Raw genomic sequence first — 115,343 nt, forward strand, 5'->3', positions numbered from 1 at the left:
ATTGTTTTCGCTAAGTTCGCACGTGCGCCGAAGAATTGCATTTGTTTACCGATCACCATTGGTGATACACAACAAGCGATAGCATAGTCATCATTATCGAAATCTGGACGCATTAAATCATCATTTTCATATTGAACTGATGATGTATCAATAGACACTTTTGCACAATAACGTTTGAAACCCTCTGGTAATTGTTCGGACCAAAGGATCGTTAAATTCGGCTCTGGTGACGGTCCCATTGTATAAAGCGTGTTCAGAATACGGAAACTGTTTTTAGTCACTAACGTACGACCATCTAACCCCATACCTGCTAAGGTCTCGGTCGCCCACATAGGATCGCCAGAGAATAATTGATCATATTCTGGTGTACGTAAGAAACGAACCATCCGTAATTTCATCACTAAGTGGTCAATTAATTCTTGTGCTTCTTCTTCTGTAATTTTGCCCGCTTTTAGGTCACGTTCAATGTAGATATCTAAGAATGATGAAACACGACCAAATGACATTGCTGCACCATTTTGTGATTTAACTGCCGCTAAATAAGCAAAATAGGTCCATTGTACGGCTTCTTGTGCATTTTCAGCCGGACGTGAAACATCAAAGCCATAGGAGGCAGCCATTTCTTTGATTTGTCCTAAAGCACGGAATTGTTCGGTGATTTCTTCACGTAATTGAATGGTTGCTTGAATGTCTTCACCTGCTTCTAAATTAGGCTGTAATGAGGCAAATTGACGCTGTTTATCTTTCATTAAGAAGTCTGCACCATATACGGCTAAACGGCGATAGTCACCAATAATACGGCCACGACCATAGGCATCAGGTAAACCTGTGATTACGCCTGATTTACGGCAACGTAAAATATCAGGCGTATAAACATCAAAAACGCCTTGGTTATGTGTTTTACGATATTCAGTGAAGATTTTTTCAACTTCAGGATTAAGTTTACGGCGATAAACATCACAAGAACCTTTTACCATTTTAATGCCACCAAATGGAAGAATTGCTCGTTTTAATGGTGCATCTGTTTGAAGGCCAACAATTTTTTCTAAGGATTGATCAATATAGCCCGGTTTGTGCGAGGTAATCGTGGACGGAATATCACAGTCAATATCATAAGGCTCGTGCGTTTTATTCTCAACTTTGATTTTTTCCATGACCTCTTGCCATAGTTTAGTCGTTGCGGGGGTAGCACCCGCTAGGAAAGATTCATCTCCTTCATATGGCGTATAATTTTTTTGGATAAAATCACGTACGTTTACTTCAGTTTGCCACGTGCCTGCTACAAAGCCTGCCCAAGCTTTTTGTTGAATTTCATTGAGTTGAATCATTTTAAATCCTCTTAAATGTTAATAAATTAGGTCTTGCAAGCGGTGAGATTTTTGCAAAATTTTACTTAAATTAGACCGCTTAATATTGAAATTGTTTTAGTGTTTACGAATATATAAGAACCATTGCACTAAGCTGATAAAAAATACTCCGCCAATAATATTACCTAGAGTAACAGGAATTAAGTTATTAATAATGAAGTGTGATAAATCTAAATCAGCGTATTGTGAGGCGTCGATGCCGATATTTATCCAAAATTCAGGGCTAGCAAAGTGTGTAATAACCATTCCCATTGGAATCATAAACATATTTGCAACGCAGTGTTCAAAGCCCGATGATACAAATAAAGCAATTGGCAAAATCATAATAAATGTTTTGTCGGTTAAACTTTTCCCTGCATTTGCCATCCATACGGCTAAGCAAACCATAATGTTACATAAAATGCCTAATGTAAAAGCCTCAATCCAACTATGATGGATTTTATGTTGCGCAGTGTTTAAAATAGTCAAGCCCCATTGGCCATTTGCTGCCATAATTTGACCGGATAACCAGATTAACACGACTATGCTCAAGCCACCAATGAAATTGCCTGCATAAACAATACACCAATTTTTACACATTTGGCACCAAGTGATGCGTTGAGTGGCTTTCGCTACAGCAGTTAATGTTGATGAAGTAAATAATTCTGCACCAAACACTACACACATAATCACGCCAAGTGAGAAAACTGCGCCACCTACTAATTTTGCTAAGCCCCAAGGAACATTAGTAGTGCCTGTTTGTGTGGTAGTATAGAAGACAAACGCCAAGCCAATGAAACCACCGGCTAATATAGCCGAAATAAAAGAGTATAATTGATGCTTAGTTGCTTTATAAACTGCGCCTTCTTCCGCGATTTTTGCCATTTCGGCAGGAGTAAACATTGATTATCCTTAAATTTGAAAAAATTATAGAAATTATTGATAATTATAGACTTGTTGATTTAATCCTCAAAATAAAATTGCAATTAAATTGAGGTAAATCAAAAGCCATTTTGGTTACTAGATTAAGTTTATTCATCATGCAAACATCGTTTATATTTTAAAGATCATAACAATATGATTACAAATAAAAAATGATTGATTATTTAACTTCACTTTTGACTATTTTTTTGACCGGTGAATATCAATTGTGGCTCATGTTTATGAGTGCTTTTTTGAGCGCTACTATCTTGCCGGGCAATTCAGAGGTAGTATTTATAACCTTTGCGACTAAGATAATTCTTGCAACTAATGTGGTATTGTCAGAACAATTAATTTATTTGCTATTAGTTGCGACTGTTGGTAATAGTCTAGGAAGTATAGTGACTTATGCCATCGGATTATTGGTTCCCAAGCCAATTGATGTAACACATCGTGGTATGCGTTGGGTCTTTATTCAATGTGAGAAGTATGGCGTATTTGCCTTGTTATTGAGTGGCTTACCTATTGTTGGAGATATGCTATGTACAATGGCAGGGTGGTTACGTTTTAACTTTTGGTTGAGCGTGTTATTGATTAGCCTAGGGAAGTTATGCCGTTACCTGATTTTACTCATCACGTTTTATCCATTGGTTGATTATTTGGCATAAAAAAATAGCACTGCCAATATAGCATGCTATTTTTAAATGATGAATTATGTAAATGCGTTTAATTTATTTGCCGGTTTTTAGAAAATTCCAATATTTTTCATAAATGCTAATTGCTTGATTTACGTCGGCTTGCAAAATGCCTTTATTAATTTCTGCTTTTGGCGGGAAAATTAATTCATCATTGGCTAGCTCAGCGGATAATAAAGGTTTTACATGTTCATTTGGCATTGAGAATCCCATTTTTTCAATTACTTCTTTAGCACTTTCAGGGCGCAATAAGAAATCAATAAATTTATGGGCCGCTTCTTTATTGACAGCGCCTTTCGGAATCACATAATTATCCATCCAAATGATAGCGCCTTCTTTTGGGAAGATAAATTTTAAATCAGGATTTTCACTTTTAGCACGATGTGTTGAGCCACTCCATTGCATTCCAATTGCCACCTCTTCTTGTAAATACGGCATTTCTGGAGAATCGGAATTAAAGACTAATACATTTGGCACTAGTTTTTGTAAACGTTGATAAGCCTGCTTAATTTCTGCTTCTTCTTCTGTATTCGGTGATTTACCATCAAGCAATAAAGCAATATGAAACACTTCTCGTGCATCATTCATTAATAATAATTTGCCTTTATATTCATCACGCCATAAGTCTTGCCAGCTTGAAACTGTGTGAGGATCTATTTCTTTGGCATTGACGCCAATCCCAGTCAATCCATAGACATAAGGCAATGAATAAGTATTGTCAGGATCAAATGGTTTACCCATTAATTCAGGGGTAATATTTTTTAAACTGCTTAATTTTGTTTTATCAATGGCGGTTAGCATACCTTCTTTTGCCATTTTATTAACATAATAGCTGGAAGGGAAAACAATATCGTAACCGGTTGAATTTGATAATTTCAATTTAGAGTACATTTCTTCATTGCTTTCAAAAGTAGAATAAATGACCTCAATACCTGTTTCTTTGGTAAATTGCTCTAGCAAAGAAGAGGGGACATATTCCGTCCAATTATAGACATATAGTTTTTCAGCAGCTTGTGCCGCAATACTAAAGTAAGCGAGAGCGATTGCCGTTAATTTTGCAAAAAATGTATAGCCTAATTTGATCAATTTTATGAAATCCTTATTGAATGCGTGATGGTTAATGATTCAACTGAATCAGGTAACAAAAGTCCGGTATTATATAGATAAATAGTATAACTTTCCATAAGTAGCAGCGTGATTTAATAAAAAATTTATCTCTTACCCTAAAATGCAGCTAAAAAAGACCGCTTATTTAGCAATAAGCGGTCTTTTTCTATTTATTTAGTCGTTAATCGTTGCTTACACATTAAAACGGAAATGCATTACATCGCCATCTTGGACAATATAATCTTTCCCTTCTAAACGCCATTTACCTGCTTCTTTAGCACCATTTTCGCCTTTGAATTGAATAAAATCATCATAAGCAATAACTTCGGCACGAATAAAGCCTTTTTCAAAATCAGTATGAATGACAGCTGCTGCTTTTGGTGCAGTCGCACCCACGGCAACTGTCCAAGCGCGTACTTCTTTGACGCCAGCTGTGAAATAAGTTTGTAGATTTAATAAACGATAACCGGCTCTAATCACCCGATTTAAGCCCGGTTCTTCAATACAAAGATCTTGTAAGAAATCGACTTTCTCTTCATCTTCTAATTCTGCTATTTCAGCTTCAATTGCGGCACAAACAGGCACAACTAGCGCGCCTTCTTGTTCAGCGAGTTGGCGTACTCGATCCAAATAGGGATTATTTTCAAAACCATCTTCATTGACGTTAGCAATGTACATTGTTGGTTTTAGCGTTAAGAAATTATAGCCTTTAATCGCGTGTAATTCGTCTTTATCTAACGCAACAGAACGAATCATTCCCGCATTTTCTAGAACAGGTAAGATTTTTTCCAAAATAGATAATTCAAATTTTGCGTCTTTATCGCCACTTTTCGCTCGCTTTTGTAAACGTTGTATCGCACGCTCACAACTGTCTAGATCGGCTAATGCTAATTCAGTATTGATAGTTTCAATATCATCAGCAGGATCAATTTTTCCTGCCACGTGCACAATATCATCATTTTCAAAACAACGTACGACATGGCCTATTGCATCAGTCTCGCGAATATTCGCTAGGAATTTATTGCCTAACCCTTCACCTTTACTGGCGCCCGCAACTAAGCCGGCAATATCGACAAATTCCATCGTGGTGGGTAAGACGCGTTCAGGATTGACAATTTCTGCTAATGCATCTAAACGAGGATCGGGCATTGGCACCACGCCTGTGTTGGGCTCAATGGTACAGAACGGGTAGTTTGCCGCTTCAATCCCTGCTTTTGTTAATGCATTAAAAAGAGTTGATTTACCAACATTGGGTAAACCTACGATACCACATTTAAATCCCATTTTTGATTCCTAATTAATTGATAGTGGATAACGATGATTGAATAATCAATTGCAATTTAGCGAAGAAAAATGCCCGCTTACTGTTTAAATGATTATTCACTTATGCTTTAAAACTGTTTAAGCGGTTGGTGGCACTTGTGACCCCATCTTTGAATAATATTTCAAGGCAACGGCTGGCTTCATCAATTACCGCATTTATTTTTTGTTGATCTTGTGGAGCCGGTTTGCTTAATACATAACCTGCTACTTGATCTTTATGCCCGGGATGACCAATACCGAGTCTAATTCGATAGAAATTATTATTATTGCCCAATGCACTAATAATATCTTTTAAACCATTATGGCCACCATGACCACCACCTTGTTTTAGTTTTGCCACACCTGGCGGTAAATCTAATTCATCGTGAGCAATTAAAATTTCTTCGGCCTTGATTCGGAAAAAATGGGCTAATGCTCCGACAGCTTTACCACTTAAATTCGTAAATGTAGTGGGAATGAGTAACCAAACATCACCGTTTACCGTGTTAATTTTGGCGGTTTTGCCAAAATATTTCGCTTCATCTTTGAGCGATGTATTATACATTCTGGCTAGTTCATTAACTAACCATTCACCTGCATTATGGCGAGTGCCTTCATATTTTGCGCCCGGATTAGCTAAGCCTACGATCAACTTGATTTGTGACACAGCATTGCCTCGATTCATTTAAAAATGGGCTATTGTAGAGAAAAAGTATTTTTTTCTCAAGGTAACTAATACTAAAAAGCTAATGTCGGCTAGCGTAGCCACATTAGCTTTAAATTTGTTGGCGTGATCGTTTTGTCTAAAAAGCGGTCTTTTTTTATTGATTAATTGCAAATTAATCTGTTTTTTTAGCCGCTTCTTTTGGTAATACTAGATTCATAATAATGGCTGAGATGGCGCATAAGCTAATGCCTTTCAGAGAAAACTCGCCGACATTAATCAACATTCCACCGATACCAAAAGTCATTACCACTGATACAATACACAGATTACGGGCTTCACTCATATCTACTTTGGCCCTAATTAACGTACTCATACCGACTGCAGCGATTGAGCCAAAGACCAGCATCATAATTCCCCCCATTACCACACCAGGAATGGTTTGCAAGAATACCCCGACTTTGCCACAGAAAGAAATAGCGATCGCCCAAATGGCAGCATAGGTCATGATTTTGGGATTAAAGTTTTTGGTAAGCATAACCGCACCAGTGACTTCAGCGTAAGTGGTATTAGGTGGACCGCCTAGCATTGCCGCTGCAGATGTTGCGACACCATCGCCTAATAACGTGCGGTGTAACCCCGGTTTATTGATAAAATCTTTACCGGTTACTGAACTGATGGCCATAATACCACCGACGTGTTCTACTGCGGGCGCCAAGGCAATTGGTAATAAATAAAGAATGGCTTCTAATTTGAATTCAGGTGTAGTTAAGCTAGGTAAGCTAAACCAAGCAGCATTGTGTACCAGATTAAAATCAACAATGCCATAGCAGATTGATAGAATATAGCCAACAATAATACCGAACATAATTGGTACTAGTTTCATTAAGCCTTTCGCAAAAACGGCTACTACAAGCGTTGTAATTAAGGTTACCATTGAGATAAACAATGCAACATTCGGATCAATAGCCGTGTTCTTGCCTAATGCCATATCTACTGCAGTTGGCGCAAGACCTAAACCGATAATAATAATTACTGGCCCAACAACGACAGGTGGAAATAGTTTTTCTAAAATATTCGCCCCTTTCCACTTGACCAATGAACTTAATGCAAGATAAACAAAGCCTGTAAAGACTAATCCGCCCATTGTGGTTGGAATACCCCATTGTTGGATGCCGTATTGAATGGGCGCAATAAATGCAAATGAAGATGCGAGGAAAATAGGTACTTGTCTTTTAGTACAAAATTGGAAAAGGAGTGTACCAATACCTGCAGTCAGTAAGGCAGTATTGGGATCTAAACCTGTAATTAAAGGCATTAAGACTAAGGCACCAAATGCAACAAACAGCATTTGTAAGCCAACGAACACCTGTTTTGGTGTACTGATTGTTTGATTTGACATTTTGTTTCAACTCTCGGTTTGAATTAACATTAAAACTAACTAAGTTATTTATTAAATAACCTAGTCAGTTATTATAGCTTAAAACCGAACCGCTTGCTAAAGGAAAATAAAAATCCCTTCTTTTTTTCATTAAAGGGATTTTATTTTAAATTAGCGCGTGCCATTAATTTGTTGTTGGAAGGCATTATCCGCACGTTCGAAAGTGTCTACAACCGCTTGGCTTGGCGGTGGTGTGATTAATGAAACTAGCCAAATGGCAAATGAGGCAGCAATGAAGCCTGGAATAATGGAATACATCTCTGTCAAGTTCACAACGGGCGAAATATATTTCCAGAGATATACAACCAAGGCGCCTGTTAACATACCAGAAATGGCTCCGAAACCGTTCATTCGTTTCCAGAAAAGTGAAAAGAGTAATACAGGACCAAATGCACCACCAAAACCTGCCCAAGCATCTTTAACTAAAGCAAATACTTGGCTATTTGGATCTTGAGCAATATAGATCGCTAAGGCTGCAACGGCTAAAACCATTACTCGACCAAGCCAAATTAATTCTTTATCGGTTGCGGTGGGACGAATAATGCCTTTATATAAGTCTTCAGTAATTGCACTCGAACAAATTAATAATTGTGCAGATAACGTACTCATTACTGCCGCTAAAATAGCAGACAGTAAAATGCCAGTAATCCAAGGATTGAATAAAATTTTAGCTAATTCAATAAAAATTTGTTCTTTATTTTGATTGACTACGGTTGCTTGTTCTGGATAAGCAAAAAAATAAGCCATACCGAAATAACCAATTCCAATAGCACCGGTTAAGCAAATAACCATCCAAGTCATACTGATTCGGCGAGCATTTTCAAGTGACTTAACACTTTCAGCAGCCATAAAGCGAACAACAATATGAGGCTGACCAAAGTAACCTAATCCCCAAGCAAGTAAACTTAAGACACCAAGAAATGTAGTGCCTGCAAACATATTATTGTAATCGTGGTTGGCTAATTGTTGTGCTTGGGCTATTGTTTGTTGCATTGCTTCAATGCCACCAAGATTGATCACTACAAATAGCGGAGTGAGAATTAAGGCAAAAACCATTAATGATGCTTGAATAGTATCTGTCCAGCTCACTGCCAAGAAGCCACCAATAAAAGTATACAAGATAGTTGCAATGGCGCCATACCAAACCGCATATTGATAAGGCACACCAAATAAATTCTCAAACACACGAGCGCCTGCTACAACGCCAGAAGCACAATAAATGGCAAAGAATAATAAGAAAATAGCCGCTGAAAGAATTTTTATAACGCGTGTTTTATCCGCAAAACGGTTATGAAAATACTCAGGTAAGGTAAGCGCATCACCACTATATTCTGTTTGTGAGCGTAAACGGCCCGCAACCAGTTTCCAGTTAAAATATGCCCCAAGTGTTAAGCCAATGGCTAACCACCCTTCAATTAACCCACCCGCATAGACCGCACCGGGTAACCCCATTAATAGCCAGCCTGACATATCGGATGCGCCAGCGGATAATGCCGTGACGAAACTACCTAAACGACGACCGCCTAAAATGTAGTCTGATAAATTATTTGTTACACGGTAAGCGATAAGACCGATTAATATCATTCCAATAATGTAGATTAGGAAAGTCGTTGTTGTAGGATCAAATCCAAACATAGTTATTCCTCTTATTATTTCTATGTTTTACATTAGCTAAGTTAAAAAGCTGATATCATAGCAAACAATATCAAAAAAATGAATGTTTATCAGGAGATCCAACCGCTATCTCAGTTAGCGTGTTCTTATTTAGCCCTGATATTTTAGGGCTTTTTTGATTCGCTATGATGGGCTTGTGGAACGAATGAAGATTATCTAGAAAAAAGCGCACTTTTTGTTGTGAAATTTAGGCTTATTCAATTAGTTTTGCACAGGGCATTATTGTCAAGTGATTTTACAAGAAAAATTTTTTGTTTTTTGATTGAAATGACTAGAAAAAATATAACTTGTTGATTTTAAATAAAAAGTTATTTTGTAACCAAAGTTTGGTAAGCGGAAAAAAAGTAAGGCTTGCTCTTGTTTGAATGCGCTTTTAACAAAGAAATCCACAAAGTTATCCACAGCTTGTGTGGATATAGAAATTCTGCATATAAATGGATTTATTTATGGCTTTTTTTGTAAGTTTTACACAATAATTGACCGCATAATATAATTTTTAAACAGACTTTATTGAGTGATATACAGTTAATATGGTTAAAAGCTAGTAACTGTAATAAGAATATGGTTTACGTTAATGAAAATAGGGAACAAGATAATGCTAATTTGAAATGAATAAAAAGATACCCGGAGTGCCGTTATCAGTGAAGGTCCTTGAACCAAATGGTTCAAGGGAGTTAAGCTTAATAGCTTTTAGGCTTCTTACTCAAGGTAAGCTTGCTCACCAGCGATTAGATGTTCAACTCAAAGTTTTCAATTATCGGCTCAGGGACGTAACTAATAACGAACACCCCCGGTAGTGGTTATAGTAGCGGAAATTGAATTTTTTGCCTAGTGTTTAATGCAGAAAATAACGTAAATGATTGGCGTTTAGATATTTTCTTGATTGACTGCAATTGATCCTGTCGTGGCTAGTTTATTGAGTGAAGAATCTAATTGATGAATACAAGACTCAAGTACGGTTTTATTATCTGCATTTTTTTGTTTTTCTTGTTCAAGTTCATAATTTAAATTTAAAGCAACGATGGCAAGTACTTTTTCTAATTGAATAATGCCCGACTGATCTTTTAATAATGCTACACGTTCTTCTAAGCGTTGTGCTGAGGCACGTAAATTTTCTTGTTGCTCAGCAGGACAATGTAAACGAAGCACCTGCCCAAAAATTTGTACTTCAATATAATTTGCCGACATAGTCGTGAAATCCTCACTAGAATATAAATTTTTTGCTATTATGCCATTCTTTAGCAGAATCACAAGTAAGACACTATGGCTATTACACATTCAAATGAATTTAACCATTTAATTGCACAGCTTGAAATAACTGAAACAGCAGCAGAATTACACGGTTTTTTAAGCGGTTTAGTTGCGGGGGGCGTGCAAGATGAATCTTGGAAAACACTTTGCTACCAATTTTTAAATGACGGTCATGCATTTTCCCAACAGCAACTCAACCGTTTAGCGCTATTTTATCAGCAATTAAGTGAAAATTTTAACCAAGCAAACACGCTTTTTTCTGTTTGGATCCCCCCATATAAAGATAGCTTTGCTTTAGCTGATGCTATTGCTGATTGGACAAATCGATTTTTATTAGGATTGGGGCTGGCTCAGCCTAAATTAAGTCGAGAAATTGATGAAATTGGCGAAGCATTAGATGATTTGGAAGAGATCGCTAAATTAGGTTACCAGCAAGATGATAATAATGATGAATTATTAGATGCGGGCGAAGAAGTTTTAGAATATTTAAGCGTATTAGCCCTTTTCTTACATAGTCATTTTGGATTACGGCAACCACTTGAAAAATTACCGCTTCATTAGACAGAAATAAGCGGTTACTTTTTACTATTTTATTATTTATGGCAATGGAGTTTTTATGCGAAATCCTATTCATAAACGGATAGAACGTTTTGAACCTTGGCAACATTTAACCTTTATGGCGTGTTTATGTGAGCGAATGTATCCTAATTACCAATTATTCTGTGATGTGACTAAACAACCTGAAAAAATGAAAGTATTTCAGAATATTTTGAATTTAGCTTGGGAATTTTTAACGGTAAAAGGCGCGAAGATTAACTTTGATAGTCAGTTGGAGAAATTAGAAGAAATTATTCCTGACGTAAATGATTACGACTTCTTTGGTGTATTACCTGCACAAGAGTCCTGTGAAGCATTGGCTGAGCTATTACATAGCTTTATTGCGGGGAATACTTTAGCGCAGGCAATACGAATTAGTCAAATTTCATTAGCGACCGTAGCCAGTTATTTGTCGGTCAAAAGCGGGCAAGAATTAAGTGATAAAGCATTGAAGAGTTCAGCAGAAATTGAAGAAGAATTAGATATTCAATGGCAAATTTATCGTTTGTTAAATGAATGTGAAGAACGTGATATTTCCCTCATTTTATCGCTCAAAAATCAGATCAGAAGTACTGGAATCAGTAATATTGGATTAAATTTTAGTCAATAAAGCATTTTTTAGGGTAGAAAAGAGTATTATTTACTTTGAGAAAAGCCAACTTTGAATTAAGCTATTAAGACGTTATGCAAGTAATTTCAGGCGTTTAATGCCATTTACCTAAATAAAATCTTAGAGGATAAACTTATGAACAAAACTGAATTAATTGATGCAATTGTAGCCGATACAGCGCTAAGCAAAAAGGACGCCAAAGCTGCTTTAGAAGCAACTTTGAATGCCATCTCTGGGAGCTTAAAAAATGGCGATTCAGTTCAATTAATCGGCTTCGGCACGTTTAAAGTGAATGAACGTAGTGAGCGTATAGGTCGTAACCCACGTACTGGTGAAGAGATTAAAATTGCTGCGTCAAAAGTGCCTGCATTTGTTGCTGGTAAAGCATTAAAAGATTTAGTAAAATAGTGCTGATTTAATATACTTGAAAAAAGCCTAGATGAATAAATCTAGGTTTTTTTATTTGATAGATTAGACGGAAAAGGGGTATTGAATACTTGGATGATGAAAGTAGTTTTCTACTTTAAAGTCATCTAAAGTAACCCAAGTTTCTAAATCTTCTAATGACTTAATCGCTGGATTGATGGTGAGCGTGGGAGTCGCAAATGGTTCACGTTTCAGCTGTACATCACGCATTAAAGCAAGTTGATCTTCATAAATATGTGCATTAACGATTTTATGAAAAACTTGTCCTGCTTTATGATTAGTAATTTGTGTGATTAATGCTAAAAATGTATAGCATTGAACCATATTCCAATTTAAACCTAATGGCACATCTGCAGAACGTTGCGTGCTATTTAGATATAATGTACCGTCTAATAATGAAAAATGGTGGCTATATAAACAAGGGCGTAAGCACCCCATATGAAAAGCACCCGGATGATAGAAAGTATAAATTTCGCCACGATTATCAATGCCATTGCTTAAATCATCAACAATTTGTTTAAGTAAATCAAGCGAACCATTATCTGCTTTGGGAAATTTTCTACCGATTGCGCCATACACTAATCCCATATCATCGACTCCTTTGCGATATGGATTGGCTAACCAATCAGCGTTTTCATTGGCATTTGCATCCCAAGATTTTGTGCCTAATTGGCGAAAATCTGCCGCGTTGTCATAGCCACGTATATAGCCTAGTAGCTCAGCAATGGCGGCTTTCCAAAAACTTTTACGAGTAGTAATAAGCGGGAATTCACCTTTTGCGACATCATAAGTTAAGTCAGCATTAATAACGGTTAAGCATAGTTTATCAGTTCGCTTGTTTTTTACCCATTTCCCTTCATTTAGGATACGATGGCATAGATCTAAATATTGTTTCATGATAACCGCTTAAGAAAGTAGTAGCTAATTGCGTTATTTATTCGCTACAATAGCTAAATAAGATTTAGAGATTATAGTCGAGGAATTAAAATAAAGTAAAATGAAATTTTTATTAGTCTTTTTAACATTAATTTTGAGCGCTTGTTCTAGTAAAGGAACTTGGACACGTTTAAATGCGTCTGAAGTTGATCAAAAATCATATGCAATTGGCTATGGCGCAACAGTTCAAACTTATACGGATAGAGTAAATGATAGTTATGATATTAATGCGTTTATTAATGGCGTTAATGATTGGTATAATAACAAAATTAGAATGCCAGCACCCCAAATTCGCGTAATGATTTTAAACCGTATGCTAGATCATAATATCTATGCATACTATAGCGGTGTACTTTATGCGGCAGATTTACAAGGTAATTTTAATCATTTAGATCCAGAATGTTGGAAGCTAGTTCAAACACCTAGTATTAGCCAAGGTATTCACGACGCTATGTTAGATTTGCAAAAAAATAGTGTGCGTAGTGATGAATATATTGAAAATGGTGTAGAAAAAATTTTACATCTTTGTGTCAAAACAATGGTAGAAGACGAACAGCAAGCCAAAGCAAAAAAGAAAAGCATCAAGGCAGATAAAAAACCAAGTAAAGTAAGTAAAAAATCAGCTAAATAATTTAATACACTATTATAAAGCGGTCTATTTCCTCATTTAATTTGCAAAATACTGAGAGAAATAGACCGCTTAATCTGTTTAAGGAGAGATTATGACAACCTACAATTTACGCTTAAAAGCAAAAGATGAACTAACGCCTCATCCTAGCGTGCAATATTGGCGTAAATGCCAAGTAGAAGAGTTATTTGCCATGCCATTTATGGAGCTTGTTTTTAAAGCAGCACAACTGCACCGTGAACACTTTGATCCTCAAGCCATTCAGCTATCGACATTACTGTCAATTAAAATCGGTGGTTGCCCAGAAGAGTGTGAATATTGTCCTCAATCTGCACGTTATGATACAGGGCTTGAAAAGCAAGTTATGCTAGATATTGAAGAAATTGTGGAGAAAGCAAAAATTGCTAAACAACGAGGTGCTAGTTGCTTTTGTATGGGGGCTGCTTGGCGAGGGCCTAAACCTAAGGATATTAAAGTGGTTTCCGAAATTATTGGTGCAGTTAAAGCGTTAGGTTTAGAAACGTGTGGTACTTTTGGACTCTTAGATGGAATGGCAGAAGATCTCAAACAAGCGGGATTAGATTATTATAATCATAATTTAGATACTGATCCCGAACGTTATAGCAAAGTGGTTCATACCCGCAGTCATGATGATCGAATGGACACCTTAGGTAAAGTTCGTCATGCAGGACTAAAAGTTTGCTGTGGTGGTATTATTGGCATGAATGAAACTCGCCCTGAACGTGCAGGTTTAATTGCCAGTTTAGCAAATTTAGATCCACAGCCAGAAAGTGTGCCAATTAATCAATTAATTAAAGTAGAAGGCACACCAATGGCTGAAGCAGAAGACCTAGATTGGACGGAATTTGTTCGCACTATTGCTGTTGCGCGTATCACTATGCCAAAAAGCTATGTACGATTATCAGCCGGCCGAACAGCCATGTCTGAAGCTATGCAAACACTCTGTTTTATAGCGGGAGCGAATTCTATTTTTTATGGTGAAAAATTGCTCACAACTTGCAATCCAGAGGAAGATGCGGATTGTTTATTGATGCAAAAACTTGATTTATATCCATTACAATATCAAGAATGCTAAGACTAAAAAAGCCAGCAAATGCTGGCTTTTTATAAAATGAAAATGTTAAAATTAAAGTGCTTTAACATTCACTGCTGAAGGGCCACGATCTGAATCTTGTACTTCAAATTCAACTTTAGCACCTTCTTCTAACGTGCGGAAGTTTGAACCAATGATACCTGAGAAGTGAACAAAAATATCTTTACCACCAAGATCAGGGGTGATAAAACCAAAACCTTTAGTAGAATTAAACCATTTAACGATACCTATTGCTTTAGACATAGGATTTTCCTTATAAAAAAATAAATTAAAAAAGAATTGCTACACGTTTGTTTGGAGATTAAAGATTTATGCGTGAAGAACTCTCAGGAAATCAAAAAGATTCTTAGAAAGGAAAACATCGATAAAGCAATCGTACTCAATAACGCTACGAGAAGCTTCCTAATTAAACCACTAACTCATAATTAAAGCAAATTTTTTTTAGTATATTTACAAAACCAATCGAAATAGTGTTGTCTAACTCGAAAAGTAAGCGAAAAATTTGCTTTATATAGATAGACGAAAATCTGTAAATAAAATATAGTAGCGAGTTAAAGCTTAATGTCTCAAGCTAATACATATCTAGACTTACATTTTTATAGAGAAAAGATCATATGTCAGTACAACCAGCAACTATGCCAGATAGTAGCAACAAAACAAATCCAACCGTAAAAGAAGTGATTGCTTATTTAGCAGATAAATTTCCTCTTTGTTTTAGTATTGAAGGGGAAGCTAAACCATTAAAAGTAGGGCTTTTCCAGGACTTGGCTGAAGCATTAGCAGATGATGAAAAAGTGAGTAAAACATTATTACGCCAAGTATTACGTTCATATACGATGAGTTGGCGTTATCTTGCTTGTTGTAAAGCAAATGCTCAGCGTATAGGTTTACAAGGTGAAAATGTTGGGATTGTTGATGAGGCACAAGCTGAACACGCTGCCCAGAGCTTAGCTGTCGCAAAAAAAGCATATGCAGCACGTAAGGCAGAGCAACGTAAAGAACAGCGAAAAGACTTCTTTAAGAAAAAAGCGTGTGAAGAAAGAAATGCTAAAACAATGAATAAAGCGGTTAAAAAAGGATCGCCTAAAAAAGATACCTTTGCAAAAGCAACCGCTGAAAGTTTAGCAGTATTAACGCATAAATTCAGTAAAGGCAATAAATAAACATTGCTTTTTAGTATGGCCTAATTTTAATTTTTTTATGAAATAAGATTAAATTAGGCCGCTTATGCTTACAAAAATTAGGATTTTTATGAAAGTAAATAAACTTAGTCGACTTATTGCATTTTGTTTTGGAACAATGATAAGTACCGCTTTTACAATTGAACCAAAAATTAAAGCAAATGAATTAGTTCTACCTCAACCAACAGAACTACATAATCTGTCAACTAAGCGTGTGACAGCACGTTTAACCCAATCACATTATCGTAAATTTAATTTAGATGATGAATTTGCCGGTAAGATTTTTAATCGTTATATTGATTGGTTAGATGTCGCACATAATACTTTTTTACAATCTGATATTGATGAACTGCGAACTAAATATGCATCTAAATTAGATGAAGAGCTATATGAAGGTAAATTAGATTCCGCCTTTGAAATGTATGACGTAATGGTCAAGCGTCGCTATGAACGTTATAAACATGTACTTTCATTGCTAGATAAACCGCTTGATTTAAAAGGCCATGATCAAATTGAAAATGAACGTGAAAAAGCGCCTTTCCCGGTTACGATAGAAGAAGCAAATAAATTATGGGAACAGCGGGTTAAAAATGACGTAATTAGTTTGACTTTAAAAAATAAAAAATGGCCAGAAATTAAGAAGACATTGATTAAGCGCTATAATTTAGCGATTAAACGTTTAACACAAGTTAAACCTGATGATGTTTTACAAACTTATTTGAATGCATTTGCACGAGAAATAGATCCGCATACGAGTTATCTTTCACCACGAGCGGCGAAAGCTTTCCAAGAAAGTATGAATTTGTCATTAGAAGGCATTGGTGCAACGCTTTCCATGGAAGACGATATTACCACCATTAAATCATTGATTCCAGGCGCCCCAGCAGCTCGTAGCAAAAAGCTTGGCGTAGGGGATAAGATTGTGGGTGTTGGCCAAGAGAAAGGTGAAATTGAAGATGTTATTGGTTGGCGTTTAGATGATGTTGTTGACAAAATCAAGGGTAAAAAAGGCAGTAAGGTTCGGTTAGAAATTGAGCCAGCAAAAGCGCATAAAACTAAAATCATTACGTTAACACGTGATACCGTTCGGTTAGAAGACAGTGCCGCTAAATTAACAATTGATAAAGTAGCGGGTAAAAATATTGCAGTGATTAAAATTCCTGCTTTTTATATCGGTTTAGCTAATGATATGCGCAAATTATTAGCAAAGATTAAGACTAAGAAAATAGAAGGATTAATTGTCGATTTACGTGACAACGGTGGTGGTTCTTTAACTGAAGTGGTTGAATTAACTAGGTTATTTATTAGAAGTGGTCCTGTTGTACAGGTAAGAGATGCTTTTAATCGTATCAAAGTGTACGAAGATGAGTCTCAAATACAAGTAGATAAGTCAGTAGCAACAACAAATAAGCCATTATATGATGGAAAATTGATGGTAATGATAAACCGCCATAGCGCCTCAGCATCTGAAATCTTTGCGGCGGCAATGCAAGATTATAATCGTGCAATTATTATTGGTCAGCAAACTTTTGGTAAAGGTACCGTACAACAAAGTAGATCGCTTAATTTTGTTTATGATTTAGATCGAGATCCACTAGGCTTTATTCAATATACGATCCAGAAATTCTATCGTATTGATGGTGGCAGTACTCAATTAAAAGGTGTGCAAGCGGATATTAAATTCCCTGAAATTATTGATGCAGAGAAAACCGGAGAAAGTTTTGAAGATAATGCATTACCATGGGATAAAATTCCAGCCGCTAATTATCAAGAAGTTGGAAATGCACGTGATGTAGTCGCCGTTTTAACAGAAAAACATCAAGCGCGCATTGCAAAAGAGCCTGAATTTATCACGTTAAGCGAGAATATTGCTATTCGTAAAGAACGTGATCAGCGTAAATTTACCTCGCTGAATTTAGAAGAACGTAAAAAAGAAGATCAAGCAGATGATATGAAACGCTTAAAAGATCTGAATGCCCGCTTTATACGAGAAGGTAAAAAGCCCCTGAAAAATCTTGATGCATTACCAAAAGATTATGAAGGTCCCGACTTTTTCTTAAAAGAAGCGAAACAAATGATGTTTGATTGGTTACAAATCAATAAAAAGGCATAAAATTATTGACAATATATGCTATTCTTTAACTGCTTAACTGTTGTTAAGCAGTCTATTTTTTTATGAAATTTTTATCTTAATTTCTAAGGATTTAGTATGAATAGGATAAAACTGTTTACATTATTACTGTTTTTTATGTTCTCTCATGTGGTAATCTCATCAGCACAAAATACGGATTTACCTCAAGTAAGTTTTAAGGCACATCTAGCACGATCGGCTAAATTAGCTAAGCATGTGGAGTATCTTGTTGAACAAGAACAAGCCAATAAGTTAGAGAACGCGAAACTAAAAATACAAGAAACGATCGGCGATAATAAATTATTTTTTAATGAAGCAACAGCTAAAATCTATTCAGATCGTGATTTTCATGCGTTATGGCAAGATAAAAAAGCAGAACAGCAATTTATTAAAGAATATACACTTTTGGCTGTCAGTGGTGTATCGGATCAATCAGCTAAAGCATTACAACAGATTCTGAATCAACCAGCAGGTTTAGTACGGGAGATATTACTTACAGATAGTTTTTTAGATTATCTTTATTATAGTCAAAATGTTGCTAAAAATGCTAATCAATGGCTATATAATTTAGGTAGTTATCATCCAACATTGCCCGCTGATGATCTCATTGAACAATGGGTAGCGGTCATTAATAATAATAAATTGGCAGAATTTGTACAAAAATGGGTGCCGACTAATCATCTTTACCAACAAACAAAGAAAAAAATATTTGAATTAGCCAAAGCGCAGCAAGCAAAAGCAGGGAATAACAAGACGAATACGGCTAAAAAAACGGTCAGTGAAAAAGCTAATAATTTAACTTTATTCTATAAGTTAGCCTTGAATTTACAACGGTTACGGATTATTCCAACATTTAGCAATGGTATTTTCGTCAATATCCCGAGCTATCAACTCTTTTATTTTCGCGATAATCAATTGGTATTACAATCCAAAGTGATTGTGGGGCGTAATGATCGTCGTACTCCTGTTATGTATAGTAAGCTGAGTGATATTGTTGTTAATCCTCCTTGGTATGTGCCAACGAGTATTTTCACTAAGGATCTTATTCCGAAGCTTGCCAAAGATCCTAGCTATGCAGAGCGCTCAAGTTTAGAAATTATCGATAGAAGCGGTAATAAAATTAGTGCTGAAAGCGTAGATTGGTCAGAATATCTCAATGCTCAAACGGTGCCGTTTCGTGTTCGTCAAAAGGCAGGTGAGGATAGTGCATTAGGTCGTTTTAAATTTAATATGCCAAGTTCTGATGCCATTTATTTACACGATACACCTCACCGCAGTTTATTTGCCAATAAGAACCGAGCATTAAGTTCAGGCTGTGTTCGGGTTGAACGATCTGACGATTTAGCGACTATTTTATTAACCGAAGCAGGTTGGAGTGCAGAAAAAAAACAAAATGTACTCGCTAGTCAGAAAACCGTCTCTGCTCCTATTTTGTCTGATAATCCAGTGTATTTATATTATGTTACCGCTTGGGTAGAAAAAGGTAAGATTTATACTCTGCCTGATATTTATCAATATGATGTTAGCTTGCCTAACACAGAAATTGATTGGGCTAAACTGATAAATGTGATCTAACTCACAAATTTATAAGCTTCTAAAAGTAACGCTTGCTTGTTCTGCTGTTATTTCTTAGAGTGAGCTATAAAGGCTTATGATATAAAAAATAAGCCTTTTTATATGGTTAATAGCCAATTGTTTGGATCCGAATAATTGGCTATTAATCATTACTCGTGAAAAATGAGGAACATAAATCATGGAGCAAATTAATGTACAGCGCCGCAAGTGGTTATCACTTGGCGGTATTGTGCTGGGCGCGAGTCTTTTGCCTACTCAAGTTATGGCGGCGCTTTCTACCCCAACGCCACTTGCATTACGTTTTCGTAATATTAATACTGGCGATACTTATGCGGCTAAATTTAGCCATCGTAATGGTAGCTTATCTGCAACAGATTTAAACAAATTAAATTATTTAATGCGTGATCGGCATACAAATCAATTGAAAGAGATTGATCCGATGTTATTTGTCAAACTTAATCAAATTCAACAACGTTTAGGGTTTCGTAATGCGGAAATTTTAGTCTTAAGTGGTTACCGTTCTGCTAAGACTAATGCGAGAATGCGTCGAGCGGGCCGTGGCGTGGCGAATAATAGCTACCATATTCGTGGACAAGCGGTAGATTTTCGTATTTCTGGCGCACCGTTAGCCAAAGTCAAAATGGCAGCGGAAAGTTTAAGAAACGGTGGCGTTGGCTATTATCCTCACAGTAATTTTGTGCATATTGACACTGGCCCTGTAAGAAAATGGCGAGGAGTTTAAGTTAAGCTATCTTATTTTATGTTTAATTTACAGATTATTCCGGTCAGTCCCTTTCAGCAGAACTGTTGTGTGATTTGGGATGAAGATAAAAATGCGGTCATTATTGATGCAGGTGATGAAGCAGACAAAATTATTCAATTTGTAGAATCACAAGATTTAAAACTGCAGAAATTATTGATCACTCATGCACATTTAGATCATATTATGGCTGTGGAGAAAGTACGCGATCATTTTGGTGTTGAAGTGTATGGTTCGCACATTGATGATAAGCCATTATTTGAGCAATTACCGCAGATGTGTCAAATGTTTGGTATGCCGCCGGTTAAAAGTTTTTTACCAGATCATTGGCTAGCGGACGGAGATGTAGTACAAGTAGGTGCCTTAACATTTAATGTAAGGCATTTACCGGGCCATGCGCCAGGGCACGTTGGTTTTTTTGATTTTGATAATAAAATTATCTTTAGTGGCGATGTATTATTTAAAGATAGTATTGGCCGAACGGATTTATATATGGGTAATTTAGCGGTCTTATTAGCAAGTATTCGTAGCAAAATATTTGATTTGCCTGATGATTTTATTATTGTCGCAGGACATGGTAGCCATACTACTGTTGGGCGAGAGAAAATGTATAATCCTTTCGTTAAGTAATCGCTTCACTTAAGGCGTACCAAAGTTGACTAAGTTGTTGAATGGCAGGAGTGTATTCTGCCATTTTTTGTTTGAATAATTGTTCATTCAAATTTATTTTCGATAAATAGGCCGTTAAAAAAAATGGTTTTTGGATGGAGTTGAGCGTATTTGCTTGAAAAAATAATGCGATCTCTAATGCAGGATCAGAAATAGCGCTGTATTCCCAATCAATAATAAATAACTGTTGCTGATGTTGGATTAGATTTGCTAAATGTAAATCATGGTGGCAAATGGCTAATTGCAAAGGCTCGATTTTCTTGAACGGCGGGCAAAAATTAAGTTGATGTTGTTGGGAGGGCGTGAGCCTATCCCATAATAATTGACAGCGTTCTGCTAGTTGTAAAATGGGGCGCTGTTTTGGTAATGGATAAGCGTGCAATGTTGCTAGCTGTAAGGCTAATTGCTCTAGTAAATCGGGATCAAATGCAGTGGCAGGTTTGCCTTCTAACCACGTTAATAAACTGCTGTTTGCGGTTTGATAATAGACTTTCGGTGTAAAGGGTAGGGAGTCAAGGTGCTGTAGAATATAGGCTTCTTGTGCATAATTAATAGCTAAAAGTGTAGCACGAGCGCTTTGTTGGCGAAAAATAAATTTTCGTTGCCCATCATTCAATGGCGTTGAAAGTTCGACCATTTGGCTACAAGCGGTTAAACCTGCTAATTTTTTGCGAAAAATAACCGCTTGTGAATGTTTAGTTAGCCAAGTTAATGCATTCATCTAGGTGCACGTAAGTAAAAGCGGTAGTTGACGCTTTCATTATTCGGTCGGCGCAGTTCAATTTTATGCGTTTGCGAAACGGCCAGCGGTAATTTTTCCCATGGGCTGGTGATAGGATCATTCCGCCACGTTTGGCCCACACCATTAGCATCATACCAAACCAGCGTATAAGCTAATTCAAGTGGTTTTGGGCTATTATTTTGGATGTTAATATACTCATTTTTTGCTTCAACGTTAACAAGTTGTGCAATGGGTGCTTCAATATTAACAATAGGGTCTGATTTTCCATTAATATAGCTATTAGGATTGGTGCCACAAGCGCTCAATAATAAGGCAGAAATAGCAAATGGAAGTAAATATTTCACTATAATCATATTATTCACTTAACATTTTACCTAATGGTTTACCGCCTACTAAATGCATATGGATATGGAAGACTTCTTGCCCGCCATGTTTATTGCAATTCATAATCAGTCGATAACCGTCAGCTGCGATACCTTCTTGTTCTGCAATTTGAGCCGCAACAGTAAATAAACGACCAAGTATCATTTCATCTTCGGTTTTTATATGATTAATGGTTGGAATTAATTTATTGGGTACAATCAAAATATGTGTCGGAGCTTGTGGTGCAATATCACGGAAAGCGGTGACTAAATCGTCTTGATAAACAATATTGGCTGGGATTTCTTTACGGATAATTTTGCTGAAAATGGTTTCTTCATAAGGGGTATTTGACATAAAGTATCCTTAAGTGAGTTATATTTGCTGAATATGAAATTTATTTTCATATGTTTTTACTGATTTTGCAAAAAATTTTACCGCTTAGTTTGTTGTAACTGCCCTTTAATGACTACGGCGATAAAAATTAAAGATTGAATTAAAATAATAGTCGGACCGGCAGCTGAATCAATATGATAGCTTAAAATAGTACCTAATATAGATGAACTAATTGCCACTGCGAGGGCAATCACGAGCATTTTGTCAAAGCGATTTGATAATTGATAAGCAGTAATACCCGGGGCAATGAGCATTGCGACAACTAAAATAACACCGACTACTTGCATTGCGCTGATGATCGTTAATGCTAAGATCGACAATAAACCATAATGAAGCCATTTTACGGGTAAACCAATCACTTTGGCGTGGTTAAGATCAAAACAATAGACTAAAAAGTCTTTTCGTTTAAATAACATCAAAGCGAAAGTAATGATACAAATTATCACCGTTTGTATAAATTCAGGCGTTGTTACCCCAAGTAAGTTACCAAATAATAGGTGAGTTAAATGCTGTTCTGAAGGTAATGCGGTAAAAAGTACAATACCTAAGGCAAAAAGGCCTGCAAACATAATACCCATCAACGTATCTTCTTTTATGCGGCTATTTTCTTTTAGATAACCAATAGAGATGGCACAAAATAAACCTGAACTAAAGGCGCCAATAGCCAGTGGCAATCCTGCAAGATTCGTAACCACAACGCCGGGTAGCACGGCGTGTGAAATAGCATCTCCCATTAAGGACCAACCTCTTAGAATTAAATAGCAAGATAATACCGCACATACTGAAGCAACAAGTACGGCAGTTAATAATGCCATTTGCATAAATTCAAACTGAAAAGGCTCGCTAAACCATTTAATTAAATCAGTCATTGTGGGTCACCTCTAAACGTTTTCGATACTGTGAGAGCAAGCCATATTTAGGAGAAAAGCAGAAAGTAAATAAAAAGACTAAGGTTTGCAAGCAAACAATTAAGCCTCCGGTTGCGCCATTTAGGAAATAGCTAAGGTAAGCGCCTAACATACTTGTTAAACCGCCAATCAATGCTGCAATAATCACCAAGCGAGGAAAGCGGTCAGTTAATAAATAGGCGGTTGCACCCGGCGTAATTACCATCGTAATGACCAAAATTGCACCAACAGTTTGTAAGGCAACAACGACACAAGCACTCAGTAAAGTAAAAAATAAGATTTTATAACGGAAAGTAGAAAGACCTACGGATGCTGCGTGATGTTCATCAAAAAAAGTCAACAACAAATCTTTCCAAAATAAGAGTAAGCCAAGTAAAGAAGCGCCGATAATGATGATGACTTGCCATAGATCTCCATCAGCAATGCCTAGAATATTGCCCATCACAATCGCATTTACATCAACAGAGGTTGGATTGATGGAAACAATAAACATTCCAAGTGCAAAAAAAGTGGTAAAAACAAAGCCAATAATGGCATCTTCTTTAATTTTAGTTACACTTTTTACCCAAAGAATAGATAAAGCGGCTAAAATACCGGAGACAAATGCACCTAATACATAAGGAAGTTTCAATGCATAGGCAATCGCCACGCCTGGCACTACAGCATGTGAAAGTGCATCACCGATTAAAGACCAGCCTTTGAGCATTAAAAAAGCAGACAGAAAAGCACAAACCACGCCAACCGCCATACTAACAAAAATCGCTTTTTGCATATAGTTGTATTGGAAAGGTTCCAGTAATAGTTCTAACATTTATAACCCTAATATCTTTCGCACAGGTGCAAAACTTTTACGATGAAAAGGCGTTGCACCAAATTGTGCCAGTTTTTCAATATGTAGTTTAGTTGGATAACCTTTGTGTTGCGCAAAACCATATTCAGGAAATTGTTGATCTAAGACTTGCATCTCATGATCACGAGCAACTTTGGCTAAAATAGATGCAGCACTGATTTCAGCAACTAAACTGTCTCCTTTTACGATCGCTTGAGCGGGCATATTTAGCGAGGGAATACGATTGCCATCGACTAGCACAAAATCAGGTTGAATAGTTAATGCGTTAATGGCACGTTGCATAGCTAACATCGTAGCATGCAGGATATTTAATTGATCAATTTCTTCAGCTTCGGCACGACCTAATGACCAACAAAGTGCTTTCTGTTTGATTTCTGTGGCTAGTAATATACGTTTTTTCTCAGACAATTTTTTAGAGTCCGCTAAACCTAAAATAGGCTGTTGTGGATCTAAAATAACCGCTGCCGTGACTACGGCACCGACTAGTGGACCTCTGCCGACTTCGTCCACTCCTGCGATTAAGTTCGCATTATGATAAATGAAATTCGCTCTCATTTCCATTTTTTTACTTTTAAGTTCTGAAATGCCGTTGGCTTTTGGTTTCATCACGACTTTCAATAAGGCGATGATAGTTTTCAAAGCGAATTGGATTTACCAGCCCTTTTTCGACCGCGTGTTTAATCGCACAACCAGGATCGGTGTTATGTTTACAATCACGGAACTTACAGTTGCCTAATATAGTTTGAAACTCACGATAACCTAAAGTGATTTGCTCAGGGGTTAAATGCCATAAACCAAATTCACGAATTCCCGGGGAATCAATTAAATTACCACCTTGAGGCAGATGGTATAAGCGTGAAGCGGTGGTTGTATGTTGTCCTAAACCAGAGATATCACTGATGGCACCAGTAATTGCATGTACTTCTGGCAGTAATTGATTAATAAGGCTTGATTTGCCTACTCCTGATTGTCCGACAAAGATTGACGTGCCGTTGGCAAGATAGCGGTCTAATTTATCCATATTTTCCCCCGTGTTGGCGGATAGGCATAAGGTCTGATAGCCAATGTTTTCATAGATTGCTAGTTGTTGTTGGACATGTTGGCGTTCTTGTTCGGATAAGAGATCTATTTTATTTAACACAATTAATGCAGGAATACCGGCATTTTCACAAATAACTAAATAGCGGTCGATAATATTCAGCGATAAAACGGGCATAACTGCAGAAATAATAATAATTTGATCGATATTTGATGCCATTACTTTAATACCGTCATAGTAATCCGGGCGACTTAATTCATTATGGCGTGGATGAACCGCCTCAATTACACCGCTGATTCCTTGTAATTGCTGACTACCTTTCCGCCAAGAAACGTGATCGCCCACGACCACATTTTTTAATGTACGGCGTAAATTACAGCGAATGATCTCACCATTTTCATCTTCTACATCCGCGTGTTTGGCGTGGCGGGTGACAATAGTGCCAGCTTGTATTTCGCCTAACATATCATCTTGCCATTCAAATTCAGAACGAGTGATTTTCTTATGGTGATTAGCGTTAATTCTACGTTGTTGATTTTGGGTGAGTCTATGTTTGCTCACAGGACTTCTCTTAATAATAAAAATGAGGTAAACAGAATACTATAAATTGCGTTGCTTATGTAGTTTAATTAATGTGGTGATTTGTCAATCTTAGGTAAGATAAAGATAAAAAATTATCTTTTTTTAAGAAATATTTAACAAATGGAGTTGGATATGTAGCGAGATTTTTCTATTCTGCTACAATAGTTAAAATTTAAGTAAAAAAACCGCCTAAATTAGGCGGTTAATAAACCAAAAGGTTTAAATATACAGGAAGTGAAATGAGTAACTTAATTGTTACTCTAGTCTAGTTGCCTAGACCAATATGCAAACACAACATCATACTTAAATTTGAAATAGATGGATTTAATAGCATTAAAGAACACGAATAAACACTAAACTATTTCAGTCCCTTTAAGTACAACGTGATTATAGAATTTTCTTTCACCTGCAACAAACTAAAAATTTTAATTTTTATAATCAAAAAAAATAATGAAATAGTTAATCGGCATCTCAATATAAGGGCTTGAACAATTTTATGAATAAGAAACTTCCTCCGCTTAACGCATTAAAAGCCTTTGAGTCAGCCGCTCGTCATTTAAACTTTACTAAAGCGGCAGATGATTTATTCGTCACTCAAGCTGCGGTAAGTCATCAAATTAAATTATTAGAAGACTTTTTAGGCGTACCGTTGTTTTATCGTCGTAATCGTCTTTTAGAATTGACCGAAATAGGACGGCAATATTTTGAAGAAATCCAACCGCTTTTTCAACAAATTGCGCTATCGACTGAGAAAATAAAATTAAAAAATAGCAGGCAAATTTTATCAATTAGTACCACACCTTCTTTTGGCATGCATTGGCTAGTGCCTCGTTTAAATGAATTCCATCATAAATATCCTGATATTGAAATTCGTTTAGTTACAGCCGCTCAAGACGAAGGATTGTTAGGTAAAGATATCGATGTTGCTATTTATTATGGTAGTGGTAATTGGCAGAATTTAGAAGCGGTTAAATTAGTACAAGCGCGTATTATGATTTTAGCCTCGCATGAATATTTACAACGAAATCCAATGACTAAGCCTGAAGATTTAACCGGTAAAAATTTGATCCATGTTTGTTCACATACTAAATGGAAACAGATGGTTGAATATCTTCAGTTAACTAATGTAGATACTGAATCTGGGCCGATGTATTCTAATACCTCAATGGCCATACAAGCGGCTAAACATAGCCAAGGTGTTGTTGTGGCTAATTGCATTTTAGCTCAAGCTGAAATTAACGAAGGCTCTGTTATTGAACCTTTTGCAACGGAAGTTTACGATGAAAAAGCCTTTTATGTTGTATATCCAACACAAATGTCAGATATTGTGAAAGTTCAGCATTTTGTTGAATGGATTACTCAAGAAATTGAAGGAAATTATAAATAATGATGAAATATGAGTTGGTGTTATTTGATGCGGATGAAACATTATTTTCTTTTAAAGCGTATATGGCGTTGAATATAATGTTAAAACGTTATGCCATCGATTTTAGTCAGGCTGATTATGATGCCTTTCAAGCGGTGAATAAACCACTCTGGATTGCCTATCAAAATAATGAAATTACTGCAAAAGATATTCAAATGCGCCGTTTTGCAAAGTTATCGGCACAAACGGGTATTGATCCTTTAGTGCTTAATCAACAGTTAATGGCTGAAATGGCATTAATCAGTAAGCCTTTATCCGGTGTTATTGAGATGCTAAATGAATTATATGGCCAAGTGAAAATGGGCATAATTACCAACGGTTTTACTAAATTACAGCAAAAACGTTTACAAAATACCCATACAGCACATTTCTTTGAAATAGTGGTTGTTTCAGAACAAGTTGGAGTGGCTAAGCCTGATCGCCAGGTATTTGATTATGCTTTTGAATTAATTGATGGATATGATCGTACCAAAGTACTGATGGTTGGTGATACATTAGCTTCTGATATTTTAGGCGGTCATAATGCCGGTTTTGATACTTGTTGGTTTAATCAAACACAACAACACAATTAAACCGCGATTCGCCCTACCTATGAGATTAGTTTAATTAGCGAGTTAGTTGAGATAGTAAAAGGAAATAGGCTATGAAATTACAGCAGTTACGCTATATTGTTGAAATAGTCAATCAAAATTTGAATATTACTGAAGCAGCTGAGGCGCTTTATACTTCACAGCCGGGTATTAGCAAGCAAGTACGTTTATTAGAAAGTGAGCTTGGAATTAATATTTTTGAAAGAAATGGTAAGCATCTTAAAGGATTAACTCCTGCGGGTGCAAAAATTGTGTCAATTGCGCGTGAATTATTAGTAAAAGAACAAAGCATTAAATCAGTCGCTGAAGAACAAACCTGTCCTAATTATGGCATGTTGCGGATTGCCACGACTAACACACAAGCTCGTTATATGTTGCCGAGTATTATCGAAAAGTTTAAGGCTAAATATCCCGCCGTGAGTTTACATGTATGTCAAGGTTCTCCAAGCCAAATTTATGATGCATTGATGGCGGGTGAAGTTGATTTAGCGATTATCACGGAAGCACAATATCTTTTTGAAGAGGCAATTTTATTGCCTTGTTATTTATGGAATCGTTCAGTGATTGTTAAACCAGATCATCCATTAGCCAAGTTTGCGAACCAAAGCCATCATTTAACGGTCAAAGAACTGAGCCAGTATGATTTAATTACATATACTTTTGGCTTTACAGGACAATCTGATTTAGATCATGCATTTAATAAAGCCGGTATTGTGCCGAAAATAATGCTTACAGCGACGGATGCTGGTGTGATCAAAACGTATGTTCGTTTGGGATTAGGCGCAGGCATAATGGCCTCAATGGCCTATACTGCGAGTGATCATGATTTAGTGGCAATAGATGCTAGCCATTTATTCCAGCCAAGTATGACGCAAATTGCATTTAATCGTGGGACTTTCTTACGTAATTATATGTATGATTTTATTAATTATTTTTCGCCACATTTAACCAAAATGCAGGTTGAAAAAGCGGAACAATTACGTGATAAAAATGCAATTTTGTGCTTATTTGAAACGACTCAATTAGAGGAAAAATAGATGAAATTTTGGCAAAAATTTAGCGTGTTATGTATGACAACGTTAGGGCTTAGTTCAACTGTTTTAGCAGAAGATTACAATATTAAATACAGCTCAAACTATTTAATGCCTGCCTATGTACACTTCAAAAATGAGGAAGGTCAATATAGTATTCAAGCTAAGATTAACGTGCCATTATATAATATTACTTTTTCTGCCAAAGGCATTGAACATAATCAACAATTTCATATGTTAAGTTATCGTGATATGCGTAACGATAAAACGTATGCATTAGCAGAGATTGATTCAACGCAGATTAAATATGGGAAAGCGAAAGGGCCGTTGGCGGAAGAAGCGCTCACTATGCCAACCTTTGATTTATTTACGTTAGCTTTTCAATTAAGTTATTACGATAAGTTACCGGAAAATTTTCAAACAACGAATGGTAAAAAATTATATCCAACGCTGAATGTTAATTTGAAAAAAGATCAAAAACAGATCAAAATTAAAGGTCAAGTATATCAAGAAATTACGTATAGCTTTATGACGAGCGATGATAAAATGGTGGTGGTAAAAAAATACGAAGGTGAGAAATTCCCTCGTTACATTTCTTACCACCGAGATGGCGATAAATATGAATTAACCTTTGATCGCTTTGTGAAGTAAATTAGGGAAGAAGCGGTCGAATTTGCACAATTTTTGGCAAATTCGACCGCTTTTTTATTTTATTTATCGGGTTTGATGAATTTAAGTTTAGCGGATAGTAATCGCTTTGATCTATAATACCACTCACTGTATAAATGTGCATTGATTAGCGTATGAGGCAAGTATGGATTTTTCTTTATTATTAGATGGGTTGAATGATAAACAACGGCAGGCAGTTTCAGCACCTTTAGGTAATTATTTAGTGCTTGCAGGGGCAGGCTCTGGCAAAACGCGGGTATTAACGCATAGAATTGCTTGGTTAATGAGTGTTGAACATATATCAGAAGCGAGTATTTTAGCGGTCACTTTTACCAATAAAGCCGCAGCTGAAATGCGAAACCGTATTGAATATACCTTATCAATGAGTAGCCAACATCGTTTATTTGGTATGTGGGTGGGGACTTTCCATAGTATTGCACATAGGTTGCTTCGTTCGCATTATCTTGATACAAATTTGCCACAAGATTTTCAAATTATGGATACAGAAGATCAATTACGGTTACTAAAACGTTTATTGAAGTTACATAATTTTGATGAAAAATATTTCCCACCAAAGCAAGTCGCTTGGTATATCAATGCACAAAAAGATAAAGGAATGCGGGCAAAGGATATAAATCACCATAACGATGCTAATGAGAAAAAGTTAATCCAAATTTATCAAATTTATCAAGAGGCTTGTGATCGTGCAGGTTTATTAGACTTTGCTGAATTATTAATTCGTGCTTATGAATTATTTAAAAATAACCGAGTGATTTTAGAGCGTTATCAACACCGCTTTCAGCAAATTTTAATTGATGAATTTCAAGACACTAACCATATTCAATATGATTTGATTCAGCTACTTGCGGGTAAAACCGGCAATGTGATGATTGTTGGTGATGATGATCAATCCATTTATGGCTGGCGAGGTGCACAAGTTGAAAATATTCAACGCTTTTTGCAAGATTATCGTCAAGCACAAACAATTCGTTTAGAGCAAAATTATCGTTCTACAGGCCATATTCTGGCATCAGCTAATCAATTAATTGCCAACAATAATGACCGCTTAGGCAAAAATCTTTGGACAGATAAAGGCGACGGCGACCCCGTTGATATTTACTGTGCATTTAACGAATTAGATGAAGCGCGCTTTGTTGCATCGCAGATCAAGCAGTGGAAAGAAGAGCAAGGTAGCTTAAATGATTGTGCGATACTTTACCGTAGTAATAGTCAATCACGCGTCATTGAAGAAGCCTTAATTCAGGCGAATATTCCTTATCGAATTTATGGCGGAATGCGTTTTTTTGAACGGCAAGAAATTAAAGATGCGTTAGCTTATTTACGTTTGATCAGCAATCGTGATGATGATGCAGCATTTGAGAGAGTAATTAATACGCCGCCAAGAGGCATAGGCGATCGCACATTGGAAGGATTGCGTCAATTGACTCGTAGCCGGCAAGTAACGCTATGGCAAGCGGTTCAAATTGCTATTCAAGAACAACATCTCTCTGCGCGTGCTGTCTCCGCATTGTTGCGTTTTGTTGAACTGATTAATGCGCTTGAGCAAGAAACCACGCAAATGTCACTCTGTGAACAAACTGATTTTGTGATTAAAACATCAGGTTTATACGAGATGTATAAACAAGAAAAAGGCGAAAAGGGCGAAGTGCGGATTGAAAACTTAGCAGAGCTTATCACTGCCACCAAAGAGTTTTGCAAGCCTGATGAGGCAATTGAGCTATCAGATCTGACCGCTTTCCTAACGCATGCATCACTAGAAGCGGGAGAAAATCAAGCATCACTGCACCAAGATTATGTTGAATTAATGACATTACATGCAGCAAAAGGGCTAGAGTTTCCAAGAGTCTTTATAGTGGGAATGGAAGAAGGCCTTTTCCCTAGTGGCATCAGTTTTGATGAAGGTCGATTACCAGAAGAACGTCGTTTAGCTTATGTGGGTATCACGCGTGCTAAGCAAAAACTTACCATTAGTTATGCAGAATTACGCCGCTTATATGGCAAAGAAGAACGGCATATCGCTTCCCGCTTTATTGCTGAGTTGCCTACTGAACACATTCGAGAAGTCCGTTTGCGCGGCAGTATCAATCGTGCTGCAAGTTTCGCGCAATCTGCCGCTCATTCATCAATAAAAACAACCGCTAATTGCTTAGCTGATAGTGAGTGGCAAATGGGGCAAAAAGTCAATCACGCTAAGTTTGGACAAGGCACGGTGATTAATGTTGAAGGTAGTGGTGATGCGACACGGTTACAAATTGCTTTTGCTGGCAATGGAATTAAATGGTTGATCGCCAAGATGGCAAATTTAGTCAAGTTATAACCTTATTACTAGCTAATTTATTCAACCGCTGAGTGCGTATCAGTAAATTAAAAGGCTTTGTGTAAATAATTATTGAAAATTTTTGCATATTTATGCAAAATGATGCGTATGTAGAGGTAAACATAGCTTTTAATGTTAGCAGACAGAAAAGGAACATAATATGGCACTTTGGGGTGGGCGTTTTCAGCAAGAAGCAGATGCAAAATTTAAATTTTTCAATGATTCATTACGTTTCGACTATCGTTTAGCGTTACAAGATATTGATGGCTCAATTGGTTGGGCAAAGGCCATTACGGCGGTTGGCATTTTAACTGAAGCAGAATGTGCCAAATTAGTGGATGCCTTAAAAACATTACGCGCGGAAATTGAACCTAATATTGCAATTATTTTACGTGATGCAGCTGAAGACATTCATAGTTGGGTAGAATCTAAATTAATTGAAAAAGTCGGTGATCTAGGTAAGAAATTACATACTGGCAGAAGCCGAAATGATCAAGTGGCATTAGATATGAAAATGTGGTGTAAAGTACAAGTAATCGTTTTACAGCAATGTATCCGTAACTTACAGCACAAATTAGTGGCAACGGCTGAAGATAATCAACAAACAATAATGCCCGGTTATACCCATTTACAACGAGCACAGCCGATTAGTTTTGCACATTGGTGTATGGCGTACTATGAGATGTTAGAACGTGATTACACCCGCTTAACAGATGCTTATCAGCGTATGCATACCTGTCCATTAGGTTGTGGTGCATTGGCGGGAAGTGCTTATCCTATTGATCGGGATCAGTTAGCACAAGATCTTCATTTTGAGATCGCTACCCGTAATAGCTTGGATTCAGTGTCAGATCGTGATCACCTGCTAGAGTTACTTGCCAGTGCATCAATCAGTATGGTGCATTTGTCACGTTTTGCAGAAGATTTGATTTTCTTTAATAGTGGCGAATCTGCTTTTTTAGAATTATCTGATCGTGTTACGTCCGGTTCTTCTTTAATGCCACAAAAGAAAAACCCAGATGCTTGCGAATTAATTAGAGGCAAATCAGGGCGCGTATTTGGGGCATTGTCTGGCTTATTAACCACACTAAAAGGCTTGCCTTTAGCCTATAATAAAGATATGCAAGAAGATAAAGAAGGGATTTTTGATGCGGTCGAAACTTGGCAGGCCTGTTTAGAGATGGCTACTTTAGTTTTAGAAGATACTAATGTTAATGTTGTGCGCACGAGTGAGGCTGCCCAACAGGGCTATTCTAATGCAACGGAATTAGCGGATTATTTAGTGGCTAAGGGTATTCCATTTCGTGAAGCGCATCATATTGTTGGTGAAACAGTTGTTTATGCAATTCAACAACGTAAACCCTTGGAAGCATTATCTGTAACAGAATTTAAACAATTTCATTCAGTTATTGATCAAGAGGTTTATGCCATTTTTTCTTTACATTCTTGTTTGGCAAAACGCAGTGCTAAAGGCGGTGTTAACCCAAACCGTGTGAAAGAAGCTATTGAAGTAGCGAAGCAACATTTAGCAAGTTAATCATTACATAAATAAGCGGTTGAATGATGTAAAATTATGCTTTAATTCAACCGCTATTTAATTTACCTATCTTAGATCCGGCGACTGTGTTCGACTGTAATATGGCTAGCGTGCCCGATTTCCTGATTATTGTAATCTGATTTAAAACCTTTTAAATAAACCCGAATGTTATTTTCTCTTGAGGTAATGTTGACAAAGTCTTCAATTAATTCTAAAACATCTGAAGCAATATAAGTGGTTTGTGTGGCATCAATAATTACTTTGGCATTGGGATGAATATTTTTTAACGTTTTTTTGATGGCGGCTTTATTTAGAAAAGACACTTCTTCAGCTAATCTTATTTTTATATAGTTGGCATTGGCTAATTCTTCTCGGCTCAAATAATAGGCACGTTTCATATTGCCTTGTAGAATAAATAAAATACTGATGATTAAGCCTAAGCCAACTCCTTTTAATAAATCCAGCGCAACCACTGCGATAGCGGTCGTTAGAAAAGGGATAAATTGATAAAGTCCTTTTTGCCAAAAATGCTGAAAAACAGCCGGTCGTGTTAATTTATAACCAACTAAAATAAGTACCGCAGCTAAGGTTGCTAATGGAATTTGATTAAGCATAGTCGGAATAGTCAGTACACAAACTAACAATAACAGCCCGTGCAATATACTTGATATTTTATGGGTTGTGCCCGCATTTGCGTTTGCAGAAGATCAAACAATCACAGCAGTAATCGGTAATCCACCCATTAATGCTGAAACTAGATTACCTATACCTTGCGCTTTTAATTCTTGGTTGGTATCTGTAATGCGACGCTTGCTATCTATGCGATCGGCGGCTTCAATCGACAGTAATGTTTCAATTGAAGCGACTATTGCCATCGTTATGCCTGTGCTCCAAACTATCGAATAATGAAAACCCGCCCAATCAGGAAAATAGAGCAAGTCGCCGATTTCCGCCCAACTGTGTGCGATAGGCAGTTGCACCAGTTGACTTTCAGGTATGGCTAAAGGTGTACCGGCAAACAACTTATTCAAACCGATACTCATGATTACGGCGATCAAGGCGGACGGCAACATTTTTATGCTTTTTAATGTTGCAGAGCGCTCCCAACCAAGCATCATGAGTAACGACAATAAAGAAATAATTAATGAACCTAAATGGATATTGATAAAACTTAACGATAATTCATTAAATAAATGTTTATTACCAAAAGCATAAGGCAATTGAGAAGTAATAATTAAAATACCAATACCGGCTAACATTCCTTCAATCACTGCAATCGGAATATAATTAGTAATGCTTCCAGCCCGCAACGACCCTAGTATGATTTGAATGACCGCGCAGATGATGCCCGCACATAAAAATAATTCAAAACGACCACTCCAGAAGCAAAGTTCTGTTTAAATAAGCGACAACTATTTTTATCGAGAATCATATTAGAAACCATTTGTGTTGATCAATCCCTTAACACACAATCAATGTGTTATACCAATAATCAAATATTTTAATCACTTTGTCGTGATAAACTTTGGCTTATATCAGAGATTTTAAAGTTTCTGAGCCTATTTGCAAAAAGTTTCATAAATTTAAGCGCTTATTCTAAAAAAATTGTATGAATTTGCTTGTTACGATTGCAAAACAGGCGTTACATCTTTAAACTCCTTACTAATTTTGTGTCACTTTTTAATGAAGAGCTTAGTTATGACTGAATCAATTAATCCAAAGCAAGAAAATCAAGCCAAACATTCGTTAGGTCACAAATTAAAACAAGCCCGTGAAGCACTAAACTTAACTATTGAAGATGTTGCAAAAAAGACGAATTTAAAAAAATCACATATCGAAGCATTAGAAAACGATATTTTTATTTTACAGAATGTTGCGCCAACTTTTGTGCGTGGTTATGTACGTAACTACTTACGTTTCTTACGTTTGCCAAAGGAATGGGGTGATAATGTTAATTATGGTGAAGTGATTTTACCTAAAGAAGTGAGCAATATGGCTTCAGCTACAACCACAGAGCATAAATCACAAACAAAATGGGTAAAATCAATTACGGTATTAATTTTACTTGCGGCAATTAGTATGACATTACTTTGGTGGTGGCAAGATTATCAACAAGAACAAAAAAGTAGAGAACAATTTGTTAATAATGTTACCCAAGAAGAGCCTAGTGCCTTGCTAACAGCGTTAGTAGAACCTGAACAGCCGTCAACGCTTGAGGCAAACATAGCAGAACAATCGCAATCTTCTGTCAAGACCGAATTGCATTCATCACCACCGAGTACGACTCTTGGCACAATAGAAGCCTTGGATGAACCGGTTAATATTTTACAGCAAATTAATCCAGAAGTTGCGGCAGCAGACGCGATTAAACCATCATTGCCTGATACTCAAGAGGTTGCAACGAGCAATGACGAATTGCGTATTGAAATTACAGGCAAAGAAAGTTGGATCGCCGTTAAGGTTCCGAACAGTAAAAAAAGCCTAGTAGAAAAACTGTATGCAAATGGTGAAGTATTAACGTTTAATGGCAACGAACAATATCACCTCACTATCGGCGCGCCAGCAAATGTAAAAATTTATTATAAAGGCGAGCCCGTACTCCTTAAAATTGATGGGCGAGTCGCGCGAATTAAATTACCTCTAGTACAACAGTAACGAGAAAATGTTAAAAGAAGTTCCTATTAAACGTCGTCAATCGACAAAAATTTATGTTGGTAATGTGCCTGTGGGAGGCGATGCACCAATTGCAGTCCAATCTATGACGAATACTCGTACTACAGATATTGAAGCGACTATTGCTCAAATTAAAGCGCTTGAGCGAGTGGGCGCCGATATTGTACGGGTATCTGTGCCAACAATGGATGCAGCAGAAGCGTTTAAAGTGATCAAACAACAGGTAAATGTGCCATTAGTGGCAGATATTCATTTTGACTATCGAATTGCATTAAAAGTGGCTGAATATGGCGTGGATTGTTTACGTATTAATCCAGGAAATATTGGTAATGAAGAACGTATCCGAGCCGTAGTGGATTGTGCCAAAGATAAGAATATCCCCATTCGTATAGGCGTAAATGCGGGATCATTAGAACGCGATTTGCAAGAAAAGTATGGTGAGCCAACACCACAAGCCTTATTAGAATCAGCACTTCGACATGTAGAGATTTTGGATCGTTTTAATTTTGATCAATTTAAAGTAAGTGTTAAAGCATCGGATGTCTTTTTAGCGGTCGAATCTTACCGTTTACTTGCCAAAGCGATTAAACAACCCATTCATCTAGGCATTACGGAAGCTGGAGGGGCACGTGCAGGATCAGTTAAATCCGCTATCGGGCTAGGCTTATTATTATCCGAAGGGATCGGCGATACGTTACGAGTTTCATTGGCGGCGGATCCTGTTGATGAGGTTAAAGTCGGCTTTGATATTCTTAAATCGTTGCGTATTCGTTCACGTGGTATTAATTTTGTTGCCTGTCCAACGTGTTCTCGGCAAGAAATTGATGTGATTGCAACCGTAAATGCATTGGAACAGCGTCTTGAAGATATTTTAACTCCGATGGATGTATCCATTATTGGTTGTGTCGTAAATGGACCAGGTGAAGCATTAGTGTCTGATTTAGGGGTAACGGGATCGAATAAAATGAGTGGTTTTTATTTAGATGGCGTTCGTCAAAAAGAGCGGTTTGATAATGATAAGCTCATTGACCAGTTAGAAGCTAAAATTCGTGCTAAAGTGGCACAACAGCATCATCGTATTGCAATAGAGCAAATTTAAATTTAGTAGTACGGAATATATTTATTTAATAACATGCAATTTTAAGGCAAAATCGCCCGCTTGCATGTTATTAAATAAATATATTCCGTTGTTTGTATAAAAAAGGAAAGATCAGTGGCAAAAACAATTCAAGCAATTCGTGGTATGAACGATTGTGCAACAACAGAAAGCCCATTATGGCAATGGGTAGAAAGCAACGTCCGCAATGTATTGGCTAGTTATGGTTATTCTGAAGTGCGTATGCCAATTGTCGAAAGTACCCCGCTTTTTGCTCGAGCCATCGGCGAAGTGACGGATGTTGTTTCAAAAGAAATGTATACTTTTTGGGATAATGATGAACAACTGACACTCCGGCCTGAAGGTACAGCCGGTTGCGTGCGTGCAGCGATTCAGCATGGTTGGATTTATAATAATGAACAACGTTTATGGTATATGGGACCAATGTTCCGCCATGAACGACCTCAAAAAGGTCGTTATCGTCAATTTCACCAAGCAGGCGTAGAAGTTTTTGGTATTGCTAATCCAGAAATTGATGTAGAATTAATTCTCTTAACTGCCCGCTTATGGCAAGCATTAGGCATTGAACAACACCTTTCTTTGCAATTAAACTCCATTGGTTCTTTAGCTGCTCGTGCTAATTATCGTACAGCATTAGTAGATTTTTTAGCAAATCATACCGCGTTAATGAATGATGAAGAAAAAGAACGTTTAGTTAAAAATCCATTAAGAATTTTAGACACTAAAAACCAAGCTTTGCAAGCAGTGTTAAATGATGCGCCTAAGTTATTAGATTATTTAGACGAAGAAAGTCGTCAGCATTTTGCACAATTATGTCAGTTGCTAGATGCAATGGGGATTCGTTATGAAGTCAACCCAAAATTAGTACGCGGTTTAGATTATTATAATAAAACAGTATTTGAATGGGTTACCTCTGCCTTAGGTTCGCAAGGTACCGTTTGTGGTGGTGGGCGTTATGATGGCTTAGTTGAACAACTTGGCGGATATGCAACCCAAGGCGTTGGTTTTGCAATAGGATTAGAACGCTTAGTATTACTCGTTCAAGAAGTAAATAAAACGATGAGCTTGCCAAAAGCGGTTGATATTTATCTTGTTTATGCTGGCGATAATACAACGTTAAAGGCATTTCAAATTGCTGAGCAAATTCGTAATGCATTACCGCAATTACGCGTGATGACACATTGTTCAGGCGGTAATTTTAAGAAACAGTTTAAACGTGCAGACAAAGTCGAAGCTAAAATCGCATTGGTTATTGGTGAAAGTGAGCTCGCTACGCAAACAATAGTGCTAAAAGAGTTACAAAACAGTAGCGAACAGATCAGCATCGATCAAGCCGATTTACTTGCAGAATTATCAAAACGTTTTTAAGCGATACAGCATTAAAACTACAACAAAGGAGATTGTATGAGTAATGAATATTTAAATAAAACAGAAGAACAGCAGTTTGAAGAAGCAAAAAATTGGTTTAAAGAAAATGGCACGCCAATTTTAGTGGCGATTGTTATTGCTTGTTGTGCGACTTTTGGTTGGAATTTTTGGAAGAATCATCAATTACAAATTGCACAAAAAACGTCAGAAAATTATCAAGCGGTCATGGAAAGTTATTTACAAGCGCCTGAAAAAAATCAACCGCTATTAGTTAAATTTATTGAAGATCATAAAGCATCAAGTTATGCTACTTTCGCACAATTAGAACAAGCCAGACAAGCTGTTGATAAAGCAGATTTTGCGACAGCCAAAATTATTTTAACTGATGCATTAACTAGCACAACCGATATGACTTTACAAGCGGTGATCCGTTTCAGATTAGCAATGGTTGATTTTCAATTAAAAGAATATGATACGGCGCTTGCAACTTTAGCACAGCTTAAAGAGCCTGCTTGGGAGCAACGTAAGCACTTATTAAGGGGGGATATTTTTGCGATAAAAGGCGATAGCGAGCAAGCTAAACAAGCTTATAAACAAGCGCTAGCCTTAGCCGATGAGCAAGATAAATTATTGATTGAAGTACGTTTAAATAATTTATAATTTTAATAAAAGGATTGCGAAAGCGGTCCTATTTTTTCATTTTAAGTAAATATGTAATTTATATTTTACATCTTGTGTTTTTTTTAGCAAAATTATTCGGAATTATATTACATTTTAAGGTGGGGTATGAATAGATATATAGTTTACAATTTTATTAAACAAGAAATTAGCGGTTGGAAGCCCTTTGAAGTTATTTGGTTGCTATTTTTTATCGCGGCGCAAATTTGGGCTTATATTCAATCCCCTGATTCAGCGCTAGCAATGATCTCTGGTATAGCAGGATTAATTTGTGTGGTGTTAGTCAGTAAAGGCAAAATAAGTAATTATTTCTTTGGTTTAATTTTTGCCTATACTTATTTTTATGTTGCTTGGGGCAATAATTTTATCGGTGAAATGAACAGCGTACTTTATGTCTATTTACCGGCTCAATTTATTGGCTATTTTGTTTGGAAAGCAAATTTGCAACAAGATAGCAAAGGCAGTACTGCCGTGATTGCTAAGTCTTTAAGTTTAAAAGGTTGGATAATTTTACTGTTGGGGATTACAGTATCGACCCTGTTATTTATTCAGGCGTTAAAGGTTGCGGGCGGAAGTTCAACGGGCTTAGATGGTTTGACAACCATAACCACATTTACTGCACAGCTACTTATGATTTTACGTTATCGTGAGCAATGGATTTTATGGATTGCCTTAAATATATTATCCATTTTGCTATGGGCAGAAACCCCTGCAATGTATCTAATGTATGTAGCTTATTTACTCAACTCATTGTATGGATTATACAATTGGAGTAAATTACAAACATCTTAACTTATTACAACAAGCGGTCACTTTTATTTGTTAAAATGGAAAAAGTGACCGCTTATTTAAGCGGATAACATCGCCATTAATTATGTTATGCTTTTTCGCGCTGTACGGCACGATAACCAATATCGGCACGATAGAAACGCCCTTGCCAATTAATTTGTTCAGCCAATTTCAATGCTTGTTGTTGAGCTTCATACACTGAATTACCTAAAGCCGTTGCACATAATACTCTACCACTATTAGTGACTAATTTACCCGCCTTTTCTTCGACACCCGCTAGAAAAACCTTGTGTGATGGAGTTGTAGTGGGAATAGCGGTAATTTCATCGCCCTTGCGATAATCTGCAGGATAGCCTTCAGCTGCTAATACAATGCCTAATGCAGCTTGCTTACACCATACTGATTTAATCGTATCTAACTTGCCTTCACAAGCTTTTAAGCAGAGTTCGATTAAATCTGATTCCAAACGCATCATAATCGGTTGTGTCTCTGGATCGCCAAAACGACAGTTAAATTCAATCACTTTAGCTTGGCCATCAGGCATAATCATTAAGCCAGCATATAAAAAGCCAGTATATGGATTATTTTCAGCAGCCATACCGCGTACAGTCGGATAAATAATCTCTTCCATAATTCGATTATGAATAGTGGGTGTAACAACAGGTGCGGGCGAGTAAGCCCCCATTCCACCCGTATTTAAGTCTGTATCGCCTTCTCCAACACGTTTATGATCTTGTGAAGTTGCCATCGCTTCCACATTTTCACCGTCTACCATTACGATAAAACTAGCTTCTTCGCCATCAAGAAATTCTTCGATCACGACACGGCTACCGGCATCGCCAAATGCATTGCCTGATAGTATATCTTTTACCGCTTCTTCTGCTTCAGTTAATGTCATCGCCACAATCACGCCTTTACCCGCAGCTAAGCCATCTGCTTTAATCACAATAGGCGCGCCTTTTGTTTTTAAATAAGCTAAAGCGGGCGCTATTTCAGTAAAATTTTGATATTCAGCCGTTGGTATTTTGTGGCGCGCTAAAAAATCTTTAGTAAAGGCTTTTGAACCTTCTAACTGAGCGGCTGCTTGTGTCGGACCAAAAATCTTTAAACCATTTGCCCTAAAAGCATCAACAACGCCAGCGACTAAAGGTGCTTCCGGGCCTACAATTGTCAAGCCGACCGCATTTTCTTTTGCAAAGGCTACCAAAGCGGTGATATCTGTGCTTGCGATTGCAACATTTTCAATGCCTTCTTCTCTTGCCGTTCCTGCATTGCCGGGTGCAACAAACACTTTTTTAGCAAGTGGAGATTTACGGGCTTTCCAAGCTAATGCGTGTTCGCGACCGCCATTACCAATAATTAAAATATTCATTTAGACTTCCTATATAACTGAGTTAAAAGCAAACGTTTGCGTAAGTTTACTATATTTGAATGCAATCGCATAGGTGCGATTGGTAAAGTAATCACCAAATTTGCCCACTTTTTTCGCTTAAATTTTACTTGCTTGCAAGTGTTAAATCTGTATAATTCTGATATTCAGTCACATTTATTTTTTAATCCTTGCTTCCACAAGTTGGTGACTGGCTAAAGTTGGAGGCTGCTAACCCGTAAGGATAGTCAATGCGTCACTACGAAATCGTTTTTATGGTTCATCCAGACCAAAGCGAACAAGTACCAGCAATGATTGAACGTTATACAGCGTCTGTAACAGAGGCTGGCGGTCAAGTTCATCGCTTAGAAGATTGGGGTCGTCGTCAATTAGCATACCCAATCAATAAACTTCACAAAGCACATTATGTGTTAATGAATGTAGAAGCACCTAAAAGTGTAATCGATGAGTTAGAAACTAACTTCCGTTATAACGATGCAGTTCTTCGTAACTTAATCGTTCACACTAAAGCTGTAGTAAAAGAAGCTTCATTAATGGCGAAAGCTAAAGAAAGCAAAACTACTGAAGTGGTAGCTGAAGTTGAATCAAAGGAAGCCAGCGAATAATTCGCTAATTGATAATTGCTTAACGTTAACTGGTATTGTCGCTAGCATAGTTAAGCAAAGCCAAAGCCCACTAGGTATTCCAAATTATAGTTTTTGGCTTGAACATCGTTCAAATAAAATGGAAGTTAATTTAGAACGGCAAGTGTGGTGTAAAATCCAAGTGATTTTAAATGGCTATCAATTTAGTTTAATAACCCAACAAATTAAGCTCGGTGATAAAGTAAAAATATCTGGTTTCATTCATACTCATAAAGATTATAATGGGTTATCGAAATTAGTGCTACATACCGAACAAATTGAATTTATAGATCAGGAGAAGCCAAATGGCACGTTATTTCCGTCGTCGTAAGTTCTGCCGTTTCACAGCGGAAAATGTTGTTGAAATCGATTACAAAGATATCGCTACATTAAAGAACTATATTTCTGAAAGCGGCAAGATTGTTCCTAGCCGTATCACAGGTACTCGTGCGAAGTATCAACGTCAATTAGCTCGTGCAATTAAGCGCGCTCGTTATTTAGCGTTACTTCCATACACTGACAATCATCAGTAATAGAGAGGTCGAGTACAATGCAAGTTATTTTATTAGACAAAGTTGCTCACTTGGGAACAGTGGGTGACCAAGTGACAGTTAAATCAGGTTATGCACGTAACTTTTTAATTCCACAAGGTAAAGCTGTTATGGCTACTGCGGCGAATATTGCGCATTTTGAAGCACGTCGCGCAGAGTTAGAAGCTAAAGCGGCCGCTGTTTTATCTGCAGCAAAAGAGCGTGCAGCTAAAATTGCAGCTATTGGAGCAGTATCTGTATCTGCAACAGCAGGTGATGATGGTCGTTTATTTGGTTCAATCTCAGCAAAAGATATTGCTGATGCATTGGTTGCAGCAGGTATTGAAGTAACTAAATCAGAAGTTCGTTTAGGCGAAGGTCCACTTCGTACTACTGGCGAACATGAAGTTAAAGTTCATCTTCACGCTGAAGTAAATGCAATGGTAACAGTAAACGTAGTTGCTGAATAATCTTTAGTTATTTAAAAACCCAGTCAGAAGGCTGGGTTTTTTATAGCTATTTGGGGGCTTAGTGGTTAATTCACGCTGTTTAGATAACAGCTAAAATCATTATTGATTTATAGTCAAATGTGAATATTGTATTTAATGTTTGAGCAGGATCATAAAATTTTTACCGTGTTTATTGATGATGAATTATAATAGTCCGTAATTTAGATGATGAAGGGCAGGATAATGCATTATAAAGGACTATTAATTTTAGGCTTAGCTATGTTAAGTAGTACAGCAATAGCAAAATGGCAAAAAATCAATGATGTTGATTATACTTGGGGGCCTTTCAAGATTTGTAATATTTCACTTTTTACTGAAACGGGGGAATATAAGCCACAAGAACGTCCTATTATGCTGACGTTAAGATATAATAAACCGGTTGATGGACGTGATTTTGCTATTTCTGTTGCTAAATCTTGGGCCAATTTAGGTATTGCATTATCTGAACAAAATGTTGTGATTGATCGATTACGTAAAATTCTGCCAGATTTAAAATCTGGAGATGCTTTAAGTTATATTGCATTATCAGATCATGGCTATTTTGTTTTGAATGATCAAGTAATAGAACAAGAATTTAATCATGAGTTTAATGATGCAATGCTAGCGATTTGGCTTGATCCGAAGGTGGAATTTAGTCATAAATTAATTACTAAAAAAATAGAAGGTGCGGCACAAGCGGTGCATTATTCAGCAGAATATCGCGAGAAAGTCACGTCTTCCTCTGAGGATCTAGTCACTCAAGAACAAAGACAACAAAATCTGCCTAACGGAATACCTTCTGGAGCAACATCATTAACCGAACAAGAAGAACGTGAAGATGATGAGAAACCGCCGGCAATATCAGAAGATGCAGAAAATGATCTGCACCATTCAATAGATGAATCAGCACCACAAATCGTAGAGCCTGAGCAAGAAATCATTCTTGATGTTGATCCGATGCCTGATTATCAATCACCGGTGTCTTAATTTTTGTCATTAGATGTTCACTTTTTAATTGCTTTGATAAAAAGTAACGGTGGTCGATGTTGCAAGTCTTTAAATTCCTGATGCCATTTAGTTTGTTCAGCTAACATAGGCTCTTCTATTTGTTTAATTTCAAATCCTGCTTGAATTAATTGATTAATAATGCTTGCCATAGTGCGATGGTAAGTTTTAAATGACTGTTGGAACCAGTTTCTATCTCGTTCACCTTCCTCGCGGTAATAGTTTAGTCGATAGGCGACCTGTTGTTTTTTTTCATTTTTTTCCCAACGATATCCGGTTCGATAACACGTCACAATCGGATGTTCTTGTGAAAAGATAAGGGTGCCGTTAGCGGTCATTTTTATTGCAATATTGGCTAATAAATTAGCAAAATCTTGAATATAATGGAAAGCAAATGAGCTTGTTACAATATCAAACTGCTGTTCTTCTAGCTCATTTAAACGTTCCATCGGTAAACAATGGAGTGAAAAAGCCGATTTGGTTGATGAATGTTGGCTCAGTTTTTGTTGTGCTTCAGTTAGCATTCGTTCTGATAAGTCAAGCCCAACTACTTTGCTTGCCCCTAACATTAAATAATGCGCTAAATGTGAGCCTGTACCGCAGCCTAAATCTAGTATTTTTTTGTTAGTTAACGTGGGTAATAAGGAAAACATCGTTGGCTTTTCAACGATTTCATTTAGGCTGAATGGATTTTGGCGTAATTGTTGATAACGTTCGAAGAAAATTGGCGTATCATAAATGTTTTTTTTCATATTTTCGGTGCTAATTGGCTATGATGAATCAATGTTAGCGGTATATTACTTTTATTCAGCAACGTTTTAAAGTGCTTTAAGTATGAGTATATTTACTTGAAATCAGAATTATTTAGAGAATATAGTCGGCTTGATGTATAATCATCAATTGATATTTTTTAGAAGGGTATGATGCAATGAGTCAATTTTTCTATATTCATCCTGATAATCCACAGGTTCGTTTAATTAATCAAGCGGTTGAAATTATTAAAAATGGTGGCGTGATTATTTATCCAACAGATTCAGGCTATGCATTAGGCTGCGCAATAGGTGAGAAACATGCAATGGATAGAATTGTTGCTATCCGTAAGTTGCCAGAAAACCATAATTTTACATTTGTTTGTAGTGATCTAGCTGAACTTTCAACTTATGCATTGGTGACTAATCAGTTGTATCGTCTGATTAAAAACAATACACCTAATCCTTACACTTTTATTTTTCCTGCAACTAAAGATGTGCCACGTAGATTAATGACAAAGCGTAAAACAATTGGTATTAGAGTTCCAAATAATACGATTGCATTAGCATTAATTTCTGCGTTAGGTGAACCGATTCTTTCTTGTTCATTAATGTTGCCTGATACTGAAATAACGGAATCTGATCCGGATGAAATCCGCCAACATTTAGAGCATCGAGTGGATCTGATTATTCACGGCGGTTATTTAGGGTAACAGCCGACCTCGGTAGTTGATTTAACAGGCGATACTCCAATGATTTTGCGTGAAGGTTCAGGTGATCTCAGCCCATTTAATTAATACTAAGAAATATTTCTCATATAACACGACGCTCGTGAGAGCGACAATAAGGAATCCTAATGACAACATTTCACAAAAAAGCAGCTAACAAGCGCCCTGTTTCTTTCAAAAGCAGACAACAAGATGATATAACCTCTTTTAAAAAGAGTGAAAATAAAACGCATAAAAAGTCTGTTAAGAATCGAAGTAAAGCGGTACGTTTAACGGCTAATTCAGTTGCAAAATCAACGCTAAAATTACCCGCTTCTGAGCAAATGCTACAGGATAAAAAAACCAAGATAGTCGGTGAAAAATTACAAAAAATCTTAGCGCGGGCAGGGCAAGGATCTCGCCGTGAGTTAGAAGAAGTCATTGCAGCTGGGCGTGTGAGTGTTGATGGTAAGATTGCCTCGTTAGGTGATCGGGTACACGTTAATGCTACGACTAAAATCCGTATTGATGGTACTTTAATTAACTTAGTGGCCGCTCAAAAAGAAATTTGTCGTGTATTAATGTATTACAAGCCTGAAGGTGAACTTTGTACCCGTGCTGATCCAGAAGGTCGCGCTACAGTATTTGATCGCTTACCGCGTTTAACGGGCTCGCGTTGGATTGCAGTAGGTCGTTTAGATATTAACACTTCAGGGTTATTATTATTTACTACAGATGGGGATTTAGCCAACCGTTTAATGCATCCAAGTCATGAAGTGGAACGTGAATATTCAGTGCGTGTTTTTGGGCAGGTTGATGACGCGATGTTGCAACGTTTACGTAAAGGTGTGCAATTGGAAGATGGTCCGGCAAACTTTAAGCAAATTAAAGCTGTTGGTGGTACAGGTCTAAACCAATGGTTTGATGTAACACTCACTGAAGGCCGAAATCGGGAAGTCCGGCGTTTATGGGAATCTCAAGGTGTAGAAGTTAGCCGTTTGATTCGTATTCGCTATGGTAATATTAAGTTAGAAAAAGGTTTACCGCGTGGTGGTTGGGAAGAGATGGGATTAGAACAAGTCAACTATTTGCGTGATCTAGTGGGTTTACCTGCAGAAACAGAGACAAAAGTAGATGTGACTAAAAATCGTCGTCGCACTAATATCCGTCAAATTCGTAAGGCGCTAAAACAGCATTCAAAATATCGAACAAAAAATTAAGAGAGTAAAACATAAATGCAAGGCCATAAAAATCACGTTTTTATGGCCTTGCATTTTTATATTGTTGAATATTCACTCATCGCGAGTTAACGTGGTTGTTGTCTAACAAATTTCCTCTTTGCTAAAGAAGTAATCTATTTCACGTTTGGCCGAAGTTTCTGAGTCTGAGCCGTGTACAGAATTTTCTTGATTACTGATTGCATAAAGCGCACGAATTGTGCCCGCTTCTCGTTGTTCTGGGTTAGTCGCGCCCATTAATTCACGGTAATGTGCAATGGCATTTTCGCCTTCTAATACTATTGCGACAATTGGTGCTGAGATCATAAATTCAACTAATGATGCAAAAAACGGTTTATCTTGATGTTCAAGGTAAAATTTTTCCGCTTGTGCTTGTGTTAATTGCAATTTTTTGATGGCTTTGATTTTAAGGCCTGCATTTTCTAAATAGCTAATAATTTTTCCGATGAGATTACGTTGTGTCGCATCAGGTTTAATTAAACAAAGTGTTTGTTGAAGCATTTTATCTCCTTGTTGCTTGATATTAGGCTCGTCTTTGTTAAAGATTTGCCAGTAATGGGCCAGACTTGATTATTTTACTTGCATGCCTGGGCGAATGCCACAGTCGCCTGAAAGTAAGAACAAGTCTGAGCCCCCCGTTCCTGCCGATAGAATCATTCCTTCGGATAGACCAAATTTCATTTTACGTGGTGCTAAGTTGGCAACCATAATTACAAAGCGACCATTTAATTCTTCCGGTTTGCTATAAGCCGCTTTAATGCCGGAGAGAACTTGCCGTTGGTGATCTCCTAAATCTAATTGGAATTTTAATAGTTTATTTGATTCTGGTACAGCTTCACATTGGATTACTTTGGCAACACGTAAATCTAGTTTGGCAAAATCATCAATGCTGATTTCTGCTGCGATGGGTTCAATATTTTGTTGTTGATTATCGTTCATTGTTGATGCTACTTGTGGTTGTTCTGTTTTAGGTTGCGTTGAGAATAGTGCTTTAGTTTCTTCAATCACGCTATCAATTTGTTTTTTCTCTAAGCGCGAGAAGAGAGATTTAAAGGGTGCAACGTTTTGATTTAGTAATGGACTAGCAATGTTATCCCAACGTAGTTCAGTTTGTAAAAATGCTTCTGCACGTGTTGCTAATTGTGGTAAAACGGGTTTTAAATAGCTGATTAAAATACGGAATAATTCAATGCCCATTGAGCAAACTGCATGCAATTCAGCTTCACGATCTGCTTGTTTAGCGATTACCCACGGTGCTTTATCATCAACATATTTATTGGCTTTATCACATAAATCCATAATTAAGCGAATAGCTTTATTGTATTCTCTTGCTTCATAATGATCGGCGATGTTGCTAGCTTGTGCTACAAATTCTGCAAAGAGGGCTTCATCTTCTAATTTATCTGCTAAGTTGCCGGCAAAACGTTTCGTAATAAAACTTGCATTACGTGAGGCAAGATTGACTAATTTATTAACAATATCACTGTTAACACGTTGTACAAAATCGTCAAGATTTAGATCTAAATCTTCAATCCGTTTATTTAGTTTGGCGGCGTAGTAATAACGTAAACATTCTGGATCAATATGTTTTAAGTAAGTGCTTGCTTGAATAAAAGTACCACGTGATTTTGACATTTTGACACCATCAACGGTGACATAGCCATGTGCAAATATATTGGTTGGTTTACGCTGATCACAGCCTTCTAGCATAGCAGGCCAAAATAAACTATGGAAGTAGACGATATCTTTGCCGATAAAGTGATAAAGTTCAGTTTTACTTTCTTTTTGCCAAAATTTTTCATAATTTAAACCGGTTCGATCACACAGATTTTTGAATGAAGCCATATAACCGATTGGTGCGTCTAACCATACATAGAAGAATTTATTTTCAGTGTCTGGAATCGGGAAGCCAAAATAAGGCGCATCACGGCTGATATCCCATTGTTGTAAGCCACTTTCAAACCATTCTTGCATTTTATTAGCAATTTGAGGTTGTAATGAACCTGAATGCGTCCAAGTTTTTAACATTGCTTCAAAGTTGGGTAAGTCAAAAAAGAAATGTTCAGATTGTTTGACAATAGGCGTAGCACCGGATACAACAGAATGTGGGTTAATTAAATCCATAGGACTATATGTAGACGCACAGACTTCACAGTTATCACCATATTGATCTTCAGCTTGGCATTTTGGGCAGGTGCCTTTCACAAAGCGATCAGGTAAAAACATCTGTTTTTCTGGATCGAATAGTTGCGAAATGACACGCGTTTTAATGAGGCCTTTATCCCGTAATGTTTTATACATTGCGGTGGTAATGTTTCGATTTTCTTCACTGTGTGTAGAATGATAATTATCGAAGCTAATGTTAAAACCTTGAAAATCGGCTATATGATCGGCTTTGGCTTTGGCAATGAGTTGTTCTGGGGTGATGCCTTGTTTGGCAGCATTTAGCATAATGGGGGTGCCATGGGCATCATCTGCACAGACAAAATAAACTTGGTGGCCTCTCATCCGTTGAAAACGAACCCAAATATCTGCTTGTATATGTTCTAACATATGGCCTAAGTGAATGGCGCCATTGGCATAGGGTAATGCACAAGTAACCAACATTTTTCTTTTATTCGACATCTTAAATCTCTTGAAAAAAACCGGGGAAATTGACCGCTATTGTAGCGAAAAGTGTAATTTTTTGCTACTTGAAAGCAAATTTTGCCTGAGTTTATTATCAATAAGCGGTAGAATTTATGGCTATTTTGGCAGATATAAGGAAAGACAATGCGGAGTGCTAAACTTTATCGTTATGTGATCCCAGTTGAAACAGGGACTATTTTGCGTAATCGTCGCTTAAAACAGCGTGATGGATTATTGATCCAGTTACAAGATAATCAACGAGTAGGATGGGGAGAAATTGCACCATTACCAGAATTTAGTCACGAAACGTTGGTTGAAGCTGAACAACAGATCCGTGATTGGCTTGTACATTGGGGTGAAGGTGACTTGCCGGATTTAACTAGTTATGCGCCTTCAGTTGCATTTGGCGTCAGTTGTGCTTTGGCAGAATTGGGGGATCAATTGATTCAACAAGCGAATTATCGGGCGGCACTATTGTGTTATGGTGATCCTGATGAACTCTATTCTTCATTAACGATGATGAGCGGCGAAAAAACAGGCAAAATGAAAGTCGGACTTTATGAAGCAAATCGAGATGGTTTAATGGCAAATATGTTGCTAGAAGCATTACCTGAATTACATTTACGCTTAGATGCTAATCGTAGTTGGAGCCTAGAAAAGGCATTAAAATTTGCGGAAAAAATTGCAGATCAACATAAAGCACAGATTCAGTTTATTGAAGAACCTTGCCAGACTCCAGAATTATCACGGCAATTTGCACAACAGAGTGGTATTGCAATTGCTTGGGACGAAACCGTTTGTGAGGCAGATTTTGTGGTAAAGAAAGAGCCAAATTTAGCCGCTATTGTAATTAAACCAACTTTAGTTGGTTCGTTACAAAAATGTATTGGGTTAATTGAACAAGCGCATCAACAAGGTTTGATCGCGGTTATAAGTTCAAGTCTAGAATCAAGCTTGGGTTTAACGCAATTAGCTCGTTTTGCGCAGCAATATACACCTTGCACTATGCCAGGTTTGGATACCTTGAATTTAATGAAGACGCAAATATTGCGTCAATGGCCCAATTCAAATTTACCTATTGCAGATTTAAATAGCCCGTTTATTACTGAGCTTGTGTTATAATTTGGTGATGTTAAGCGGTCTTTTTTATGATTTTTTGCCAAAAGTTAGCCGTGTATTTAACGGCTTTATATAGTTTGTTTCCTTTATCTTATATCAAGAGAAGCTATGCGTTTAGATAAGTTTATTGCTGAAAATATTGGCTTAACGCGTTCTTTAGCCAATAAAGCGTTAAAAAGTAGTTTAATTACCGTGAATGGTCAGGTGGTTAAAAGTGGTGCAATGAAGATTACATCAGCGGATGAAGTGTGTTACGAAGGTAATCGTTTGACTTGGTTAGAAAGCGGTCAATATTTTATGTTGTATAAACCACAAGGCTATATTTGTTCGAATGATGATAGTGAATACCCAACAGTTTTTCAGTTCTTTGATTATCGATTAATGGCGCGTTTACACACGGCAGGGCGGTTAGATGTTGATACAACCGGTTTAGTATTATTGACTGATGATGGGCAATGGTCACACCGCATTACTTCACCCAAATACCATTGTGAGAAAAGCTATTTGGTGACCTTAGCTGATCCGGTTGAGCAGGATTACGCGCTAAAATTAGCCAAAGGGATATTATTACGCGGTGAACGCGATCCTTGTTTGCCTGCGGCAATGGAAATAATTGATGATTATAATGTTAATTTGACGATTTGTGAGGGGCGTTATCATCAAGTCAAACGAATGTTTGCGGCGTTAGGCAATAAAGTGCAAGCCTTACATCGTTGGCAAATTGGTGAAATTATCTTAGATGAAACTTTACAAGAGGGCACATTCCGGCATTTAACTAAGCAGGAAATTGCCTATTTTTAAATCGTGAACCTTTTTTAGTAGTAACTACTAATCATTATTAAATAAGACGGACATGATCAATGTCCGTTTTATCTCTACCAACAATGATAGCCAAAAGGTTTTGAGAAAAATGTTGGATATTCTATATCATAACGGCGTCTTATTTCTTGTAATTCCATTTGGTGTTTATGATTTTCCCAAGCTAATTTATTACAGCTTTCAAAGAGCGGATCGCTTATTTTTTGTTGATAACGTTGATTGAGCGTGTGTTTTTCTGCTTCAGTCATTCCTACGTTTGAATTATATATTTGTTGCATTAATTCCGCAGTTTCATGATCACATTGTCTAGCTAATTCAATAGAAAGAGCCTGTTGTTGTTTGATTTTTTTGGCTTGTTGTTCAGCTTGTTTAGCAGGGTTACTGTTACAAGCGGTAATAAATAACGATAATCCGACCACTAATTTGTTTAATTTCATAATTTGCGTTCCTTAAATTTTACTATATAGCAAAATTTAGGCTGATAAATTGCCAATAAGTTGCAATCTATACATTGTTTTATAATTCTTCTTCAAGTTCATCTGCCATTGCTGCTAGCGCATCACGTGTTAATTGGGCTAAGGCTTTATAAAATAGTGGGTCGTGGGCTTCAACTTTACCTAAGAATTTACTCAAACAAGGTAATAAAAATTGTTCAAATAATTGTTGCTGTGCTAGCGTTGATGTTGCGTTATCTTCAAGCCAAGACGCCGTTAATAGCAGTAATACAATATGATTTGGTTGATCGAGTTTAGGCATATCTCTGGCTTGGCGAAAAGCGATAAATTCATCGATAGAGATATCATAGGCAGCAAAATCGGTCGGAATGGTTCCGTTTTCACCAAAAAGTGCTTGATAGCTGGTAATTAATCGACTAGGTTTAGCATTTTTTTCTAAAATGCTTAAGGCAAAATTGCTCTGTGAATCTAACAGTCAGTGCCCATTGTTGGCGTAATCCTGCTTGCGCTAGCCAAGAGAATGTGTTTGTTAGAATAGGATCAGCCGGTGAGCGATAAAATAAATTACCAAATAAACGGCAGAGTAAAGAGAAATCGTTAATGGTTGTTTGTGTCATAGCTTGTTAGAAATAGATAGATAAAAGCACATAGTATAACAGAGGATAACTAAATGAAATATATTGGCGCTCACGTTAGCGCAGAGGGCGGTGTTGAAAATGCGGTATTACGTGCCGTAGAAATTGGTGGCAATGCTTTTGCATTATTTACTAAAAATCAGCGACAATGGCAGGCGGCTACATTAAAAGCAGAAACGATCGAAAAATTTAAACGTTTTTGCCAAGTACATCAATTTACGGCTGATCAGATTTTACCGCACGATAGTTATTTAATTAATCTTGGTCATCCTGAATTAGAGAATCGCCAAAAATCAGTGACAGCATTTATTGATGAAATGCAACGGGTCAATCAATTAGGCTTAAAATTATTAAATTTTCATCCGGGATCGCATTTGAATAAGATCTCTGAGCGAGATTGTTTAGCTTATATTGCAGAATCAATTAATATTGCGATCAAAAAGGTGCCTAATGTGGTCGCAGTGATTGAAAATACAGCAGGGCAAGGATCGAATCTGGGCTATCGTTTTGAACATTTAGCGGAAATTATTGAACAAATTGAAGATAAAAGCCGAGTAGGCGTATGTTTAGATACTTGCCACCTATTTTCTGCCGGGTATGATATTAGTTCTTGGCAGGCGTGTGAGAAAACCTTTGCCGATTTTGATCAAATTGTTGGTTATGCTTTCTTGCGTGGTATGCATTTAAATGGTTCGAAAACGGCACTAGGTAGCCGAGTTGATCGGCATCATTGTTTAAGGGATGGTACCATTGGTACGGTAGTGTTTGAATATATAATGCAACATCATCAATTTGACCATATCCCATTGATTTTGGAAACGATTCAACCAGAAATTTGGGCGGAAGAAATCCTGTTTTTACGCGATTTATCGGCTAAATAAATTCGCTTAATGAGAAGTTTACGTATAGTTAGCCGAAAAGATTAAATTAGTCGTTAATGGGTATGGTTTAGCGGTCTATTTTTAGTGAGGTTAAGCAATATATTTTCTATTTGATTTAGGCGCAGTGCGATGTCGCATTTGATGCACTACATTAGTAATCACGCCGGCAATTTTAATGCTTTGCCAATCTTGAATGTGTAAATTAGGTTCACTGACATCTAACGAAAATAGGATCTTTTCTTTTTGCCCTGTTTTGTTTTCCATTTCGTTGAAAAATTGGTAAAACTTATATTCATTATTCTTTTCGATCACCAGTAGATCGTTGATTAAGTATGAATAAGTTTGCTCGACTATTAATAGATCATCTAATTCAATTCCCCAAGCAATTAAGTGTGGATTTTTGACTTGAATGAAGAATGTTTCAGTCGGTCGTTTGATACAAAGTGAATTTAGATCTAATTTAATTGAACGTTCAGTATTGAGATCGCGATACATTCGGATCGGTTGATAAGGTAGTTCGCGCGTGAGTGAGCGGATTGAAGCCATTTTGATATCCTTTTTAATATGGTTATTTATACAGGCTATTTTACTGATTAAAAAAACAGTGTCAATTGGTTTAGTCGCTTTTTTGTAAAAATATACAGTATTTTTAGTGGGCTGATGAGTTATGTTGTTGGGTAAACGATCTATTTTGCAAAATTAATTGCATCTTTCAGACAATAAAAAAGCATCTCTAATAGATGCTTTTGAAAGAAATTGATGATAAAACTGCTATTATAAGCTTTCTGTGAAAGTACGAGTAATCACATCACGTTGTTGTTCTGGTGTGAGGGAATTAAATCGAACTGCATAACCAGATACACGGATTGTTAATTGTGGGTATTTTTCTGGGTTTTTTATAGCATCTTCTAATGTTTCACGACGTAATACGTTCACATTTAAGTGCTGACCACCTTCAACTTTAATAGTTGGTGCGATATTAACCGGTATTTCACGGTAAGCAATTTGACCTAATTCGTTGATTGCAATAACTTGATTTTCTTGATAAACATCGCCTTTAGCTGCGATACAACGAGCTTCATTTTTCTCTTCGTCTAATAACCAGAAAGAGTTAACTAAGTTGTTGTTAGAAGATTCTGTAATTTGTATACCTTTGATCATTTTTAAGATTCCTATAGTAGTTTAATAATTTTTATAAAAATTTTTGATAAATTGAAATTTATTTGATGAATTGGATTTTATCATTTTTTTTTAAAACTTCTACTAAAAGTTGATTTTTGGTGGTAAAAAGTCATTTTTTGTTTAATAAATAAACTAAATGGCAAGGTTAAGCCCGTTTTACAAGTGAATAGTGAGATAAATTATGAATAGTTGGACCGAAGCGATTGGTGAAGAAAAAGTACAGCCATATTTTCAACAGCTTTTGCAACAAGTATATCAAGCACGTGCGAGTGGTAAAATTATTTATCCACCGCAAAATGAGGTTTTTAGTGCTTTTGCATTGACTGACTTTAAGGCAGTTAAGGTTGTCATTTTAGGCCAAGATCCTTATCACGGTCCTAATCAAGCGCATGGCTTAGCGTTTTCTGTGAAGCCGTCTGTTGTACCGCCTCCATCATTAGTGAATATATATAAAGAATTAGCCCAAGATATTGCCGGTTTTCAGGTTCCTAGCCATGGCTATTTAATCGATTGGGCAAAACAAGGGGTGTTATTACTCAACACAGTGTTGACTGTTCAACAAGGAATGGCGCATTCTCACGCTACCTTGGGGTGGGAAATATTCACGGATAAAGTGATTGCGCAATTGAATGATCATCGAGAAAACCTAGTCTTTTTATTGTGGGGAAGTCATGCGCAGAAGAAGGGGCAATTTATTAATCGATCACGCCATTGTGTTTTAACGGCGCCACATCCATCGCCATTGTCTGCTCATCGAGGCTTTTTCGGTTGTCAGCATTTTTCTAAAGCGAATGCATACTTACAAAGTAAGGGCATTGCTACCATTAATTGGCAATTACCGTTAGTTGTGTGAAAGTGAGAGATGTAAGAGGGAAAAGGCACTTGTTTTGTGAATCAACAGTGCCTTCTTTAATCTGCCTATTTATTTCAGTTCCGCAATTATATTTAAAATTCGTTTATCTGAAATAGGGTATTTAGTGCCTAGTTGTTGAGCAAACAAGCTGACGCGTAATTCTTCAATCATATAGCGTATGGCTAAGATTTCATCCGGCACGGCTTTGGATTTTGGCAATTTCGCTAACAATTGTTGATAGGCTTTTTGTACTTGTTCAATACGTAGAATTTTGGCGCGGTCACTGTTGGTGTCAGTGCCTAATTTGTCTAGACGTTTGTTAATTGCATTCAAATAGCGGTATAAATCACTTAATTTTTGGTAACCTGTTTTAACCACAAAATTAGGATAAATTAAGCCCGCTAGTTGTGCTTTAATATCGGATAAAGCAAAGGCCATGGTGAAATCCATTTTACGTTTCATTTGTTTATTGAGCTCAAAAGCAAGCGTTAGGACTTTTTCAACTTGTTGGGCAATATCTACCGTGGTATCGTTTAAGTGGGTTCGAACGAACTCGTGTAATGCGTTGAATTGTTCTTCCGTCCAGACAAAACCACCAAATTCATCAATTAATTTATCTACAGCACAAGCAATGCAATCATCAATTAATGCTAACACTTTACCAAATGGGGCAAAATATAAGCCTAATTTTGCTTTATTGGGTAATTTTTCGTGTAAATATTTGATTGGTGAGGGGACATTGAGTAGTAATAATCGGCGTAGTCCAGCTTGCATAGCTTGTGCTTGTTCAAATTCTGTTTCAAATAGTTTGATCCCCACAGAGGTTTGTTCATCGACAATAGCAGGATAGGCTTTTACGCTAAAATGCGGTTTTTGTTGTTCATAATAAGGCGATAGTTCAGCAAATCGCCAAACGTGAGCGCCGCTTTGTTCAATACCTTCATCCGCAATATGAGAAAGGGTATGTTGTATTTGATCTTTGAGCTCAAATTTTAATTCATCTAGATTAGCACTTTCTTTAATTTTTTTACCTTTTTCATCCACTACACGGAAAGTCATTGTTAAATGGGAGGCTAGTTGGTTTAAATCCCAAAGTGTAGAATCTACAGTAACGCCGGTCATTTTGCGTAACTCATCGCTGAGGCTAGTTAACAATGGTTTTGCAAATGGCTCCGCTCTATTTAAAAATGCTTCAGCGTAATTAGGTGCGGGCACAAAATTGCACCGGATCGCTTTAGGCAGAGATTTAATTAAACTGATTACTAATTCGTGACGTAAACCAGGAATTTGCCAATCAAAGCCTTCAGGCTCTACTTGATTGAGTAATGGTAAGGGGATATGTACGGTAACGCCATCATGGTCACGTCCGATCTCAAATTGATAAGTCAATTTTAATTTTAAGCTACCTTGATGCCAAAAATTAGGGAAATCTAACTCGCTGACTTTATTGGCACCTTGATTGATGAGAAATGATTTTTCAAAATTGAGTAATTCAGCATTCTGTTGAGATGCTTTTTTCCACCAACTATCGAAATGGCGGCTAGAAACAACGTCGGTTCCGATACGTTGATCGTAAAACTCAAATAATACTTGTTCATCGACCAAGATATCACGGCGCCGAGACTTATTTTCTAAATTTTCTATTTCTTTGATCAAGCGGTTGTTTTGTTTGAAAAAAGCGTAATTATTGTGCCATTCTCCCTCAACTAACGCAGATCGAATGAAAATTTCGCGACTGAGTGAGGGATCAATATTACCATAATTAACCACGCGATTTAGAACAATCGGAATGCCATACAGCGTGACTTTTTCGTATGCAATGACGGCACCTTTTGTTTTGGACCAATGTGGTTCGTTATAACTACTTTTTACTAGATGTTTAGCAAGCGGTTCAATCCATTCAGCGTTGATTTTTGCCACTGTTCTTGCCCAAAGTTTAGTGGTTTCAACTAATTCACTAGCAATGATCCATTTGGGTTGTTTTTTGAAAAGCGAAGAGGTAGGGAACACAAAAAATTGGGCATTACGTGCGCCTAGGTAATGCATTTTTTCATTTTCTTTCACACCAATATGCGACAGTAAACCGGTAAGTAACGCGGTATGAATTTGTGTATAGGTGGCTTCAGTGCTATTGATGGGGAGCCCCATTTCACGTACGGTTAAGCGTAATTGATGATAGATATCTTGCCATTCACGTATTCGCAAATAATTTAAGTAATCTTTTTGGCATTGCTTGCGGAACTGATTTTTACTGAGGGTTTTTTGCTGTTGTTGAAGGTAATGCCATAAATTGACAAAGGCTAAAAAGTCCGAATCGTTATCGGCAAAACGGCGATGTTTTTCATCCGCTGCTTGTTGTTTTTCTTGTGGTCGTTCGCGTGGATCTTGAATAGAAAGTGCGGAAACGATCATCATCACTTCGTGTAAACTGCCATTTTCGGCTGCAGCTAATACCATTCGCCCAAGCCTTGGGTCAATCGGCAGCTTAGCTAGTTGACGCCCAATATTGGTTAAACGGTGTGGCTTTGTTGGTGTTTTTGTGGTAGTGAGTTGCTGTTCTGCTGTTTTGTTGACGTTTTTTTTAATCGCTTGTAATTCTTCTAAGAGGCGAATGCCATCTTGAATTTGTTTGCTATCTGGTGCGTCAATAAATGGAAAAGCTGTGATATCGCTTAAACCTAGAGCCGCCATTTGTAAAATGACAGAAGCTAAGTTGGTCCGTAGAATTTCAGGATCAGTAAATTCAGCACGTGTGTTGAAATCTTCTTCGGAATACAGTCGAATACAGATGCCTTCTGATGTTCGTCCACAACGACCTTTACGCTGATTCGCGGAGGATTGTGAAATGGGTTCTATTGGCAAACGTTGTACTTTTGTGCGATAACTATAACGAGAAATGCGTGCGGTACCGGTGTCAATTACATATTTAATGTTGGGAATAGTTAATGATGTTTCAGCAACATTAGTTGCTAAAATAATTCGATTTAAGTTACTTGAACGGAAAATGCGTTGCTGTTCTTCAGCAGATAATCGTGCGTAAAGCGGTAAAATTTCTGTTAAATGGAGTTGTTGTTTAGTGAGCGCTTCAGCGGTATCGCGAATTTCTCGTTCACCATTCATAAAAATCAGAATGTTACCGCGTCCTTCAGCTTGTAATTCATCTACTGCATTTAAAATAGCTTGTAGCTGGTCTTGATCTTCTTGTTCAATAACGGGGCGATAACGAACTTCAACAGGAAAGGTGCGACCAGAAACTTCAATGATGGGGGCATTATTGAAATGTTTTGCAAAGCGTGCAACATCAATAGTTGCCGAAGTGATGATTACTTTTAAATCTGGCCGCTTGGCTAGAATTTGTTTGAGATAGCCTAGGATAAAATCGTTATTTAAACTACGTTCGTGGGCTTCGTCGATAATGAGGGTGTCGTATTGATTAAGATAACGATCATGTTGAATTTCAGCCAATAAAATACCGTCTGTCATTAGTTTGACTAATGTATTGTTGCTTATTTGATCATTAAAGCGAACTTTGTAGCCGACGGTTGAACTTAGCTCACATTGTAATTCTTCCGCAATGCGTGTTGCGACCGAACGTGCGGCGATACGGCGTGGTTGTGTATGGCCTATCATCCCTTTTACACCACGTCCAAGCGCTAAACACATTTTGGGTAATTGGGTCGTTTTACCTGAACCTGTTTCACCGGCGATGATAACCACTTGATGTTCGGCAATCACTTTTAAAATTTCTGCACGCCGGGCAGAAACCGGTAAATCGGGGTAATCTATTTTCAGCTGTTGATGTTGTGCTTGTCGTACTGAAAAATGGTTTTTTGCCGTTTGTAGTTGTTGTGCTATTTCGTGTGTAGTGGCTTGTTTGAGCTCAGTTTTTTTTATATTAGACAGGCTATGAATACGGCTACGTAAACGGTAATAATCTAAATTAGAGATATCGGTTAATTGTGCCAACAATGCTTTTTGCATAGCATCAAGCGGTTGATTTACGCGATTTTTTTGCAGGTGACGTTTCATTCGATGTGGGTAATACATAGCTATTCAAAGAATTAAGTGAGTTTATAATATAAAATGTTCATTTGACGTTGGCGGTTACAATTTGCCAACTAGTAACGACATAATGCCTGCGGCGATCAATGGCCCAACTGGTATTCCACCAAAAAAGGCAATGCCGATAATTGTGCCGATCAATAAGCCTGTAATGATTAATGGTTGAGTGGCCATTAAATTGATGCCTTGTCCGCCTAACCAAGCAACCAGTATGCCAATGCTAATTGCTAGCGCCATCTTCCAACTTAATATTTCGCTGAGATTCGGTAAGTTAATTTTTCCTGATACGATCGGGCTTAATACACCGATCGTTAGAATAATGATGCCAATAGTTAATCCATATTTTTCAAGCATAGGAATATATTTATTTAATGCTGTTTGTTGCATTAATAACAATAGAGTGGCGGAGATAGTAATGGAATTATTATTGCCTAATACACCTAATAAAATTAGCGCGACTAAGAAAAGGCCGATAGGATTGAATTGTAAGGACATTGTGATAACCAAGATTAACAAAACAAGCGGTTATTTTACGTCAGTTTTTGGCAAATAGGCACAAAAAACACACAAAATAGTCTTTGTGTGTTTTTATAAGATAAAAAATAATTATGCGGCTACCATTACCATTGCGGGCCGAATAACACGACCTTGTAAAGTGTAGCCTTTTTGTAATACTTGGCTTAGATGATTAGCTTCGATATTTTCAGCCGGTTGCATTGAAATAGCTTGATGCAATTCAGGGTTAAACACATCACCAATTTCACCTATTGCTTCAATACCAAATTTAGCCAATGTTGAAACGAATTCTTTATGTGTCATTTCAACACCATCAACTAACGCTTGCGTTTTTTCATCTGTAACAGCCGTATCTAATGCCACTAAGCCACGCTCTAAATTATCTACTACTGTTAATAGTTCTTTCGCAAATTTTTCTAAAGCAAATTTATGCGCTTTTTCTATATCTTGTTCGGTACGGCGACGGATATTTTGAATTTCTGCTTGCGCTCGAAGTTGAATATCTTGTTCGCGTTTATCCGCTTCAGCAATATAGGTTTCTAGTTCGTGAATTTTTGCATAACAACCGGCAAGTTCAGCCTCAATTGATGGCTCTTCAACTTGTGCTTCTGTAGTTTGGTCGATTTGTTCTTCTTGGCTTGCTACTTCTACATCTGCGGGTGTGGCTGTTTCTTTTTCAGTGGTCATATTAATCCTCTTGGTTTCAATTTATTAATTATTAATTATTAATGAAGAATCGCCATTAATATGGCGACAGATTTTGTGATTTCAAGGTTAAAATAGTGATGCTTATCAGATTATTAAAAAATAATCAGTAAAGTTTTTTATTTTGGCTAGAAAAGGCTTGCAAAATATAAGGAGTGGCTTAAAATTTGCCTTGCTTTTTAGGCCTTTAGGCAAGGCTATATTTTTTAATCATCTTTTCTTTAACGGAGAAAACCTAAATGAAAAAATTAGCGGGTTTATTTGCAGCAAGTTTAGTAACCGTTGCATTAACAGCGTGTAATGAAAACGACAAAACAGCTGATAGCAAAGTAACTAATGCTGCGAATCAAACAGTTCACCTTTATACTTGGACCGAATATGTGCCAGAAGGTTTGTTAGATGAGTTTACAAAACAAACCGGTATTAAAGTGGAGGTTTCTAGCCTTGAGTCTAATGAAACAATGTATGCTAAGTTAAAATTACAAGGTAAAGATGGTGGTTATGATGTAATTGCGCCGTCAAATTACTTTGTTTCTAAAATGGCAAAAGAAGGTATGCTATCCGAATTAGATCATAGTCAATTACCTGTTATTAAAGATTTAAATCCAGATTGGTTAAATAAATCATACGATCAAGGGAATAAATATTCATTACCACAATTATTAGGTGCGCCAGGTATAGCGTTTAATACGGCAGATTATCAAGGCGAACACTTTACTGCTTGGGCGGATTTATGGAAGGCAGAATTTGTTAACAAGGTGCAATTGTTAGATGATGCGCGTGAAGTGTTTAATATTGCGTTGTTAAAATTAGGTAAAAACCCGAATACGACTGATCCTGCGGAAATTAAAGAAGCATATGAAGAGTTGAAAAAATTACGTCCAAATGTATTGTCATTCAATTCAGATAATCCAGCTAATGCTTTTATTTCAGGTGAAGTTTCGGTCGGCCAATTATGGAATGGTTCAGTTCGTATTGCTAAGAAAGAACAAGCACCAATTGATATGGTCTTTCCAAAAGAAGGCCCAGTCCTTTGGGTTGATACTTTAGCGATCCCTGCTAACTCAAAAAATAAAGAGAATGCACATAAATTAATTAACTACTTATTAAGTGCACCAGTCGCAGAAAAATTGACGTTAGCTATTGGTTATCCAACTTCAAATATAGAAGCATTAAAAGTGTTACCAAAAGAAATTACGCAAGATCCTGCAATTTATCCAACGGCAGAAGATCTACAAAAATCTCAATGGCAAGATGATGTAGGTGATGCAATTGAATTATACGAAAAGTATTATCAAGAATTAAAAGCCGCTAAATAACCGCTTAAAGCACAAAACCCTCAGAAAGTGATTTCTGAGGGTTTTTTACTGCTTGTAATAAAGAAATATTTTGCAAATTTTTTCCAAATTAGCCCGCTTTCTCCGTATAATGCAATAAGTTACTCGATTTGAAAAAGGCAATTATGAATCTGCAATGGCAAAAATATCCAGAGAATGCAAGTAAGTTATTCAAACTAACAGTTCCTATCTTTATTTCCCAGTTATCAGCATCTGGAATGGGGCTTGCTGATATTGTAATGGCTGGTTTAGTCAGTGATGATGATGTGTCTGCCATAGCGGTGAGTAATTCTATTTATTTTCCACTTTTTTTATTTGTGCTCGGTGTATTAAATGCCATAACCCCCACGGTTTCTTATTTAAATGGCGCTAATCAACGAAATTTAATTGCTCACCAAATTCGACAAGGCTTTTGGTTAGTTTAGGCATTTGTAATTCCATTGATTGTGGTGTTTCTAAATAGTCATTGGATTTTAGATTATATGAATACACCCGCGGTATTTGCTCAAAAATCGCAAGATTATTTAGCCATTATGGCGATTGGAATAGTACCCGCTTTATTAACCGTAAACTTACGTTGTATGAACGATGGTTTAGCGAATCCCAAACCGGCTATGCGCATTACTTTTATTGGTTTATTGTGTAACATTCCACTCAATTATATTTTTATTTTTGGTAAATTTGGTGTGCCAGAAATGGGCGCCGTGGGGTGTGGCGTTGCGACCGCGATTGTTAATTGGTCGATGTTTTTGATGATGTTTCATTATTGCTATACGAATAAACCACAAAAAGACATTGGCTTATTTAACAAATGGTTTGAAATGCCAAGCGGTAAGACTTTGCTCAAAATTTGCAAATTAGGGCTACCTATTGGTTTTGCGACTTTTACTGAAGTGATGCTTTTTTCTACATCTGCCTTATTCCTTTCACCATTAGGTTCACAAGTGGTGGCGAGCCATCAAACAGCATTGCAAACGAGTTCAATGTTATTTATGGTGCCATTATCTTTTGGTATTGCTACGACGATTGTGCTAGGTAGAGTATTAGGACAAAAATTAGTTGAAGAAGCTAAAATTATTAGTTATCACGCCTTGATTACGGGCGTGATATTTGCAGTGATAGCGGCTATTTTAATTGTTTTATTCAATAATATCATTCCATTAGCCTTTACTCGTGATCCTGTGTCCATTGCAATCGCCTCGCATTTATTACTTTTTGCCGCAGTATATCAAATTCCCGATTCTTTACAGGTCGTGGCAAATGGAATCTTACGTGGTTACAAACATACTAAGCCTGTTTTATATGTCACCGTATTTTGTTATTGGGGAATAGGTATTCCATTTGGTTATGTTTTAGCGAGAACAGATTGGATTGTTCAACCAATGGCAGCCGCGGGTTTCTGGTTGATTTTCTGTGTCAGTTTAAGTTTAGCAAGCGGTCTATTAATTTACCAAATTCGCAAAATTCAAAAAATTCCAGCAGCCACATTAATTGCTAAATTAGAACGGATTAAATAGTGGCTAAGGTGATCTTTCGTTAACTTTAAATTATCTTAAACAGTAAATCATTATGAACAATCTTGATCCATTAGCATTGCCATTAAATGGTACCTCACTGATTGAAGCCTCTGCAGGAACAGGCAAAACGTTCACAATGGCAAATTTATATTTACGTTTATTGTTGGGCATTGGTTGTCAACCGTTAACGGTAGAAGAAATTTTAGTGGTTACTTTTACCAAAGCGGCAACCGAAGAATTGCGTGATCGTATTCGTCGTAATATTAAAGCCTGTCGAGAATTTTTTTGTGATTATGATCCTGACCAAATTGATCAAAATAAAGATAATTTCTATGGTCAGCTTTATGAGAAGGTTGATAATTTAGATGAAGCAAAATTACGGTTACGTATTGCAGAACGAGAAATTGATTTAGCCAGTATTTTCACTATTCATAGTTTCTGCCAAAAAATATTATCGCAGTTTGCGTTTGATTCTGGGATTCGATTTGATAATGATTGGCAGACAGATGAAAGCCATTTATTACAGCAGTTAAGTGAAGAGATGTGGCGAGAGCAATTTTACCCGCTCAGTTTGCAAGAATGCGAGCTCATTCATAGCGAATTAGAAGAACCATTAAAAGCACTTAAAATGGTTCAATCATTTATTGGGATTGAATTGCCGGCGTTATCTGCCGAACAAAAAAGAATATTTACGCCAGAGCTATCTACTCATTATCTAATTGAATATAAAAATTTTTTACAGCAAATCAAACAGTATTGGCAAATAAATAGTAACGAAATGGTTACTATTATTAATGCGGAATTAAAAAAAATATATAAAACAGGGGAGAAAAAAGCTTTAAATCGTACCTCTTATCAACTTCGTTATCTTGCAACATATCAATCAGAGCTTGATAATTGGGCTAATTCAATGGATCTTACTTTACCAAAAAATTTCGAGCGCTTTTGTCAAGATTTTATCGCAAGTAAAGCGCAAGAGGGATCAGTAACGACCCTATCACATCCGCATTTTCAGCAAAATCAACAATGGTTAAATATTTATCAACAAAAATATGCGGATAAAAAAAAGCCATTCTTGCTTTATCAATTTTTAGTGAGGCTACGGGCTAAACTGGCAGATTATAAAATAACGCATAGTGAAAAAAGTTTTAATGATATGTTAACTTTGCTGAATCAAGCGTTAAAAAGCGATAACGGCGATCAATTAGCGGCCAAAGTTCGTTGCCAATATCCTTTTGCGATGATTGATGAATTTCAAGACACGGATAAACAGCAATACGAAATTTTTAGCAAAATTTTTATGCAAGGAGAGCAAACCAACCGTGGTTTTATCATGATCGGTGATCCTAAGCAGTCTATTTATCAATTCCGTGGCGCTGATATTTTTACCTATTTAAATGCAGCCAATGAAGTGCAAGAAAAACGAACTTTGCCTAAAAATTGGCGATCGTTGCCGAGCATTGTTCAAGCTACTAATCGCTTGTTTTCTTTTCCGCCAGAATCACCACATTCGCCCTTTCTATATGATGAAATTGGTTTTCAACAAGCCATAGCTAAAGAAACGGATACTGAATTAAAGGGACTAGCACATTGCATTTTCTATTTACAGCCAAAGTTTGACTTTCAACGTGCAGCAGAACATTGTGCTTATCAAATTCAACAACAGTTAAAACAGATGGAAGCGGGCAAATTTGGTTTAAAATTTACAGATAACCCCGCTATTCAGCCATTCCAAGCAAAAGATATAGCCATTTTGGTTCGCAATAAAAAAGAGGCAAATTATGTTAAACAAGCATTAGCAAATTGTGGTATCCGTTCAGTGTATTTGTCAGAAGATCGCAGTGTTTATCAATCAGATATTGCACAAGATCTATTATGGTTACTATATGCTTGTCTAAATCCTTATCAACAATCAACATTATTAACCGTTGTGGGTTCAAGTTTATGGGGACTTTCTGCAACAGAAATTTATCAACTTAAACATAACGAAATCGCGTGGGATAATTTAGTTGAGCGTTTTGTTGATTATCAACACATTTGGCAACGGCAAGGTATTCTACCAATGTTGCATCAACTATTTTTGCGCGAAGGTTTGATTAAACGGCTTTATGCTAATCCGCAAACAAGCGATCGTAATTTAACTGATTTATTACATTTAGCCGAACTGTTACAAAATGCAATGTCGAGTTTGGAAAATGAATCAGCGTTAGTGCGTTGGTATGAACATCAATTAGCCGATGATAACAAAAATGAAGCGCATCAATTACGCTTAGAAAGTGAAAATCAGCTAGTACAAATTGTCACTATTCACAAAGCTAAGGGGTTGCAATATCCAATAGTTTGGTTGCCTTTTATCGGTGAAGAGCGTGGTTATAATCGTAAAAAAGATAAAAATCTTAAACTTTATCGAGACGCAACTAATCAAGAGTGTTGGCTATTTGGTCATGCAGATGAACAAACTAAAACGTTGCTTGAAAAAGGAGAGCATGCGGAAGACTTACGGTTATTATACGTCGCATTAACGCGAGCAGAATCACAACTGAACGTGATTTTACCACAACAGTTTACAGAAAATTGGAATGCGGTCCATTATTTATTGAGTGATGGAGAACTATTTTTAAATAAGCAATTTAATCCGAAGACCACAGTGGATTACTTAGACAACAAGCAATTTGGTGATTACATCAAGTTAGATGAAAAAGCGTTAGTCGATGACTGGCGGCCAACCGTCGCTAGCCAAACTGATCCAATAGTACGTACATTTGATGCTATTATTCGCAAAGAAGGGCAAATTACGAGTTTTACTGTGTTACATCATTACCACCAAGCAGGTTATGAAAAGCAATATCCTGCTAGAAATGTTTTAATTGATACAGCAGATTATGATAGTCAACAATTATTATCATCAGATCTCATGCTTGAACCAATTTCTGAAGCAAAACAAGCGTATTCAGTGTATAACTTTCCACACAGTGCGAAAGTTGGGACGATTTTACATTACTTTTTTGAAAAAGCGGATTTTCAGCAAGCGGTTGAATTAGCCCAAGTAGCGACTATTTGTGAGCAACTGAATATCGAAGAACAATGGCAAACTGTATTGCAACAATGGTTTACACGAGTATTTGCCACGCCTTTTGCTGAACAACAAATTGCTTTGCAAGATATTGGTTGCGATCAACGTTTGAATGAATGGGGCTTTTATTTACGGCTAACTAACGAACACGCCTTGAAAGAATTAAATGAGTTATTGCAAAAATATGGTTCAATTTCTAAAGATTTACCTGAGTTACAGTTACCACAATTAGCTGGGTATGTACGCGGTTCAGTTGACTGCTTAGCGAAAGTAAATGGTAAATTTTATGTGATTGATTATAAATCGAATTTCTTAGGTTCTTCAGCACAAGATTATAGCCAACAAAATTTGGTGAAAACAATCGGACAATATCGCTACGATTTACAATATCTACTTTATAGTTTAGCTGTGCATCGTTACTTAATATCACGCTTAGCTGAACACTATGACTATGAACGCGATTTTGGTGGCGCGGTGTATCTGTTCTTACGTGGTATGAATGGTACAGCCAATAGCGGAGTATTTTTCGATAAACCTAGCTTGACCTTAATAACAAAAATGGACGAATTATTTTGCTAATTAAATATTCATTCGTTTATAAAAAGCGGTTAACTTTAACTGATTATTTTTGATTGTATAGATCGCACTGTTGTTTTACGGACACCATTTCTTTTGCTTTGGATTGACAAACTCAGTGCCTTTATCCTTAAATTTAACCTCTTCTAACGTCAGTAAATAACGTTTAGCCGCTAGCCCTCCTCCAAAGCCGGTCAAACTATTATTTTTACCCAATACACGATGACAAGGCACCAAAATTGAGATTGGATTACGTCCCACGGCACCGCCAACCGCCCGCATTGCTTTTGGTTTTCCCAAACGTACTGCAATTTCACCATAGCTTGTTGTTTTTCCATATGGAATATGGTGTAATGCTTGCCAAACGGCCTGTTGAAAAGCCGTGCCTTGCGGTGCTAAGAAATCAAGTTGCGAAAAAGAGACCGCTTCACCGGCAAAATAGCGGTCTAAAAGATCACATGTTTTACCGAAAACGGCATACATAGGATCATTACTACTGATAGGTTGCCATTCTACTGTTTGGCGAGTGAGTTGCTCTTGTTCAAATTCAATACCAATTAGACCTTGTTGATTCGCAATTAATAATAGTTGTCCAACAGGTGAAGTATAGTATTGATAATAAATGTTTTTATTCATATTGATACGGATAATAAAAAGGCGTGTTATAAAACACGCCTAGTCTAACTTAGTTAGTTAAGATTAAAAACCATAACTTATACTCAAGCCGTAAAGATTGGCTCTTGCGGCAACTTCAAATGCACCTTTAACAAGTGTGCCTTCAGTAAATTGGTTCTTTTTACCGCGTAAATGTGCTAAACCAACATCAAAAGACACGTTCGGTGTAAAGCGATAAGTTGCACCGATTGAATACCAAGTACGTGTTGTATCTGGAATTGAGATCGAAGGATGTTTTACACTAGCATTTTTATCGTAAGCAAAACCAGTGCGCAAGGTTAAATCTTGAGCCACATCATAAGAAAAACCGATCGCATAACGTGAAGAATTGCTAAAGTTTTCAATTTTTTGGAATAATAATGTACCGTCATTAGCATAAGCGTCTAAACTTTTTAAGCGTTTCCATCCAGTGTATTTATAGCTATATTGCATTGCTAATTGATCGGTGAGTTTATGGAAGCCAGATAATTCCCAATAAGCGGGCAAATTAAGGGTTAAATTTCCTGGAATTGCTTTACCGCCAGTGGCTTGGCTAATTGGTAATTTGAGGGAAGAGTGCGCTTGTAAAAGCGGATTCAAGGCTTCCGGTAACTGATTAGAATATTGACCGCTAAATTTTACATCTACCGGTGCATGATATGCTACACCCCAACGGTGATTTTCATCCAGTTGATAAGCAAGACCAACATTCCAACCTAAGCTCCATTTTTTGCCTTTAATATGAGCAATACTAGTGTTTTCAGATAGGCTTGGTATGATATTTTGTGCTTGTGCTTCCTTGCCTGCCTCTATAAGGATTTGTTTGCCCGCACCTAAATAGCGGTTAATTTCTGCATCTGAATGGATAGCATTTAAGCCTAAGCCCAAGCTAATGCCATTACCTAAATTATAAGCACCGCTTAAATTAAAGTTTAATGCGGTTAGTTTAGTGCTACCACCGAACATTCCCCCATTAAATTTATCGTTATATTGTGATTTCAAGCCGTAATTAACGTTTAAACCACCGCCTAAACTAAATTGTGAATTAATAGGCGTAACAAAGTAAATATTAGGCACTATTGCATTCGGAATAATATCTTTGTGAGACGCATCAATTGAACCATTGATTTTACCTGACACATCTACATTCGCGTCCACTAAAATACCACCAACTGAAATTTGTGGGCGTTTGAATTCTGTCATTAATGCTGGGTTAGTTGCAACGACCGAAGCATTATCTGCTACCGCAGCGTTACCAGCATAAGCCATACCTAAACCAGAAGTTGAAATTTCAGCTAATTGGAAAGAAGCTGCTTGCGAATTAGTTCCGCTAACAGTAATTAAACAAGCTAACAGGGTTTTATTAAATGTACGATTCATTAGAGTATCCTTAATAAAGCAAAAATAAAATAGGGTATTTATTTGCTTAATGTATTTAAAGCGCAGAATTCTACGACTGCAACACTTTACAAGCAAGGCAATTAGTGTCAACAAGTTAGAGTTCAGACCAGTCAATGTTTGTTTCAGTCAATAAATTAAATCGCTTATTTATCGGTATTTTAAAAAAACAGACAAAAAATCCTATTTTTGCATAATGGTTATCGTTTGTTATTGTTTTAACGCGTTCTAAAATCATTTATAATTAACTACTTTTTAGCATTAAACTAATATCGTATTGTTTAATTTTTATCTCATCTATTTTATAAAACCTTTCAATTGAATAAGTGTAAAATGCTTGACTAAAATAGTCGGGTATATCAAAATTCACTCACTAAAGTAATTATTCCCTAACGTAAGGAACTTGTTATGAAATTAACGTCAAGAGGGCGTTATGCAGTTACTGCTATTTTAGATATCGCGTTACACGGAAAATCTTTACCGGTAAGTCTTGCCGATATTTCAGAACGTCAAGCTATTTCATTATCTTATTTAGAACAGTTATTTGCGCAATTACGCCGTGAGGGCATCGTGCATAGTGTGCGCGGGCCAGGTGGCGGTTATCAGTTAGGTAAATCGCCAGCAGAAATCAGTGTGGGAATGGTTATTTCGGCGGTAAATGAAAGTTTAGATGTCACAAAATGTAAAGGCAATGGCAATTGCAGTAAAAATTCACAATGTGTAACTCATCATTTGTGGGAACGATTAGAAGATCAAATAGGTGTATTTTTAAACACCATTACTTTAGCCGAATTAGCTGAAGAACATGCTGGACACGATTGTAATAAAGCGCATTGCTACGATCATTCGTATAAACACTAACGGCAATTTTTTATAAAAAGTAACCGCTTGGTTGCTTGTTTTCAGGAGTAACAATGAAATTACCAATTTATTTGGATTACGCTGCAACAACACCGATGGATGAACGGGTTGTGCAAAAAATGATGCAATATATGACTAAAGAGGGCATCTTTGGTAATCCTGCTTCACGTTCTCATAAATTTGGTTGGGAAGCTGAAGAAGCGGTTGATATCGCCCGTAATCATATTACTGATTTAATCGGTGCCGACTCGCGTGAAATTGTGTTTACCTCAGGTGCAACTGAGTCTGACAATTTAGCCATTAAAGGCGCGGCACACTTTTATCAAACGAAAGGTAAACATATCATCACGCTTAAGACTGAACATAAAGCTGTGCTAGATACTTGCCGTCAATTAGAACGCGAAGGGTTTGAGGTGACTTACTTAGAGCCTGAGTCAGATGGTTTGTTAGATTTAACTAAATTAGTTGAGGCGATCCGTCCAGATACGATTTTAATTTCAATTATGCATGTAAATAATGAAATTGGTGTAGTGCAAGATATTAAAGCGATTGGTGAGATTTGTCGTGCACGTAAAATTATTTTTCACGTAGATGCTACACAGTCAGTTGGCAAATTAGCGGTCAATGTACAAGAACTAAAAGTGGATTTAATGTCTTTTTCTAGCCATAAATTATATGGGCCAAAAGGTATTGGTGGTTTATATGTGTGTCGTAAACCGCGGATTAGGATTGAAGCCATTATTCACGGTGGCGGCCATGAGCGTGGTATGCGTTCTGGCACCTTACCAGTACATCAAATTGTTGGTATGGGGGAAGCCTATCGCATTGCCAAAGAAGAAATGGCAACAGAGATGCCACGTTTAAAAGCCTTGCGCGATCGTTTATATCACGGCTTTCAAGCAATTGAAGAAGTGTACGTGAATGGTTCAATGGAAGAAGGTAAGCGGGTTGATACTAATTTAAATATGAGTTTTAACTTTGTTGAGGGAGAATCGTTAATGATGGCGTTAAGAGATATTGCGGTATCTTCGGGGTCAGCTTGTACCTCAGCAAGTTTAGAGCCATCTTATGTATTACGTGCAATTGGCCGTAATGATGAATTAGCCCATAGCTCAATTCGTTTTTCATTAGGTCGTTGGACAACAGAAGAAGAAATTGATTACACCATTGAATTAGTGAAGAAATCGATTTTAAAGCTTCGAGAGCTTTCTCCATTATGGGAAATGTTTAAAGAAGGTATTGATTTAAGCAAAATTGAGTGGAATCACCATTAATTTAAATAAATTAACGTGACTCAACGTTTAATTAAGGGAAATAAAATATGGCGTATAGCGATAAAGTAATAGACCATTATGAGAACCCTCGTAATGTTGGCACCTTTGATAAAGAAGCTACTGATGTTGGAACTGGAATGGTAGGTGCACCAGCCTGTGGTGATATTTTACGGTTACAAATTAAAGTCAATGACGATGGCATTATTGAAGATGCACGTTTTAAAGCCTATGGCTGTGGTTCAGCAATTGCTTCTAGCTCACTGATTACCGAATGGGTAAAAGGAAAATCATTGGACGAAGCCGGTGCGATTAAGAATAGTGATATTGCAGAAGAGCTTGAATTACCCCCAGTGAAAGTACACTGTTCAATTCTTGCAGAAGATGCAATTAAAGCAGCAATTGCTGACTATAAAGAAAAGCAAGCTAAATAAGTTTTACTTATAATGGCACGGAAACTACGATAAGTGCTTGTTTTTCGCAAATTTTTTGCAAATTGGCTACGCTTGGTTTCCGTGTTTTATTTATTAGCGATTGTTTTCATTTAACAGATTAAAAGGATATTTTATGGCCATTACATTAACAGAGACTGCGGCGAATCGAGTCCGTACATTTTTAGAAAATCGAGGTAAAGGCATCGGTTTACGTTTAGGTGTAAAGACGTCAGGGTGCTCTGGATTGGCTTATGTTTTGGAATTTGTTGATGTATTAAATGAAGATGATCACGTGTTTGAACAGCACGGCATTAAAGTGATTGTCGATGAAAAAAGTTTAACTTATTTAGATGGAACAGAATTAGATTTTGTCAAAGAAGGCTTAAACGAAGGCTTTAAATATAGCAATCCGAATGTTAAAAATGAGTGCGGTTGTGGTGAAAGCTTTAGTGTTTAGGAGGAGCAATGCGTAATCCATTTAGTTTGTTTAATTTGCCAGTGCAATTTCAGATTGATAACGCTCAGCTTTCTGAGCGTTATCTTGCTTTACAAAAGCAGTTTCATCCGGATAATTTTGCGAATCAACCTGCCGATAAACAATTAGCTGCGTTACAACAATCGGCAGATGTAAATGAGGCATTACAAATCTTAAAAGATCCGATTGCCCGTGCAACGGCAATTATTGAGATTAATACGGGAATCGTGAAAAATCTTGAAGAGAATAGTCAGCAAGATCTTGATTTTTTAATGCAACATATGGAATGGCACGAAAAATTAGACAGTATTGAAAACAGTCGATCCGAACAGCAATTAGCTGATTTTTTAAAACAGATTAAAACTGAGCAACGTAATGTGGAACAGCAATTAGCAACTTTGTTAAATCAACAACAATGGCAAAAAGCTGATTTATTGACTGAGCATTTGCGTTATTTTAAAAAATTAATAATACAAATTGAAAAAGTTGAAGATAAATTGCTTGAATATTAATTACTCAATATGGCAATTTTGAGCGCTAAGGCAGAATCTTGAATATGAAGACTTTAGAACAATTATTATCGAAACAATCTGCTTGGTTAATTTTACGAGATTGGTTTGCACAAACACGTAATCATTATCAAATTTTAGCTAGTTATCCAGAAAATGCTAATCAGACGCTAGTCAGCTTGCAATTATCTACGCACTCATTGCTTGGTGCGATTGTTTATGAAACCGGTGGTATATTTATTGATTATGGTTGGTTACGAATTTTAGGCAGCGGTAATGAAAAATTGGCTCGCGGTTTATTTGATTGGAATTTTGGTGAAACATTTAAACAGTCAGGCGAGCAACCGGGTTATTTACTCATAGCCGATGATGCGGTTGGTGGTTATTTTGCTATTAATGCTGGAGCATTAGGCGATAACATGGGCGAAATTTATTACCACCACCCAATAGCTAAACAATGGCAAAGCTTAAAGTTAACCTATTCTGAATTTTTAGGTTGGGCATTGTCAGATGATTTAATTGACTTCTATCAAGATTTACGTTGGCAAAATTGGCAAGCGGATATTGCGGATTTACAAGGACACCAAGTACTTGATTTAGAAAGTAAAATTCCTGTGTCGATTGAACGTCACTACCAAAGCGTGTTTGCACCAGAAAATATGGGATATTCGGTGGTGTAATTTTTTTCTCAGATAAATGAGAAAGTTATATAGTTAAAGAGAGATACAAAAATGGCATTACTTCAAATCGCTGAACCTGGGCAAACTGCGGCACCGCACCAGTTACGTTTAGCAGTAGGTATTGATCTCGGTACGACTAATTCATTAGTTGCCAGTGTACGTAGTGGGCAAGTACAAGTATTGTTGGATGATAAAGAAAGCGCGTTAATTCCATCGGTGGTTCACTATACAGAAACAAGTAAAATGGTTGGAGTCACAGCATTTGAGCAGGCTTCGTATGATCCACAAAACACCATCATTTCAGCGAAACGTTTAATTGGTCGTTCGTTAATGGATGTGCAAACACGTTATCCAAATTTACCTTACCAATTTCAAGCCAGTGAAAATGGTTTACCTTTAATTCATACTAAGCAAGGCTATAAAAGCCCGATTGAAGTATCAGCAGATATTTTAAGCCATCTCAATCACTTAGCTGAACAGCGTTTAGCCGGTGAATTATCGGGAGTTGTAATCACGGTACCCACTTATTTTGATGATGCGCAACGGCAAAGCACTAAAGATGCCGCACGTTTAGCGGGATTAAATATATTACGTTTATTAAATGAACCCACCGCAGCTGCTATTGCTTATGGTTTAGATAGTGGTCAAGAAGGTGTGATTGCAGTTTATGATTTGGGCGGTGGCACATTTGATATTTCTATTTTACGCCTAAGTAAAGGTGTGTTTGAAGTATTAGCAACGGGGGGAGATACAGCATTAGGTGGCGATGATTTTGATCATTTATTAGCTGATTGGATTGCAACACAAGCGGCGGTTCAGCCAAAAAATGCGACAGAACAACGACAATTATTGACTTTGGCGACTCAAACTAAAATCGCTTTATCGCAAGCGGATGAAACATCCTTACATTTTGCTAATTGGACGGGTAGTATTACTCAAGCGCAATTTAATCAATTAATTCAACCGCTTGTTAAGCGCTCATTAGTTGCTTGCCGTCGGGCTTTAAAAGATGCGTCAGTAGACATTGAAGAGGTATGTCAAGTGGTGATGGTTGGAGGCTCAACTCGAGTGCCATTTGTACGTGAAGCCGTTGGTGAATTTTTTGCGAAAAAACCGTTAACTTCAATTGATCCGGATAAGGTTGTGGCATTAGGTGCAGCCATTCAAGCCGATATTTTAGTGGGCAATAAGCCTGATAATGAAATGTTATTGCTAGATGTTGTGCCGCTCTCGTTGGGAATTGAAACAATGGGAGGATTAGTTGAAAAGATTATTCCACGTAATACTACAATTCCAGTGGCGCGCGCGCAAGAATTTACTACTGCTAAAGATGGTCAGACAGCAATGAGTGTTCATGTGCTACAAGGTGAGCGTGAGTTGGTGGACGATTGTCGATCATTAGCTCGTTTTACATTATGCGGTATTCCACCTATGGTAGCCGGTGCAGCAACTATTCGTGTTACCTATCAAGTTGATGCAGATGGTTTATTAAGCGTTACTGCAATGGAAAAATCAACTAAAGTGCAAGCATCTATTCAAATTAAACCATCTTATGGTTTAACTGATGAAGAAGTTACCCAAATGATTAAATCATCAATGTCAAATGCAAAAGCTGATATGGAAGCGCGTCAACTTGCAGAACAACGTGTTGAAGCAGATAGAGTGATTGAGATGGTGATGGCAGCTTTACAAAAAGACGGTAAAGCAGTGCTTAGTGCAGCAGAATTTAATGCGATTGAGGTTGAAATACAGAAATTGATCGGATTAAAAGCAGGTACTGATCGTATCGCGATTCAGCGAAGTATCAAAGATCTTGATTTAGCCACTCAAGCATTTGCAGCGAAACGAATGAATTTATCTATTCAAAAAGCATTAGCGGGTAAAGCCGTTGATGAAATTATCTAAAAGAGGATTTTATGCCAAAAGTAGTATTTCTTCCGCATGAAGAGTTTTGCCCAGAAGGTATGGTGATTGAAGCAAAATCAGGTGATAACTTACTTGAGCTTGCGCATAATGCGGGTGTTGAAATTCACCATGCTTGTGATGCTTCTTGTGCTTGCACTACTTGTCACGTAGTTATTCGCGAAGGATTTGATTCATTAAATGAAACTTCCGATCAAGAAGAAGATATGTTAGATAAAGCTTGGGGCTTAGAAATGGATAGTCGTTTAAGCTGTCAATGTATTGTTGGTGAAGAAGACTTAGTCGTTGAAATCCCAAAATATAATCTAAATCACGCAAATGAGGCGGTACACTGATGAAATGGACAGATACGAGACTAATTGCGGAAAGTTTGTATGATATGAATCCGGATTTAGATCCTACCACAGTACGTTTTACGGATATGCATAAATGGATCTGCGAAATTGATAAGTTTGATGATGATCCTCAAGCATCAAATGAGCATATTTTAGAAGCAATTTTAGGCATATGGTTAGAAGAATACCAATAAATAAAATTCTGTAGATTAAAATTGGTGCAGTAATTCATTTAATTGTGTTTAGCATAAATATCTTGCCAATTTAGTTCATAATAAAACCAATAAATATTTCTAAATCTTGTATTAAATATATTAAGCCATGGCTTTGCTTCGGTATTATAATGAATAATAAGCGGGATAGTTTCTCCTAAATCTTCTAAATATCTTGTTTTTCCATACTTAAAAAATAAGTAATCTGTACCAATTAAATAATTATATCCACGATTTAGTTTTAACCATTTGTCTTTGAATATAAGATTAAGAATACTTTGATCGGCATAAGGAAGAGAATTAATATATTTTTCTGACAATGATAAACAAAATTGAGTTATATTGTGTTCTCTCCACTTTTTATTATTAATTAATAACATGCCAGCATTAAAAGTATTGTTATTTACATAGATTTTTTCGGCAATAATATCTTTTACCGCAGCCAAAAAATAATTGCTTATATCTGTTTGATATAATTCAGTTAAAGAACCATTTACCACAATATCAGCATCTAAATAAATAACCTTATCTTGCTCAATAAAATCACTAATAAAATACCGAAAAAAGTCGTATCAGATGAAATATGCGAGTATGTTTTAAAATTTTTAATGGTGTCATTGGTGACTTTTATATCAATAATTTCACTGTTCAATTTGCGTAATTTGTTATTCAGAATATCAAACCATTCAGTAGGATAATCACGATTAAGTAAATAAAATCGAATATGTTTATTATGTAAGCAAATAGATTTGATGGTGGTAAGAATATATTCCGAATATGATTGGTTAGCCGCTAAGACGATATTCATTTTTTCTAGTGGATTCAACATAATATTCCTATTTTAAATTAGCATTTTTTATTTGTTTGATGATGTTAATTCGCCTATGGTTTAATTCATCGCGAATAGCTTGTTTTTTAAAACCATCGGCAATTATTGCTTGTACATTAACAGCATTAGCGGCATTAAAATAGTCAATTGCGAATGTTGCTTGCAGATAAGAGCAATACTCAGCGCCTAATCGAGCACGTGCATCTGCTTCACAAGCGAGTAAGAAGTCGTCTAGCCTTTGAGGTTTACGCCATACATCTAATTGATTAAAGAGTTCTAATACCCTTTCGCTGTCTAATTCGGCGATTTTATGGCAATCTGTATGATATTTATTCACTAATAAGGCAAGTTCTTTGACAGCGGTTGGTACTTTTAAACGATCAGCTAATTGATGAGTGAGCTGGATGCCGGTTACATCGGGTTGATAATGATGCGGTAGCATTTCAGCAGAAATTAAGCCTTTACCTAGATCATGACATAGCACCGCCCACAGTAAAGCGGTCGGATTATGGGCTTGTTTAACAAGTAATTTAGCTTGTTGAAGTGCAAGTAATGTATGTTGGCCACGATCGGTTTCAAGATGATATTTAGTTGATTGAATTTGACCAAATAGTTGATCAATTTCAGGGAAGAGTACTGCTAATGCATTTACTTTTCTCAATACTTGAAAGTAAATGTGAGGCGATTCAGTGTGTAAGGCTTTTTCTGTCTCTCGCCAAATACGTTCCGCAGTAAGGTGATTTAATTCTCCACAAGCGGTCATTTTTTGCATTAATTCTAGCGTTTGTTCGGCAATGCTAAAGCCTAAATGATGAAAGTGAGCTGCAAAACGTGCGACACGTAAAACTCTTAATGGATCTTCTGCAAAAGCATCAGAAATATGGCGTAAGAGGCGGTTCGCTAAGTCAGTTTTTCCGCCAAAAGGGTCGAAAATTTGTCCGCTTGTTAGGTCTTGAGCCATCGCATTAATGGTTAAATCTCGTCGAATTAGATCTTGTTCTAATGTAACATTGGGCGAAAAATCACAGACAAAACCCGTGTAGCCGGTACCACTTTTTCGTTCTTGCCGCGCGAGCGCATATTCTTGTTGGGTAACGGGATGTAGAAAAACAGGAAAATCAGCACCAACTTGTTGATAGCCTTGATTAATTAATTCTGTAGCAGTAGCACCTACTACTAAGAAATCACGGTCTTTAATCGGTAAATTGAGCAACTGATCACGAACGGCTCCGCCAACAAGGTAAATTTGCATAGTCTTTGTATGGGATTATTTTTGCTTGAGATTAAAATAGCAAATTAGCATTATAAAAAATAGGCACAAGCTATATACTTGTGCCATTTCGGTGTAGCATAAATTATGCGACAGTGACAGATTCAATCACAATATCCTCAACGGGTACATCTTGGTGAAACCCTTTGTTACCTGTTTTAACTGCTTTGATCTTATCAACGACTTCCATACCTTCCGTAACTTCGCCAAAGACAGCGTAGCCCCATTCTTGTACAACCGTTTTACCGAACATTTCTTTAGCACGATAATCTAAAAAAGTATTGTCCGCTACATTGATAAAAAATTGTGAGCTTGCTGAATGTGGATCAGCAGTACGTGCCATTGCTAATGTACCACGTTTATTGCTTAGGCCATTACTTGCTTCATTCTGAATAGGCGCATTGGTTGGTTTTTCAATTAAACCTGCGCTCATGCCTCCACCCTGAATCATAAAACCATCAATTACACGGTGAAAAATAGTGCCATTATAAAAACCTTGCTGACAGTAATCGGTAAAATTTTGTGCAGTGGTTGGCGCTTTATCAGAATATAATTCGATTTTAATATCGCCATAATTAGTATGTAATGTAATCATTTTGGTTTCCTTATCAACATAAAGGGGAAGATTGTGTCACTATTATTAAAAAGTTTTAGCCAAATTGCAAAAAAATCTCAAAATTAGACTGCTTATTCGCTATACTTTGCCACTATTTTAGTATTTAAGCAATGAGGACACTATGCTCAAAATTTATAACACTCTAAAACGTGAGAAAGAAGAATTTAAACCGATTAACCCTGCACAAGTTGGTATGTATGTCTGCGGCGTGACGGTTTATGATCTTTGTCATTTTGGGCATGGGCGGACTTTTGTATCATTTGATGTGATTGCTCGTTATTTACGTTATTCAGGCTATAACTTACGTTATGTCCGCAATATTACCGATGTAGATGATAAAATCATTAAGCGTGCTTTAGAGAATAATGAGAGTTGTGAAGCACTTGTCGAGCGAATGATTGCAGAAATGCATAATGATTTTGACGCATTGAACATTATGCGGCCTGATGTAGAGCCTCGTGCAACTGAACATATCGCAGAAATTATTGCCATGGTTGAAAAGTTGATTATGAATGGCCATGCTTATGTTGCCGCAGATGGTGATGTAATGTTTGATGTGACCTCATTTAATCAGTATGGTGCGTTGTCTCGCCAAAATCTGGATCAGTTGCAAGCGGGCGCTAGAGTTGAAATTAAATCAGCTAAGAAGAATCCGATGGATTTTGTCCTATGGAAAAGATCTAAAGAAAATGAACCAAGTTGGCTAAGCCCGTGGGGAAATGGGCGTCCAGGTTGGCATATTGAATGTTCAGCAATGAACAATAAAGAATTAGGCGAACATTTTGATATTCATGGTGGTGGCGCGGATTTAATGTTTCCACATCACGAAAATGAAATTGCCCAATCTTGTTGTGCTCATCAAGGTGAATATGTCAACTATTGGTTGCATACAGGTATGTTGACGATTGATAAAGAGAAAATGTCTAAATCAGTCGGCAATTTTTTTAGCATTCGCCATATGTTAGGGCTTTATGATGCTGAATCGTTACGCTATTTCTTTTTGACAGCACATTATCGTTCTTTATTAGACTACAGCATTGATAACTTAGATTTAGCCCGATCAGCATTAGAACGTTTATATACTGCTTTACGAGGCTGTGACTTATCTGTACAAGCGAATGGCGGTGAAAATTATGTTACCGCTTTTAAAACGGCAATGGACGATGATTTCAACACGCCAGCAGCATTAGCGGTCTTATTTGAAATGGCACGTGAAGTGAATAAATTAAAAACAGAAGATCAACAGCAAGCAAATGCATTAGCGGTCTGTTTAAAAGAATTGGCTGCAGTACTTGGCTTATTAACACAAGATCCAGATAATTTTTTAAAAGGCGAAGTGAATATCGACCAAACCGCAGAGATTGAAGCATTAATTCAGCAACGTAATCAGGCAAAAGCTAATAAAAATTGGGCAGTAGCGGATCAAGTCAGAGATAAACTCAAAGCAATGAATATCTTGTTAGAAGACACACCAATCGGCACAGTTTGGCGTAAAGCCTAAAGCGTTTAAAAAACATTATAGTTTTGGATTCAAATTGATACTATTAAGGTCATAATGGCACTTTTAGGCATTAGACATCGATTTAAGTATGAGTGAGAATAAATTTATTTCACTTAAATTTACGAAAATGAAAAGACAATACAAAATTATCACATTAGCCACAACAACAGCATTGCTCTCTGCTTGTGGTGGGAGCAGCGGTGGGGATGATGTAACACATTCGCAAAACATAGCCTATGGTCACGGGCGATACAAGGATGCTGCCGAGCAAGATAAAGCCGAAGCAAAAGGACAAGGTGTTTACGTTGGTTTGGTAGATACAGGGATTAGAAGAAATGCTAAAGGTTTGATTAATCGTAATCGTAATATCAGCAGAAAAGTATTGAGTTTAGATGGTAAAAGCAAAGAAGATAGCAAAGATGAGCATGGGCACGGTACATTTATGACGGAAGTAATTCTAGATATTGCGCCTAATGCATCTATTAATTCGGCGATGAATTCAACTAAAGATGCTCTGTATATATGTTATTGGGAGCTACAAAAATAAAAAAACAAGTAAAGCTAGCCCGCTAATGGGTTTAGGTATTGCAAATGCGTTACTGTATTCTAAAAACTTGAACCAAACGGTCTTCGGCATGAATACAGCAACTGCTCAGCATGTTCAATTACACCTAGTTAATGAAAAAGTGTTGCGTAGTGAAAAAGCAATAGACCACGCATTAAGCGCGGAGCAATCAGGTGCTATATGGATGGACAGCGGTTTTGGTAAAACAAAAGCTAAAGCATTGTCTAGTGTCAATGGCGAAAGCCAAGACAACTCTCAAACTGTAGGGTTGGCTAAATCATTTAGTAACAGACAACACCGTTTAGAGGTTCAATTAAGTCGAGTAGATTACGGCTGGACTGAAAGCTATCAAGGATTGAAAAAAGCACTTAATACTCATGGTTATGGTTTTGAAGCAGCTTACGCTTATGCGCCGACACCTAGTAGCTATTGGGTAAGTGGTCTTGTTGGTTTTGACCGCCTAAAAGCAACCTCAACTTACGGCGCTGATGCAGGCGGTCAGTTTGTTGTAGGCAGCGCTGTTGGTAAATGGTTTGATTTTGGAGGTGTTGGTGTTATGCCAAGCGTTGGTTTGAAACATACTCAATCAACAGATATAGATTACTATTTAGGCAAGTTTGATGGAGATACGGTTTCTGCTGATAATGTCAACACAAAAGAAACAGCGTTAACAGTTGGTTTGAATGGTTTATGGAAAGCAGATAGCGAAGGTAAATTAACGTTGAATGCAGGATTGAATTTTTACCAAATTTTGAATGGTAAAGTGGCTTACATTTCAAACTACGGTGGTTATAAAGTCAATGTAAGTGAGAAAACCTCGGGCAATCGCCCAGATGTTGGTGTCAAATTAGGCGCCAATTACCAAGTAAGTGATAATGTTCGTATATTCTTGAATGGCGAATATCAAACTGGTAAATTCCGCCACCGTAAAGCGATTAACGTTGGCTTAAAGCTAGATTTCTAGTGTTTTAAATTTATGTTGCGGATATAACGCCTACCAAACAGAATGGTAGGCGTTTTTGTATTTGGGTGATTTGAAACTAATAAGTTAGCAATTGAATTTTAGAAAAAATAGCAAGCATAAGCTAGCTTATCCATAGTTTATTTAAATATGAATTAAGTATTTAAAATTTTAAGCATTTCTTCTAGTCGTGAAATAAGTCTATTTTCGCCAACTTGGTAAATAGAAGATCCATGCCTCCATGAATTGGGTATTAAGTCTAATGGAGGGACTTCGAGGGCTTCTGCTATTTGTTCTAGTCGTTTGTGGTTGATGCGAGATTTACCATTTTCAATTTTTCGATAACCGCTGACAGACAGATTTATTTTGTCCGCTATTTCTTCTTGGGATAGATTATGATTTTTTCTAAGCGATCTGATTTTTTCAAAAATTTCCATAATTGACACTTTTATAGTAATGGTCGTTACTTTTTAATATTAGACATTACCACAATTATGCAAAAAATGTAAATATTTTAGATTGTTCTAGCAAAAATCAAACTTATCACAATTAAATTAACCATTGCACTTTTGTGCAAAGACAAAGGTTGCAATTTCAAAAAGTTAAATAAAAGATTATCTTTTTTCTCCAAAATGACTATTTTTTATAAACTTTGAGGCGTTTTGTATAAAAAATGGCATTATTTAATTGACATAGCATTCTAGACGTCTAAAATGATATGTAATAATTAATAGATATAGGTTAAGAATAATGATTGAGCTGAAAAATATCGGCAAGCAGTTCGAGGTTAATGGTAAAAAAATTATTGCATTAGATAATGTTAATCTTGTCGTGCCTAAAGGTACTATTTGTGGTGTAATTGGTGCTTCCGGTGCGGGTAAGAGTACGTTAATCCGTTGCGTGAACTTATTGGAACGCCCAACAGTAGGTAATGTAATTGTTGATGGACAAGATTTAACAACCCTTTCATCTCAAGAGCTAATCAGCGCACGCCGTAATATTGCAATGATTTTCCAACATTTTAATTTGCTTTCATCGCAAACAGTATTTGAGAATGTTGCGTTACCGTTGTGTTTAAGTAACACTCCCACTGAACATATTACTAAAAAGGTTAATGAATTACTTGAGTTAGTGGGGTTAACTGAACGTAAAGATGTTTACCCAAGTAATTTATCTGGTGGGCAAAAACAACGGGTAGCGATTGCTCGTGCGTTAGCCAGTGATCCTAAAGTGTTACTTTGTGATGAGGCAACCAGTGCATTAGATCCGGTAACGACACAATCGATCTTACAATTATTAAAAGAGATCAATAAGCGGTTGGGATTAACTATTTTATTGATTACACATGAAATGGACGCCGTGAAACGTATTTGTGATCGTGTGGCAGTGATTGATCAGGGTAAGTTAATTGAGACCGGATCCGTGAGTGAGATTTTTGCAAATCCAACGACACAATTAGCTCAACAGTTTATTCAGTCTACTTTCCACGTTGAATTACCTACAGAGTATACCGAACAGTTTTCATCGCAGCCAACGCTGAATAGTAAACCGATTATTAAATTTGAATTTACCGGTAACTCTGTTGATGCACCGGTTTTGTCAATGGCATCGAAAAAATTTGGTATTGATTTTAGTATTTTAATGTCGCAAATTGATTATGCTGGTGGTGTTAAGTTTGGTTTTGTTATTGCTGAGGTTGAAGGCGATGGCGAAGCCATTACAGCAGCAAAATGCTATTTAATTAATAATAATGTAAAAATTGAGGTGTTAGGTTATGTGGGATAGTTTTTTAAAAGAAGTAACGCCTCAAATGTGGCAATTAATTGCTGAAGGGACATTAGAAACCATTTATATGAGTTTTAGTGCTTCTTTTATTGCCATTTTGGTTGGTTTACCATTGGGTTTTTTAGCGTTTTTAACTCAAAAAGAGCAAATTTTGGCAAATGAGCGTATTAATCAAATTTTAAATGTGATTATTAATATTGGTCGCTCAATGCCATTTATTATCTTATTGATTATTTTATTACCGGTTACGCGTTTTTTAGTCGGCACTTCATTAGGTACTACTGCCGCAATTGTGCCATTAAGCGTATCGGCTATTCCTTTTTTTGCACGTTTGACCGCAAATGCATTAATTGAAATTCCAGCCGGTTTAACTGAAGCGGCTAAATCAATGGGTGCGACTAATTGGCAAGTCGTAACGCGTTTTTATTTACCAGAATCTTTACCTATTTTAATTAATGGTATTACCTTAACGTTAGTCGCATTAATTGGTTACTCAGCCATGGCGGGAGCTGTTGGTGGCGGTGGCTTAGGCAATTTAGCCATCAGTTATGGTGAGCATCGTAATATGATCTATGTTAAGTGGATTTCAACCGTGATTATTGTGGCGATTGTGATGCTCAGCCAAAAATTAGGAGATTATTTAGCAAAACGTTATGATCATCGTTAATTATAAACACAACATCAAGGGAGTTTTACTATGATTTTTAAAAAAGTGTTGGCTTTTATATTTGTTTCGACTTTAGCATTAACCGGTTGTAAACCGGCAAATAACCAAGGTGATTCTGCTTCGACAAAAATTAAAGTAGGTGTGATGTCTGGCCCAGAACATTCTGTAGCAGAAAAAGCGGCAGAAATTGCGAAACAGAAATATAATTTAGAGGTGGAATTTGTTTTGTTTAATGATTATGCCTTGCCAAATATGGCGGTGAGTAAAGGTGATTTAGATATAAATGCAATGCAACATAAACCCTATTTAGATAAAGACTCTCAAGAAAAGGGATTAAATAACTTAGTGATTGTGGGTAATGCTTTTGTTTATCCATTAGCTGGTTATTCCAAAAAAATCAAAAATATAGCTGAGTTGAAATCTGAAGCGGTTGTAGCCGTGCCTAATGATCCTTCTAATCATGCACGTGCGTTGATGTTGTTGGAGAAACAAGGTTTAATTAAGTTAAACGATAATACTAACTTATTTGCCACTAAATTAGATATTGTGGATAATCCGAAAAAGTTAATAATCAAAGAAGTGGATACTTCAGTTGCAGCTAAGGCATTAGATGATGTTGATCTCGCTGTGGTGAATAATACTTATGCAAGCCAAGCGGGATTAAGTGTAAATGATAGTGTGTTTGTAGAAGATAAACAATCGCCTTACGTCAATATCATTGTGGCACGTACCGATAATCAAGACAGTCAAGCGGTGCAAAATTTTGTGAAAGCTTATCAAACTGAGGAAGTATTTGCTGAAGCGCAACATCATTTTAAAGATGGGGTAGTAAAAGGTTGGTAGTTTTGGGTGGATAACAAGGGGTAATAGGTGATGCCTATTACCCTTTTTATTTATGCAAATATAAGCTAAAAGTAAGTAAAAATCTACCGGTTATCTCCTTGATTCTGTTGCTGATAGCCTGTTAACAGTGATTGCCAGTTCTGCTGATGGAATTGGATACCTAATCGAGTTTGCTCTTTATGGAATGAACGCAATAAGCGGTTTAAATTGGCTTGTTTCCATTCTTCGCCAGCTTTAATACCACATTTATCAAAATCAATTAACCAAAATTTGCCGTTATCATCAAGCAAAATATTGTGAATATTTAAATCAGAATGATGTATTTGGTGGTCATGCAATTGACGGATCAATTGGCCAAGTTGTTGGTATTGTTCTGCGACAAGCGGTTGTATTTGTAACAATTTACTCAGATCTTGAGTATGTTCAATTTTTTCTAACATAATTTTGGCACGATAGAAAATGGATTGTTTATTGATTTCAACCGCAATTGGGCGAGGTACGGGTAAATGCCAACGTTGCATTTGGGTTAATAGGTTAAATTCTTGCACGGCTCTTGTTTGATCAATGCGGTGAAAAAGATAGCGATCTTTGACTACTTTACCAAATAAGCCACCACGATAATAATGGCGAAGCACAATATTAATGCCGAGTTCTGCTTGAGTATTTAAAAACCAAGTAATACCACGCCCCTTACTGTATCCTAGTAAGTGGTCGGATTGTGTAAAATTTTGACCGCTAAATAGTTGTTTAAGTAGTGGTTCGATAGCGGGTGAGACAATCTCGCGATTAAAAATATAATGAATCATAGGCATTATTTAAAATGATAGATAAGAATAATTCTACACGAATTTGATGTTTTAGGTGTGTTTCTAGCACCAATTTGCTAAAATTCCAAGCTTGAATTTTTAGAGGAGAATCAATGAGTATTATCTCAAGCGAAGCCCAAAAAGTGCGTAAAGCGTTGATTAAAAAGGGTATCGAAACGCCAACAATTGAATTAACACAAGATAAAGATTCACGACGAGCTGAAATTGAACAACATATGCGTTCAGTATTAGAATTGCTTGGCCTAGATTTACGTGATGATAGTTTAGAAGAAACCCCGCATCGTTTAGCAAAAATGTATGTAGATGAAATCTTTAGCGGGTTAGATTACGCGACTTTTCCTAAAATTACCACGATTGAAAATCGTATGAAAGTGAGCGAAATGGTATTAGTTGATGATATTACATTGACTTCAACTTGTGAACACCATTTTGTGACGATCGATGGCAAAGTAGCGGTTGCTTATTATCCGAAAAAATGGGTAATTGGCTTATCGAAAATTAACCGAGTAGTACAATTTTTTGCTCAACGTCCACAAGTACAAGAACGTTTCACTGAGCAGATTTTAACCGCATTTCAAACTATTTTAGAAACCGAAGATGTTGCAATCTATGTCAAAGCAATGCATTTTTGTGTTAAGTGTCGCGGCATAAAGGATAGCAACAGTTATACAGTGACTTCTGCATTTGGTGGTGTGTTTTTAGATGATCGTGAAACACGTAAAGAGTTTTTAAACCTAATTCACAAATAATCTAACAGCCAATATTAACGGGTTGTTAACGTAAGCGGACGATTTTAGCAAATTTTGGCAAAAATGTTACCGCTTACCCGTTTTAAGGTATGGAAAGATGAAAATTGCATTAGGCATTGAATATGATGGTAGCAATTATTTTGGTTGGCAACGTCAAGCAGAAGTTGTCAGTGTTCAACAAACTTTAGAAGAAGCGTTATCAAAAGTGGCAAATACCACTATTGAAGTATTCTGTGCCGGACGAACTGATTCTGGCGTGCACGGCACAGGGCAAGTTGTGCACTTTGAAACGGAAGTTGAGCGCCCATTAGCAAGTTGGTGTTTTGGAACTAATGCACATTTAGCTAATGATATTGCCGTCAAATGGGCAGTAAAGGTGGCGGAGGATTTCCATGCACGTTTTAGTGCAACTGCACGCCGTTATCGTTATATTATTTTCAACAGTAAATTACGAACAGCCATCTTGCCTAAAGGTGTTGCTCATTATCATTACCCTCTAGATGCACAGAAAATGCATCAAGCAGGACAATACTTATTAGGTGAACAAGATTTTTCATCTTTTCGTGCAGCGAAATGCCAATCGCATACACCCTGGCGGAATATTCATCATTTGAATGTAGTAAGACAAGGGAATTATGTGATTATAGATATTCAAGCAAATGCGTTTGTACATCATATGGTACGAAATATTGTTGGTAGTTTATTAGAAGTCGGGCAAGGACTTCAGCCTATTGAATGGATAAAATGGCTACTTGAACAAAAAAACCGTCAATTAGCTGCACCAACTGCGAAAGCAGAAGGGCTATATTTAGTCAATGTAGAGTACCCAAGTCGTTTTGGTATTCCTAAAACCGCATTAGGGCCATTATTTTTGGCAGACTAAATAAAAAAGCCAAATCATTGATTTAGTTTAATGGTTAGTTTAGTTGCTATGTCTGGGCTTATTGTACACTTTTTAATGTATTATCAGTGCGCCGTGCTTCGTTTTTATGAACTAATTTATTTAATTGTGATTCTAATTTTGTTTCAACTTCATTAATTGCTTTATAAAGATCTTCATCATTTGCCTTCGCAAAAAGTTCTCCAACAGGCGTACCAATTGAAGCTTCAACTTCATAACTGTTTGGTAACTTATGAATCATAAAATGTGGATTAATAAGTTGAGTTTGCCATTTTTCGAGTTTTGCTAAACGCTCTTCAATATGAGTACGGATTGCAGGAGTTACTTCCATTTGTTTGCTTGAAATATTAATTGTCATTGCATTGTCCTCTTTGTGAAGGTTATTAAGTTAATTAAAACATATGGCTTTTGGCTGATAATTTCAAGCCTTATGCTAAAGTAAAATTTGATCTGCTTAACACTTTTAGCGTGTTTTTGATTATAATCTATTCTAAAGTTGATGGGTGATAAAAAAATGAGTAAAGATAATAAAAATCCTGCATTTGAATGGCGTTTTTTATTGCCAAAGTATTGGGGACTATGGATTGGGCTCGCTATATTTAAACTAATTTTATGTTTACCTTATCCAATCCTTGTAAAAATAGGTCGTTTACTGGCTAAGCTTTTTTCAACATTAAGTTTTGGTAAGCGGAGGATTGCGGTTGCTCGACGAAATTTAGCATTATGTTTTCCTGATTATTCAGCTGAACAGATAGAAGCTATTTTAATCAAGAATGTTGAATCAGTTGGTATGGCGATTATTGAAACGGGGATGGCATGGTTTTGGTCAGATAAACTTATTTTAAAATGGTCTAATATTGAAGGACTAGAACATCTACAACAACCAAAAGGTACAGGTATTTTATTTGTTGGGGTACATTTTTTAACGCTAGAATTAGGTGCACGTATTGTTGGGTTACATCATCAAGGTATTGGTGTTTATCGCCCAAATGATAATCCGCTATTAAACTGGATTCAGTTTAAAGGGCGCATACGTTCTAATAAGGCTATGCTTGATAGAAAAGATTTACGCGGTATGATTCGTGCTTTAAGAGACGGTGAAACGATTTGGTATGCACCTGATCACGACTATGGCCAACAAAATAGTGTTTTTGTACCATTTTTTGCGGTTGAACAAGCTTGTACGACTGCTGGTTCGCATATGTTATTACGTTCTGCGCCAAATAGTATTGTGGTACCATTTACGCCTATTCGCCACTATGATTTTTCAGGTTATACGGTAAAAATTAGTCCTGCGGTTGATTTCAATGATTGTCAAAATAAGATCGAAACCGCCCGCTTAATGAATAAAGTAGTTGAAACTGAAATTTTAAAAGCGCAAACTCAATATATGTGGTTACACCGCCGTTTTAAAACTCGCCCAAACCAGTCGGCTGAAAATTTATATCATTAAGTAAGTTAATAATGCTCTCAATACGCCTATTTGAGATTAACATTTGCATATTTAGAATCAATTTGCAATTATACTTAGATCGCACAGAATACAATAACAGGAGATGCTTATGTCCGTCCCACTCTTTCACGGCAGTATTGTTGCTTTATTAACGCCGATGACGCATGGCGAAGTTAATTACCAAGAGATAAAAAATTTAGTTGAATATCATATTCAAGCGGGTTCACATGGCATTGTGGCAATGGGGACGACCGGTGAATCTACAACCCTCATTATTGATGAACACATGAAAGTAATTAAGAAAACCGTAGAGTTTGCTGATGGGAGAATTCCCATTATTGCTGGTTCCGGCTCAAATGCAACGAGAGAAGCGGTAACCATTACTAAATTATTGAATGGTGTTGGCGTTGTGGGCTGTCTAAGTGTTGTGCCGTATTATAATAAACCTACTCAAGAAGGATTATATTTACACTATAAAGCGATTGCTGAAAGCACCGAATTACCTCAAATTTTATATAATGTACCGAGTCGAACAGGCTGTGATTTAAAACCCGAAACAATCGGGCGTTTGTCAGAAATTCCTAATATTATCGGGGTAAAGGAAGCGACAGGCGATTTAACTCGCTTGCCTTTAATTAAAACATTAGCGGGCGAAGATTTCATTTTTTTAAGTGGTGATGATGCCACAGGCTTAGAGTCAATGAAATTAGGCGGACAAGGCGTAATATCGGTGACTAATAATCTGGCAGCAGCGGATATGGCTAAAATGTGTGAATTAGTTTTAGCGGGCAATTTTGCTGAAGCAGAAGCAATTAATCAACGTTTGATTGATTTACATCACGATTTATTTATTGAAGCAAATCCAATCCCAGTGAAATGGGCGGCTTATAAATTAGGTTTGATTAGTGAGCCTAGCTTACGCTTGCCGCTTACACCACTTTCTGAAACCGCACAACCCACTATATTAAAAGCGCTACAAAAAGCAGGTTTAATTTAGCCAATTAAGTAAACCAGAAAACTCATCATATAGATGAGTTTTTTATAGATCATTTATGCCAAAAATAAATAATATATTAATAAATATGAATGGACTTTTGGAATGAAATGGCACGCCCTAAAGGATTCGAACCTTTGACCCACGCCTTAGAAGGGCGTTGCTCTATCCAGCTGAGCTAAGGGCGCAAATGAAGATATAAAAGAGATTTATTGGTATAAAGTGGTCGGCGAGATAGGATTTGAACCTACGACCCACTGGTCCCAAACCAGTTGCGCTACCAAGCTGCGCTACTCGCCGATAAGAATAGTAGGCTCATTATAAATTGATTGTTTATTCAGTCAATGTTTTTTTATAGGTTCAGTGTTTAATTGTTGGTGTTTTGTTCGTTAGCGCGCTAGTCTTTATTTGCAAATAATCTATTTTCTGACAAAATAACTAAGGTATTAATTATTTACAGTAAAATATTATGGCAGCAAAAATTATTTCAGGCATAAACATTGCTAAACAGATTAAACAAAATATCGCACAAAAGATAGCGCAGTATATTGTTAATGGATATCGCCGTCCTGGGCTAGCCGTTATTTTGGTGGGGGCGGATCCCGCTTCTCAGGTTTATGTCAACAGTAAACGTAAAAGCTGTGCAGAAATTGGTATTGAATCAAAATATTATGACTTGCCAGCTACGATTACAGAAGTCGAACTGTTGTCTATTATTCAACAATTAAATAGTGATGAAATGATCGACGGTATTTTAGTCCAGTTACCCTTACCGGAACATATTAATCCTATTTACATTACGGAAGCTATCTCATCAGATAAAGATGTTGATGGTTTTCACCCTTATAATGTAGGGCGTTTATGCCAAAAAATTCCGACGTTACGTTCTTGTACATCGTATGGTGTAATGAAATTATTAGAAAGCACTCATATTGATTTAAGCGGATTACATGCGGTTATTGTTGGCGCATCAAATATTGTGGGGCGACCAATGGCGATGGAGTTATTGTTGGCTGGTTGTACGGTCACCATTACACACAGTCGAACTAAAAATTTAGCTGATCATCTTAGCTCGGCAGATATTGTTATAGTCGGTATAGGGCATCCAAATTTTGTAAAAGGGGAGTGGTTGAAGCAAGGTGCTATCGTGATCGATGTAGGAATTAATCGAGATACATATTCGAAAAAATTAGTCGGTGATGTAGATTTTTTAACCGCTGAAACCAAAGCTAGTTTTATTACGCCAGTACCTGGTGGCGTTGGTCCGATGACGGTGGCAATGTTAATGCAAAATACATTACAAGCTTATGAACACCATTTACAAGCGGTTTAATTTATCTATTTAATAGTCGCTTATTTACGCTATTTTAAGCTTAATTTTAGTACGCAAACGATTGCGCAGGCATAAATTGTGTTATAATTTTGTTAATTTTTAAAACTAAGATGGAGTACTTATGTCATTTCTAGATTACAAAAGCACTATTGCCCCTGTGACATTTAATCGCTGGCTTGTGCCACCTGCGGCGTTAGCGGTTCATTTGTCAATTGGGCAAATTTATGCTTATTCTGTTTTTAATGCACCATTAACGAAAGTTATTGGGATCACAGAATCTGCGGCAGACGATTGGAAGCTTACGACGATTGGTTGGGTTTTCAGTATTGCATTAGCCGTATTAGGCGCGTCTGCGGCAATGTTTGGTAGTTGGATGGAGCGCGTTGGCCCACGTAAAGCAATGTTTGTGGCGACGATTTGTTTTAGCCTTGGGTTTGTTGTTGCAGCAATCGGTGTGTATCAACACAATTTATGGTTACTCTATTTGGGTAACGGGGTTTTAGGTGGTATTGGTTTAGGGTTAGGTTATATTGGGCCGGTATCTACTTTGATGAAATGGTTCCCAGATAAGCCGGGAATGGCCACAGGTTTAGCCATTATGGGCTTTGGTGGTGGGGCAATGTTAGCTTCGCCTATTTCCGTTGGTTTGATGAATTTCTTTAGCAGTGAGACATCGGTTGGTATAGCAGAAACCTTTTTAGTATTAAGTGTTTTCTATTTCATTTTTATGATGTTTGGTGTTTTCACTATTCGTTTGCCTCATCCAACTTGGAAACCAAAAGGATTTGTTGAACATAAAAAAGCAGATAAGCTAGTCAGTGCATACAATGTTGGTGTGAATCAAGCGATGAAAACGCCACAATTTTGGCTACTGTTTTCGATTCTTTGTTTGAATGTAACGGCAGGAATTGGAGTATTGGGGCAAGCATCGGTAATGATTCAAGAGCTTTTCTCTGAAGTTTCGGTTGGAAAACAAGCTGCGATTGGTACTTTAGCCGCAGCGGGTTTCGTTGGCTTACTTAGTTTATTTAATATGGCAGGGCGTTTTTTCTGGTCAAGTATTTCAGATAAAATTGGCCGTAAAAAGCTGTATTCCATTTTCTTTTTGTTAGGTGCCGTGCTTTATTTTATCATTCCATCGATCGGTGAAAGTGGTAATAAAGTCCTATTTGTTATAGGTTTCTGTGTAATTATTTCAATGTACGGTGGCGGTTTTGCTGCAATTCCAGCTTATTTACGTGATTTGTTTGGCTCATATCAAGTTGGTGCGATTCATGGGCGAGTATTATTAGCTTGGTCAACTGCAGCCGTAATTGGACCGGTATTAGTTAATTATATTCGTCAGATGCAAATTGATAGTGGTGTGCCTGCGGTACAAGCTTATAGTGTAACGATGTATATTATGGCGGGCTTATTATTTATTGGCTTTTTCTGTAATTTAGGTGTAAAAGCGGTCAATCAGAAACATCACCATCAATTAACGATTAAAGAAGCCGCGCATAGTGCTAAAGCAGCAGATGAAACGGTGATCTCAGATACGTATTTAGTTGTGGAAGAAGTGGCTCAGGGGGGCTGTATGATTTGGTTACGTTGGCTTATTGTGACTATACCATTGCTATATGGTGTCTCGATGGTTTTTGCCAAAGTAATGGAATTATTTTAATTTTAACGGAAAAGCGGTCTAATTTGACCGCTTTTTTATCAGTAATTGTTTATTCTATGCTAAATAAAAAAGGGTTTAATCCACTACGAACGAATCCTTTTTGTTCCATCTCTATATCAAGCATTAAGCTAGCAAGATCATCTGCCAGTGGTTCAACATAAGGATCTTTTTCTTGATATAAGGACTTTTAAATAGCTATGGCAATCGCCACAACTTTCTGCTTTGATGGGAGCTTCAACAGTGTCAAAACTCCAATAATTTAAATCACCGCTTTCATCACAATTTGAACATTGCGCACGTGTCATATTCCATTCACTTTCACATAATGCACAATGTAAGTAACGCAATCCTTGAGTTTTATCCAAATGAATTACACTCGTAATTGGTGCTGAACCGCAGACAGGACACGTATGCCGTTCGCCTATTTCAGCTTGAGTATGACGTGGTAGTTGCTGAGCAAGTTGTGTCCAATACAGTGATAAAGCCAACCAAATAAAGACCGATTGATCTGGGCTGACTTGTTCATAACGTTCATTCAATAGATGATCGGCGAGGTTATTGAGTTCGGCATAAGATGCTTTTTCAAGAAATTCGAGCGTAGTAAGAATAGCACCTGTTGCATAGGGTTTGCATTGTTTGATTAAGGCGAATAATAGCTCAAGCCATTTTTCATCACGTGCAAATTGTTGTTTGTTTAATGGCTTTTGCCCTTGGTTTTCTGTTAGATAAGCGGTCAGTTTTTCTGCATAATTACCAATAGGCGACTTTTCCAGTAAGGTTAGCTGTATGTCGACTAAGTGTGCAGCAAACTCAAGATAGTCTCTGAGCGGATTATTTTTTGCTAGTTCGCGTAGCCGTTTGGCACGCCGAGTATAGAGATTTTTAGGATTAGCAAACAGTAAAGGTGGGATTTCAAATGCGCTAGCAGATGGTTTTATTTCATTTTCAGGTAAAATGCGGATACTCATTTTTTTCTCTTCATTTATACGGGCTAAATACAGTTGAGTTAAAGCCTTGGGGATATGGTTAAAACAAAAGTGCGGTATGTTTTCCGCACTTTATTAATTACTGATCAGCTTGATTTACTTTTTCTTTCAATTCAGGTAGAACTTCTTCATTGAACCATTTCGGATGATGTTTTTTCGCCCAGCGAACGGTGACCCAACCTTCAACCATACCAGTGATAGAACCTTTTACCCAAAATGCCATATAGATATGAACTAAGATCCCACTGAATAAGGCAAATGCACTTACAGAGTGCAGTAAAATGGCAACCCGTAAGGTGGTAATGGAGAAGTTAGCGGAGAAATATTTTCTCCACATAATAATCCCTGTTGCTAATAGCGTAAACATTGCCAAAATGAGTGTCCAAAACAACATTTTTTGACCTAAGTTATATTTGCCATTATAAGCCACCGCATGTTCATTACCTTTTAACACTTCAACAATGCCTTTTGCCCAACAGATATCATTTTTTTCAGGAATATTATGATGCCAATAAATCAGCGCCATAATGATGAAAGCAATGAACATCACAATCCCCGTGAAAGGGTGAATAGCTCGAGCTAGTTGCGGTGTACCTAATACTTCTGTTAGCCAGGCGAAATCGGGGAAGAAGAACGCAACACCAGTAAACATAGTTAAGAAAAAGGCTATAACTAAGAACCAATGACTAACGCGTGCGATAGGTTTGTGTCGAACGATTTTGGTATCGTTAGTAATGGTTAATTTATTACTCATGTTGTTCTCCTTCATTCTGATGATCTTCAATATCTTCCTCAATATTTGGTCCAATGGTGATGTAGTGCGCTATTTCAGCAAGCGCTAAGCCTCCCATTGTAATTGCGGCAACTGGTTTTAAAACATCTTTCCAAAGCGTAACCGTAATATCAATAGCCGGATCCTTAGGTAAACCTGAATATAATTCAGGTTTGTCTGCGTGGTGTAATACATAAATCACGTATGTTCCACCGACACCATCAGGGTTATAAATACCGGCATTTTGATAACCTCGTTGTTTGAGATCAAATACACGTGTTTCAGCATAATGTAGCATTTCTTCTTTAGAACCAAATTGAATGGCACCTGTTGGGCAGGTTTTCACACAAGCGGGTTCTTGACCTACATTCGCGCGATCGACACAAAGCGCGCATTTATAAACACGGTTATCATCGTCATTCATTTTGGGAATATTGAACGGACATCCGGCGATGCAGTAGCCACAGCCAATACATTTATCTGATTGAAAATCAACAATGCCGTTTGCATATTGAATAATCGCGCCTGGTGCAGGGCAGGCCTTTAAACAACCCGGCTCAGCACAGTGCATACAACCATCTTTACGAATAAGCCATTCTAAGCGGTCATTTTCTTCGACTTCATTGAATTTCATAACTGTCCATTGTTTGGCATTTAAATCACGCGGATTATTATACACGCCAACACATTCTTCTTGCGGTGCACGGATATCATTCCATTCGGAACAGCCAACTTGGCAAGCTTTACAGCCAATACAGGCAGAAACATCAATCAACTTTGCCACTTCAGTCACGTGGTTACGTGCTTGTGGCGGCGGTGTGACAAATGAGGTTGCCGAGACATTAATAATGTTTTGATCTTGAACATTAGACATTATAGCGCCTCCGTGGTTTTCTCAATGTTAACTAAGAATGTTTTATATTCTGGTGTTTGGGTATTTGCATCCTCCACTCTGCTAGTTAAGGTATTTACAATGAAACTTTTACGACCAACCGTACTAAAGCCACCATGCAATGGAATACCAATCGTATGGACGGTTTTACCGTCAATTTCTAAACTGCGAATGCGTTTAGTCACGACAGCTTTCGCTTTAATAAAACCACGTTTAGAACTGATTTTGACTACATCACCTTGTACGATGCCTTTTTCTTGAGCTAATTGCTCATTAATTTCAACAAAAGGTTCAGGTTGCGCAATCATATTGAGCTCAGATTGTTTAGTCCACCAGTGGAAGTGTTCAGTTAAACGGTAAGTTGATGCTACATAAGGATAGTCTTTCACATCACCAAAACTGTTTTTATCACTTTCCAAAATGCGCGTCACTGGATTTGATATGACATTTGGATGCAGTGGATTCGTGCCAATCGGCGTTTCAATCGGTTCATAATGCTCTGGAAATGGCCCATCAACTAACTTATCTAAGGAAAATAAGCGACTGACACCTTCATTATTCATAATGAAAGGCATAACGTTGCTATTAGGTGGTGCATTACCGAAATCTGCCACATCAATATAGTTCCAATTAGTACCATTCCATTTTACTAATTGGCGTTTAGCATTCCACGGGTTACCGGCTAAATCTGCCGAAGCGCGATTATAAATAATCCGTCGGTTAAGTGGCCAAGCAAATGCCCAACCTAAGGTATTGCCTAAACCTGATGGATCGCTGTTATCACGATTGGCCATTTGATTACCTTTGGTTGTCCATTGTCCCGTATAAATCCAACAAGCCGCAGCAGTAGTGCCATCATCGCGTAATTGTGCAAAGCTGGCTAATAAATCGCCTTTTTTCGCAATAATCCGACCGCTTGCATCGGTTAAATCTGCTAAGGCGTAACCGTTACTTTCTTTAGCAATTTCATCTGCTTTAGGTTCGCTTGGGTTCGCATAATTCCAAGTCATTGCTTCAATCGTTTCGAGTGAAGGTCCGCCTTGTTGGCGATAAAGACGAATAATTTCTTCACGAATTTCTGATAGGATATCAACATCAGGTTTTGCTTCTTTAGGTGGTTCTGCGGCTTTCCAATGCCATTGTAACCAACGACCAGAGTTAGCAATTGAGCCATCTTCTTCTGCAAAACAAATAGTAGGTAAGCGGAACACTTCGGTTTGAATTTCTGCTGGGTTAACATCGTTATATTCACCATGTTTTTGCCAAAACTCAGAAGTATCAGTCACAATTGGATCGCAAATAATTAAGAATTTTAACTTACGTAACGCAGATGAGATTTTGTGTTTGTCTGGGTAGGACGCTAAAGGATTATAGCCTTGGCAAATGTAGCCATTCACTTGTCCTTTATCCATCATTTCAATGTATTTGAGATGATCGAGCTTAGTTTTGAATTGTTTTGGTAAAAAATGATAGCCAAATTCATTTTCTTTAGTTGCGTTATCACCATAGAAGGCTTTCAGCATACTGACCATAAACTTAGGCGTATTTTGCCAATAATTCACTTGATCTGCTGTGGCTGTTTTCGGGGTAATACGATTTAAAAAAGTGGCTAAAGTCGTATCATTTTCGGTCGGTAATGGGATATAGCCAGGTAACATTGTTGGAAATAACCCCATATCCGTAGTGCCTTGCACATTGGAGTGGCCCCGTAATGCATTTACACCACCACCAGCCATACCGATATTACCTAATAGCAATTGAATCATTGCCATTGCCCGAATATTTTGTGCACCAACAGTATGTTGTGTCCAACCTAATGCATATAAGAATGTTGTAGTCCGTTCTGGCGTGGCCGTTGAGGCAACAGTTTCTGCAAATTCTAAAAAGGCTTTTTGTTTAGTGCCACAAATACGTTCAACCATTGCAGGTGTATAACGTGCTACGTGTGTTCTCAATAAATTAAGCACACAGCGAGGGTGTTGCAAAGTTAAATCACGTTTTGGCTGCCCATTTTCATCTAATTGATAAAACCAACTTGTTTTATCATATTGACGTTTTTCTGCATCGTAGCCAGTAAATAAACCGTCTTCAAAACCAAAATCTTCATTAATTAAGAAGCTTGCATTGGTATAGTGTTTAACGTATTCATGTTGAATTTTATCGTGGTCGAGTAAATATTTAATGACCGCTAATAAGAATGTAATATCCGTGCCAGAACGAATAGGGGAATAGAAATCAGCAACGGAAGCCGTTCGATTAAAGCGAGGGTCAACCACCATTAATTTAGCATTATTCTGTTTTTTCGCTTCGATCACCCAACGGAAACCAACAGGGTGTGCTTCTGCGGCATTTCCGCCCATAACCACTACTACATCGGCATTTTTTATATCAACCCAATGATTTGTCATCGCACCGCGACCAAATGATGGAGCAAGACTTGCTACCGTTGGTCCGTGTCAGGTACTGGCTTGGTTATCAATAACGAGCAACCCTAATGAGCGTGCCCATTTTTGCGAAATTAATGCGGTTTCGTTACTGGCTGCTGAAGCGGTTAAAAATCCTGTGGTTACCCAACGATTGACAGGTGTACCTGCTTCATTAGTGGCTTGGAAGTTTGCATCACGGTCTTCTTTTAATAGTTTGGCAATTTTATGAATAGCATCGTGCCAGCTAATTCGTTGCCATTTATCTGATCCCGGAGCTCGATATTCTGGATATTGTAAACGGTTTGGACTGTTTACAATATCTAGAACACCGGCACCTTTTGGACATAATGCACCACGGCTAACCGGATGGTCTGGATCACCTTCTACATGGAATAATTTACTACGAGAATTCATTGCACCATCACCGAGACTGTACATCAACATACCACAACCAACGGCACAATACGTGCAGGACTGACGAGTTTCTTTAGCTCGTAAAAGTTTGTATTTGCGCGGTGCGGCTAATGCAGTAGCGGGCGAAAAACCCAGCATTGCAGCAGACGTACCTGCCATACTTCCTGCACAGATCTTAAAGAACTTACGTCTAGAGATCTGCATAATCACTCCTAAGAAATAATGCGTTTAAATTAAACATAAAAAACGCAAGAAAAAGCTAAACATACTATTACATAGCGAGCTTGCTTAATAATAGAATATCTCTCATTTAATCAGAGAAAAAAGCTATTCTAGAATTGGCATAAAGATGAATTAATTTAAAAATACCTATTCAGCTTAAAAAATTATAAAATAGCTTAAAAATTAATACCTATTTTCTCTAAAATTAAATAAGGCGGTTAATTATTCCTTATATAAATTTTTTCAACATTATTTTTTACAAAAAATTAACAAAAATTTGATAAATAGCAAATTTTTTATAGGTAAATGAAAGTTATTCTTGATTGTTTTATTGGAGTAATATGCAAATAACACATACTACTAATGCGACTAAATTAGATTTTCAGCGTAAACAAATAACCGCGCATTCAATAGAAGAGCCGATTATTTGTGAAGTACCGGTGGCGTTAGTCTATAACGGTATTTCTCATACGGTGATGATGGCAACACCACAGTCACTTGCAGATTTTGCTTTAGGGTTTTCTTTAGCTGAGGGCATTTTACAACATAAGTCCGAGTTGTATGGATTAGAGATTATTCCACAATGTGACGGCGTTGAAGTGCAAATGGAGATTGCTACACGTCGTTTTGTAGAATTAAAAGCAAAACGTCGCTCAATGGCGGGCCGTACAGGTTGTGGTATTTGTGGTGTTGAACAGCTAGCACAAGTGAACCAGCAGTTAAATATCACTTGTCAAAATAACCGCTTACAGGCCGTAGAAGCGCATATTTTGGAGTGTTGTTTATCTCAATTAGAACAAGCACAATCTTTAGCAAAAATAACCGGTGCTAGCCATGCGGCGGCTTTTTTTACTCCTAATGGGCAATTATTAGCCATTCGTGAAGATGTTGGACGGCATATTGCATTAGATAAATTGATTGGTTGGTATGCTCAAGCTGATATGCCATTAGGTTTTGTATTTGTTACTAGTCGAGCAAGTTTTGAAATGGTGCAAAAATGTTTAGCGGTTGGTATTGAAATGTTATGTGCTATTTCAGCAACAACAGAAAGGGCAGTGAAAATAGCACAGCGGCATAATTTTACATTGAGTGCTTTTACGCGCCCGGGTAAAGCGACCATTTATACAGGTGTACATCGATTAAAAAATCAACCGCTTTTTAGTGAATAAAATAAGTTTAAGCGGTCGAAAAATCATAATTTATTGCAAAAATTGTTCAATAATGAGGATTATATTTCGCTCTTTTGTTTATATTCGCATAGATCTTCAATCAAGCAAGATCCACAACGAGGTTTACGAGCAATACAAGTGTAGCGACCATGTAGAATTAGCCAGTGATGTACATCAATTTTGAATTCAGCAGGCACCACTTTCAATAATTTTTCTTCTACTTTTAAAACATCTTTCCCAGTGGCGAAGCCCGTGCGGTTCGATACACGGAAAATATGGGTATCAACCGCAATAGTGGGTTGATTAAAAGCGGTATTTAATACTACATTTGCGGTTTTTCGCCCAACCCCCGCTAATGCTTGCAAGGCATCACGATCTTGAGGAACTTCACCATTATGTTTATCGAGTAAATCACGGCAAGTTTTTATAATATTTTCTGCTTTACTATTGAATAAACCAATAGTTTTAATATAGCTTTTTAAGCCATCTACGCCTAAATCAAAGATTTGCTGTGGCGTATTGGCAACCGCAAATAGTTTATCTGTCGCTTTATTGACCCCTTTATCAGTTGCTTGTGCAGAAAGGATGACTGCAATTAATAACTCAAATGGATTATGATAATGTAATTCCGTTGTTGGATGCGGATTTTTCTGGCGTAAACGTGTGAGTATTTCAATACGTTTTGCTTGATTCATATGTAGACCTAAAAGAAAGAGAAAATGTTTTGTTCATATAGCATTTTGGCAACCATAATAAATGACATTGAAACTAACATTGGCCGTATTAACTTTTTCCCTTTAGTCACCACCATTCTAGCACCTAATATGCCACCAATAAATTGCCCGACCATCATTAAAAAACCAATTTTCCACATAACAGCATTGCCTAAAATAAAGAAGATAAGTGAAGCAACATTTGAAGTGAAATTAAGTACTTTAGCGTGTGCGACAGCTTTAGATAAGTTGAAGCCAAGCAGTAGGATAAAAGCCAAGGTAAAAAATGAGCCAGTTGCAGGTCCAAATACACCATCATAAAAACCAATACCGATTGCCGCACTGAATGCGAAAAGTGGCAAACTAATTCGTGGTTTACGATCTTCATTATCAATATTAGGGCTTAACAAGCAATAAAATCCAATAATTAAAATCAAAAATGGCAGAATAGCTTTCAGTGCATTGATATCAATTATTTGCACGAAAATAGTCCCGGCGGCAGCACCAATAAAAGTTAAAAGAATTAATAAGGCGATTTGTTTAATATTGACCGCTTTTTTAGACACAAAATAAAGTGATGCTGAGAATGAACCACCACAAGCTTGCAATTTATTTGTACCTAATGCTATGGTAGGCGGTAGCCCCGCTGATAGTAATGCCGGAATAGTTAATAAGCCACCGCCACCAGCAATCGAATCAATAAAACCGGCAAGGGTAGCCACGGCGAATAACATTGTGAGTATATCTATTCCTAACTCTATTTCCATATTGAATGATTGCCCTGATAAATTCATTTGTAGTAATATACAATATTTTGCCTTTATCGGAAAATAATTATCTTTTTTCTTTAAAAAACGTTTTTATAATTAAGAGGAATACCAATGTTTATTAGCCTTATTGTGGCGCGTACAAAAAATCACGTGATAGGCCGCCACAATCAAATGCCTTGGCATTTGCCTCGTGATTTAATGTGGTTTCGCGAAAAAACCATAGATAAACCGATAATTATGGGACGTAAGACCTATGAGTCTATTGGCCGTCTTTTACCTAAGCGACCCAATATTATTTTATCGCGAACTGAATTAAAGATTGATGGGGCTTATACGGCAACCAGCTTAGCCGAAGCGATTGAATTAGCAAAAAAATTTACAGCTGAAGAAATAATGGTTATTGGTGGAGGAGAGTTATTTAAACAGGCGCTGCCATTAGCCCAAAGACTGTATTTAACGGAGATTGAAGCTGATATTGAAGGCGATACTTACTTTGAATTTAATGAACAAGATTGGCAATTAATTAGCAAAGAAAGCTCAGAAATAGATGAACATAACAACTATGTTTGTCATTTTATGCAATTTGAGCGTATTTAATGTGTTTTTTTTGAACAATTGAACTGAAAAAATGTGAACGCAAACCTTTGCTTTTTTTATGCTTAGATACAAACAAAAATAGAATAATTAAAATAGCGATAACATATTTTAGGAGGTATTGATGAACTATGTTGAATTGTTAGGTTATTTAGCTATGTTATTAGTCGGTCTTTCATTTTTAATGAAAGACGTGATTAAACTTCGATTCGTAAATGCATTAGGCTGTATCTGTTTTAGCATTTATGGAATATTGATTGGTTCATTCCCAGTTGCGGCATTAAATGGTTTTGTCGCTTGTACAAATATTTACTTTCTGATTAACAATAATAAAGATTGAATTTTGGTCTATTAGCGCTCTGATTTGCTATAAAAATAGTAAATTAGACCGCTTAGTTTTAGCATTTTACAGATTAGCCAAAATATCTAAAGTTTGACTTAATGTTTTAACCGCAAAAATTTCCATTCCTTGAATCGTTTTTTTCGGCATATTGCCGTATGGAATAATGGCGCGTCGAAAACCGTGCTTAGTGGCTTCACTCATTCTTTCCTGACCGCTTGGTACTGGGCGAATCTCACCAGCTAATCCCACTTCTCCAAATACGACAAGATCACGAGGTAATGCACGATTACGAAAACTAGAAATTAAAGCAAGGATTAAGGCTAAATCGGCACTGGTTTCGGTTATTTTCACGCCACCGACAACATTTACAAAAACATCTTGATCAGACATTTGTAAACCTCCGTGACGATGTAAAACCGCTAATAATAATGATAGACGATTGTGATCTAAACCTACGGCAACCCGTCTTGGATTAGCGAGCATTGAATGATCAACTAACGCTTGAATTTCCACTAATAATGGGCGTGTTCCTTCCCATAATACCATCACTGAGCTACCGGGGGTTTGTTCTTCACTACGGCTTAAAAAAATAGCGGAAGGATTTTTTACTTCGCGTAATCCTTGCTCAGTCATTGCAAAAACGCCAAGTTCATTGACCGCCCCGAAGCGGTTTTTTTGGCTACGCAGTGTGCGAAAACGCGAGTCCGCTTCACCTTCTAATAAAATTGAGGCATCAATACAATGTTCCAACACTTTTGGACCGGCTAACATTCCATCCTTAGTAACGTGGCCAACCATAATGATCGCCACTTGTTGCATTTTGGCATAACGTGTTAAGAAAGACGCACATTCACGAACTTGTGAAACACTGCCAGGTGACGATTGAATATCGGCTAAATGCATAACTTGAATGGAGTCGATCACCATGATTTTAGGTTTTTCTTGATCGGCAATATTACAAATATGTTCGACAGAAGTTTCTGATAGCATTTTAAGATGTTCAGTGGGTAAACCTAACCGATTAGCGCGCATAGCTACTTGTTGTAAGGACTCTTCACCAGTAACATATAAAGCCGAATGCTGTTTCGATAAGCCACACATCACTTGTAATAAAAGAGTTGATTTACCCGCACCAGGGTGGCCACCAATCAGAATTGCTGAGCCTGGCACAATACCACCGCCGAGGACGCGATCTAATTCATTAAAACCACTACTAAAACGAGGTACTTCTTGCAAACTAATATCGGCAAGGCGTTGGATTTTGCCAGATGTTTCGCCTGCATAGCCACTAAAGCGGTCATTTTTATTCATTTCTTTGCTTGAAATTAGGCGTATTTCACTAATTGTGTTCCACGCCTTGCATTTTCTACATTGCCCCATCCAGCGAGAATATTCCGCCCCACAATCATTACATACATAAGCCGTTTTTGCTACCTTTGCCATTTTAACCTTCTAAATCCGATCAAACCCTCAAAGTATAACAAAAAACACTGACTAAATACACAGGCTTTTATCCGCTTATTTTTGCGATATAGATCGAATAAATAACCTTTTTAAGTCGCATAAATTGCTGACAAATTGCACACTGTCTCTGCTATTTTTTTATTGATATTGAATATTGATATAGGAGAGAACAATGTCATCTTTATTTTTGATTAAGCCACTACAAAAGGCGTTTACTTTAATTGAATTAATGATTGTGATTGCCATTATCGCAATTTTAGCTACGGTTGCGATTCCTTCTTACAATAGTTATACCAAAAAAGCTGCGTTATCTGAGTTATTAGCCGCTTCATCAGCGTATAAAACCGATGTAGAAATATGTGTTTATAATTTGGGTAGAACAGATGGATGTAATGCAGGAACAAACGGTATAAAAAATGATAATTCAGGTAAAAGTAAATATGTCGGATCAATCAGTGTAGAAAATGGAACGATTACAGTAACGGGTAAAGAAAGCCTTAAAGATTATAGTTATAAAATGACACCAACCTTACAAGGCGAATCCTTAACTTGGAAAACGACTTGTAATGGTGCTGATACTAGCCTTTTCCCTGCTAATTTTTGTTCTACTGAACAATAAGGAAAAAATCAATGCAGTATGCGGTATTTGATCTTCATCGCCAACAGAATTTTATTATTTCAGCGGAGAGATGGCAAAAGAACTGTCAAGAAAAAGATCTTTTATTACGTTATCTTGCATTACCGGTTCAAGAAAATGAGGACAGGTTATGGTTAGCCATCGATGATATGAAAAATTTAAATGCGTGTGAAATTTTTGCATTTATGGCTCATAAAACGATAGAACCGGTGTTGGTTTCTGCGGAAGAATTGAAATATTTATTGAATCAACTGGCGCCAGAGCAACAAGCGGTGTATGAAGAAAGTGAGCTAACTTATCAAGTACAAACAGAAAGTGAAACATTGAATTTAAATGATCCTATTATTCAATTACTTGATAATTTATTTAAATTTTGTTTAAGGCAAAATGCTTCCGATATTCATTTTGGGCCACAAAAAGCACAGTTACAGATTCGGTTGCGGATTGATGGTGTGTTACATATCTACAAAACATTGGCAATTCATTTGGCTGCTCGCATTATTTCACGTATCAAATTGTTGGCTAAACTTGATATTAGCGAAACACGGCTACCGCAAGATGGGCAATTCCATTTTAAAACAATCGTATCTGAAACCCTTGATTTCCGTGTATCGAGTTTGCCTACTCAATGGGGCGAAAAAATTGTATTACGCTTACAAAAAAATAAACCAACCCATTTTGATTTTGTTGAATTGGGGTTATTGCCTGCGCAAAAAACTACGTTATTACACTTATTGCATCAACCGCAAGGTCTAATTTTAGTTACTGGCCCCACCGGCAGTGGCAAAAGTATCACATTGTATAGTGCGTTAAGTCATCTGAATCAACCGGATAAGCATATTTTAACGGCAGAAAATCCAATAGAAATTGAGATCGAAGGAATCATTCAAACACAAGTTAATCGAGCGATTCAGCTAGATTTTAGCCATCTATTACGAACATTTTTGCGCCAAGATCCTGATATTATTATGTTAGGTGAGATTCGTGATCCGGAGAGTGCCGAAATTGCATTACGCGCTGCACAAACAGGGCATCTTGTGCTTTCTACATTACATACTAATGATGCGCCCTCTGCAATTGAACGGCTATTACAATTAGGTATTAAAGAATATGAGCTTAAAAATGCCTTATTATTAGTCATTGCACAACGGTTTGTCCGCAAGCTATGCACGCAATGTTTTGGTAAAGGCTGTCAGGCTTGCTATCAGGGCTATAGAGGACGCATTGGCATTTATCAATTATTAAGCCGTACGGGAAAAATCTTTGAAAAAGAGACCGCTTATCTTGATTTTGCTAGTTTACATCATAGTGCGAAGCATAAGTTAGAGGCCGATATTACGTCCTTAGCAGAAATTAACAGAGTATTAGGCGATGCTGAAAATATATGAATTTCATTGGCGGGCTTTTAATCGTTTTAATCAACGGCAAAAAGGTAAATCTCTGGCCAAAAGTCACGATGAATTAGAACAACGGCTATTAGCTAAAGGCTATTCAAATATCCATATTCAACGTGATTTTATTTTAGTTAGGAAACCCAAAAGCGAACAAATCACTCAATTAATTAATCAGTTAGCTATGTTATTGAATGCCTCGGTTCCATTAAAACAATCGCTGGTGATGGTATTAGAAAACGTACATAATATTAAATTATATTTATGGTTATATGAAATTATTACGCTGTTAGAAGCGGGGCATACTTTTTCAGCCAGTCTCACTAAAATGAACGTTTATTTGACTAAGCAAGAAATTCAGTTAATTAAGATGGGAGAACAGAGTGGGCGTTTAGCCATTATGCTAGATAACATTGCAAAAGTACGTACTCAATCACAGAAATTAGCTAATAAAGTAAAGAAAATTATGTTTTATCCGGCGATTATTTTAGCCGTATCAATTAGTGTATTAATTGGATTGTTATTATTTATTGTGCCTCAATTTGAAGATCTTTATCGTAACAAAGATCAGTCACTGCCTTTTATTACCCAATTATTATTTCAGTTATCGAATTTTCTTCAACAATATGCATTTATTTTATTCATCGGCGGCCTATTTAGCGGTATTGTTAGCTATTTTTTAGCGAAAAAGAGGCTTTTTTGGCGTACCTTAAGATCGCGTTTATTAAATCATATGCCAGGGTTTCAGCAAATTATTAAAGATGCTCGAATTATTTTCTTTAGTCAAAATCTTGCGTTAATGCTTAATGCACATATTCATTTAGATGCAACGTTAAAAGCATTTTTATCAGAACATCGCCAAGATCCGGTATTACATCAGGAGATTTTGAGTATATTAAGTTTATTAAAGCAAGGTTATAAATTCTCTGAGGGGCTTAATCCAACCGTATTTACTAGCCAAGTAGTACAAATGATGGCAATTGGCGAACAAAGTGGTAATTTGGCTAAAATGTGTATGTGTATTAGTCAACTGTATCAGCAAAAACTAGACTACCAAATTGATTTGTTTGCTCAATTACTTGAACCGGTTTTAATGTTAGTGATTGGCATTATTGTGGGGACGATTTTGATTGGGATTTATTTGCCTATTTTTGATATGGGAGCATTGGTGTAATGCAAACATTAGAAATTCCCATTTTTATCGCAATCAGCTTCAGCTTATTATTTGCTTATTGGTGTCAAATGGCTATTCCATGTTTTGCTGAGTATATTAATCGACAAGTTTATGATGAATATCATCATTTAAGTGGCATACCTTGCTCAGATTCGTATGCTGATTTTTTACGTTATTCTAAATTACAACCACAACAGAGCCAATGGGCAAGGGCTTTTATGTACTGTTTCCGTTACTTGCATTTGGGTTTGTTGAACAGCCATTATTAGCGTTATTATTGATGATATTCGCTATGTTTTTGTTATATTTGTGTTGGTTATGCTACAGCAAATGCAAAATTTTTATCTAAAAAGCTTACTTTTTGCAATAGGATTATTTACTTTTTTGAGTTTCTTTAGTTATTTCTTTTTTAAAAAAGAGGCGATTGGATTAGGCGATATTTTATTGTGTTTAGCATTAGCACCACTTTTCACCACTAATCAATTATTAATAATGTTGTTATCTGCTTCATTATTAGGTCTTTTTTATTATTTTATGTGTGAATATTTGAGCGGTAAGAAACGGCTGAAATTACCCTTTATTCCATTTATTAGTGTTTCGACTTTATGCGTGATTATTGATAAAATCTATTTCTCAATGTTTTAGCTTAAAGGGTTGTTAAAATGGCATTTGTCGTTGGTTTAACCGGTGGAATTGCAAGCGGTAAAACAACTATTGCGAATATGTTTGCTGAATTAGGGGCTACAATTATTGATGCAGATATTGTGGCTCGGCAGGTAGTAACAAAAGGAAGTCCTCTCTTTTTAAAGATTGTGCAACATTTTGGTCAACAGGTGTTAACGACACAAGGTGAGCTAAATCGAGCGCAGTTACGCCAATTAATTTTTGCTAATCGAGTAGAAAAAAATTGGTTAAACAATTTACTGCATCCAGCAATTCGGCGTGAAATGTTAATTCAACTACGACAAGCAAGAGGTCCTTATGTATTGTTTGTTGTGCCATTATTAATTGAGAATAAATTAATAGAATTTTGTCAGCGTGTGTTAGTGATTGATGTTTATCCAGAAGTTCAGCTAGCGCGCGCGCTAACACGTGATCGAAGTAATATTGCTACCATTCGTGGCATTATGGTTTCGCAAGTTAACCGTTTAGCGCGGTTAAGTTATGCCGATGATATTATCGAAAATAATCTGCCTTTAGCAGAGAGCCTGGAAAGGTTGCAAATGCAAGTGCAACAATTACATCAATACTATTTAACTTTAGCGACTCAGCAGGAATAATTATGTTACACACAATAGTAAATTGCCCAACTTGTGCAAAACAAGTCATATGGGATCCAGTAAGTAAATATCGGCCATTTTGTAGTGAACGTTGTCAATTGATTGATTTAGGTGAGTGGGCAAATGAAGAGAAACGGATTGCTAGCGTTGAAGATGAGGCAATGCACTATACATTTGATAACAATGATTAAGCGCGTCAGAAAAATGATCGCTTATTCTGTTTTCTATTCAAATAGCGTAGAAAAATGTTCTAGTTCTAACCAAATTTGTTCGCTAAATGCGTGTTTAGTTTGTTTTTCTAATTCAGCGAGTTGTTGAATAAGCAAATACAGCTTTTTATAGCTAAGCCGTTGAATAGCACTTTGATAGAATGGACGGCGATTTTGCCATATTTTTAAGCGGTCGAATTCGGCTCTTAAATTACTCACATAAAGTGCTTGTTGGCTAGTTAAGATTGGGGTTGGTGAGCGTGTTATTTCCAATAGAATTAACAGTTCTTTTTGCACAATTCTCAGTAGCATAACCACTTGTGTTTCTTCATCTTTTAAATATTTGAGTATTCGAATAGCACGTGCAATTTTGCCTTCTAATAAGGCATCAATCCATTGAAAAGGCGTAAATTGTGCAAATTGTTCAATAATTTCTTTCGCTTGTGGTAATGTTATTTTACCATCATGAGTACGCAGTTGTAGCTGTTGTAAGGTTTGTTGTAGCGCAATTAAATTACCTTCATAGCTGTATGCCAATAATTGCACTACTTCTACTTCTAGCTGTAATCCCATCATTTTAGCTCGATTAGCTAACCAAATGGGTAATCGATTAATATCAGGTGTTTGACAGCTGACTTGTACGAGTTTAGCATCTATTTGTGTAAACCAAGCTTGTTTTTCCATCGCTTTACTAAATTTAGTTAAGCATAAAATCAGCATTAGATCAGCATTAATCGATCCGGCGAGTTTAGTAATATGGTTCATTTGTGCGGTTGTTGGATTTTCTGGCAGATTTAGAATGATAATTTGACGGCTAAAAAATAGACCGAAATTTTGGACAGATTCGAAGAGTTGCGCCCATTTGGTTTCATTATTAATCGTAATTTCTTGTATTTCATCAAATTCTACCGCTTTAGCTGCATGAATAATTTGGGCTTTACTTTCATTTAGCAATAGTAGATCGTTGCCCGTCAGTAAGTAAAAGGGTGATAGGCTTTTTGATAAATGGTGAGTAAGCGCTTCAGGAAAAACTTTTTGCATTTATGCTATTTATTTACGAGGTTAAGTTCTTTGTGTAAGCCTGCCATTTTAATAATAAGTTGACGAGCGGCTTGTTCGTACATATCTTTCATAATCATTTCTCGTTCGGCAGATTTTGCTAATGCAGCACGAGCATCATCAAAGAACGTTCTATGAACGGATGTAGATAACGCATAATCGCCTTTTTCTGGCACATTGATCATCACTTCGACATTTAAAGTGATTAATTTCTCAGCTTCACGCGCTTGCGTAAATACGGAAACAACTTGGTTATTCGTTGATGCGGTAATCAGGCGTAATTTCGCAACGTTTTCTGTGGCAGAAACTAATTTTACATTGTTAAGTTGTAATTGACTACGTAATACCCGCGCCATTTCACTCTGTTGATCGACACTTTCAAAGGTCAGTGTCCGTAGTGCTTCTGGGAGAACTTCATTATTTTTGAAATGCCAACCGCAAGCACTTAAAGTGAGAATACAAAATAAGGTGAGCTTTTTTAACATTTTTGTTCCTTATAAGCTCCCTTCATTAAGGAGGGAGGCGCGGATAGATTATGCTTTAACTACAAAATTTAACATTTTAAATGGTATATAGATCTCTTTGACTATTTGCATATCAGCTAAGAATTTTGCTACGTTAGCATCATTTTTGGCAGTTATTTTCACTTCATCTTCTGAAGCATTTGCGGGCACGGTTATTTTGCCACGCACTTTACCATTGACTTGTACAACCACTAATTTTTCATCTTCTATCATTGCCGTTTCATCAGCAACTACCCAAGGTGCAAAATCAATAGTTTGTTGATTGCCTAATGCTTGCCAGAGCTCAAAACAGATATGTGGTGTAATTGGATAAAGCATACGAACTATGGCACTTAATGTTTCTGCCATTACGGCTTTATCTTGATCAGATTCAAGCGGTGCTTTATTTAATTTATTCATCAATTCCATTATGGCCGCAATTGCGGTATTAAATGTTTGACGTCGACCAATATCATCGCTGACTTTAGCAATGGTTTTATGTACATCACGGCGTAATTCTTTTTGCGCTTTATTTAATTCAAGTGCATTTAATGCTTGTGTTGCCGGCTGTTGTACATATTCATAAACTAAATTCCATACTCGACCTAAGAAACGTTTAGCGCCTTCAACACCAGATTCTTGCCACTCAAGGGTCATTTCGGCGGGTGATGCAAACATCATAAATAAGCGGACAGTATCAGCACCATATTTTTCAACCATTTCTTGCGGGTCAATACCATTGTTTTTTGATTTTGACATTTTGGTCATACCACTATGGACTAATTTGTGGCCGGCTGGATCTGTTGCGTTAATAATGCGGCCTTTTTCATCACGTTCTAAACTGACTTGCGTTGGGCTTACCCAAATACGTTCATTAGTTGGGCTGGTGTAATAAAATGCATCAGCTAATACCATTCCTTGGCAGAGTAGTTTAGTTGCTGGTTCATCTGAGGTTAAAATGCCCGCATCACGTAGTAGTTTGTGGAAGAAGCGGAAGTAAAGTAAATGCATGGTTGCATGCTCAATACCGCCGATATATTGATCGACGGGTAACCAATAATTGGCTTCATCAGCATCTAACATACCTTGGTGATATTGTGGGCAAGTATAACGTGCATAATACCATGATGATTCCATGAAGGTATCGAAAGTGTCTGTTTCTTTTAATGCATGTTGCCCTTCATAAGTTGTTTTTGCCCATTCAGGATCAGATTTAATAGGGCTTTGTACACCATCCATTACCACATTTTCTGGCAAAATAACCGGTAAATCTTTCAATGGAACGGTAACCACTTCGCCTTGCTCGGTGGTCATCATTGGAATGGGGGCGCCCCAATAACGTTGACGAGAAACGCCCCAATCACGTAAGCGGAAGTTAACTTGGCGTTTACCAACTCCAAGGGATTCTAATTTATCGGCAATGGCATTAAATGCATGATTGAAATCTAGCCCATCAAATTCTGCTGAATTAATTAATTTACCGTGCTCAGTAAAGGCGGCTTGTGAAAAGTCCCAAGTTGATGCATCAAGCGGTTGGATTACTTGATTCATTTGTAATCCATATTTTTTAGCAAAATCGAAGTCACGTTCATCGTGAGCAGGGACTGCCATCACGGCGCCTGTGCCATAGTGCATTAATACGAAATTAGCTACCCAAACCGGTATTTCTTTACCCGTTAATGGATGGATGGCAAATAAACCGGTTGGCATTCCTTTTTTTTCCATGGTTGCCAACTCTGCTTCTGCCACTTTGGTATTTTTAGCTTCACGAATAAATTCGGCTAATGCTGGATTATTGGTTGAAGCTAATTCAGCCAGTGGGTGAGCTGCGGCTACGGCTAAATAGCTTACGCCAAAGAATGTATCAGGGCGAGTAGTATAAACGGGTAAAGTCGCATTTGAGCCAGCGATTTTAAACGTAATCTCTACCCCTTCAGAACGGCCAATCCAGTTGCGTTGCATCGTTTTTACTTGATCGGGCCATTGCGTTAAATTATCTAACTGCGTTAATAATTCTTCTGCATAATCCGTGATCTTAATAAACCATTGAGGGATATCACGTTGTTCAACCGGTGTATCACAACGCCAACAACAACCTTCGTGGACTTGTTCATTGGCTAATACGGTTTCGTCATTTGGACACCAGTTTACGGTAGAGGTTTTTTTATAAACTAAGCCTTTTTTATATAATTCAGTGAAGAACCATTGTTCCCATTTGTAATATTCAGGACGGCAAGTGGTGATTTCGCGATCCCAATCATATGAAAAACCTAATACTTTTAATTGATTTTTCATATATTCAATATTTTCATAGGTCCACTTTGCGGGAGCGGTATTATTTTTAACTGCCGCACCTTCAGCAGGCAAGCCGAAAGCATCCCATCCCATAGGTTGTAATACATTTTTACCGATCATCCGTTGGTAACGTGAAATAACATCGCCAATGGTATAGTTACGTACATGCCCCATATGCAAGCGACCAGATGGATACGGTAACATTGAAAGGCAGTAATATTTTTCTTTTGTTATATCTTTTACTGCTTTGAAAACTTTATTTTCTTCCCAGAAATGTTGAACCTTAGATTCAATAGCACTTGGGTTATATTGTTGTTGCATGAAATTCAGCCTTTTAAACATTGTCAAAACTTATAAGAATCATACCGTAAAATAGCATGCTTTTAAATGGCAAGCGGTGAGATTCGCAAGGTTTTTTGCACATCTCACCGCTTGTCAACAAAGAATAATTTATGCTATGAAATAAATTAATTAGCCGGTAATTGTTTCTTGTCCAGCCATATACGGACGCAATACTTCTGGGATAGTGATCGAGCCGTCGGCATTTTGATAATTTTCTAATACAGCGACTAACGTCCGTCCAACTGCTAGCCCTGATCCATTTAAGGTATGAACTAAACGTGTTTTTTTATCGCCTTTTGCTTTACAACGAGCAGACATCCGACGCGCTTGGAAATCCCACATATTTGAGCAAGAAGAAATTTCACGGTAAGTATTTTGTGCCGGTAACCAAACTTCTAAGTCATATGTTTTTGCTGAGCCAAAGCCCATATCGCCTGTGCATAGTAATACTTTACGGTAAGGTAAATTGAGTAGTTGTAAGATTTTTTCTGCTTGACCTGTTAATTCTTCAAGTGCTTCCATGGATTTTTCCGGTGCCACAATTTGTACTAATTCGACTTTTTCAAATTGATGCATACGTATTAGACCGCGTGTATCACGTCCATAAGAACCAGCTTCTGCACGGAAACAAGGTGTATGGGCAACGAGTTTAATTGGCAGCGTATCTTCATCTACAATTTCATCACGCACGAGATTGGTTAGTGGAACTTCAGCGGTGGGAATTAAACCATAAGGGCGTTGCACTTCATTAGGATCTTGTCCAGTTAATGGTTGAGTATGGAATAGATCTTCACCAAATTTTGGTAGTTGACCTGTGCCATACAAGGTGTCGTGATTGACCAATAAGGGGACATTTACTTCCATATAACCGTGTTGTTCGCTATGTAGATCTAACATAAATTGTGCTAATGCACGGTGTAAGCGGGCAATTTTGTCTTTCATTACAACAAAGCGACTTGCGGTTAACTTGACGCCTGTAGGAAAATCTATGCCTTTTAAGTTTTCACCAAGCGTGACGTGATCTTTGATCTCAAAATCAAATTGACGAGGTGTTCCCCAGCGTAATATTTCTTTATTTTGGCTATCATCTTTACCAAGCGGGACTTCTTCCGCCGGTAAATTTGGAATAGTTAACAATAATTCACGTATTTCACTTTGTACTTTATCTAATTCTGTTTTTGCTACTTCAAGCTGATTACCCATAGTGTCTACTTCAGCTAATAGTTGGCTAATGTTTTCACCACGTGCTTTAGCTGCGCCAATATTTTTCGAACGAGCATTACGTTCAGCTTGCAAGGTTTCCGTTGTGACTTGTAATGTTTTACGTTGTTCTTCAAGTGCTTTTACTTGGTTAACATCTAAGATGAAATTACGTTTTAATTTGAGCGCATTTGCAACATCGTCTAAATTAGTGCGAAGTAAATTTTGGTCGATCATTTAGTGTTCCTTGATATAAAAGATTATTTTTGCTTTTTTTAGAATAAAAAGATTCAATTATGAGCCACGTCCCGCATTTTTCATAATGCGTTGCTTAGTAACGTGCCATTCACGATCTTTAATATCTTCACGTTTATCGTGAAGTTTTTTGCCTTTCGCTAGCCCTAGCTTGACTTTCGCCCAAGCATTTTTCCAATAAAGCGAAAGTGCCACCACAGTCATTCCATCTCGATTTACTTTACCAAATAATGAGTCTAATTCTCTTTGATTTAATAGTAGCTTACGAGTACGTGTTGGATCTGCAACAATATGAGTAGAAGCCATATTTAATGGGGTAATTGTAGCGCCAAATAAAAAGGCTTCACCATGACGAAAAGTAACATAGCTATCACCGATATTTGCTTTACCTGCGCGTAAAGATTTAACTTCCCAGCCTTGCAATGCTAAACCTGCTTCAATTTCATCTTCAATAAAATATTCGTGGCGGGCTAGTTTGTTGAGTGCAATCGTGTTTGATGGGACTTTAGGTTTTTTTGCCATAGTTTCAAATGAAATAATAAAAAGTAATAATTGATTATAGCTTAAATTTAGATTTTTGCTATTTATCACCGCTTATTCTTGTGCCGATTCAAGACAAATTATGTATTATGCTAACATATCTGCCAGTAAAAATTGTAAGACGGCGTCCATTCGTAAGTGCGGAATAGGATCAGCAAAATCAATTTTTTTGGGTTCAAAAGGATCAAATTCAAAGCGGTTGAATTGCCAATAATTTGCATCAGGTAAACGGCTTGGCACGCTGCCTGGATAGAGGGTGACTTGTTTTTGATCACAAGAACGTATACCGCGAATGGCTTTAATTTGTTTATTGTCTTGCGTAACAATCACAGGATCAGTGGCACGGATAGCAGAAATAGCTTGATAGCCAATTTCAATCCCGTCAAATTCAGCATAACGACCGCCTTCTTGGACTAATTGTCGCATTAAACTTTCTAAATTGGCGATCTGATCGCTACTAATATGATCGCTCTTAGTGGCTAAAAATAATAACTTATCAATTTTAGCGGAGAATAAGCGGTGAAAAAGTGAACGATTGCCGTAATGAAAATGCTTAAATAGCTGTTGTAACCCAATTTTCATTTCGATAAATGCAGGGTAACCGTGATTCAGTGGTGTTAGGCAATCCGCCAAAATTACTTGCCGATCAAATTGTGAAAAATAGTCAGCATAAAATGGTTGAATAATCTTTTGTTGATAATAGCGGTAACGTTTTTTTAATATTTTGTAAGTGCTATTTTCGCTAGCAGTTTCTAGCCGTTGCCATTCTGCTTCT

General features: G+C 37.1%; 110 protein-coding genes, 2 tRNA genes, 1 other RNA gene and 7 pseudogenes (2 of these 120 running past the window's edge). 67 read left to right on the forward strand and 53 right to left on the reverse strand.

The genetic code is table 11. The features are described from left to right. Positions 1-1,328, reverse strand: the 5' portion of a protein-coding gene (gene pflB, locus BMX01_RS00550; protein ID WP_064082024.1) for a formate C-acetyltransferase. 985 nt of this gene lie to the left of the window's left edge; the window shows 1,328 of its 2,313 coding nt (coding positions 1-1,328); it begins with the start codon at positions 1,326-1,328; its stop codon lies off the left edge, out of view. A gap of 96 nt (positions 1,329-1,424) precedes the next feature. Further along, the gene (gene focA / locus BMX01_RS00555) at positions 1,425-2,249 is read right to left on the reverse strand and encodes a formate transporter FocA (RefSeq protein ID WP_064082023.1); all 825 of its coding nucleotides are present in this window, start codon (positions 2,247-2,249) and stop codon (positions 1,425-1,427) included. Between the two features lie 191 nt (positions 2,250-2,440). Between focA and BMX01_RS00560 the strand changes: the two genes are divergently transcribed. Continuing rightward, a complete protein-coding gene (locus BMX01_RS00560; protein ID WP_064082022.1) occupies positions 2,441-2,935 on the forward strand; it encodes a YqaA family protein in 495 nt (164 codons plus the stop codon). A gap of 63 nt (positions 2,936-2,998) precedes the next feature. On the opposite strand, the gene BMX01_RS00565 is transcribed toward BMX01_RS00560, so the two are convergent. The 7 genes from BMX01_RS00565 to BMX01_RS00595 all read right to left on the reverse strand — a co-directional run bounded on the left by BMX01_RS00565 (position 2,999) and on the right by BMX01_RS00595 (position 10,338). Continuing rightward, positions 2,999-4,048: an extracellular solute-binding protein gene (locus tag BMX01_RS00565; RefSeq protein WP_074647570.1), complete on the reverse strand. Its 1,050-nt coding sequence runs from the start codon at positions 4,046-4,048 to the stop codon at positions 2,999-3,001. A 213-nt stretch (positions 4,049-4,261) separates the two neighbouring features. Next, complete coding sequence (gene ychF / locus BMX01_RS00570) at positions 4,262-5,353, reverse strand: redox-regulated ATPase YchF (protein WP_064082020.1); 1,092 nt, start codon at positions 5,351-5,353, stop codon at positions 4,262-4,264. Positions 5,354-5,453: 100 nt separating this feature from the next. Then, the gene (pth, locus tag BMX01_RS00575; protein ID WP_064083005.1) at positions 5,454-6,038 is read right to left on the reverse strand and encodes an aminoacyl-tRNA hydrolase; all 585 of its coding nucleotides are present in this window, start codon (positions 6,036-6,038) and stop codon (positions 5,454-5,456) included. A gap of 172 nt (positions 6,039-6,210) precedes the next feature. Further along, positions 6,211-7,437, reverse strand: coding sequence for a uracil-xanthine permease family protein (locus BMX01_RS00580; protein ID WP_064082019.1), 1,227 nt, complete (start codon positions 7,435-7,437; stop codon positions 6,211-6,213). Positions 7,438-7,587: 150 nt separating this feature from the next. Continuing rightward, entirely contained in the window at positions 7,588-9,111 is a 1,524-nt protein-coding gene (gene putP, locus BMX01_RS00585; RefSeq protein ID WP_064082018.1) for a sodium/proline symporter PutP, read from the reverse strand. A 656-nt stretch (positions 9,112-9,767) separates the two neighbouring features. Beyond that, positions 9,768-9,949, reverse strand: a non-coding RNA gene (gene ssrS / locus BMX01_RS00590) — 6S RNA. Positions 9,950-10,017: 68 nt separating this feature from the next. Then, a complete protein-coding gene (locus BMX01_RS00595; RefSeq protein ID WP_064082017.1) occupies positions 10,018-10,338 on the reverse strand; it encodes a cell division protein ZapA in 321 nt (106 codons plus the stop codon). 75 nt (positions 10,339-10,413) lie between these two features. Between BMX01_RS00595 and BMX01_RS00600 the strand changes: the two genes are divergently transcribed. From BMX01_RS00600 to BMX01_RS00610, 3 genes are all read left to right on the forward strand, one after another. Continuing rightward, positions 10,414-10,962 (forward strand): UPF0149 family protein, encoded by a 549-nt coding sequence (locus BMX01_RS00600; RefSeq protein ID WP_064082016.1) that lies wholly within the window; start codon positions 10,414-10,416, stop codon positions 10,960-10,962. Positions 10,963-11,017: 55 nt separating this feature from the next. After that, positions 11,018-11,608, forward strand: a complete 591-nt coding sequence (locus tag BMX01_RS00605) for a YjaG family protein (protein ID WP_064082015.1) — start codon at positions 11,018-11,020, stop codon at positions 11,606-11,608. 117 nt (positions 11,609-11,725) lie between these two features. After that, entirely contained in the window at positions 11,726-12,016 is a 291-nt protein-coding gene (locus tag BMX01_RS00610) for an HU family DNA-binding protein (protein WP_257722002.1), read from the forward strand. 63 nt (positions 12,017-12,079) lie between these two features. On the opposite strand, the gene BMX01_RS00615 is transcribed toward BMX01_RS00610, so the two are convergent. After that, positions 12,080-12,931 carry a thymidylate synthase gene (locus tag BMX01_RS00615; protein ID WP_064082014.1) on the reverse strand — a complete coding sequence of 284 codons (852 nt, stop codon included), beginning with the start codon at positions 12,929-12,931 and terminating at the stop codon, positions 12,080-12,082. 100 nt (positions 12,932-13,031) lie between these two features. On the opposite strand from BMX01_RS00615, the gene BMX01_RS00620 reads away from it, so the two are divergent. After that, the gene (locus BMX01_RS00620) at positions 13,032-13,601 is read left to right on the forward strand and encodes a hypothetical protein (protein ID WP_064082013.1); all 570 of its coding nucleotides are present in this window, start codon (positions 13,032-13,034) and stop codon (positions 13,599-13,601) included. Positions 13,602-13,692: 91 nt separating this feature from the next. Then, positions 13,693-14,694 carry a biotin synthase BioB gene (gene bioB / locus BMX01_RS00625; protein WP_064083332.1) on the forward strand — a complete coding sequence of 334 codons (1,002 nt, stop codon included), beginning with the start codon at positions 13,693-13,695 and terminating at the stop codon, positions 14,692-14,694. A gap of 51 nt (positions 14,695-14,745) precedes the next feature. Here the strand turns inward: bioB and BMX01_RS00630 are convergent, their stop codons facing one another. After that, positions 14,746-14,955, reverse strand: coding sequence for a cold-shock protein (locus BMX01_RS00630; protein WP_064082011.1), 210 nt, complete (start codon positions 14,953-14,955; stop codon positions 14,746-14,748). 371 nt (positions 14,956-15,326) lie between these two features. Between BMX01_RS00630 and proQ the strand changes: the two genes are divergently transcribed. The 5 genes from proQ to BMX01_RS00655 all read left to right on the forward strand — a co-directional run bounded on the left by proQ (position 15,327) and on the right by BMX01_RS00655 (position 20,989). Next, positions 15,327-15,875, forward strand: a complete 549-nt coding sequence (proQ, locus tag BMX01_RS00635; RefSeq protein ID WP_064082010.1) for an RNA chaperone ProQ — start codon at positions 15,327-15,329, stop codon at positions 15,873-15,875. A gap of 88 nt (positions 15,876-15,963) precedes the next feature. Continuing rightward, entirely contained in the window at positions 15,964-18,006 is a 2,043-nt protein-coding gene (prc, locus tag BMX01_RS00640) for a carboxy terminal-processing peptidase (RefSeq protein ID WP_064083331.1), read from the forward strand. A gap of 135 nt (positions 18,007-18,141) precedes the next feature. Continuing rightward, positions 18,142-19,599: a L,D-transpeptidase family protein gene (locus BMX01_RS00645; RefSeq protein WP_459551236.1), complete on the forward strand. Its 1,458-nt coding sequence runs from the start codon at positions 18,142-18,144 to the stop codon at positions 19,597-19,599. A gap of 178 nt (positions 19,600-19,777) precedes the next feature. Then, entirely contained in the window at positions 19,778-20,341 is a 564-nt protein-coding gene (locus BMX01_RS00650; RefSeq protein ID WP_064083330.1) for a peptidoglycan L,D-endopeptidase MepK, read from the forward strand. An 18-nt stretch (positions 20,342-20,359) separates the two neighbouring features. After that, the gene (locus BMX01_RS00655) at positions 20,360-20,989 is read left to right on the forward strand and encodes an MBL fold metallo-hydrolase (protein WP_064082006.1); all 630 of its coding nucleotides are present in this window, start codon (positions 20,360-20,362) and stop codon (positions 20,987-20,989) included. On the opposite strand, the gene BMX01_RS00660 is transcribed toward BMX01_RS00655, so the two are convergent. The 7 genes from BMX01_RS00660 to rsgA all read right to left on the reverse strand — a co-directional run bounded on the left by BMX01_RS00660 (position 20,982) and on the right by rsgA (position 25,884). After that, the gene (locus tag BMX01_RS00660) at positions 20,982-21,749 is read right to left on the reverse strand and encodes a choline/ethanolamine kinase family protein (protein ID WP_074647576.1); all 768 of its coding nucleotides are present in this window, start codon (positions 21,747-21,749) and stop codon (positions 20,982-20,984) included. The two genes, BMX01_RS00655 and BMX01_RS00660, sit on opposite strands and share 8 nt — an antisense overlap. Next, a complete protein-coding gene (locus BMX01_RS00665) occupies positions 21,746-22,123 on the reverse strand; it encodes a YcfL family putative periplasmic lipoprotein (protein WP_064083004.1) in 378 nt (125 codons plus the stop codon). Before BMX01_RS00665 ends, BMX01_RS00660 begins: the two co-directional genes overlap by 4 nt. Position 22,124: 1 nt before the next feature. Then, the gene (gene hinT, locus BMX01_RS00670; protein ID WP_010944951.1) at positions 22,125-22,487 is read right to left on the reverse strand and encodes a purine nucleoside phosphoramidase; all 363 of its coding nucleotides are present in this window, start codon (positions 22,485-22,487) and stop codon (positions 22,125-22,127) included. Positions 22,488-22,564: 77 nt separating this feature from the next. Continuing rightward, positions 22,565-23,395 (reverse strand): metal ABC transporter permease, encoded by an 831-nt coding sequence (locus tag BMX01_RS00675; RefSeq protein ID WP_064082004.1) that lies wholly within the window; start codon positions 23,393-23,395, stop codon positions 22,565-22,567. Continuing rightward, positions 23,388-24,245, reverse strand: a complete 858-nt coding sequence (locus BMX01_RS00680; RefSeq protein WP_064082003.1) for a metal ABC transporter permease — start codon at positions 24,243-24,245, stop codon at positions 23,388-23,390. The genes BMX01_RS00675 and BMX01_RS00680 overlap by 8 nt, the downstream gene beginning before the upstream one ends. Next, complete coding sequence (gene rnhB / locus BMX01_RS00685) at positions 24,246-24,839, reverse strand: ribonuclease HII (RefSeq protein ID WP_064083003.1); 594 nt, start codon at positions 24,837-24,839, stop codon at positions 24,246-24,248. A 16-nt stretch (positions 24,840-24,855) separates the two neighbouring features. Beyond that, positions 24,856-25,884: a small ribosomal subunit biogenesis GTPase RsgA gene (rsgA, locus tag BMX01_RS00690; protein WP_064082002.1), complete on the reverse strand. Its 1,029-nt coding sequence runs from the start codon at positions 25,882-25,884 to the stop codon at positions 24,856-24,858. 517 nt (positions 25,885-26,401) lie between these two features. Between rsgA and BMX01_RS00695 the strand changes: the two genes are divergently transcribed. From BMX01_RS00695 to argH, 6 genes and pseudogenes are all read left to right on the forward strand, one after another. After that, positions 26,402-27,292 carry a transcriptional regulator GcvA gene (locus tag BMX01_RS00695; protein WP_064082001.1) on the forward strand — a complete coding sequence of 297 codons (891 nt, stop codon included), beginning with the start codon at positions 26,402-26,404 and terminating at the stop codon, positions 27,290-27,292. A gap of 2 nt (positions 27,293-27,294) precedes the next feature. After that, positions 27,295-27,978 (forward strand): annotated as a pseudogene (gene yjjG / locus BMX01_RS00700) (pyrimidine 5'-nucleotidase). Then, positions 27,975-28,958, forward strand: coding sequence for an HTH-type transcriptional regulator CysB (gene cysB, locus BMX01_RS00705; protein WP_064082000.1), 984 nt, complete (start codon positions 27,975-27,977; stop codon positions 28,956-28,958). Before yjjG ends, cysB begins: the two are co-directional and overlap by 4 nt. Further along, positions 28,959-29,603 carry a hypothetical protein gene (locus BMX01_RS00710; RefSeq protein WP_064081999.1) on the forward strand — a complete coding sequence of 215 codons (645 nt, stop codon included), beginning with the start codon at positions 28,959-28,961 and terminating at the stop codon, positions 29,601-29,603. Positions 29,604-29,766: 163 nt separating this feature from the next. After that, the gene (gene uvrD / locus BMX01_RS00715) at positions 29,767-31,959 is read left to right on the forward strand and encodes a DNA helicase II (RefSeq protein ID WP_064081998.1); all 2,193 of its coding nucleotides are present in this window, start codon (positions 29,767-29,769) and stop codon (positions 31,957-31,959) included. Between the two features lie 160 nt (positions 31,960-32,119). Continuing rightward, the gene (argH, locus tag BMX01_RS00720) at positions 32,120-33,496 is read left to right on the forward strand and encodes an argininosuccinate lyase (RefSeq protein ID WP_074647578.1); all 1,377 of its coding nucleotides are present in this window, start codon (positions 32,120-32,122) and stop codon (positions 33,494-33,496) included. 71 nt (positions 33,497-33,567) lie between these two features. On the opposite strand, the pseudogene BMX01_RS00725 reads toward argH, so the two are convergent. After that, positions 33,568-34,872 (reverse strand): annotated as a pseudogene (locus BMX01_RS00725) (SulP family inorganic anion transporter); the annotation flags it as partial. A 322-nt stretch (positions 34,873-35,194) separates the two neighbouring features. Here BMX01_RS00725 and BMX01_RS00730 point away from each other — a divergent pair. From BMX01_RS00730 to pnuC, 5 genes are all read left to right on the forward strand, one after another. Then, positions 35,195-36,151 (forward strand): RodZ domain-containing protein, encoded by a 957-nt coding sequence (locus BMX01_RS00730; RefSeq protein ID WP_064081996.1) that lies wholly within the window; start codon positions 35,195-35,197, stop codon positions 36,149-36,151. 7 nt (positions 36,152-36,158) lie between these two features. Beyond that, a complete protein-coding gene (ispG, locus tag BMX01_RS00735; protein ID WP_010944964.1) occupies positions 36,159-37,268 on the forward strand; it encodes a flavodoxin-dependent (E)-4-hydroxy-3-methylbut-2-enyl-diphosphate synthase in 1,110 nt (369 codons plus the stop codon). Positions 37,269-37,382: 114 nt separating this feature from the next. Then, positions 37,383-38,654: a histidine--tRNA ligase gene (gene hisS / locus BMX01_RS00740; RefSeq protein WP_064081995.1), complete on the forward strand. Its 1,272-nt coding sequence runs from the start codon at positions 37,383-37,385 to the stop codon at positions 38,652-38,654. Positions 38,655-38,690: 36 nt separating this feature from the next. After that, complete coding sequence (locus BMX01_RS00745; protein WP_064081994.1) at positions 38,691-39,314, forward strand: YfgM family protein; 624 nt, start codon at positions 38,691-38,693, stop codon at positions 39,312-39,314. Between the two features lie 126 nt (positions 39,315-39,440). After that, positions 39,441-40,124 (forward strand): nicotinamide riboside transporter PnuC, encoded by a 684-nt coding sequence (gene pnuC, locus BMX01_RS00750; protein WP_064081993.1) that lies wholly within the window; start codon positions 39,441-39,443, stop codon positions 40,122-40,124. Positions 40,125-40,209: 85 nt separating this feature from the next. Here pnuC and purD read toward each other — a convergent pair whose 3' ends face one another. Further along, positions 40,210-41,493 carry a phosphoribosylamine--glycine ligase gene (gene purD / locus BMX01_RS00755; RefSeq protein ID WP_064081992.1) on the reverse strand — a complete coding sequence of 428 codons (1,284 nt, stop codon included), beginning with the start codon at positions 41,491-41,493 and terminating at the stop codon, positions 40,210-40,212. A gap of 248 nt (positions 41,494-41,741) precedes the next feature. Between purD and rpsF the strand changes: the two genes are divergently transcribed. The 5 genes from rpsF (at position 41,742) to BMX01_RS00780 (ending at position 44,139) form a co-directional block, all read left to right on the forward strand. Further along, positions 41,742-42,116 (forward strand): 30S ribosomal protein S6, encoded by a 375-nt coding sequence (gene rpsF / locus BMX01_RS00760; RefSeq protein ID WP_064081991.1) that lies wholly within the window; start codon positions 41,742-41,744, stop codon positions 42,114-42,116. Beyond that, positions 42,091-42,465, forward strand: coding sequence for a primosomal replication protein N (gene priB, locus BMX01_RS00765; RefSeq protein ID WP_064081990.1), 375 nt, complete (start codon positions 42,091-42,093; stop codon positions 42,463-42,465). The genes rpsF and priB overlap by 26 nt, the downstream gene beginning before the upstream one ends. Next, the gene (rpsR, locus tag BMX01_RS00770) at positions 42,440-42,667 is read left to right on the forward strand and encodes a 30S ribosomal protein S18 (RefSeq protein ID WP_005598105.1); all 228 of its coding nucleotides are present in this window, start codon (positions 42,440-42,442) and stop codon (positions 42,665-42,667) included. The genes priB and rpsR overlap by 26 nt, the downstream gene beginning before the upstream one ends. Positions 42,668-42,684: 17 nt before the next feature. Continuing rightward, the gene (rplI, locus tag BMX01_RS00775) at positions 42,685-43,134 is read left to right on the forward strand and encodes a 50S ribosomal protein L9 (protein WP_010944971.1); all 450 of its coding nucleotides are present in this window, start codon (positions 42,685-42,687) and stop codon (positions 43,132-43,134) included. Positions 43,135-43,356: 222 nt separating this feature from the next. Continuing rightward, complete coding sequence (locus tag BMX01_RS00780) at positions 43,357-44,139, forward strand: hypothetical protein (RefSeq protein WP_231087433.1); 783 nt, start codon at positions 43,357-43,359, stop codon at positions 44,137-44,139. Between the two features lie 17 nt (positions 44,140-44,156). Here the strand turns inward: BMX01_RS00780 and BMX01_RS00785 are convergent, their stop codons facing one another. Then, positions 44,157-44,909: a class I SAM-dependent methyltransferase gene (locus BMX01_RS00785; protein ID WP_064081989.1), complete on the reverse strand. Its 753-nt coding sequence runs from the start codon at positions 44,907-44,909 to the stop codon at positions 44,157-44,159. Between the two features lie 176 nt (positions 44,910-45,085). Here BMX01_RS00785 and BMX01_RS00790 point away from each other — a divergent pair. Beyond that, positions 45,086-45,703 (forward strand): annotated as a pseudogene (locus tag BMX01_RS00790) (L-threonylcarbamoyladenylate synthase). 59 nt (positions 45,704-45,762) lie between these two features. After that, positions 45,763-46,833 carry a 23S rRNA pseudouridine(2605) synthase RluB gene (gene rluB, locus BMX01_RS00795; RefSeq protein ID WP_074647583.1) on the forward strand — a complete coding sequence of 357 codons (1,071 nt, stop codon included), beginning with the start codon at positions 45,763-45,765 and terminating at the stop codon, positions 46,831-46,833. A 102-nt stretch (positions 46,834-46,935) separates the two neighbouring features. Here the strand turns inward: rluB and ndk are convergent, their stop codons facing one another. Together ndk and metG are read right to left on the reverse strand one after the other, a co-directional pair. After that, positions 46,936-47,352 (reverse strand): nucleoside-diphosphate kinase, encoded by a 417-nt coding sequence (gene ndk, locus BMX01_RS00800; protein ID WP_064081988.1) that lies wholly within the window; start codon positions 47,350-47,352, stop codon positions 46,936-46,938. A gap of 69 nt (positions 47,353-47,421) precedes the next feature. Further along, on the reverse strand, positions 47,422-49,476 hold the full coding sequence (metG, locus tag BMX01_RS00805; RefSeq protein WP_064081987.1) for a methionine--tRNA ligase: 2,055 nt from the start codon (positions 49,474-49,476) through the stop codon (positions 47,422-47,424). Positions 49,477-49,623: 147 nt separating this feature from the next. Between metG and menC the strand changes: the two genes are divergently transcribed. Both menC and rsuA read left to right on the forward strand, forming a co-directional pair. Next, the gene (gene menC / locus BMX01_RS00810) at positions 49,624-50,601 is read left to right on the forward strand and encodes an o-succinylbenzoate synthase (protein WP_064081986.1); all 978 of its coding nucleotides are present in this window, start codon (positions 49,624-49,626) and stop codon (positions 50,599-50,601) included. 105 nt (positions 50,602-50,706) lie between these two features. Next, positions 50,707-51,399, forward strand: coding sequence for a 16S rRNA pseudouridine(516) synthase RsuA (gene rsuA / locus BMX01_RS00815; RefSeq protein ID WP_064081985.1), 693 nt, complete (start codon positions 50,707-50,709; stop codon positions 51,397-51,399). 74 nt (positions 51,400-51,473) lie between these two features. On the opposite strand, the gene BMX01_RS00820 is transcribed toward rsuA, so the two are convergent. After that, positions 51,474-51,854, reverse strand: coding sequence for a hypothetical protein (locus BMX01_RS00820; protein ID WP_064081984.1), 381 nt, complete (start codon positions 51,852-51,854; stop codon positions 51,474-51,476). Positions 51,855-51,933: 79 nt separating this feature from the next. Further along, positions 51,934-52,489, reverse strand: a pseudogene (locus tag BMX01_RS00825) (TorD/DmsD family molecular chaperone). A 53-nt stretch (positions 52,490-52,542) separates the two neighbouring features. Here BMX01_RS00825 and nfo point away from each other — a divergent pair. Continuing rightward, the gene (gene nfo / locus BMX01_RS00830) at positions 52,543-53,388 is read left to right on the forward strand and encodes a deoxyribonuclease IV (RefSeq protein ID WP_064081983.1); all 846 of its coding nucleotides are present in this window, start codon (positions 52,543-52,545) and stop codon (positions 53,386-53,388) included. 90 nt (positions 53,389-53,478) lie between these two features. Here the strand turns inward: nfo and BMX01_RS00835 are convergent, their stop codons facing one another. Together BMX01_RS00835 and grcA are read right to left on the reverse strand one after the other, a co-directional pair. Further along, positions 53,479-53,934, reverse strand: coding sequence for a LexA family protein (locus BMX01_RS00835; protein WP_064081982.1), 456 nt, complete (start codon positions 53,932-53,934; stop codon positions 53,479-53,481). Positions 53,935-54,162: 228 nt separating this feature from the next. Beyond that, positions 54,163-54,549 (reverse strand): autonomous glycyl radical cofactor GrcA, encoded by a 387-nt coding sequence (gene grcA, locus BMX01_RS00840; RefSeq protein ID WP_064081981.1) that lies wholly within the window; start codon positions 54,547-54,549, stop codon positions 54,163-54,165. 202 nt (positions 54,550-54,751) lie between these two features. Here grcA and ung point away from each other — a divergent pair, with 202 nt between their 5' ends. Beyond that, positions 54,752-55,423: a uracil-DNA glycosylase gene (ung, locus tag BMX01_RS00845; RefSeq protein WP_064081980.1), complete on the forward strand. Its 672-nt coding sequence runs from the start codon at positions 54,752-54,754 to the stop codon at positions 55,421-55,423. Positions 55,424-55,492: 69 nt separating this feature from the next. On the opposite strand, the gene hrpA is transcribed toward ung, so the two are convergent. The 3 genes from hrpA to grpE form a co-directional block, all read right to left on the reverse strand. Continuing rightward, positions 55,493-59,452: an ATP-dependent RNA helicase HrpA gene (hrpA, locus tag BMX01_RS00850; protein WP_074647606.1), complete on the reverse strand. Its 3,960-nt coding sequence runs from the start codon at positions 59,450-59,452 to the stop codon at positions 55,493-55,495. A gap of 75 nt (positions 59,453-59,527) precedes the next feature. After that, positions 59,528-59,980, reverse strand: coding sequence for a DUF441 domain-containing protein (locus tag BMX01_RS00855; protein WP_064081978.1), 453 nt, complete (start codon positions 59,978-59,980; stop codon positions 59,528-59,530). A 111-nt stretch (positions 59,981-60,091) separates the two neighbouring features. After that, entirely contained in the window at positions 60,092-60,688 is a 597-nt protein-coding gene (gene grpE / locus BMX01_RS00860; protein WP_010944989.1) for a nucleotide exchange factor GrpE, read from the reverse strand. Positions 60,689-60,945: 257 nt separating this feature from the next. Here grpE and BMX01_RS00865 point away from each other — a divergent pair, with 257 nt between their 5' ends. The 3 genes and pseudogenes from BMX01_RS00865 (at position 60,946) to recB (ending at position 67,212) form a co-directional block, all read left to right on the forward strand. Further along, positions 60,946-62,025, forward strand: a complete 1,080-nt coding sequence (locus BMX01_RS00865) for an extracellular solute-binding protein (protein ID WP_064081977.1) — start codon at positions 60,946-60,948, stop codon at positions 62,023-62,025. A 143-nt stretch (positions 62,026-62,168) separates the two neighbouring features. Continuing rightward, positions 62,169-63,560, forward strand: a pseudogene (locus tag BMX01_RS00870) (MATE family efflux transporter). A gap of 52 nt (positions 63,561-63,612) precedes the next feature. Continuing rightward, positions 63,613-67,212 (forward strand): exodeoxyribonuclease V subunit beta, encoded by a 3,600-nt coding sequence (gene recB, locus BMX01_RS00875; protein ID WP_064081976.1) that lies wholly within the window; start codon positions 63,613-63,615, stop codon positions 67,210-67,212. A 75-nt stretch (positions 67,213-67,287) separates the two neighbouring features. On the opposite strand, the gene BMX01_RS00880 is transcribed toward recB, so the two are convergent. Further along, positions 67,288-67,845, reverse strand: a complete 558-nt coding sequence (locus BMX01_RS00880; protein WP_064081975.1) for a methylated-DNA--[protein]-cysteine S-methyltransferase — start codon at positions 67,843-67,845, stop codon at positions 67,288-67,290. Positions 67,846-67,908: 63 nt separating this feature from the next. Beyond that, a complete protein-coding gene (locus BMX01_RS00885; RefSeq protein WP_064081974.1) occupies positions 67,909-69,243 on the reverse strand; it encodes a porin in 1,335 nt (444 codons plus the stop codon). Between the two features lie 426 nt (positions 69,244-69,669). Between BMX01_RS00885 and BMX01_RS00890 the strand changes: the two genes are divergently transcribed. The 9 genes from BMX01_RS00890 (at position 69,670) to iscX (ending at position 75,943) form a co-directional block, all read left to right on the forward strand. Next, positions 69,670-70,122, forward strand: coding sequence for an Rrf2 family transcriptional regulator (locus BMX01_RS00890; RefSeq protein ID WP_074647587.1), 453 nt, complete (start codon positions 69,670-69,672; stop codon positions 70,120-70,122). Positions 70,123-70,175: 53 nt separating this feature from the next. Beyond that, positions 70,176-71,396 carry an IscS subfamily cysteine desulfurase gene (locus tag BMX01_RS00895; RefSeq protein ID WP_074647590.1) on the forward strand — a complete coding sequence of 407 codons (1,221 nt, stop codon included), beginning with the start codon at positions 70,176-70,178 and terminating at the stop codon, positions 71,394-71,396. 47 nt (positions 71,397-71,443) lie between these two features. Next, positions 71,444-71,827: a Fe-S cluster assembly scaffold IscU gene (iscU, locus tag BMX01_RS00900; protein ID WP_010944998.1), complete on the forward strand. Its 384-nt coding sequence runs from the start codon at positions 71,444-71,446 to the stop codon at positions 71,825-71,827. A gap of 133 nt (positions 71,828-71,960) precedes the next feature. Beyond that, on the forward strand, positions 71,961-72,284 hold the full coding sequence (iscA, locus tag BMX01_RS00905) for an iron-sulfur cluster assembly protein IscA (protein ID WP_010944999.1): 324 nt from the start codon (positions 71,961-71,963) through the stop codon (positions 72,282-72,284). An 8-nt stretch (positions 72,285-72,292) separates the two neighbouring features. After that, entirely contained in the window at positions 72,293-72,814 is a 522-nt protein-coding gene (gene hscB / locus BMX01_RS00910) for a Fe-S protein assembly co-chaperone HscB (RefSeq protein ID WP_064081971.1), read from the forward strand. Positions 72,815-72,858: 44 nt separating this feature from the next. Then, a complete protein-coding gene (locus BMX01_RS00915; RefSeq protein ID WP_064081970.1) occupies positions 72,859-73,491 on the forward strand; it encodes a DUF2625 family protein in 633 nt (210 codons plus the stop codon). A gap of 51 nt (positions 73,492-73,542) precedes the next feature. Then, complete coding sequence (gene hscA, locus BMX01_RS00920) at positions 73,543-75,396, forward strand: Fe-S protein assembly chaperone HscA (protein ID WP_074647591.1); 1,854 nt, start codon at positions 73,543-73,545, stop codon at positions 75,394-75,396. Between the two features lie 11 nt (positions 75,397-75,407). Beyond that, a complete protein-coding gene (gene fdx, locus BMX01_RS00925; protein WP_064081968.1) occupies positions 75,408-75,749 on the forward strand; it encodes an ISC system 2Fe-2S type ferredoxin in 342 nt (113 codons plus the stop codon). Further along, the gene (gene iscX, locus BMX01_RS00930; protein ID WP_064081967.1) at positions 75,749-75,943 is read left to right on the forward strand and encodes a Fe-S cluster assembly protein IscX; all 195 of its coding nucleotides are present in this window, start codon (positions 75,749-75,751) and stop codon (positions 75,941-75,943) included. Before fdx ends, iscX begins: the two co-directional genes overlap by 1 nt. Before the next feature lie 38 nt (positions 75,944-75,981). On the opposite strand, the pseudogene BMX01_RS00935 reads toward iscX, so the two are convergent. The 3 genes and pseudogenes from BMX01_RS00935 to BMX01_RS00950 form a co-directional block, all read right to left on the reverse strand. Then, positions 75,982-76,790: pseudogene (locus tag BMX01_RS00935) on the reverse strand (glycosyltransferase family 8 protein). 7 nt (positions 76,791-76,797) lie between these two features. Then, on the reverse strand, positions 76,798-78,042 hold the full coding sequence (locus tag BMX01_RS00945; protein WP_064081964.1) for a multifunctional CCA addition/repair protein: 1,245 nt from the start codon (positions 78,040-78,042) through the stop codon (positions 76,798-76,800). Positions 78,043-78,145: 103 nt separating this feature from the next. After that, positions 78,146-78,655, reverse strand: a complete 510-nt coding sequence (locus tag BMX01_RS00950; RefSeq protein WP_064081963.1) for a peptidylprolyl isomerase — start codon at positions 78,653-78,655, stop codon at positions 78,146-78,148. A 142-nt stretch (positions 78,656-78,797) separates the two neighbouring features. Between BMX01_RS00950 and cysS the strand changes: the two genes are divergently transcribed. The 3 genes from cysS to BMX01_RS00965 all read left to right on the forward strand — a co-directional run bounded on the left by cysS (position 78,798) and on the right by BMX01_RS00965 (position 81,706). Further along, positions 78,798-80,177: a cysteine--tRNA ligase gene (cysS, locus tag BMX01_RS00955; protein WP_064081962.1), complete on the forward strand. Its 1,380-nt coding sequence runs from the start codon at positions 78,798-78,800 to the stop codon at positions 80,175-80,177. A 127-nt stretch (positions 80,178-80,304) separates the two neighbouring features. Further along, positions 80,305-80,724 carry a S8/S53 family peptidase gene (locus tag BMX01_RS00960; RefSeq protein ID WP_126497631.1) on the forward strand — a complete coding sequence of 140 codons (420 nt, stop codon included), beginning with the start codon at positions 80,305-80,307 and terminating at the stop codon, positions 80,722-80,724. Positions 80,725-80,749: 25 nt separating this feature from the next. Next, positions 80,750-81,706: an autotransporter outer membrane beta-barrel domain-containing protein gene (locus tag BMX01_RS00965; protein ID WP_064081960.1), complete on the forward strand. Its 957-nt coding sequence runs from the start codon at positions 80,750-80,752 to the stop codon at positions 81,704-81,706. A gap of 152 nt (positions 81,707-81,858) precedes the next feature. Here the strand turns inward: BMX01_RS00965 and BMX01_RS00970 are convergent, their stop codons facing one another. Further along, positions 81,859-82,140, reverse strand: coding sequence for a helix-turn-helix domain-containing protein (locus BMX01_RS00970; protein WP_064081959.1), 282 nt, complete (start codon positions 82,138-82,140; stop codon positions 81,859-81,861). 313 nt (positions 82,141-82,453) lie between these two features. Between BMX01_RS00970 and metN the strand changes: the two genes are divergently transcribed. Genes metN through BMX01_RS00985 form a run of 3 tightly spaced genes read left to right on the forward strand, consistent with a single transcriptional unit; the run spans position 82,454 to position 84,998 of the window. Beyond that, positions 82,454-83,488 (forward strand): methionine ABC transporter ATP-binding protein MetN, encoded by a 1,035-nt coding sequence (gene metN, locus BMX01_RS00975; protein ID WP_064081958.1) that lies wholly within the window; start codon positions 82,454-82,456, stop codon positions 83,486-83,488. Beyond that, positions 83,478-84,155 carry a methionine ABC transporter permease gene (locus tag BMX01_RS00980; protein WP_064081957.1) on the forward strand — a complete coding sequence of 226 codons (678 nt, stop codon included), beginning with the start codon at positions 83,478-83,480 and terminating at the stop codon, positions 84,153-84,155. The genes metN and BMX01_RS00980 overlap by 11 nt, the downstream gene beginning before the upstream one ends. 30 nt (positions 84,156-84,185) lie before the next feature. After that, on the forward strand, positions 84,186-84,998 hold the full coding sequence (locus BMX01_RS00985; RefSeq protein ID WP_064081956.1) for a MetQ/NlpA family lipoprotein: 813 nt from the start codon (positions 84,186-84,188) through the stop codon (positions 84,996-84,998). 83 nt (positions 84,999-85,081) lie between these two features. On the opposite strand, the gene BMX01_RS00990 is transcribed toward BMX01_RS00985, so the two are convergent. Then, on the reverse strand, positions 85,082-85,804 hold the full coding sequence (locus BMX01_RS00990; protein ID WP_064083001.1) for a 3-deoxy-D-manno-octulosonic acid kinase: 723 nt from the start codon (positions 85,802-85,804) through the stop codon (positions 85,082-85,084). Between the two features lie 113 nt (positions 85,805-85,917). Between BMX01_RS00990 and folE the strand changes: the two genes are divergently transcribed. Next, a complete protein-coding gene (gene folE, locus BMX01_RS00995; RefSeq protein ID WP_064081955.1) occupies positions 85,918-86,574 on the forward strand; it encodes a GTP cyclohydrolase I FolE in 657 nt (218 codons plus the stop codon). A gap of 97 nt (positions 86,575-86,671) precedes the next feature. Continuing rightward, complete coding sequence (gene truA / locus BMX01_RS01000; RefSeq protein WP_064081954.1) at positions 86,672-87,457, forward strand: tRNA pseudouridine(38-40) synthase TruA; 786 nt, start codon at positions 86,672-86,674, stop codon at positions 87,455-87,457. Positions 87,458-87,515: 58 nt separating this feature from the next. Here the strand turns inward: truA and hpf are convergent, their stop codons facing one another. Next, positions 87,516-87,833: a ribosome hibernation-promoting factor, HPF/YfiA family gene (hpf, locus tag BMX01_RS01005; protein WP_064081953.1), complete on the reverse strand. Its 318-nt coding sequence runs from the start codon at positions 87,831-87,833 to the stop codon at positions 87,516-87,518. A 156-nt stretch (positions 87,834-87,989) separates the two neighbouring features. On the opposite strand from hpf, the gene BMX01_RS01010 reads away from it, so the two are divergent. Together BMX01_RS01010 and dapA are read left to right on the forward strand one after the other, a co-directional pair. Continuing rightward, positions 87,990-88,928 carry a Kdo(2)-lipid IV(A) acyltransferase gene (locus tag BMX01_RS01010; protein WP_064083000.1) on the forward strand — a complete coding sequence of 313 codons (939 nt, stop codon included), beginning with the start codon at positions 87,990-87,992 and terminating at the stop codon, positions 88,926-88,928. A gap of 109 nt (positions 88,929-89,037) precedes the next feature. Further along, positions 89,038-89,925 carry a 4-hydroxy-tetrahydrodipicolinate synthase gene (dapA, locus tag BMX01_RS01015; RefSeq protein WP_078179336.1) on the forward strand — a complete coding sequence of 296 codons (888 nt, stop codon included), beginning with the start codon at positions 89,038-89,040 and terminating at the stop codon, positions 89,923-89,925. 108 nt (positions 89,926-90,033) lie between these two features. Here the strand turns inward: dapA and BMX01_RS01020 are convergent. Further along, positions 90,034-90,110 (reverse strand) — tRNA-Arg (locus BMX01_RS01020). Between the two features lie 35 nt (positions 90,111-90,145). After that, positions 90,146-90,222, reverse strand: a tRNA-Pro gene (locus tag BMX01_RS01025). A 169-nt stretch (positions 90,223-90,391) separates the two neighbouring features. Here BMX01_RS01025 and folD point away from each other — a divergent pair. Further along, entirely contained in the window at positions 90,392-91,255 is an 864-nt protein-coding gene (folD, locus tag BMX01_RS01030) for a bifunctional methylenetetrahydrofolate dehydrogenase/methenyltetrahydrofolate cyclohydrolase FolD (protein ID WP_064081951.1), read from the forward strand. A gap of 121 nt (positions 91,256-91,376) precedes the next feature. Beyond that, complete coding sequence (locus BMX01_RS01035) at positions 91,377-92,918, forward strand: L-lactate MFS transporter (protein WP_064081950.1); 1,542 nt, start codon at positions 91,377-91,379, stop codon at positions 92,916-92,918. A gap of 49 nt (positions 92,919-92,967) precedes the next feature. On the opposite strand, the pseudogene fdhE reads toward BMX01_RS01035, so the two are convergent. From fdhE to fdnG, 4 genes and pseudogenes are all read right to left on the reverse strand, one after another. Next, a pseudogene (gene fdhE, locus BMX01_RS01040) lies at positions 92,968-93,886 on the reverse strand (formate dehydrogenase accessory protein FdhE). Between the two features lie 97 nt (positions 93,887-93,983). Continuing rightward, complete coding sequence (locus BMX01_RS01045) at positions 93,984-94,658, reverse strand: formate dehydrogenase subunit gamma (RefSeq protein WP_064083326.1); 675 nt, start codon at positions 94,656-94,658, stop codon at positions 93,984-93,986. Then, positions 94,651-95,550 (reverse strand): formate dehydrogenase subunit beta, encoded by a 900-nt coding sequence (gene fdxH, locus BMX01_RS01050; protein WP_064081949.1) that lies wholly within the window; start codon positions 95,548-95,550, stop codon positions 94,651-94,653. Before fdxH ends, BMX01_RS01045 begins: the two co-directional genes overlap by 8 nt. Further along, positions 95,550-98,612, reverse strand: a complete 3,063-nt coding sequence (gene fdnG / locus BMX01_RS01055; RefSeq protein WP_143413412.1) for a formate dehydrogenase-N subunit alpha — start codon at positions 98,610-98,612, stop codon at positions 95,550-95,552. The genes fdxH and fdnG overlap by 1 nt, the downstream gene beginning before the upstream one ends. Before the next feature lie 359 nt (positions 98,613-98,971). Between fdnG and fdhD the strand changes: the two genes are divergently transcribed. Then, positions 98,972-99,799, forward strand: a complete 828-nt coding sequence (gene fdhD / locus BMX01_RS01060; RefSeq protein WP_064081946.1) for a formate dehydrogenase accessory sulfurtransferase FdhD — start codon at positions 98,972-98,974, stop codon at positions 99,797-99,799. 59 nt (positions 99,800-99,858) lie between these two features. On the opposite strand, the gene nth is transcribed toward fdhD, so the two are convergent. Together nth and BMX01_RS01070 are read right to left on the reverse strand one after the other, a co-directional pair. After that, positions 99,859-100,494 carry an endonuclease III gene (nth, locus tag BMX01_RS01065; RefSeq protein WP_010945029.1) on the reverse strand — a complete coding sequence of 212 codons (636 nt, stop codon included), beginning with the start codon at positions 100,492-100,494 and terminating at the stop codon, positions 99,859-99,861. Positions 100,495-100,502: 8 nt separating this feature from the next. After that, positions 100,503-101,273, reverse strand: a complete 771-nt coding sequence (locus BMX01_RS01070) for a TSUP family transporter (RefSeq protein ID WP_064082999.1) — start codon at positions 101,271-101,273, stop codon at positions 100,503-100,505. Positions 101,274-101,393: 120 nt separating this feature from the next. Between BMX01_RS01070 and BMX01_RS01075 the strand changes: the two genes are divergently transcribed. Both BMX01_RS01075 and BMX01_RS01080 read left to right on the forward strand, forming a co-directional pair. Then, positions 101,394-101,879 carry a dihydrofolate reductase gene (locus tag BMX01_RS01075; protein WP_064081945.1) on the forward strand — a complete coding sequence of 162 codons (486 nt, stop codon included), beginning with the start codon at positions 101,394-101,396 and terminating at the stop codon, positions 101,877-101,879. 121 nt (positions 101,880-102,000) lie between these two features. After that, on the forward strand, positions 102,001-102,216 hold the full coding sequence (locus tag BMX01_RS01080) for a YgjV family protein (RefSeq protein WP_010945033.1): 216 nt from the start codon (positions 102,001-102,003) through the stop codon (positions 102,214-102,216). Positions 102,217-102,282: 66 nt separating this feature from the next. Here the strand turns inward: BMX01_RS01080 and radA are convergent, their stop codons facing one another. Beyond that, positions 102,283-103,662: a DNA repair protein RadA gene (radA, locus tag BMX01_RS01085; RefSeq protein WP_064081944.1), complete on the reverse strand. Its 1,380-nt coding sequence runs from the start codon at positions 103,660-103,662 to the stop codon at positions 102,283-102,285. A gap of 193 nt (positions 103,663-103,855) precedes the next feature. Here radA and BMX01_RS01090 point away from each other — a divergent pair, with 193 nt between their 5' ends. The 7 genes from BMX01_RS01090 to yacG are packed head-to-tail and all read left to right on the forward strand — an operon-like array spanning position 103,856 to position 108,356. Next, the gene (locus BMX01_RS01090; RefSeq protein WP_064081943.1) at positions 103,856-104,302 is read left to right on the forward strand and encodes a pilin; all 447 of its coding nucleotides are present in this window, start codon (positions 103,856-103,858) and stop codon (positions 104,300-104,302) included. A gap of 11 nt (positions 104,303-104,313) precedes the next feature. Then, complete coding sequence (locus BMX01_RS01095) at positions 104,314-105,708, forward strand: GspE/PulE family protein (protein ID WP_064081942.1); 1,395 nt, start codon at positions 104,314-104,316, stop codon at positions 105,706-105,708. Further along, a complete protein-coding gene (locus tag BMX01_RS01100) occupies positions 105,692-106,885 on the forward strand; it encodes a type II secretion system F family protein (protein ID WP_064081941.1) in 1,194 nt (397 codons plus the stop codon). The genes BMX01_RS01095 and BMX01_RS01100 overlap by 17 nt, the downstream gene beginning before the upstream one ends. Beyond that, the gene (locus BMX01_RS07755) at positions 106,885-107,154 is read left to right on the forward strand and encodes a hypothetical protein (protein ID WP_078179334.1); all 270 of its coding nucleotides are present in this window, start codon (positions 106,885-106,887) and stop codon (positions 107,152-107,154) included. The genes BMX01_RS01100 and BMX01_RS07755 overlap by 1 nt, the downstream gene beginning before the upstream one ends. A 16-nt stretch (positions 107,155-107,170) precedes the next feature. Next, a complete protein-coding gene (locus BMX01_RS07760; protein ID WP_327216412.1) occupies positions 107,171-107,530 on the forward strand; it encodes a prepilin peptidase in 360 nt (119 codons plus the stop codon). A gap of 17 nt (positions 107,531-107,547) precedes the next feature. Next, the gene (gene coaE / locus BMX01_RS01110; protein WP_064081940.1) at positions 107,548-108,165 is read left to right on the forward strand and encodes a dephospho-CoA kinase; all 618 of its coding nucleotides are present in this window, start codon (positions 107,548-107,550) and stop codon (positions 108,163-108,165) included. A 2-nt stretch (positions 108,166-108,167) separates the two neighbouring features. Then, complete coding sequence (yacG, locus tag BMX01_RS01115; RefSeq protein WP_064081939.1) at positions 108,168-108,356, forward strand: DNA gyrase inhibitor YacG; 189 nt, start codon at positions 108,168-108,170, stop codon at positions 108,354-108,356. Between the two features lie 33 nt (positions 108,357-108,389). Here yacG and holA read toward each other — a convergent pair whose 3' ends face one another. The 6 genes from holA to BMX01_RS01145 form a co-directional block, all read right to left on the reverse strand. Beyond that, positions 108,390-109,415: a DNA polymerase III subunit delta gene (holA, locus tag BMX01_RS01120; RefSeq protein WP_074647593.1), complete on the reverse strand. Its 1,026-nt coding sequence runs from the start codon at positions 109,413-109,415 to the stop codon at positions 108,390-108,392. 5 nt (positions 109,416-109,420) lie between these two features. Further along, positions 109,421-109,918: an LPS-assembly lipoprotein LptE gene (locus BMX01_RS01125; RefSeq protein ID WP_074647595.1), complete on the reverse strand. Its 498-nt coding sequence runs from the start codon at positions 109,916-109,918 to the stop codon at positions 109,421-109,423. 48 nt (positions 109,919-109,966) lie between these two features. Next, positions 109,967-112,552, reverse strand: coding sequence for a leucine--tRNA ligase (gene leuS / locus BMX01_RS01130; RefSeq protein ID WP_074647598.1), 2,586 nt, complete (start codon positions 112,550-112,552; stop codon positions 109,967-109,969). Between the two features lie 150 nt (positions 112,553-112,702). Then, positions 112,703-114,010 carry a serine--tRNA ligase gene (serS, locus tag BMX01_RS01135; protein ID WP_064081935.1) on the reverse strand — a complete coding sequence of 436 codons (1,308 nt, stop codon included), beginning with the start codon at positions 114,008-114,010 and terminating at the stop codon, positions 112,703-112,705. Between the two features lie 57 nt (positions 114,011-114,067). Further along, complete coding sequence (gene smpB, locus BMX01_RS01140) at positions 114,068-114,550, reverse strand: SsrA-binding protein SmpB (RefSeq protein WP_064082998.1); 483 nt, start codon at positions 114,548-114,550, stop codon at positions 114,068-114,070. A gap of 105 nt (positions 114,551-114,655) precedes the next feature. Then, positions 114,656-115,343 carry the final stretch of a YcjX family GTP-binding protein gene (locus tag BMX01_RS01145; RefSeq protein WP_064083322.1) on the reverse strand. 722 nt of this gene lie beyond the right edge of the window, so 688 of the gene's 1,410 nt are visible here — the last part of the coding sequence; its start codon lies beyond the right edge, outside the window; it ends in the stop codon at positions 114,656-114,658.

This window comes from [Haemophilus] ducreyi, assembly GCF_900109315.1.
Taxonomy (GTDB): domain Bacteria; phylum Pseudomonadota; class Gammaproteobacteria; order Enterobacterales; family Pasteurellaceae; genus Haemophilus_B; species Haemophilus_B ducreyi.

Excerpts from the sequence above, each read along its gene's own strand:
- BMX01_RS01035 (WP_064081950.1), top strand. The coding sequence starts at position 91,377 with ATGTCATTTCTAGATTACAAAAGCACTATTGCCCCTGTGACATTTAAT.
- BMX01_RS01100 (WP_064081941.1), top strand. The coding sequence starts at position 105,692 with ATGCTGAAAATATATGAATTTCATTGGCGGGCTTTTAATCGTTTTAAT.
- rpsR (WP_005598105.1), top strand. The coding sequence starts at position 42,440 with ATGGCACGTTATTTCCGTCGTCGTAAGTTCTGCCGTTTCACAGCGGAA.
- BMX01_RS01010 (WP_064083000.1), top strand. The coding sequence starts at position 87,990 with ATGAGTAAAGATAATAAAAATCCTGCATTTGAATGGCGTTTTTTATTG.
- BMX01_RS00560 (WP_064082022.1), top strand. The coding sequence starts at position 2,441 with ATGATTGATTATTTAACTTCACTTTTGACTATTTTTTTGACCGGTGAA.
- BMX01_RS00600 (WP_064082016.1), top strand. The coding sequence starts at position 10,414 with ATGGCTATTACACATTCAAATGAATTTAACCATTTAATTGCACAGCTT.
- folE (WP_064081955.1), top strand. The coding sequence starts at position 85,918 with ATGAGTATTATCTCAAGCGAAGCCCAAAAAGTGCGTAAAGCGTTGATT.
- BMX01_RS00895 (WP_074647590.1), top strand. The coding sequence starts at position 70,176 with ATGAAATTACCAATTTATTTGGATTACGCTGCAACAACACCGATGGAT.
- BMX01_RS00880 (WP_064081975.1), bottom strand. The coding sequence starts at position 67,845 with ATGAATAAAAACATTTATTATCAATACTATACTTCACCTGTTGGACAA.
- putP (WP_064082018.1), bottom strand. The coding sequence starts at position 9,111 with ATGTTTGGATTTGATCCTACAACAACGACTTTCCTAATCTACATTATT.
- iscA (WP_010944999.1), top strand. The coding sequence starts at position 71,961 with ATGGCCATTACATTAACAGAGACTGCGGCGAATCGAGTCCGTACATTT.
- pnuC (WP_064081993.1), top strand. The coding sequence starts at position 39,441 with ATGAATAGATATATAGTTTACAATTTTATTAAACAAGAAATTAGCGGT.
- BMX01_RS00680 (WP_064082003.1), bottom strand. The coding sequence starts at position 24,245 with ATGTTAGAACTATTACTGGAACCTTTCCAATACAACTATATGCAAAAA.
- BMX01_RS00660 (WP_074647576.1), bottom strand. The coding sequence starts at position 21,749 with ATGAATGCATTAACTTGGCTAACTAAACATTCACAAGCGGTTATTTTT.
- BMX01_RS00630 (WP_064082011.1), bottom strand. The coding sequence starts at position 14,955 with ATGTCTAAAGCAATAGGTATCGTTAAATGGTTTAATTCTACTAAAGGT.
- BMX01_RS00745 (WP_064081994.1), top strand. The coding sequence starts at position 38,691 with ATGAGTAATGAATATTTAAATAAAACAGAAGAACAGCAGTTTGAAGAA.
- BMX01_RS00695 (WP_064082001.1), top strand. The coding sequence starts at position 26,402 with ATGAATAAGAAACTTCCTCCGCTTAACGCATTAAAAGCCTTTGAGTCA.
- BMX01_RS00865 (WP_064081977.1), top strand. The coding sequence starts at position 60,946 with ATGAAAAAATTAGCGGGTTTATTTGCAGCAAGTTTAGTAACCGTTGCA.
- BMX01_RS00890 (WP_074647587.1), top strand. The coding sequence starts at position 69,670 with ATGAAATTAACGTCAAGAGGGCGTTATGCAGTTACTGCTATTTTAGAT.
- yacG (WP_064081939.1), top strand. The coding sequence starts at position 108,168 with ATGTTACACACAATAGTAAATTGCCCAACTTGTGCAAAACAAGTCATA.
- ndk (WP_064081988.1), bottom strand. The coding sequence starts at position 47,352 with ATGCTTCAACAAACACTTTGTTTAATTAAACCTGATGCGACACAACGT.
- leuS (WP_074647598.1), bottom strand. The coding sequence starts at position 112,552 with ATGCAACAACAATATAACCCAAGTGCTATTGAATCTAAGGTTCAACAT.
- smpB (WP_064082998.1), bottom strand. The coding sequence starts at position 114,550 with ATGGCAAAAAAACCTAAAGTCCCATCAAACACGATTGCACTCAACAAA.
- grcA (WP_064081981.1), bottom strand. The coding sequence starts at position 54,549 with ATGATCAAAGGTATACAAATTACAGAATCTTCTAACAACAACTTAGTT.
- BMX01_RS00780 (WP_231087433.1), top strand. The coding sequence starts at position 43,357 with ATGCATTATAAAGGACTATTAATTTTAGGCTTAGCTATGTTAAGTAGT.
- hscA (WP_074647591.1), top strand. The coding sequence starts at position 73,543 with ATGGCATTACTTCAAATCGCTGAACCTGGGCAAACTGCGGCACCGCAC.
- metG (WP_064081987.1), bottom strand. The coding sequence starts at position 49,476 with ATGTCGAATAAAAGAAAAATGTTGGTTACTTGTGCATTACCCTATGCC.
- radA (WP_064081944.1), bottom strand. The coding sequence starts at position 103,662 with ATGGCAAAGGTAGCAAAAACGGCTTATGTATGTAATGATTGTGGGGCG.
- recB (WP_064081976.1), top strand. The coding sequence starts at position 63,613 with ATGAACAATCTTGATCCATTAGCATTGCCATTAAATGGTACCTCACTG.
- grpE (WP_010944989.1), bottom strand. The coding sequence starts at position 60,688 with ATGACCACTGAAAAAGAAACAGCCACACCCGCAGATGTAGAAGTAGCA.
- purD (WP_064081992.1), bottom strand. The coding sequence starts at position 41,493 with ATGAATATTTTAATTATTGGTAATGGCGGTCGCGAACACGCATTAGCT.
- BMX01_RS00620 (WP_064082013.1), top strand. The coding sequence starts at position 13,032 with ATGAAATTTTTATTAGTCTTTTTAACATTAATTTTGAGCGCTTGTTCT.
- BMX01_RS00785 (WP_064081989.1), bottom strand. The coding sequence starts at position 44,909 with ATGAAAAAAAACATTTATGATACGCCAATTTTCTTCGAACGTTATCAA.
- BMX01_RS00650 (WP_064083330.1), top strand. The coding sequence starts at position 19,778 with ATGGAGCAAATTAATGTACAGCGCCGCAAGTGGTTATCACTTGGCGGT.
- BMX01_RS01090 (WP_064081943.1), top strand. The coding sequence starts at position 103,856 with ATGTCATCTTTATTTTTGATTAAGCCACTACAAAAGGCGTTTACTTTA.
- BMX01_RS00595 (WP_064082017.1), bottom strand. The coding sequence starts at position 10,338 with ATGTCGGCAAATTATATTGAAGTACAAATTTTTGGGCAGGTGCTTCGT.
- BMX01_RS00885 (WP_064081974.1), bottom strand. The coding sequence starts at position 69,243 with ATGAATCGTACATTTAATAAAACCCTGTTAGCTTGTTTAATTACTGTT.
- BMX01_RS00580 (WP_064082019.1), bottom strand. The coding sequence starts at position 7,437 with ATGTCAAATCAAACAATCAGTACACCAAAACAGGTGTTCGTTGGCTTA.
- rnhB (WP_064083003.1), bottom strand. The coding sequence starts at position 24,839 with ATGAGAGCGAATTTCATTTATCATAATGCGAACTTAATCGCAGGAGTG.
- dapA (WP_078179336.1), top strand. The coding sequence starts at position 89,038 with ATGTCCGTCCCACTCTTTCACGGCAGTATTGTTGCTTTATTAACGCCG.
- BMX01_RS00675 (WP_064082004.1), bottom strand. The coding sequence starts at position 23,395 with ATGACTGATTTAATTAAATGGTTTAGCGAGCCTTTTCAGTTTGAATTT.
- fdxH (WP_064081949.1), bottom strand. The coding sequence starts at position 95,550 with ATGTCTAATGTTCAAGATCAAAACATTATTAATGTCTCGGCAACCTCA.
- hscB (WP_064081971.1), top strand. The coding sequence starts at position 72,293 with ATGCGTAATCCATTTAGTTTGTTTAATTTGCCAGTGCAATTTCAGATT.
- hinT (WP_010944951.1), bottom strand. The coding sequence starts at position 22,487 with ATGTCAAATACCCCTTATGAAGAAACCATTTTCAGCAAAATTATCCGT.
- BMX01_RS00960 (WP_126497631.1), top strand. The coding sequence starts at position 80,305 with ATGAAAAGACAATACAAAATTATCACATTAGCCACAACAACAGCATTG.
- BMX01_RS00655 (WP_064082006.1), top strand. The coding sequence starts at position 20,360 with ATGTTTAATTTACAGATTATTCCGGTCAGTCCCTTTCAGCAGAACTGT.
- proQ (WP_064082010.1), top strand. The coding sequence starts at position 15,327 with ATGTCAGTACAACCAGCAACTATGCCAGATAGTAGCAACAAAACAAAT.
- BMX01_RS00615 (WP_064082014.1), bottom strand. The coding sequence starts at position 12,931 with ATGAAACAATATTTAGATCTATGCCATCGTATCCTAAATGAAGGGAAA.
- BMX01_RS00645 (WP_459551236.1), top strand. The coding sequence starts at position 18,142 with ATGTTCTCTCATGTGGTAATCTCATCAGCACAAAATACGGATTTACCT.
- uvrD (WP_064081998.1), top strand. The coding sequence starts at position 29,767 with ATGGATTTTTCTTTATTATTAGATGGGTTGAATGATAAACAACGGCAG.
- BMX01_RS01080 (WP_010945033.1), top strand. The coding sequence starts at position 102,001 with ATGAACTATGTTGAATTGTTAGGTTATTTAGCTATGTTATTAGTCGGT.
- nth (WP_010945029.1), bottom strand. The coding sequence starts at position 100,494 with ATGAATCAAGCAAAACGTATTGAAATACTCACACGTTTACGCCAGAAA.
- rpsF (WP_064081991.1), top strand. The coding sequence starts at position 41,742 with ATGCGTCACTACGAAATCGTTTTTATGGTTCATCCAGACCAAAGCGAA.
- BMX01_RS00915 (WP_064081970.1), top strand. The coding sequence starts at position 72,859 with ATGAAGACTTTAGAACAATTATTATCGAAACAATCTGCTTGGTTAATT.
- ispG (WP_010944964.1), top strand. The coding sequence starts at position 36,159 with ATGTTAAAAGAAGTTCCTATTAAACGTCGTCAATCGACAAAAATTTAT.
- cysB (WP_064082000.1), top strand. The coding sequence starts at position 27,975 with ATGAAATTACAGCAGTTACGCTATATTGTTGAAATAGTCAATCAAAAT.
- BMX01_RS00965 (WP_064081960.1), top strand. The coding sequence starts at position 80,750 with ATGGGTTTAGGTATTGCAAATGCGTTACTGTATTCTAAAAACTTGAAC.
- BMX01_RS00970 (WP_064081959.1), bottom strand. The coding sequence starts at position 82,140 with ATGGAAATTTTTGAAAAAATCAGATCGCTTAGAAAAAATCATAATCTA.
- BMX01_RS00605 (WP_064082015.1), top strand. The coding sequence starts at position 11,018 with ATGCGAAATCCTATTCATAAACGGATAGAACGTTTTGAACCTTGGCAA.
- serS (WP_064081935.1), bottom strand. The coding sequence starts at position 114,010 with ATGATCGACCAAAATTTACTTCGCACTAATTTAGACGATGTTGCAAAT.
- BMX01_RS00985 (WP_064081956.1), top strand. The coding sequence starts at position 84,186 with ATGATTTTTAAAAAAGTGTTGGCTTTTATATTTGTTTCGACTTTAGCA.
- BMX01_RS01075 (WP_064081945.1), top strand. The coding sequence starts at position 101,394 with ATGTTTATTAGCCTTATTGTGGCGCGTACAAAAAATCACGTGATAGGC.
- fdhD (WP_064081946.1), top strand. The coding sequence starts at position 98,972 with ATGCAAATAACACATACTACTAATGCGACTAAATTAGATTTTCAGCGT.
- BMX01_RS00950 (WP_064081963.1), bottom strand. The coding sequence starts at position 78,655 with ATGATTACATTACATACTAATTATGGCGATATTAAAATCGAATTATAT.
- BMX01_RS00855 (WP_064081978.1), bottom strand. The coding sequence starts at position 59,980 with ATGTCCTTACAATTCAATCCTATCGGCCTTTTCTTAGTCGCGCTAATT.
- argH (WP_074647578.1), top strand. The coding sequence starts at position 32,120 with ATGGCACTTTGGGGTGGGCGTTTTCAGCAAGAAGCAGATGCAAAATTT.
- BMX01_RS00820 (WP_064081984.1), bottom strand. The coding sequence starts at position 51,854 with ATGAAATTAAACAAATTAGTGGTCGGATTATCGTTATTTATTACCGCT.
- BMX01_RS00730 (WP_064081996.1), top strand. The coding sequence starts at position 35,195 with ATGACTGAATCAATTAATCCAAAGCAAGAAAATCAAGCCAAACATTCG.
- ychF (WP_064082020.1), bottom strand. The coding sequence starts at position 5,353 with ATGGGATTTAAATGTGGTATCGTAGGTTTACCCAATGTTGGTAAATCA.
- BMX01_RS01045 (WP_064083326.1), bottom strand. The coding sequence starts at position 94,658 with ATGAGTAATAAATTAACCATTACTAACGATACCAAAATCGTTCGACAC.
- BMX01_RS00990 (WP_064083001.1), bottom strand. The coding sequence starts at position 85,804 with ATGATTCATTATATTTTTAATCGCGAGATTGTCTCACCCGCTATCGAA.
- cysS (WP_064081962.1), top strand. The coding sequence starts at position 78,798 with ATGCTCAAAATTTATAACACTCTAAAACGTGAGAAAGAAGAATTTAAA.
- holA (WP_074647593.1), bottom strand. The coding sequence starts at position 109,415 with ATGCAAAAAGTTTTTCCTGAAGCGCTTACTCACCATTTATCAAAAAGC.
- hrpA (WP_074647606.1), bottom strand. The coding sequence starts at position 59,452 with ATGAAACGTCACCTGCAAAAAAATCGCGTAAATCAACCGCTTGATGCT.
- focA (WP_064082023.1), bottom strand. The coding sequence starts at position 2,249 with ATGTTTACTCCTGCCGAAATGGCAAAAATCGCGGAAGAAGGCGCAGTT.
- BMX01_RS01095 (WP_064081942.1), top strand. The coding sequence starts at position 104,314 with ATGCAGTATGCGGTATTTGATCTTCATCGCCAACAGAATTTTATTATT.
- ung (WP_064081980.1), top strand. The coding sequence starts at position 54,752 with ATGAATAGTTGGACCGAAGCGATTGGTGAAGAAAAAGTACAGCCATAT.
- rluB (WP_074647583.1), top strand. The coding sequence starts at position 45,763 with ATGACAACATTTCACAAAAAAGCAGCTAACAAGCGCCCTGTTTCTTTC.
- BMX01_RS00980 (WP_064081957.1), top strand. The coding sequence starts at position 83,478 with ATGTGGGATAGTTTTTTAAAAGAAGTAACGCCTCAAATGTGGCAATTA.
- metN (WP_064081958.1), top strand. The coding sequence starts at position 82,454 with ATGATTGAGCTGAAAAATATCGGCAAGCAGTTCGAGGTTAATGGTAAA.
- rplI (WP_010944971.1), top strand. The coding sequence starts at position 42,685 with ATGCAAGTTATTTTATTAGACAAAGTTGCTCACTTGGGAACAGTGGGT.
- hpf (WP_064081953.1), bottom strand. The coding sequence starts at position 87,833 with ATGACAATTAATATTTCAAGCAAACAAATGGAAGTAACTCCTGCAATC.
- rsuA (WP_064081985.1), top strand. The coding sequence starts at position 50,707 with ATGCGTTTAGATAAGTTTATTGCTGAAAATATTGGCTTAACGCGTTCT.
- prc (WP_064083331.1), top strand. The coding sequence starts at position 15,964 with ATGAAAGTAAATAAACTTAGTCGACTTATTGCATTTTGTTTTGGAACA.
- iscU (WP_010944998.1), top strand. The coding sequence starts at position 71,444 with ATGGCGTATAGCGATAAAGTAATAGACCATTATGAGAACCCTCGTAAT.
- BMX01_RS00710 (WP_064081999.1), top strand. The coding sequence starts at position 28,959 with ATGAAATTTTGGCAAAAATTTAGCGTGTTATGTATGACAACGTTAGGG.
- iscX (WP_064081967.1), top strand. The coding sequence starts at position 75,749 with ATGAAATGGACAGATACGAGACTAATTGCGGAAAGTTTGTATGATATG.
- coaE (WP_064081940.1), top strand. The coding sequence starts at position 107,548 with ATGGCATTTGTCGTTGGTTTAACCGGTGGAATTGCAAGCGGTAAAACA.
- fdx (WP_064081968.1), top strand. The coding sequence starts at position 75,408 with ATGCCAAAAGTAGTATTTCTTCCGCATGAAGAGTTTTGCCCAGAAGGT.
- nfo (WP_064081983.1), top strand. The coding sequence starts at position 52,543 with ATGAAATATATTGGCGCTCACGTTAGCGCAGAGGGCGGTGTTGAAAAT.
- BMX01_RS00835 (WP_064081982.1), bottom strand. The coding sequence starts at position 53,934 with ATGGCTTCAATCCGCTCACTCACGCGCGAACTACCTTATCAACCGATC.
- BMX01_RS01125 (WP_074647595.1), bottom strand. The coding sequence starts at position 109,918 with ATGTTAAAAAAGCTCACCTTATTTTGTATTCTCACTTTAAGTGCTTGC.
- BMX01_RS00945 (WP_064081964.1), bottom strand. The coding sequence starts at position 78,042 with ATGCAAATTTACCTTGTTGGCGGAGCCGTTCGTGATCAGTTGCTCAAT.
- BMX01_RS00665 (WP_064083004.1), bottom strand. The coding sequence starts at position 22,123 with ATGATTATAGTGAAATATTTACTTCCATTTGCTATTTCTGCCTTATTA.
- bioB (WP_064083332.1), top strand. The coding sequence starts at position 13,693 with ATGACAACCTACAATTTACGCTTAAAAGCAAAAGATGAACTAACGCCT.
- folD (WP_064081951.1), top strand. The coding sequence starts at position 90,392 with ATGGCAGCAAAAATTATTTCAGGCATAAACATTGCTAAACAGATTAAA.
- BMX01_RS07755 (WP_078179334.1), top strand. The coding sequence starts at position 106,885 with ATGCAAACATTAGAAATTCCCATTTTTATCGCAATCAGCTTCAGCTTA.
- truA (WP_064081954.1), top strand. The coding sequence starts at position 86,672 with ATGAAAATTGCATTAGGCATTGAATATGATGGTAGCAATTATTTTGGT.
- menC (WP_064081986.1), top strand. The coding sequence starts at position 49,624 with ATGCGGAGTGCTAAACTTTATCGTTATGTGATCCCAGTTGAAACAGGG.